Source organism: Kribbella sp. NPDC043289 (assembly GCF_056436705.1).
The window spans coordinates 54,534-166,135 of record NZ_JBWKCB010000007.1 but is presented as its reverse complement, the minus strand read 5'-3'; the positions used below and the strand labels follow the sequence as shown (position 1 = coordinate 166,135).

Below are 111,602 nucleotides of genomic sequence, written 5' to 3'. Positions count from 1 at the left end.
GTAGAGCGCGAGCTGACCAAGAAGGGCGGCAAGGTCGCCATCACCGGTTTCGGTGCCTTCGAGGCCATCGAGCGTGGGGCGCGCATCGTGCGCAACCCGCGGACCGGTGAGACCAAGCGTGCCAAGAAGACCGTGGTTCCGAAGTTCCGCGCGGGTGCGGAGCTGAAGGCCGTTGTCTCCGGTGCCAAGAAGCTGCCGAAGCTGGTCGTCCCGAAGCCGGCCGCGACCGCCACCAAGGCGGCTGCCCCGGCGAAGAAGGCCGCGCCGGCCAAGGCCGCTGCCACCAAGACCGCCGCCGCGAAGAAGACGGTCGCCAAGAAGGCCCCGGCCAAGACGGTCGCCAAGAAGGCGCCGGCGAAGACCGTTGCCAAGAAGGCTCCGGCCAAGACCGTTGCCAAGAAGGCCCCGGCCAAGAAGGTTGTTGCGAAGAAGGCGCCGGCCAAGAAGGCCCCCGCCAAGAAGACCGCGGCGAAGCGTACCGCTCGCTGATCTTCACGCACTGCGGCACCAGCAGTCACCAGTAGTACAGCGAAGGCCGGTCACCCCACTCCAGGGGATGACCGGCCTTCGCCGTTGTCTGCCGCGACCGGTGACCGGGGTGCCGACGGCAACCGTCTACAACTGGGTGCCGAACTCGACCTTCGTGACGGTGGTCGCGGCGCCGGACCCGGCGGTCTCGATGCGCACTCGTTGGCCTACCCGCAGATGCCGCACCGGGGTGTCGGCGACCGCGTGCACGGTGAACGGGAGCACGATCCCGGTATCGGTCAGCACCGCGCCGGAGAACGTTTCGCTGTCGTAGGCGCTCACGGTTGCCTGCATGTCAGCAGGCTAGACCCTCGGTCCCGGTCGCGGCACCGAGAACCAGCGACATCACGTCCGCGGTCGCCGGTCCCACGCCGAGTTGGACGGCGTGCGCCAGATCCGCCGCGGTGTCGACATCACGACGTACCGACTCGATGCCGGTCAGCTCGATCGGGAGCGCGCCGGACGCCTGGTGGGCCAGGGCGGAACCCACGCCGAAGCGGGGATCCAGGGCCACACCGGGAGCCGCCGCGAGCAGCGTCGTACCGGTGCCGGGGAGATCGACGACGAAGGATCGCGGGGATGTGCAGGCCGCGAGTACCGCGGTCAGCTCGGCCGGGCGGAGTGCGGGAAGGTCCGCGGACAGGGCCGCGACACCGTGGCCCGGGAATTCGGCCGCGGCCACAGTCGCGCCATGCAGCAAGGCTTCGTTGAGTCCGGCGGCCGGGAGGTCCGGGACCACCCGGGCGCCCGCGGCGGTGACGTCCGCGGCGACCAGCGGGTCGTCGGTGACGACCAGGACGGCATGCACCAGGGGAGAGGCGAGCGCGGCCGCAGTAGTGTCGACGGCGAAGGCGCGGGCGAGTTCGGGACGGTGCTGAGGGTAGGCCGGGGCGAGCCGGCTCTTCGCAATCGCCGTACGCTTCACCGGGATCGCCAGGGTCCAGGGAGCGACCTGTAGGTCTGCCATCAGGCAGGATTCTCCCATGACGGATGGTCGGGACGAGCACCAGGAGGCAGTAGTGGACAGCCGGCGCAGTGACCCACGGCCGCCGCGCGGCTTCTGGTTCGGGCTGATCGTCGCGATCGTCAAGCCGTTCATGATCGTGTTCACCAAGTGCCGGTTCACCGGCCGGGAGAACATGCCCCGCTCCGGTGGTGTGGTGTTCGTGCCGAACCACATCTCGCACTTCGACCCGGTGGTGCTCGGGTATTACCTCTGGGAGTGCCGGCGGATCCCGCGGTACCTGGGGAAGGCCTCGCTGTTCAAGATCCCGGTGCTCGGCACGATCATCACCAGTGCCGGGCAGATCCCGGTGCACCGCGGCTCCACCCAGGCCGCGGACGCGTTCCGGGACGCGGTGGCGGCGGTCGAACGCGGTGAGTGTGTAGGCGTTTACCCGGAGGGCACGATCACCCGAGACCCCGGGATGTGGCCGATGACGGGGAAGACCGGCGCCGCCCGGATCGCGTTGATGACCGGCTGCCCGGTGATCCCGATCGCGAACTGGGGCGCCCAGGAGATCATCCAGTCCTACACCGGCAAGATCCGATTCCGGCTGCTGCCGCGTAAGACCCTGCAGGTGCGGGCCGGGGCACCGGTCGACCTGAGCGCGTTCGAGGGCAAGCCGCTGACCAACGAGCTGTTGCACGAGGCAACCGAGGTGATCATGGCCCGGGTCGCCGAGACCCTGGGTGAACTGCGCGGCGAGACCCCGCCCAAGGAGCTCTACGACCTCCGCAAGGCCCGCAAGGCCGAGCGTGCCGACGATGCCGATCGTGAGGAGCAGGCATGAGCAAGGTCGCCGTCTTCGGCGCCGGTTCCTGGGGTACGGCGTTCGCGGTGGTGCTCGCGAACGCGGGGAACCAGGTGTCCGTCTGGGGCCGGCGGGAATCGCTGTGTGCCTCGATCAACACCGAGCACGAGAACGCCGAGTACCTTCCGGGACTGCGGTTGCCGGACGCGATCACCGCGACCCACGATCCGGCCGCAGCCGCCGACGGCGCCGAAGCCATTGTGCTCGCGGTCCCATCGCAGTCGTTGCGCGAGAACCTGACCGACTGGGCCGGCGTACTGCCGAACGCCGTACCCCTGGTCAGCCTGATGAAAGGCGTCGAGCTCGGGACGACGAAGCGGATGAGTGAGGTGATCGCCGAGCTCACCGGCGCCGGCCCGGAGCGGATCGCGGTCGTCTCGGGTCCGAACCTGGCCCGGGAGATCGCGGAGGGACAACCGGCCGCGTCGGTCGTCGCGTGCGCGGACGAGGGCACCGCGGCGCGGTTGCAGAAGTTGTGCCACTCGCCGACGTTCCGCCCGTACACGAACAACGACGTGGTCGGCTGTGAGCTCGGCGGTGCCTGCAAGAACGTGATCGCGCTCGCCGTCGGGATGGCCGTCGGCCTCGGCTTCGGCGACAACGCCCGCGCCTCGGTCATCACCCGCGGCCTGGCCGAGATCGCCCGCCTGGGGACGGCGCTGGGCGCGGACGAGCACACGTTCGCGGGCCTGGCCGGTCTCGGGGACCTGGTCGCGACCTGCTCGTCACCGCTGTCGCGGAACCGGACCTTCGGCGAGAAGCTCGGTCAGGGCCTGACGGTCGCCGAGATCGCCGGCGGCACCCGGCAGGTCGCCGAGGGCGTGAAGTCGTGTGCGTCGGTCAGCGAGCTGGCGCACCACCACGACGTGGAGATGCCGATCGCCGAGCACGTCACCAAGGTGGTCGCAGGCGAGATGACACCGAGGGACATGCTGTTCAGCCTGGTCTCCCGCTCCGCGAAGTCGGAGCGGTGGGGATGATCCCGGCGAAGTTCGCCGAGTCCACCATCGCCCGCGAAGGCGATCGCGGCCGCGCGTGGCTGGACGAGCTGCCGTCGATCGCGGACACGGTGTTGAGCAGCTGGAACGTCGAGCCGACCGGCGACACGATGCACGGCGAGGTCGGCGTCGTCATCCCGGTCGAGGGCGACCGGGTGGTGAAGATCTCGTTCCCGCACCCGGGCAACGACTACGAGGCCGACGCCTTCGAGGCCTGGGGCGGGCGCGGCGCCGTACGACTCCACCAACGCGACGACGAGCGCTACGCCCTGCTGCTCGAGCGGGCGCACCCGGAACAGTTGATCGGCCTCCCTGACAACGACGCGATCCCGGCGGTAGCGGGGGAGCTGAGCAAGCGCCTGAGCATTGCCGCACCGGATCACTTGCCTCGGCTCTGCGCCCGCGCCGACGAGTGGTACGACGAGGTACGGTCGGGCGCGGCCGACTTTCCGGAGGCACTGCCGGCGCGGGTGGTGGATGCTGCGCTCAACGTGGTCGACGAGCTCGGTCGTGAGCAGCCGGAGCTCGTCGTGCACGGTGACTTCCATGCTCGCAACATCCTCCGCGCCGACCGCGAGCCCTGGCTGGCCGTCGACCCGAAGGGGTACGTCGGCGACCCGGCGTACGACGGCGCGACGCTGCTCCTGCCGCGCGTCCTCCCGTATCTCGATTCCCACCTGGACTCAGGCGACCTGGCGAAGCCGCTGCAACGCGAACTGGAGATCTTCGCCGAAGCGGCCGAGCTGCACCCCGTCCGCGTCCGTCGCTGGGCCCAGTTCCGCTGCGTCCAGGGCGCGTACCACGGTCGTCGCAACGGCTTCGGCCGAGCCCGCGGCGGCGCGTTCCTGGACCGCCTGGTCGCGGCAGCCGAGCAGATCGCCACCGCGTGGGCGTGACTCCAGCTCTGCACAGCGGTGGAGCTGCTGTCAGGTCGCCAGTGCCTGTTGCTGGACCAGGATGGCGGCGCCGCGGAGGGCGGCGTCCTGGCCGGCGCGGCTGGTTACGACCTGCAGGCCGGTGGTGGCCAAGGGCAACGATCGTGCGTAGACGGTCTCCCGGATGCCGGCCAGCAGACTGTCGCCGGCCTGGGACAGCGAACCGCCGAGCACGATCAGCGACGGGTTCAGCAGACTGACCGCGGCGGCCAGTACGGTGCCGATCTCGCGCCCGGCCTGTCGAACGGCCGCGGTGGCCTCGGTGTTGCCGGACCGCACCAGGTCGACGATGTCCTGGCTGGTCGAAGCTCCTTCGAGCCCGGCGGCCAGTGCTGTCGCCGAGGCGATCGCCTCCAGGCAGCCGGTGTTGCCGCAGCGGCAGAGTTCGGTGTGGCCGAGTATCTGGATGTGGCCGATGTCGCCGGCCGCGCCCTGGGCGCCGCGGTGCAGGCGGCCGCCGCTGATCATGCCCGCACCGATGCCGGTGGCAACTTTCACGAACAACAGGTCGTCGACGTCCGGGTACGCCGTCGCGTGCTCGCCGAGCGCCATGATGTTCACGTCGTTGTCGACCAGCACCGGGCCCGGGAGCTCGCGGCCGAGCCGGCCGACGACGTCGTACGAGTCCCAGCCGGGCATGATCGGCGGATGGTTCGGCCGTCCGGTGCTGTGCTCGACCGGACCGGGCAGCCCGACGCCGGTGCCGGCCAGGTCGGCGGGGGAGCGGCCGGCCTCCCGGAGCAGCGCGAGTCCGGCGCGCGCGACGGCGGCGAGCACGATCTCCGGTCCCTCGGCGATCTTCAGGGGTGTCGTCGAGCGGTGCAGGATCTCGCCGGTCAGGTCGGTGAGGGCGACCGAAAGGTGCGTCGCGCCGATGTCCGCGGCCAGTACGAGCCTCGCGGTCGGGTTGAACCGGAAGCGCGCGGGCGGCCGGCCCCCGGTCGACGCCGCTTCCCCGGACGGTACGACGAGCCCGGCGGCGAGCAACTCCTCGATCCGGCCGGTCACCGTGGACCGCGCCAGACCGCTGAGCTCGATCAGCTCGGCCCGAGTCCGCGGTTGCCCGTCGAGCAGCAGCCGCAGTACCTGGTCCGCCGTACCCAGATCGCTCATTGGACTCGCTGCGGGAAGGTCTCGCTGTCCCAGACCGCGCGGCGCCGCCGCCCTCGCCGGGCGCATTGCAAGAACTGTCGGTCGTGATTGCTTGGATCAGGTTCGTGTCCAGGTTCCGCATGTACCCGACTCCGGCACAGCAGGCTGCGTTGGTGGAGCAATGCCGCCATGCCCGGTACGTCTGGAACCTGGCGCTCGAGCAGTGGTCGATGTGGGCTCGAGGTCAACGCGCCGCACCCGGCTACCGCGAGCAGGCGCGACAACTGACCGAGGCCCGTTCTGCGTTCGATTGGCTGCGGGCAGGCTCGCAGACCGTGCAGCAACAGGCACTTCGTGATTTCGCGCTGGCCGTCAAGGGCTTCTACGCCGGCACACATCGGCGCCCGACCTGGCGCAAGGCGGGCCGCCACGAGGGTTTCCGTATCGTCGGTGGCCAGGCATCCCGTGTCGTGAAGCTGAACCGGAAGTGGGCCGCCGCACTCGTTCCCAAGGTCGGCTGGGTTCACTTCCGGCTGTCCCGAGCTGTCCCTGCAGCGAAATCTTATCGCGTGACACGCGACCGGGTGGGTCGCTGGCACATCGCCTTTGCAGCTGTTCCGGAGCCGATCCCGGCGCCAGGTACAGGCGAGGTAGTCGGCATAGACCGGGGTATCGCCATTTCGGCGGCGCTGTCCACAGGTGAACTCCTGTCGTGCCCCGGGCTGTCGCGGTGCGAGAAGCGCCGATTGCGGTTTCTGCAACGTCGTCTCGCCCGGAGCCGCCGAGGATCCAACCGGCGGCAGCGGACCAGGACAGCGATCGCCAAGTTGCATGCTCGAGTCGCGGATCGACGCAGGGACTGGGTCGAAAAGACCAGTACCGACATCGCACGACGGTTCGACGCCATCCGCGTCGAGGACCTGCGCATCGGTCAGATGGTCCACCGACCGGCGCCGAGGATGGATCCAGTGCGACCGGGTGCCTATTTGCCGAACCGTCGGCGCAGCAAGGCCGGCCTGAACCGAGGCATCCTGGCCAACGGTTGGGGTGCCTTGGTGAGTCGTCTTGAGTACAAGGCCGGCGGAAGGGTCGAGAGAGTCAATCCCGCTTACACGTCGCAGACCTGCAGTATCTGCCAGCACCGCGCATCGGAGAACCGCAAGAGTCAAGCGGTGTTCGAGTGCGTGGCCTGCGGACATCGGGCACACGCGGACGTCAACGCGGCAGTCAACATCGCGGCCGGACGGGCCGTCAGCGCACGCCAAGAGGTGCCCGCGAGGGTCTCGACGAAGCGTGAACCGCAACTTGCTACCTCCGGGTAGTGGTTCGAATCCCGACCTGCAAGGTGGGGAGGACGTCAACACCGGACTTTCGTCGTGCTGGTCGTGGACTTTTGCTTGACAGGGTTCAAAAGGGTCCCATAGCGTCCTTCGACGTGTCCACCAACGCGCGAAAGCTGAAGGTCGGGATCGTCGGCGGCGGCTTCATGGGCCAGGTCCACGGCCGGGCGGCGCTGGTTTCCGGCGCCACCGTCGTCGGGGCCGTCGGATCGTCACCGTCGCGAGCCGGGGCCGCGGCCGAAGCGACCGGCGCCGAGCGCGGGTTCGCGACGCTCGACGAACTGCTGGCCGCCGACATCGACCTGATCCACGTCTGTACGCCGAACAACACGCACCGCGAGGTCACGCTGCAGGCCCTCGAGGCCGGTAAGCACGTGGTCTGCGAGAAGCCGCTCGCCACCTCGGTGCAGGACGCCACCGGGCTGTCGGCCGCGGCGCAGGAGGCGGGGCTGGTCGGCGCCGTACCGTTCGTGTACCGCTACCACCCGATGGTCCGCGAGCTGCGGACCCGGATCGCTGCGGGCGACGCCGGAGTCATCACCAGCCTGCACGGTTCGTACCTGCAGGACTGGCTGGCCGGCGCCGACGATCAGAACTGGCGCGTCGACGACACCACGGGCGGCCCGTCGCGGACCTTCGCCGACATCGGCTCGCACTGGTGCGACCTGACCGAGTTCGTCACCGGCGACCGGATCGCCGCGATCAGTGCGCAGCTCCGGACGGTGCGGGCGCAGCGCGGCGGCGTCGAGGTTCGCACGGAGGACCTTGCGACGGCGCAGTTCCGGACCGAGGCGGGCGTGGTCGGCACGATCGTGGTCAGTCAGGTCGCCGCCGGCCGGAAGAACCGGCTGTACCTCGAGGTGTCCGGCACCGAGTCGAGCTTCGGCTTCGACCAGGAGGACCCGGACCGGCTCTGGGTCGGTCGCCGGGACGCGTCGCAGTTGCTGACCCGCGATCCCGAAACGCTCAGCCCGCCGGCCGCGCGGGTCAACCGGCTGCCCGCCGGGCACGCGCAGGGGTACCAGGACGCGTTCGACTCGTTCGTCGCCGACAGCTATGCCGCCGTACTGGGAGACCTCCCGGACGGCCTGCCCGATTTCGCCGCCGGAGCCCGGTCGGCACGCGTGGTCGACGCCGTACTGCGGTCGGCTGCAAACGACAGCGCTTGGATCACCGTCGACAACTCGTAGGAGCTCAGATGCCTCGTCCGATCACACTCTTCACCGGCCAGTGGGCCGACCTGCCGTTCGAGGAGGTCTGCCAGTTCGCGTCCGAGGCCGGGTACGACGGCGTCGAGATCGCCTGCTCGGGTGACCACTTCGACGTCCAGCAGGCCGTCGACGACGACTCCTACGTCCAGGGCCGCAAGGACATCCTGGCGAAGTACAACCTGCAGGTCTTCGCGATCTCCAACCACCTGGTGGGGCAGGCGGTCTGCGACGACCCGATCGACTTCCGGCACCAGGCGATCGTGCCGTCCCGGATCTGGGGCGACGGCGACGCCGAGGGTGTCCGGCAGCGGGCCGCCGAGGACCTCAAGAACACCGCCCGCGCCGCTGCGAAGCTCGGCGTACAGACCGTCGTCGGCTTCACCGGCTCGTCGATCTGGCAGTACGTCGCGATGTTCCCGCCGGTGCCCGCGGAGCGGATCGAGGCCGGCTACCAGGACTTCGCCGACCGCTGGAACCCGATCCTCGACGTGTTCGACGCCGAGGGTGTCCGGTTCGCGCACGAGGTGCACCCGTCGGAGATCGCGTACGACTACTGGACCACCACGTTCGCCCTCGAGGCGATCGGTCACCGCCCCGCGTTCGGCCTGAACTGGGACCCGTCGCACATGGTGTGGCAGGACATCGACCCGGTCGCCTTCCTGTGGGACTTCAAGGACCGGATCTACCACGTGGACTGCAAGGACACCCGGATGCGGGTCGGCGGCGGCCGCAACGGCCGGCTCGGGTCGCACCTGCCGTGGGCCGACCCGCGGCGCGGCTGGGACTTCTACTCCACCGGGCACGGCGACGTGCAGTGGGAGGACTGCTTCCGGGTGCTGAACTCGATCGGCTACGACGGCCCGATCTCGGTCGAGTGGGAGGACGCCGGTATGGAGCGCAAGGTCGGCGCGGCGGAGGCGGTCAACGTCATCCGCAACCTGGCCTTCGACAAGCCGGCCGCGGCCTTCGACTCCGCCTTCTCCACCGACAAGTAGCTGGGAAACTTTTCGCCACTGCGTGGCACTTTGTTTCCCAGCAGGCGGCTGCTAGGCCGGCCGGGTGTCTCGGCCGGCCACGAAGCCGAGCACGACCTGGACGGCGGCGAGCGTGGCGAACACGCTCAACGTCGTCCGCCATCCGCCGGTGACCTGCGTCAGGTAGCCGGCAACCACCGGCCCGGCCGCGGCCAGCGTGTACCCGACCGCCTGCGCCATCCCGGACAGTTGCGTGGTCTCGTGGTGACCGCGGCCCCGGATGCTGATCAGCGAGAGCGCGGCGACCAGCCCGGCCCCCTGGCCGAGGCCGCCGACGATCGCCCAGACCAGAGCGAGCCGCGGCACCAGCATCAGACCGAGTAGCGCGAGCAGGATCGGCGTACTCGCGATCATCAGACCGGCCCGCTGGTTCGTCCGGTGCTTCAGCAGGAACGGGATGCTCAGACCGCCGATCAGCCCGAACACCTGGAACAGGAACAGGTGTACGCCGGTGGAGCGCTCCGAGACACCGCCCGTGGAGATCTCGATCGTGGGCAGCCAGTTCACGAACAGGTAGAAGCTGGTGGACTGCAGACCCATGAAGCCGGTGACCAGCCACGCCATCGGCTGCCGCCAGACGCTCACCGGGGGAGCGCCTTCCTCGCGGGCACCTGACGGCATCGGCTCCGGCGAGAGCGTCCGCGGCAGCCAGATCACGGCGACGAGTACGGCGAGACCGCCCCACACCGCCAGCGACAGCCGCCAGTCGACCGCGTCCGCGATCGGTACGGCGAGAACCGATGCGATCGCCGCGCCGCCGGTGATGAACGCCGTGTAGATGCCCGTCGCACGCGACACGTTGCCCGCGTAGTCACGCTTGAGGATGACCGGCACCAGTACGTTGCCGACCGCGATCGCGGCCCCGACGACCGCCGTACCGATCCAGAGGCCGGCGGTGCCGGTGTACGGGCGTAGCGCGCTGCTGGCCGCCAGCACGAGCAGCGAGACGAACACCGCCCGCTCCATGCCGAACCGGCGGGACGCGAGGTGGACCAGCGGGGAGGCAACCGCGAAGGCGAGCAGCGGGAGCGTGCCGAGCAGGCCCTGCGCGGCCTCGCCGAGACTCAGGGCGTCACCGATCCGAGGCAGCACCGGACCGACGGCGGTCAGCGCCGGCCGCAGGCTCAGCGCCACCACGAAGGCGGTCGCCGTGATCAGCGACGACCGCTCCCGAGTCATTCGTTCGGTCATGACCGCCACGACACACCCTCTCTCACACGCTTCTCTGCAGATGTCCTACATTTACACTGTACGCTAGGTCAGGGGAGAGAGGCCGGTGGCGGATGTCACTCGACGGACCGGTGCGGCAGGTGCCGCTGGTGCTGCAGGTGTCGGAGCGGTTCCGTGCGTTGATCGAGTCCGGGGAATGGGCGCGCGGCTCCCGGATCCCGGGCGAGAACCAGCTCGCGACGCAGCTGGGCGTGAGTCGCGGCACCGTGCGGGAGGCGTTGCGCTCGCTGAGCCTGACGGGCCTTCTGGAGCCGCGGGTCGGCGACGGCACCTATGTACGGGCGACGAACGAGATCAGCGGCGTACTGGTCAGGGATGACCTCTCGGCGTCGTTGACGCACGTTCTCGACGCCCGCGCCGGGATCGAGGCGGCGGCCGCCCGTCTGGCCGCGCAGCATCCGGATCCGGAGAGTGTGGCCGCGCTGGCCGAGGTCCTCGAGCGCCGCGCGGCAGCGCTCGAGTCCGGGGACATGGATGCGTTCGTGGCGGTCGACACCGACTTCCACCGCGGCGTCGTCGTGGCCAGCGGGAACCCACTGCTGCTCCGGCTGTACGACGCGATCGCCGAGGTTCTCACCGAGTCGATCCACCAGACCGCGTCGATCCCCGAGGACCACCGGATCCTCGACGCCCACGTGGTGGTGCTCGAGGCGATCCGCGCCGGTGATCCCGAGGCCGCGAGTCAGGCGTCGTACGCGCTGATCGAGACGATCAAGCAGACGCCTTCGGCCAGCAGTATCTGAAGCACGTCGGGGTGCCGTTGAGACGGCGTGGCTCGCCGCCCGGTGGCGGGACGTGCTTGCTGTCCTCCCGGATCCCGCCGCGGGCTTCGTAGAACGCCTGGGCGGCGGTGTTCTGTTCGAGCACCCACAGGTAGTACCCGTCCGGTGCCGCGTCGGCCGTCAGCGCGAGCAGTTTGGTGCCGATGCCCTGGCGCTTGAGGGGCGCCCGTACGTGCAGGTTGTCGACGAGCGCGCCCCATTGCTCGTCGGCGTCGAACACGACGTGGGCGATTCCGACGAGCTGCCCGTCGTACTCCGCCAGCGTCGTCAGCGTCCCCTCGCGTGCGGCGAGTCGCTCGGCCCACATCGCCCCGAGGTACTCCGGGCACTCGTCATCGAGGAACGCGTCCGCATAAGCACCGCGGTAGTGCCGTCGCCAGCTGTCCCCGTGCAGCTCGGCGACCGCGGGCGCATCGTCCGCCCCGGCTACTCGAAAGGTCACAGTCATCGCGCTACCGCTCCCGGCTGTCGGCTCGTGGCGAGGACTCGGGCGAACACCGCGATGCCAACGGCGAGGGCGGTGACGACGAGGAACGAGACGGTCAGGCTGCTGGCTTGGGCGATGCCGCCGATGATGGACGGCGCCACCAGGCCGGAGGCGTACGTGATCGTGGCGACGCCGGCGATCGCCTGACTGGCGTTCTTCCCGGTGCGGCCGGCGGCAGCGAACGCGAGCGGTACGACGACGGCGATGCCGATGCCGATCAGCCCGAAACCGATCATCGCGACGAGCGGTGTCGGTGCAACCACCACAAGCAGACCGCCGAGCGTCGCGATCGCCCCACTCCACCGCACCGTCCGTACGGCGCCGAACCGGTCGACGATCGCGTCGCCGGAGAGCCGGGCGATCGTCATCGTCAGCGCGAACCCGGTGGTCGCACCCGCCGCGACCGCCGCTGAGCTGTCGAGGATGTCGCGCAGGTACACGGCCGACCAGTCCAGGCTGGCGCCCTCGGCGAACACCGCGCAGAACCCGACGGCGCCGATCAGCAGCGCCGACTTCGGCGGCAACGTGAACCGCGCCGGCGGCTCCTCGTCCTCCTGGGGATGGATGTTCAGCACGAACTGACACACCGCCACACCGATCAGCGTCAGCACCGCCGCCGCGATCGCGTGATGGATCTGCGCACTCAGGTTGGCGTGCGCGGCGACGGTCCCCACGGCGGATCCGATCAGCGCACCCGCGCTCCAGAGCCCGTGCAGCCCGGACATGATCGACTTCTTCAGCCGGTGCTCCACCTCGACCCCGAGCGCGTTCATCGCGACATCGGCCATACCGGCCGTGCCGCCGTAGATCAGCAGCGCGCCGCACAACGTGAGCAGGCCGGGCGCGAGCGACGGCAGCACCAGCGCGAGGGTCCAGAGCGCGAGCAGCCCGCGAAGCGCGTTGCGGGTCCCCAGTCGGTGGCTGACGCGGGCGGCGAGCGGCATCATCAGGGCCGCGCCGAGCGCCGGGAAGGCGAGCGCGAGGCCGAGCTGGCCGGCGGACACTCCCGCGTGCTCCTGGATCCAGGGCACCCGGGTCGCGAACGACCCGGTGACCGATCCGTGCACGCAGAAGACCGCGGCGACGGCGTACCGCGAGCGCTTGACGAGTGTGGTGTCTTCAGTCACAAGTAAACAAGCTATCTGTTTGAACGATCAGGCGGATGGTAGTTTTTTGCGCGTGCGAAGTGCGGAACGGCATCAAGTGATCGTAGAACGACTACGAGTCGTGGACCGAGTGTCGGTCCAAGAACTGGTCGAGGCCACCGAGGCTTCGGACATGACGGTTCGCCGCGATCTCGACTTCCTTGCCGCCCAGGGTGTCCTGAAACGGGTGCACGGTGGTGCGGTGTCCGCGATGCCGTCCGGACTCGAGCCGCCGTACTCGCTGCGGGCGCAGGCGGCGACCGCGGCCAAGCAGGCGATCGCTCGCGCCGCCGTCGAGCATCTTCGCGACGGCGAGACAATCGTGCTCGACAGCGGTACGACGGCGCTCGAGACCGCGAAGCTGCTGCACGACCGCACGATGACCGTGATGCCGCTCTCGCTGCATGTCGCGCAGGAACTGGCCGACGCGCCGCGGATCCGGCTGCTGATGCCGGGCGGTGAGGCGCGCAAGGGCGAGCTCTCGCTGGTCGGCCCGCTCACCGTCGCCTCGTTGCGGGCGCTGCGTTTCGATGCGGCCGTACTCAGTCCTTGTGCTTTCAGTCTGGACGCGGGGCTGACCGCGTTCGACCTGGGCGACGCGGAGGTCAAGCAGGAGGCGATGAACGTCGCCACCCGGACCATCGTGGTCGCCGACGGCGCCAAGTGGGACCGCGCCGCCCTGGCCTTCGTCTGCCCTGCGGACCGGCCCGACCTGATCATCACCGACGACTCTTCCCCCGAGGACCAACGAACCATGCTCACCCAACGCGGCGTACTCGTCGAGGTCGCCTCTTGACCGCCACCGATGTACTTCAAGCCGCCCCACCCCGCGCCGCTCGCGTTGCCACCTGGTTGTACTTCGGACTGAACGGGTTCGCGGTCGGTATGTGGGTCGTCCACATTCCCAGCATCGAGCAGACGACCGGCATCACGCACAGCACACTCGGACTGCTGCTGCTCGTGCTCGGCGGCGCAGCGTTCATCGGCATGCAGGTCGCCGGGCCGCTGGTCGACAAGATCGGACAACGCCGGCTCGTACCGGCCGCCGGCATCCTGCTCGGTCTCGCGCTCGCCGGCCCCGGCCTGGCCACCAACTGGTGGACGCTCGGGCTCGCCCTGATTTTCGTTGGCTTCGGCAACGGTTCGATCGACGTCGGGATGAACGCGCAGGCCGTCGTGGTCGAGCGCGGCTACCCCCGTCCGATCATGGCCGCGTTCCACGCCATGTGGTCGATCGGCGGCGCGATCGCGGCCGTCATCGGTGCGGCCACGCTGCGGGCCGGCGTACCGACCGAGGTCACGCTCGGCCTGTCCGGTCTGGTCTGCATCGTGCTGTCGCTGATCGCCAGCCGGTTCTTGCTGGAGGCAACGGTCGAGGAGCACGACGAGCCGGCGACCGAGCGGGCCAAGCCGCCCGCGAAGCTGGTCTGGGCGCTCGGCGGGCTCGCGTTCGGGCTGATGCTGTCCGAGGGTGTCGCCAACGACTGGGCCGCCCTGCACTTCCGCGACATCCTCGGCACCTCGGTCAGTACGGCGGCCTTCGCGTACGGCTCGTTCGCGGTCGCGATGACCGTCGGCCGGTTCCTCACCGACCGGGTCGCGGCCGTCGTCGGTCCGGCGGCGATCGTGCGCTGGGGTGCCGCGATGGCAGCGGTCGGCCTGACGCTGGTGATCGTCGTACCGTGGGTGCCCGTCGCGCTCGTCGGGTGGGCGATCTTCGGGCTTGGTCTCGCCGGCGGCGTACCGCAGCTGTTCACCGCGGCCGGCAACCTCGACCCGCGCTCGTCCGGCGCCCTGATGGCCCGCGTCGTCGGCCTCGGGTACGTCGGTCTGCTCGCGGGGCCCGCGGTGATCGGTGGACTGGCGCACTGGATGCCGCTGAACATCGCGTTCATCCTGCCCGTCGTCCTGTGCGTGCTGACGTTCCTCGGCGGGCCGGTGCTCAAGAAGTCGCGCTGAGCGCCTTCTCCAGATCGGCCCACAGGTCGTCGGGGTACTCGATCCCGACGGACAGCCGGATCAGGTCCTCCGGGATCGTCGGCACCTCGATCGGCCAGCGGCGGCGGCGCTCGAGCATCGACTCGACGCCGCCGAGGCTGGTCGCGTGCACCCACAGCTCGGTGCACTCACAGACCCGCTGGGCGCCGGCCGCGTCGCCGCCGAGCTCGAACGCGAGGATCGCGCCGAAGCCGGACATCTGCGCGGCGGCGCGGTCGTGGCCCGGATCGTCCGGTAGTCCGGGGTAGCGGACCCGGCTGACCCGGGGATGCGCGAGCAGGCGCTCCGCGAGGAACAGCGCGTTCGACTGGGCTCGCTCGAGGCGGAGCGCGAGGGTGCGCAGACCGCGGAGCGCGAGCCAGGCCTCCATCGGACCGGGGATCGCGCCGAGGCTGCGGCGACGGAGCTCGATCGCGGACCACAACTCGTCGTCCGCGGTCACGACCGCACCCAGGACGACGTCCGAGTGGCCGGCGATGAACTTGGTGGCCGAGTGCATCACGACGTCGGCGCCGAGGCGGAGCGGCTGCTGGAGCAGGGGAGTCGCGAACGTGTTGTCGACCACCACGGTCGCCCCGGCGGACCGCCCGGCCGCGGCCAGGGCCGGGATGTCGGCGACCTCCATCGCGGGGTTGGTCGGCGACTCGATCCAGAGCATGTCGGCGCCCTCGACCGCGCGGACGACGGCTTCGGTGTCCGCGACGTTCACCCGGTCGACCTTCAGCCGGCCCGTCGCGGCCTGCTGATCGAACAGCGCCAGTACGCCGGAATACGCGTGCTGCGGCGCGACCACCCGGCCGCCGACCGGGATCAGGTCCGCGATCGCCGCCACCGCCGCCATGCCGGACGCGAACGTCAGGCCGCGACCGCCTTCGAGCTGGCCGAGGGTGTCCTCGAGCGCGGTCCACGCGTCGTTCCCGAACCGTCCGTACCCACGGTCCCCGCCGGCGACGTACGTCGAGCTGAAGACCGGGGAGTTGCCGACCGGTGCGTTCGGTACCCGCTCGGGCCGACCGGCGTGGACGACGACGGTGGAGGGATCGAGGTCAGGAGTCATGGCTGGAATTGTCGCTGACCCCGTTCGGGGCGATCGGCAGGGGGATGCCGCCGGTGCTGAGCAGGTCCATGGCCTGCCGGGCGAGGGGCCGCGCCGCGGTGTTGCCGGGCGTCTCGACCCAGACGCGGACGACCGTCTCGATGATGTTCATCGCGATCCCGGCGGACAGTGCGGCGACGAACTCGGACCGGCCGTCGGCGGGTAGCCGCAGCGTCAGTTCGTCGGCGAGGTCGTTGCGGAACCGCCAGATCAGCTCGTTCAGGTGGGCGCTGACGGATCCGGTCTGCTCGGCCAGCTCGAACACCGCGCGGACTCGGCCGGGGTTGCTCTCCAACTGGTCGAGAACCCGCTCGATGACCGCGCGCAGACCGTCCGGCAGCTCCAGTTCGGGCTGCTCGCGGAACCAGGTGACGGCGTCGGCCAGGCAGTCGTCGACGAACTCGAGGACCAGCGTCTCCTTGGTCGGGAAGTACCGGTAGAGCGTGCTCGGCCCGACCTCGGCCGCGGCCGCGATCTGCTCGACCGTGGTCCGGCCGAAGCCGTTGTCGTTGAACAGCTCGAACGCCTTGTCCGCGATCAGCCGGCGGGTCCGCTCCCGCTTCACTTCGCGCAGTCCCATGGGCAGGCAGGCTACCGCCTCTCCGACTCGCCGGTAGCTCCTTCTGATCGGCAGTTTCAGCCATATGGTAGTCACTACCGTTTTCTACCGAGAGGCGCGCGATGACCGAGAGCTTTCCCGTCGGCCGGCCGTCCGGGTGTCCCTTCGACCCGGCGCGGGAGTACGCCGCGTTCCGCCGTACCGACGCCCCGACGAAGGTCTCCACCCCGGCCGGCGTCGACGCGTACGTGGTCAGCCGGTACGACGACGTACGGACGGTGCTGCGGGACAGTCGGTTGAGCTCGCGATCGGCGCCGTCGGAGCACGTCGTACCGGATGCCGATCTGGAGCGGGAGGTCGAGTCGGGCTCGATCCTGCAAGTCGACGGTGCGGCCCATAAACGGCTGCGGCGGATGCTGGCGGGGGAGTTCGCGGTGAAACGGATGGAGGCGCTGCGGCCGCGGGTCACCGCGATCATCGAGGAGCGGCTGGACGCGATGCTCGCCGGCGGCGGGCCGGTCGACCTGGTGCAGGAGTTCGCGCTGCCGATCCCGTCGCTGGTGATCTGCGAACTGCTCGGCGTCCCGTACGCGGACCGCGCCGAGTTCCAGGCGCGGAGCGCGGTACTGGTCCAGGTGGACGGCGATCCGGACGAGCAGATGCGGGTCAGCGACGCGTTCAACCAGTACATGGTCGAGCTGGTCCTGGCGAAGCTGGCGCGGCGCGAGGACGACCTGTTGTCGCGACTCATCACCCGCGGCGAGGAACTCGGTACGCCGTTGAGCCTGCCGGAACTGGTATCGATCGGGGTCACGCTGCTCGTCGCTGGACACGAGACGACGGCGAACATGATCGCGCTCAGCACGCTCGCATTGTTGCGGAACCCGTCGCAGCTGGAGGCGTTGCGGGCGGATCCCGCGCTGGCGCCGGCGGCGGTGGAGGAGTTGTTGCGGTACTTGTCGGTGGTGCACTTCGGCCTGTTCCGGCTCGCGACGGACGACGTACCGGTGGGTGGGTCCACGATCGGTGCGGGGGAGTACCTGATCGTGGCGCTGTCCTCGGCGAACCGGGACGAGAAGGTGTTCCCGGATCCGGATCGGCTCGATGTCGCGCGGCAGGGATCGGCGCATGTCGCGTTCGGGTTCGGGCCGCATCAGTGTCTCGGGCAGCAGTTGGCGCGGCTCGAGCTGCAGGAGGTGTTCACCCGGCTGTACGCGCGCATCCCGACGCTGCGACTCGCCGTACCGTTCGAGGAGATCGACTACAGAAACAACACGCTCGTGTACGGAGTGACAGCGTTGCCAGTCACCTGGGACGAGCAGATCTGAAGAGCTCTTAACCGAACCCAGGTCGGAACCTGATCGCCGGGCCGCTACAGTCGAGCCGGTGAGTGAGTACTCGGAACAACAGCGCAAGCCCCGCGTCGCCGTCGTCTTCGGTGGCCGGTCGAGCGAGCACGCCATCTCCTGTGTCACCGCGGCGAACGTGCTGCAGGTCATCGACCGGGAGAAGTACGACGTGGTGCCGGTCGGGATCAGTACGAGCGGTCATTGGGTCCTGGAGAGCGGCGATCCGGAGCGGCTGTCGATCACCGACGGCAAGCTCCCCGAGGTCGACGTGACGGCGCTGCCGGTGCTGTTCGGCGCGAACCGGGAGCTCGTGGTCAGTGAGCCGGAGCAGGTCCCGAGCACGCTCGGCCAGGTCGACGTGGTCTTCCCGCTGCTGCACGGCCCGTGGGGCGAGGACGGCACCATCCAGGGCCTGCTGGAGATGTCCGACATCCGGTACGTCGGCAGCGGTGTCCTCGCGAGCGCTGTCGGTATGGACAAGCACTACATGAAGGTCGTCTTCGCCGGCGCCGGGCTGGACGTCACGCCGTACGTCGTGATCCGCGACCGGGACTGGCGGCAGGACCCGGACGCGTGTCGCGCGGCGGTCGACAAGCTCGGCTACCCGGTGTTCGTGAAGCCGTGCCGCGGCGGGTCCAGCCTCGGGATCAGCAAGGTGAATAGCCTGGACGAGCTCGACGACGCGATCGTCGAGGCCCGGGCGCACGACCCGAAGGTGATCGTCGAGGCGTCCGCGAAGAACCCGCGGGAGATCGAGGTCGGCGTCCTCGGCGGTCTGGACGGCGGCAAGCCGCAGGTCAGCGTCTGCGGCGAGATCGCGATCTCGGGCGGCGGGCACGACTTCTACGACTTCGAGACGAAGTACCTGCCGGAGGGCGAGGAGTACACCGCGCTGTCGGTGCCGGCCGAGCTGCCGGAGGAGATCGCCGCCGAGGTCCGCGCGAAGGCGCTCACGGCGTTCGACGCGATCGACGCCGAAGGGCTGGCGCGGGTCGACTTCTTCCTGGACGAGGACAACCGGGTCGTGATCAACGAGATCAACACGATGCCCGGGTTCACGCCGACGAGCATGTTCCCGCGGCTGTGGGCGGCCTCCGGCAAGGACTACCCGGCGCTCGTCGAGCACCTGCTGCAGCTCGCGATGACGCGTCCGACCGGTCTGCGCTGAAAGCAGCTGAAAGCAACCGTATGACCGTGGTCGCGACGCAGTACGGGCCGGTCCGCGGGAGCGGCGACGACGTACTCACCTTCAAGGGCATCCCGTACGCCGCGCCGCCCGTCGGCCCGAACCGCTTCCAGCCGCCGCAACCTGTTTCGCCTTGGACTGCGCCGCGTGACGCGACGCAGTACGGGGCGACGGCGCCGCAGAGCGAGGCGGTCAGCGAACTCGTCGCGCGGACGATCATCCCGGGCGACGACTACCTGAACCTGAACGTCTGGACGCCGGCGCTCACCGGGCGCGCGCCCGTCATGGTCTTCATCCACGGCGGATCGTTCGTCAGCGGCGCCGGTTCGCTGTCCCTGTACGACGGCACGCAGTTCGCCCGCGACGGCGTCGTACTCGTGACGATCAACTACCGGCTCGGCGCGGACGGGTTCCTGTGGTTCGGCGACGGTGCTCCGAATCTCGGGCTGCTCGACCAGATCGCGGCGCTCACCTGGGTCCGCGACAACATCGCCGGCTTCGGCGGCGACCCGGACAACGTGACCGTGTTCGGCGAATCGGCCGGTGCGATGAGCGTCTGCACGCTGCTCGCGATGCCCGCCGCCGAAGGCCTGTTCCATCGCGCGATCGCGGAATCAGGCGCCGGTCACAACACGATCGGGGCTGAGACCGCTCGGTTGGTCGGGACTCGGCTGGCCGCGGCGTTGGGTACTGCGCCGACGCGTGAGGCGCTCGCCGACGTACCCGTCGAGCGGCTGATCGCGGTGCAGGATCAGCTCGGCCAGCAGGTGATGGCGAAGGCACGTCGCAAGGAGTGGGGCGATGTCTCTCGCACGTTGCTGCCGTTCGGTCCCGTGGTCGACGGTGTCCACCTGCCCGCGGCGCCGCTCGATCGCCTGCGGGCGGGGGCTGCCGCGGACGTCTCCGTGTTGATCGGGACGAACAGCGAGGAAGCGCGGCTCTTCCTCGTCCCAACCGGGGTCGGCGCCAAGTTCAACACACCGCTTTTGTATGCGGCGGCCGCTATGCGCTTCGGCCTATCCATTAACGGCGTACGCCGATATCGCGCCAACCGCCCCGGCGCGACGCCGGGGGACGTCCTGGCCGCGGTGATGACGGACTCGTACTACCGCATCCCGGCGATCCGGCTCGCGGAGTCGCATCCAGGGACCTTCATGTACGAGTTCGGCTGGCGTTCCCCCGCCTGCGGCGGAACCCTCGGCGCCTGCCACGCCCTCGAGCTGGCCTTCGTCTTCGACAACCTCGACGACCCGGCAGCCGCCGCGATGCTCGGCTCCGCCCCACCACAACACCTGGCCGACCTCGTACACCGCACCTGGGTCGATTTCGCCAAAACCGGCAACCCCGGCTGGGCCCCCTACACACCCACCCACCGCCTAAGCCGCCACTTCGCCACCGCCTCCGGCACCACCACCAACGACCGCCCCGAAGAACGCACCCCCTGGCCCACCCACCCCTAACCCCACCCACCACCACGGACCAGGCACCACGAGCCCTACCGCGGCACCAATCCCTCCCCACCAGCACCCCCGCCATGCCCGCCGCGCCGCCCGCCCCGCCCCGCCCCGCGCTGCCCCGCCCCGCGCAGCACCGCGCTCGCCTCCCGGAACCCCGCGCCCCAAGCTCCGCGTCCCGCAGCTCCGCTCCCGCACCGGAGCCGCCCCGCCCCGCACCGCCCCGCGCAGCACCGCGCCGCGCTGCACCGCACACGCGCAGCACCGCGCTCGCCTCCCGGAACCCCGCGCCCCAAGCTCCGCGTCCCGCAGCCCACGTCCCAGACCGTGCTCCGGCGCCCGCGCTCTGCTCCTCGCGAGTTGCTGGAGCTGACAGAGCGCTCGTCCCACACGAGGGGATAACCCGTGCTGTCAGGGGTTCGCCCCTCGCACACCAGCAGATAACCCTCGCAGGAGTGGTTATCCCCTCGTGTGAAGGCCCAAGTGCGCCTCCGCATTCTTTGCAGCCCCGGCGCTCGCTGAACCACCACCGCCCGATCACCTTGGGGAGGATTGCCGACCCATGTCGGGTACCAAATCCTCCCCAACCCGCAGCCCGCAGCCCGCGCCCGCGCCCGCGTCCCGCACCTCGCGCCCGCGTCCCGCACCCCACTCCTCGCGAGTTGCTCTGGAGCTGACGGAGCGCTCGCCCCATGCGAGGGGATAACCCGTAGCGTTAGGGGTTCACCCCTCGCACACCAGTAGATAACCCCTCGCAGGAGTGGTTATCCCCTCGTGTGAGCCCAAGCGTGCCTCCGCAGTCTTTGCAGCCCCGGCGCTCACTGGACCACCCAACGCTGATCCACCCGATCACCTTGGGGAGGATCGCCCACCCATTCCGGGCACCAAATCCTCCCCAACCGCAGCTCCGCGCCCGCGTCCTGCGCCCCGCTCGTCGCCCCCGCGCCCACTAGACCGCCCATCGCTGACACACGCGATCGCCTTTGGGGAGGATTGCCTGCCGATTTCGGTGCAAAGTTCTCCCCAAACCTCAGCAGCGCCCTCCGCGCGGCCCGATCCTCGCGCTCCTGGGTGTGCCGCTCCTCGCGCCGTGTCCCGCGCTGCTTAACCGTCGCTGCGTGCTCATCACGTGCGCAGGTGTGCAGAATCCGGCTTACGGTCCGGCCTATGAGTGGGGCCGGCGGGCTACAGGTTGTTGGCTCGGGAGTGGAGGTAGCGCTGCTGGGGGACGCTGGTGGTTTGGGTGGCTGCTTGTTCGTACGCGGCTCGGGCTCCTGCTCGGTCGCCGGACATCTCGAGTAGATGCGCTCGCACCGCTGCCAAACGGTGGTCCTTCACGAGGCGGTCGTCGTTTTCGATGGAGTGCAGTAGCTTGAGGCCCTCGTCTGGGCCGTGTGCCATTGCGACGGCTACCGCGTGGTTCAGTTCGACCATTGGGTTGTCGGTTAGCTGCAGTAGGACCTCGTACAGCGCGACGATTTGTGGCCAGTCGGTTTCCTCGGCGGAGGGGGACTCGTCGTGTACTGCGGCGATCGCGGCCTGCAGTTGGTACGGCCCGACCGGCCCGCGGGGGAGCGTCGCGGTGATCAGGTCGACGCCCTCTTGGATCAACTCCCGGATCCACAGCGATCGATCCTGCTCCGCCATCGGTACCAGTTCCCCGAGCGGACCCGTGCGCGCTGGGCGTCGCGCGTCGGTCAGCAGCATGAGCGCCAGCAACCCAGCCACCTCGGCGTCGTCGGGCAGCAACCGGTGAATCATCCGCGCCAGCCGGATCCCCTCGGCAGCCAACTCGACACGTTGCAGGCTCGGGCCCGTCGTACTGGCGTATCCCTCGTTGAAGATCAGGTACACGACCTTGAGGACCGCGCCCAGCCGCTCCTCCCGATCGGCCGGCAGCGTGAAGTGCGCGCCGCTGTCCTTGACGCTTGCCTTCGCCCGGGTGATCCGCCGCGTCATGGTTGCCTCCGGCACCAGGAACGCCCGTGCGATCTCCGTTGTCGTCAGACCGCCGACCGCCCGCAGCGTCAACGCGATCTGGGACGCCGGCGACAGCGAAGGGTGGCAGCACAGGAACAGCAGCACCAGCGTGTCGTCCGCATCTCCGACCGACTCACCGAGCGGCGCCCAGTGCGCGACCCGGTCCTCCCGCTGCTGACGGGACTGTTCACGCCGGAGCAGATCCGTCAGACGTCGGGAAGCCACCGTGATCAGCCACCCCCGCGGACTATCCGGTACGCCGTCCTTCGGCCACTGCTGCGCGGCGGCGAGCAGCGCCTCCTGCACCGCGTCCTCGGCCGTGTCGAAGTGCCCGTACCGCCGGACCAGCGCCCCGAGGACCTGCGGCACCAACGGCCGCAGGAGCTCCTCGAGGTCACCAGTCATGAACCCGCACCGTCCATCCGCGCCCTCGCGCTGCACAACGCGAGGCCGCTCGCCCTGCCGCGCCGGAGCGCCCCATGGGTCGGCGTGCTGTGCAACGCGAGGTCTGTCGCCGTGCCGCACCGGGGCGCGTCGTAGGTCTGCGCCCTCGAGCTCAGCGGGACCAGGCACGTTGACCCGCCGCACCGGAACGCGCTGTTCGTCTGCGCGCTCGCGGCCGGCGAGACGAGGCAGGTCGACCCGCCGTACTGGAACTGTGGCGCGAGCACCTTGCTTACTCCACTAGCTCGTCGCGGCCTTCGACGATCGGTCGGACGTCGGCGTACGCCGTTGCTCGGACGAAGTCCGGCGCCGGGGTGTCCGCGAGCCGACCCGCGATCTCGGTGGCTCGGTCGAAGGATTCGCATTCGACGATCCAGTAGCCCGCGAGGACCTCCTGGGTCTCCGCGTACGGCCCGTCGGTGACGACCGACTGCCCGTCCTTCGACCCGAACCGGCGCGTCAGCACGGGTGCCGCCAGCGCGCGGGTCTCGACCAGCTCACCCGACTCGGCCAGCTCGTTGTTGAACTTCTCCATGAAGGCCCCCATCGCCGCGAAGTCCTCCGGCTTCCAGGCCGGCTTCCCGGTGTCCTTCCCCGCCATTCCGTCGTAGTCCTGCTGCGACGCGTACGTCAGGATCATGTACTTCATCAGCTTCTCCCGTCATCCAGGCACCCACCACCGGACACCTCCACCCGAGACGTCGCCGCTCCTCCTTCCGACCGGACACGACCACGCGACGAATTTCGATCTCGTCAGGGAGTATGCCGTTGTCAGGTGCAGGGCGTGACGAGTTTGTTGTGGTTGTGGATAGCGTCCGAGACGTCGGTGAGGGCGTTGGCTTCGGGGGTGTACTTGTCGGGGACGGCGACCTCGAGGTAGAGCTCGCGGCCGATGGTGGTGAAGATGTAGCCGTTCTGGACCTGCTTGGCGAACCAGCCGATGCCGTTGACCTCGAAGCACTGGGACTGGGCTTCGGCCATGCCGGCCGGTGGGGTGACGCCGCAGGTGACCTCGATGGGCGGGTCGCCGTACGCGGTGGTGAGCGGGCTCTCGGGGGTGGTCTTCCGCTGTTTCTGGTCGAGGACCTTGGTGGGCAGCGCCTGGACGAGTTGGGCGCAGGCGGCGGCGACCTCAGGTGCCGGGGAGGGGACCGGTACGGGCGTGGCGCCGGGGCTGCACCCGGCGAGCAGGAGAACGCCGAGCGCGGCGAGCAGGATCTTGGGCATACCGAAGCGGGGTGGGGCCCTGTGGACGACGATCAGATGTGGACGACCGGACAGGTCAGCGTGCGGGTGATGCCGGGAACGTTCTGGACCCGGGCAACCACCAGTTTGCCCAGCTCGTCGACGTTGCGGGCTTCCGCGCGGACGATCACGTCGTACGGACCGGTGACGTCCTCGGCCAGGGTGACGCCCTGGACCTCGGCGATCTGTGCCGCGACGTCGGCCGCGCGGCCGACCTCGGTCTGGATCAGGATGTAGGCCTGGACCACCACGTCGTTCTCCACTCAGTCGTCCTCAGCGGGGCTCCGGCCACAGTACTGCGAGGTGGCCGGGCGTACTCGTTGCTCCGTCACGGTACCGCCTAGACTCCGGCTAGCGATATGGGAGGTCAGTTGACGTGACAGAGACGTTGGGGAGCACCGGTGAGTTCGGCCTGATCGCGGCCGTCACCAAGGGGCTGTCCACAGGTGCGGACGTCCTGGTCGGTCCTGGTGACGATGCGGCCGTGATGGCGGTGCCGGACGGCCGGATGGTGATCACAACCGACCTGCTGGTGGAGGGCAGGCATTTCCGCCAGGACTGGTCGTCGGCGTACGACGTGGGTCGCAAGGCCGCCGCGCAGAACCTGGCGGACGTCGTGGCGATGGGTGCCCGTCCGACCGCGCTGGTGGTCGGTTTCGGCGGCCCCGCCGAGCTGCCGACCGCCTGGGCGCTGGAGCTGAACCAGGGCCTCGTGGACGAGTGTGAACTGGTCGAGGCCAGCATCATCGGCGGCGACACGGTCCAGTCCGACAAGATCGTGGTCTCGGTGACCGCGTTCGGCTCGCTGGACGGCCGGTCGCCGGTGCTGCGCTCGGGCGCGCGTCCCGGGGACGAGGTCGCGTACGTCGGCCGGCTCGGCTGGGCCGAGGCGGGCTGGGCGGTGCTCGCCCGCGGGTTCCGCTCGCCACGGGCCGTTGTCGAGGCGCACCGCCGCCCACAGCCGCCGTACGCCGAAGGGCCGCGGGCCGCGCTCGCCGGCGCCTCCTCGTTGTGCGACGTGAGTGACGGACTGCTGTCGGACCTCGGGCACATCGCGGCGGCGAGCCAGGTGAAGATCGATGTGCACACGAAGGCGCTCACCGTGCCCGAGCCGCTGCAGGCGGTGGCCGCGGCTACCGGTGTGGACGCGCTGAAGTTCGTGCTGACCGGCGGTGAGGACCACGCGCTGGTCGGCACCTTCGAGCCCGCCGACGTGCCCGACGGCTGGACCGTCATCGGCTCGGTTGCTGAGGGCAACGAAGAACTCCCGGCCGGGACCGTCACCGTAGACGGGTCGCCGTATGCTGCGGAGACAGGTCACGCCCACTTCAGGAGTTGAGATGGCACCGCCGAGAGTTCTGACGATCGCGGGTTCCGACTCCGGTGGCGGCGCGGGGATCCAGGCCGATCTGAAGGCGATGCTCGCCAACGGCGTGCACGGAATGAGCGTGCTGACCGCGATCACCGCGCAGAACAGCCTCGGCGTCCAGGGCGCCTGGGAGCTGCCGGAGGAGCAGGTGCGCGCGCAGTTCCACAGCGTGGTCGACGACATCGGTGTGGACGCGGTGAAGACCGGCATGCTGGCGTCCGAGTCCATGGTCCGGGTCGTTGCCTCGCTGCTGCGAACCCTGCCGCCGGGAGTGCCGGTCGTGGTCGATCCGGTGTCGGTGTCGAAGCACGGCGACGCGCTACTCGCGGCCGACGCGATGGACGCCGTACGGTCCGAGATCGTCCCGCTGGCCACTGTCCTCACTCCGAACCTCACCGAGCTCGGTCCGGTCTCCGGCGTACAGCTGGAGACGGTCGAGGACCGGGAGCTCGCCGCGAAGGAGTTGCTGGACGCAGGCGCCTCGTGGGTGCTGGTGAAGGGCGGTCACGACGTCGGTACGGCGTCGACCGACGTACTGCACGGTCCAGGGGTACGCCGTTCGTACAGCGCGGTCCGGGCCGACAACAGGCACACGCACGGCACCGGCTGCACGCTGGCGAGCACCATAGCGGCGTACCTTGCTCGTGGGTACGACGTACCGAGTGCTGTCGGTGCGGCGAAGGAGTATGTGACCGGAGCGATCGCCGCCGGGTTCGCACTCGGCGACGGCATCGGACCGGTCGATCACGCATGGAGATTTCGAGGGAGCACCAGTTGAGCAAGCAGCAGCCCCCGGTCGACGGGTACTGCGAGCAGTGCGGTTTCAACTACGACACGGGTGACCTGCAGGGCACTGTGACGTTGCTGATCCGGCAGTCCGCCGACTGCAGCATGGCGTTGACGAAGGCCGCTGCCGGTCCGGACTCGAACGTGGTGCGGCTGCGGCCGGAGCCGGAGGTGTGGTCGGCGATCGAGTACGCCTGCCACGTGCGCGACGTACTCGAGGTGCAGCGGTTCCGGATCGCGCAGTGCCTGGCCGAGGACCGGCCGGTGTACGCGCCGATGGACCGAACGGGTCGGGTGAAGCAGGAGAAGTACGAGAACCAGGACCCGATGGAGGTCGCCGCCGCGCTGGTCCGGTTCGCGAAGGAGTTCGGGGCGGCAGCGCGGGTACTGCGGCCGCAGGAGCTCGGCAAGCTCGGGCTGTACAACTACCCGGTCCGCGCGCCGCGCACGCTGGGCTGGATCATCCGGCACACCGCCCACGAGATCCAGCACCACCGGCACGACATCATCGAGATCCTGGCGAAGGTCGAGCCGCCGATCGTCCCCAAACCCAAGGTCGAAGAAACCGAAGCCGACGACGCCGCGACCTCAGACGACGCGGTGACCTCAGACGACGCAGCGACCTCAGACGATGCGGCGTCCGAAGAGGTAGAAGAGGTAGCCGAAAGAGTCGACTAGCGCTGGGCGACCCAGGCGGCGACGGCCGGCTCACTCGTGAGCTGGTCCAACGCCAGCGCGGCCGCACCGCGGAGCGGACCGTCCAGCTGGTGCGTGGCGGGCAGCACCGGCGGGGGAGACCCACGGTGGAACGTCATCAGACCACCCCGGTACGCCTCGTCGAAGGTGCGCTCGGCAGCTGCACGCAGTGGGATCGCCAGACCGCCGATGGTGACCACATCGGGGTCGTGAGCGTTCACGAGCCCGGCGATGCCAGTGCCGAGCGCAGCGACCACAGTGGCAACTGCATCGCGTGCAGCCCGGTCACTGCGCCGGAGTACCTCTTCTGTGTAGGCAACCGGGTCGTCCGGCATCGACTGCTTGAGGTGGCGCGCCAGTGCTCGTCCGTCGATCTCCAGGTCCCAGCAGCCACGCGCACCACACGGACAGGTCCGCGAGCGGTCACCGAAGGGAATGTGACCGTACTCGCCACCTGCTCCCGACACGCCCTGCGCCGGTACTCCGTCGATCAGTAGCGTCCCGCCGAGACCCACCTCGATGATGAGGTGCACTGCCGTACCAGCTCCTGCCGCAGCACCCGTGCGGGCCTCTGCCACACCACTGAGCGTCGCGTCATTCCCGGCGAGCAGCGGGACCGCGGTGCCGGCGGTGACCTGCGCCAGGTCGAGCTCGGCCCACTCCAGCGTCGGTGCCTGCATCAGATGGTTGTCGCGAACAGTCCCTGGTACGGCGAGACTCACCATCTGCAGCCGAGCGCCGTACTGCTCCTGCGCCTGTTCCACTGCACGCCGCAGGTTGTTCAGCACGACCTGTGCGCGCCGACTCCGGTGCCGCTTGTACTGCGGCTCCTGCAGCGTCCCGTCGAGAGTCACGACCGCACTCCGCCAACTGCTCTGCCGCAGGTCGAGTGCGAGCACCACAGGTCCCTCAGGATGCGCCCGCAGCACCGTGGTCGGCCGGCCACGCCCCCGACTCGGCGCCGGCTCCTCGGTCAGCAGATGTACGTCGCGTAGCCGGGCGGTCACCTCAGTCGCGGAACCCGTACTGAGGCGCAGCGCCCGCGCGACAGCGGCCCGGGTGATCCCGGGCCGGCGGCTGACCTGGGTCAGCACGTCCGAAGCCGTCTGCCACTGTCCACGGCGCACTGGAGTCATCGCTGCCTTTCGCCTTATGCTCGGAGGACGAGTTTAATGGGAGGACTGATGGAGATCCGGGACATCCGCGCGGTGCTGTTCGACATGGACGGCACACTGGTGGATTCGGACGCGGTCGTGGACCGCTGCTGGAGCCGCTGGGCGGTCGAGTACGGGCTCGACCCGGCCGCCGTGCTCGCGGTCGCGCACGGGAACCCGGCGGCCGCGACGATCGCGCAGTTCCTGCCGGAGGCGTCGGCGGACGAGCGCACGGCCGCCTGGGCGCGGGTGTACGAACTCGAGGTCAACGACGTCGACGGTGTGGTCGAGAAGCCGGGCGCGGTCGACCTGATCGCGACGCTCGAGCGGATCGGGATGCCGTGGGCGGTCTACACCAGTGCGCCGGCGCAGTTGGCGAAGGTGCGACTGACCGCGGCCGGGATCGCGCCGGAGATCCTTGTGACCGTGGACGACGTACGCCGCGGGAAGCCGGACCCGGAGGGTTATCTGCGGGCCGCGGAGCTGGTCGGCGTACCGGCGGCGGCGTGCCTGGTGGTCGAGGACACCGTGGTCGGGCGGTCGGCCGGAGACGCGGCGGGCGCGATGACGGCCGGGCTGAAGGGTATTTCGGCGGATCTCGAGCTGGCGGACCTCCGGCAGCTCGATGCGCTGTTCAAAGGTCTGGAGTGACCACGCGCGCGGCGGCGCCGACGGCGGCCGGGGCGCGCGGCGACGAGGTACGGATCGGGATCGCGCTGTCGGCGATGGGGTTCGTGCTGGCCGGGCTCGGGGCGTGTGTGGCGATCCTGGCGCGGGATCTGAACGAGCCGACGAGCCGATTGGCCCTGCTGTCGTCGGGGTTCGCTGTCGGGTTACTGGTCGTGGCGGTGGTCGGCCCGCGGTTGCTGAGGTCGTGGGCGATGCCATCGGTGCTGGCGGCCGGGTCGGTGGTCTGCGCGATCGGTGCAGTGCTGATCGCGGTCGCACCGGCGTACTCCGTCGTGATCGCCGGTGGGCTGTTCGTCGGGCTCGGTGGGGCCTTGCTGGTGCTCGTCGCGCCGCTGATGCTGAACGGTCCGACAGCGGCCGCCCGATTGAGCCGGGTGAACGCGGTCGCCAGCGGCACCGGCATCCTCGCCCCACTCGCCATCGGCGCCCTGGACGGCCTCGGCCCCAGCGGCCGCCTCGCGATGATCGCCGCCGCGCCACCGCTGCTCCTCCTCGCGATCCTCACCAGACGCCTCGAGCCGACCCGCCGAACAACGCGAGCCACCACACGGGATGAGGCTCCGGTGGCAGTGTTGATTGATTCGGCGCCGGCGGTCGGGTTGGGGCGGAAGTGGCGCCGGGTCGGCCGACGGGTCGCGCTGGACGTCGGCGTGGGCTGGCTGCGAGTGGTGCTCGCGGTGTCGGTCGAGTTCTGTTTCGTGGTGTGGGCGGTGGCACGCTTGGTGGCGACCGGATTGCCGACAGCAACCGCGGCATTGCTCGGCAGCGCGTTCCCGATCGGTATGGCGATCGGTCGCGCGATCGGCCCGATCCACTGGCGCAACTGGTCCCCGGTGCTGCCCTCCGGCGCGCTCGCGGCGTGCGGCACCCTCCTCGTCAGCCTGTTCGACAGCCCGGCCGCAGTCGCGCTCGGCCTGGTGGTCGCCGGCCTCGGCGTCGCCCCTCTGTACCCGGTCACGCTGGCCGCCCTGGTCGCCACTCCCGGTCTCAGCTCGGCCCGCCTCGCCGCGATCGGCGCCCTCGCCTCCGGTACGGCGATCCTGTTCGCGCCCGCGATCCTCGCCGTCCTGGCTCGCGTCGTCGACCTGCGAACGGCGTACCTCGTGACGCTCCCGCTGATCGGCCTGCTGTTCTTCCTCAGCCGTCGATCTGGCCGATCCTCGTTCGTGTAGGGGGTGAATCGACCCCGAACAGACGAACGAGGTGGCGTGATGTCCGAGTTGAAGCTCCTGCTCGACGGCCTGGGATTCCCCGAGTCGGGCCGCTGGCACGACGGACGGCTGTGGTTCTGCAACTGGATCGAGCAGCAGGTCGTCGCGGTCGACGCCGACGGTACTACGGAGTACCTCGAGGTGCCGGTGGAGCGCCTGATGGGGTGGTCGATCGAGTGGTTGCCGGACGGCCGGATGCTGACCACCGGAGACAAGCTGCGCCGCTACGAGCCCGACGGCTCGATCACGGTGCTCGCCGAGCTGGCCGCGAACGAGATCGTGGTGGATGCCCGAGGCAACATCTATATCGACGGCGCGGACTTCGACTTCGCCGGCGGGGAGGCGCCGAAACCGGGCTGGATCAAGCTGGTCACGCCGGACGGGCGGATCCGTGAGGTCGCCGGCGATATCGAGTTCCCGAACGGAATGCTGCTCACTCCGGACGGGAAGGCGCTGGTGATCTCGGAGTCGTTCGCCGGCCGGCTGACCGCGTTCGACGTGGACCCCGACGGTGGGTTGTCGAACCGCCGGGTGTTCGCCGAGAACCTCGGTCCGGACGGGATCTGTCTCGACGCCGACGGCGCGATCTGGGTGCAGACCGGGTCCGAGGGGGTCGTCCGGGTCACCGAGGGCGGCGAGATCCTGGACCGGATCGAGCTCGCGGAGAACCGGGCGCCGTTCGCGCTGGCGCTGGTCGACTTCGACGGTCCGACGTTGTGCGTCCTGACCGCCGAGTGGCGGATGAACGAACCGATCACCGACAACATCGGGCGGCTGATCAACGGTCCCCGGACCGGACAGGTGCACACGATCCAGGTCGCCGTACCGCCGGTTCGTCGGTAGGCTCGCCGGCATGGAGTGCTTCGCCGCCGGACGCATCCGGCGCTGACCCCGGCTCGTCGCCGCGCCCTCGTTCGAGGCAGCCGTGGCGGGCCGGTCGCGCCTGCCCGGATGCACCCAGTGAGAGGCACTTTCCATGCAGATTCGCCTGCAGATTCGTTCGTACGTCGACGCTGACCTGGCCCAGCTCATCGACCTCACCATCGACACCTTCGGGCCGTTCTTCGAGGAGTCGTTCCGCCCGCTGGTCGGCGAGACGATCTTCCACCACCAGCACGGCGACTGGCGCGGCGACTACCGGCGCCAGCTCCCCGCGCTGCATGCGCCGGAACAGCACAAGTACGTCGCCGTCGCAGAGCAGAACGGCGTACCCGTCGGGTATGTCGCGTGGCATGTCGACGAGGCGCGGAGCCGCGGGACCGTCGAGTTGCTGGCGGTCGCGCGGGACGAGCGGCGGTCGAACCTCGCTACGGCGCTGTGCGAGCACGCGTTCGCAGCGATGCGTGCCGAGGGAGCGGAGTACGTCGAGATCGGCACCGGCGGCGACGACTTTCACGCGCCGGCCCGGGCGTTCTACGAGAGCCTCGGCTGCGTCCAGCTCCCGGTCGCGGTCTACTTCCGGGAGCTGTGACTACGGCTTGGCGTATTTGCCGACCATGCGGACGAGGGTGTCCGGCGGGACGACCTTGACGTGCGGAGCGAGTCCGTTGACGACCGACAGGACGTCGTCGACGGACTTGCTCCAGGCGTGCCAGACGACGATCGAATAGCCCGCGGTCGAGCGTGGGTTGCGAGTGGCGGCGTTCAGCTCGGCAGTGACCGAGGCCTCGTCGGCGCCGGGGAGTCCGTCCCACAGCATGGTGCGGGCGCCGATCACCGGCTTGCCCTCGGCCCAGGTGACCTTGCCCTTGAGGCCGTCGTACCTCGAGTACTCGAGGTAGATCAGCCCGTCGATCTCCCGATGCTTGAGGTACGACGACCACACGCCGGTCTTCTCGAACGCGTCGAAGTCGATGATCTGGGCCACCGAGAGATCGGCCCGGCCCATCGCGCGAGCGAGCGTGGCGGTGTGCTTGTCGAGCGCGCCCGCGGGATAGCGGCTCGGGTACAGGTACCCGCCGCCCGACGGACCGACGACCCAGCGATCCTTCCGGGAGTTGTCGTAGAACCAGCGCATCACCGATGGCGCGAGATCGATCAGGGACGGCGAGATCCCCCAGCCGAGGTCGACCTCGCCGCGACGCGGGCTGCCGAACCACCGTGGATCGGTCGGGAAGTCACCGAGCGCCCACTGGATGTTGTCGCCGTCCGTGATCAGGAAGCTCACGTAGTGGGCGTCCGGATCCGGAGTGGGCAGGGCCGCGGAAACGTGCTGAGACAGCCGCTCCTCGCGAATGCCGGACAGCACCGACAGATTGCGGGCATGGTCGGCGGGCAGGGCCTTGACGCCGGCCGCCGAATTCACGCCGATGAACGCGTCCTCGCCGTGCGACGCGTCGCCCCAGCCGATCACCGTGCCGTCGTCGTCCAGTGCCTTGACCACCTCCGCCCGGAAGTCCGTGTTGCCGTCGAAGAACGCGAGTGCGCCCGCCATCGTGACGTAGTCCCGCAGCCGCTCGGGGATGTCCGCACGCTGCTCGACCGCGACGTCGTGCCGCAGTTTCGGCCAGTACGTGTCGAACACCCAGCGGTCGTCCTTGTCCCGCACGTCCAGGACCTTGCGCAACCCGTTGCGGATCGCGAGTGCCTCCAAGCTCTCCTCGATGGCGACAGCACCCGTCACACCCGCGAGCGTGGTCGCGACGTTGACCGACGGGGTGCCCGTACGAAAGAGAACATATCCGCGAACGCCCGACCGGCTGACGGTTTTCCACAGGTCGCCGGCGCGGGCCACGACGCCGTACCGGGAGGTCAGGTCGTCGAGCCAGTGCTGGTAGCCGAGCGTCGGCAGGTTCAGGTAGAGGGATTCACCGCTGCGGCGCGCCATCAGGCCCTGCAGCGTGGTCGCGAGGGTGCGCTCGGCGGTGCTGAGCGAGTCCTCGGCGAAGACGTTCAGCAAGCGCGGCCGTTGGCCCTTCGGGTACGGCGAGGGCGGGGCCGCCAGCGCGAGCGAGGGCGAGGCGGCGGTAGCCAGGCCGAGACCGGCGGTCAGGCCTAGGGCACGGCGGCGGGTGAGCGTACGACGTCGGCGATCGGACATGAGGTGCCTCCAGGGACGGCTGGTGGACTGTCCTACGTTGTCAGCTGCCCGGTGACGATGTCACAGCCGTCCCGCCATCACAAGACCTCAGTCCGGAATCGGCAGGTCGTACCGCCGAAGCAGCTTCTCCAACGCCGGTACGCCGGCCCCCAGGTCGTACACCTCCGCACGCAGCCCGACACTCAACGCACCGCTCACGTTGTCTTCGTTGTCGTCGATGAACAACACCTCAGAAGCCGGTACGTCGATCGCGCCCAGGATCGCCCGGAAGTACGCCGGATCCGGCTTGGCGAGCCCGAGATCGCACGAGTAGAACGTCTGGTCGAACCAGGCGCCGTACCCGCGCTCGTCCTGCATCAGCGTTCGCCGGTAGGCCTGCTGGTTCGTGGCGAGGTGACAGCCGATGCCGGCCGCCCGCAGCGACTGGATCAGCGCGACCACCTCGGGCTCCGCGACGAACCAGCTCCACGGCTCCAGGGCCTCCTCGATCGTCGCGGTCGAGTTCCAGCGGCGCAGTACGTCGGCCACCGCCTCCCGGAAGTCGCCTTTGCCGACCAGCGCGGGCTTCTCGGCGGCCATCAGATCGCCGATGAACGCGTCCGAGTCGGCGGGGACGAGTGACGCCAGCCGGGTCCACCAGTCGGAGCTGGGACGCTGCACGACCCCGTCGGCGTCGAACAGGACTGCGGAGACGACGGTCGGTGAGCTCATGAGACCAATCTTGTCATTGGAGCCTTGACCGGTTCAGTCGGTATGCGCTTACCTAATGGCTACGTAAACATATCTGGACACCTTCCGGCGAAAACCAACAGAAAGCGCCAGGTGAGGCTATGAGCTTGAGCAGAAGGCAGTTCCTCGCGGTCGGCTCCGCCGCAGCCGCCGCGGGTCTCACCGGCTGCGGATCCCGCAGCTCGCTGGGTGGAAAGAACGAGCTCAGCATGTGGACCTGGGTCGGGTCCGTCAACGACGGCCTGATCGGCCAGGCGGAGAAAGCGATCCCCGGGCACGACGCGATGAAGTTGTCGATGACGCGGATCGGGTCCAACTACAAGACCAAGGTGCTGACCGCGCTGGCCGGCAAGTCCCTGGTCCCGGACATCATCGCGATCAACGACGACGTCGCGACCTACTTCCCGAACGCGGACCAGTTCCACGACCTGAACGAACTCGGCGCCAAGGACCTCGCCAAGGACTTCCTGCCCTGGAAGTGGAAGCTCGGGATCACGCCGGACGACAAGATGATGGCCTACCCGATGGACACCGGGCCGACCGCGCTGTTCTACCGCACCGACATCTTCGGCAAGGCCGGGATCGACGTCGACCCCGCCGCGGTCGCCGAACTGGCGCCGGACTGGGACACCTACATCGCGCTCGGCAAGAAGGTGAAGCAGGCGGTGCCCGGATCGGCGATCACCGACAACATCACCAGCATCTTCAGCTACCGGATGGCCCAGCAGCCGAAGCGGTACATGACCGAGGACGGTCAGTACATCGGCGATCAGGACCACGTCCGGGAGGCCTTCGACCTGGCCGTTCGCGTGGTCAAGGAAGGGCTGTCGGCGAACGCCCAGAGCGGTTCGACCGACGCCGACGCGGTGGTGACGAACGGCCGGCTGGTCGCGTTCAACGCCGCGGTCTGGTGGGCCCAGCTCGGTCCGAAGAACGCGGCACCGAAGACCAAGGGTCTGTGGCGGGTGACGGCAGCTCCTGGTGGGGCCGGCAACCGTGGCGGGTCCTTCCTGGCGATCACGAAGTACTGCAAGAACCCCGAGGCCGCGTTCGCGTTCATCAGCTGGCTGGAGTCCTCGAAGAATCAGGCAGAGGCGTTCCTCGACCCGGTGCTGTTCCCGTCGACGCCGGCCAGTTACACCGACTCCCGGCTGAGCGCGCCCGACCCGTTCTTCGGCGGGCAGAAGATCGTCGACGTGTTCGCGGAGTCCGCCAAGAAGTACCCGGGCGCCTACTTCTCGGCGTACGACTCGGTCGTCGGTACGCCGTTGAGCAACGAGCTGATCAACGTCGAGACGGCCGGTAAGTCACCCGACCAGGCCTGGAGCGACGCGCAGGTCCAGATCAAACGCGAGCTGTCCCGAGCGGGGGCGATCTGAGATGGCAGTCACGAGCAAGGCCGCACCGGCGGCGGTCAGCGCCGCCGCCACGTCCGCCGACAAGCCGCCGAACAAGTACCGGCAGGCGTTCCCGCAGTACACCGCCGTCGCGCCGTTCTTCATCCTGTTCGCGATCTTCGGCGCGTTCCCGGTGCTGTTCTCGATCTGGATCTCGTTCCACTCCTGGGACGGCATCGGCCAGATGAAATGGGTCGGGCTGGAGCAGTACAACTACCTGCTGTCGGACCCGGTGTTCTGGAAGGCCATCGGCAACACGATGGTCATCTGGGTGCTGTCCACCGTGCCGATGCTGCTGCTGGCGCTGGTGATCGCCAACGCGCTGCACAACGCGACTCGGTTCCGCAGCTTCTACCGGATCGCCTACTTCATCCCGAACGTCACCTCGGTGGTCGCCGTCACGCTGGTGTTCGGCTCGATCTTCAGCAACAACTTCGGGCTGCTGAACGCCTTCCTGGAATCCATCGGCGTCGGCAAGATCGAGTGGCTGACGCAGCCGTGGGGGATCAAGATCGCGATCGCCACCATCGTCACCTGGCGCTGGGTCGGCTACAACGCGATCATCTATCTCGCGGGCCTGCAGGCCATCTCGGCCGACGTCTACGAGGCCGCCAAGGTGGACGGCGCGAGTCCCCGGCAGACCTTCTGGCGGATCACCGTCCCGATGCTGCGGCCGGTCATCCTGTTCACCGCCGTCACCTCGACGATCGGCGGTCTGCAGATCTTCACCGAGTCGCGGGTGCTGTTCGGTGACACCGACAACATCGGCGGTCCGGGCGACGCCGGCCTGACGATCGTCTCGTACCTGTACCAGAGCGCGTTCATCAAGAACCAGTTCGGGTACGGAGCCGCCATCGGCTGGGCGCTGTTCATCCTGATCGTGCTGTTCAGCATCATCAACTGGCGGCTGATCGGCGGGAACGACGACGAGCGGCTGACCCGACGCGCCGCTCGGCGGGTGGAACGCCGGATCGCAGCCCAGAATGCCAAGAAGGAGGCCGCAGATGTCCATTGAGCGCATGCGCACCGTCGTCGGGCACATCGTGTTGATGCTCGGCGTCGCGGTCTCGATCTTCCCGTTCTACTGGATGCTCGTGATGGCCTCGAACACCACGACGGACATCTTCGCCTACCCACCGAAACTCGTGATCGGCTCGCACCTGTTCGAGAACATGGGCAAGGTGCTGGACGCGGTGCCGTTCTTCTCCTCGATGCTGCTCACCCTGATCGCCTCACTCGGCGTCACGGTGCTGGTGCTGTTCTTCGACTCGCTGGCCGCGTTCGCGTTCGCGAAGTACCAGTTCCCGGGCCGGAACTTCCTGTTCGCGCTGCTGCTCGCGACCTTCATGATCCCGACCCAGCTGTCGCTGGTGCCGCAGTTCGTGACGCTCGCCGAGTTCGGCTGGATCGGCTCGCTGAAGGCACTCATCATCCCGGGCGCGGCGAACGCGTTCGGCATCTTCTGGATGCGCCAGTACGCCAGCGGCGCGATCCCCGACGAACTGATCTCGGCCGCCAAGGTCGACGGCGCCGGGTTCTTCCGGCAGTACCTGACCGTCGGCCTGCCGGTGCTCCGGCCCGGCCTGGCCTTCCTCGGCATCTTCACCTTCATCAACGTCTGGAACGACTACCTCTGGCCGTTGATCGTGATGACGGACCCGAACCGCCTCACCCTGCAGGTCGCCCTCGACCAGCTGAACGGCATCTACGGCACCGACTACTCGATGGTGATGGCCGGTGCGTTGATGAGTGTCATCCCCCTGATCGGCGTCTTCCTGATCGGCGCGCGTTCGTTCATCGCGGACCTGGCCGCAGGCGCCATGAAGTTCTGAAATTCTGACCCAACCGACAAAACACACACGGGACTCCCTTTGACTGACCACAAGCTCCGCTGGGGCATCATCGGCACCGGCAACATCGCATCCCGCTTTGCCAGCCAGGTGCCGACGTCGCCCACCAACGAGGTCGTCGCCGTCGGCAGCCGGTCCCTCGAGTCGGCGAACGCCTTCGCCGACAAGTGGGACATCGCCAACCGGCACGGCTCGTACGAGGAACTGCTGGCCGACGAGACCGTCGACGCGGTGTACATCGCCACCCCGCACCCGATGCACGTCGAGTGGGCGATCAAGACCGCCGAGGCCGGCAAGCACGTGCTGTGCGAGAAGCCGCTCGCGATCAACCGGGCCTGGGCCGAGGCGATGATCGAGGCCGCGGTCCGCAACGACGTCTTCCTGATGGAGGCGTACATGTACCGGTGCCTGCCGCAGACCAAGCTGATCACCCAGCTGGTCCGCGACGGCGAGCTCGGCACCGTCCACCAGATCCAGGCCACCTTCGCGTTCGCCGCCGGGTACCGGCCGGAGAGCCGGATCTTCGCCGACGACCTGGCCGGCGGCGGGATCCTCGACGTCGGTGGCTACCCGGTCTCGGTCGCCCGGCTGATCGCCGGTGCGGCGACCGGGCAGCCGTTCCAGGACCCGGCCGCGGTGACCGCGGTCGGCACCGTCGGCGAGACCGGCGTCGACGAGTGGACGGTGGCGACGCTGTTCTTCGACGGCGGCGTCACGGCCCAGGCGAGCACCGGCGTACGGCTCGGTGACAAGAACCAGGTCCGGATCTACGGCAGCAAGGGCTACCTGCAGGTCGACGACCCGTGGTTCGGCGGCGACGGCAAGCCGACCCACGTGACGCTGTACAAGGTGGGGGAGGAGCCGCGGGAGATCTCCGCGGAGCCGGCCCTGATCTACACCGCCGAGGCCGAGGCCGTGCAGGCCGCGATCGCCTCCGGGGCCAAGCAGGCGCCGGAGATGACCTGGGCGGACACGCTCGGCAACCTCACCGTGCAGGACCAGTGGCGGGCCGCGATCGGGCAGCAGTACGCGAGCGAGCGGGACGACGCGACCGTCCCGACCGCGACCGGCCGCCCGCTGACCCGGCGCGACGACGCCCCGATGACCTACGGCAAGGTGCCGGGTCTGGACAAGCAGGTGTCCCGGCTCGTGATGGGCGTCGACAACCAGCAGACGCTGCCGCACGCCGCGGTCGTCTTCGACGACTTCGTCGAGCGCGGCGGTACGACGTTCGACACGGCGTACATCTATGGCGGTGGGCGCGGCGAGAAGCTGCTCGGGCAGTGGATGACGTCGCGCGGCAACCGGGACGACGTGATCGTGATCGGGAAGGGCGCGCACACGCCGTACTGCGACCCGGAGTCGATTACGCGGCAGCTGAACGAGAGCCTCGAGCGGCTGCAGACCGACCACGTCGACCTGTACCTGATGCACCGCGACAACGAGGAGATCCCGGTCGGTGAGTTCGTCGACGTCCTCGACGAGCACTTCAAGGCCGGCCGGATCAAGGCGTACGGCGGATCGAACTGGTCCACCGCCCGCTTCGACGAGGCCAACGCGTACGCCGAGGCGAACAGCAAGCAGCCGTTCACGCTGCTGAGCAACCACCTCAGCCTCGCCCGCGCGTACGACGTACCGTGGGCCGGGTGCCGGCATGTCTCCGACGACGAGTCGCAGGCGTGGCTGCGGGAGCGGCAGGTCGCGCTGTTCCCGTGGTCGAGCCAGGCACGCGGGTTCTTCACCGGGCGGGCCAAGCCGGAAGACACGTCGGACCAGGAACTGGTGCGCTGCTTCTACTCCGACGACAACTTCCGTAGGCTCGACCGGGCCCGGGAGCTGGCGGCCGCCAAGGGAGTCGAGCCGACCGCGATCGCGCTCGCGTGGTTGCTGCACCAGCCGTACCCGGTGTTCCCGCTGATCGGGCCGCGGCACGTGAGCGAGACGCGGACCTCGACACCTGGTCTGTCGGTGACGCTGACGGACGAGGAAGTGGCCTATCTCACTGCCTAGCGGACGCTGGGCAGCCGAATTGGTCGTGTGCTGACACGCATGTAACATGATCTGTCGGAGTCACGACCCTGAACACGGAGAATCATGTCTAAGAAGTGCGATGTCTGCGGCAAGCAGCCGACGTTCGGCAACAGCGTTGCCCGCCTGGGTAAGGGCGCGATGATCCGGCGGGTCAAGGCTCGTACGCCCCGCCGTTTCAACCCCAACATCCAGCCGGTCCGGGCGCTCATCAAGGGCACCCCGACCCGCATGAAGGTCTGCACGTCCTGCATCAAGGCCGGAAAGGTCCAGCGCGTCGTCGGCTGACCTTCAGCTTTACTCCGTGTAGGGCCTTCAGTAGGCGCCCGGGTTCTCCCGGGCGCCTACTCGCGTTCCCGGCCGATCTCGCGGTGCCGGGCGGGAGCTAGCGGCGCTCGGCGATCGTGGTGATCTCGTTGCGGTTGTGGTGGAGCTGGCGGGCGTGGAGTACGGCGTACTGGTCGCGGAGCACATCGAGACCGCGGCGAGCGCCGTCCAAGGGGTTCTTGCCGCCGCCCTTGAGGGTGACGATCGCGAGGCCGCCGGGGCGGAGGTGGGCGGCCGCGTCGAGCATCATGCGGGCGCTAGTCACCTGGTCCATGCGCATGTCGTTGACCACCACGTCGAACCTGACGCGGTTCGCCGCGAAGAACCGGCCGGCGGTGGTCGCCTCGTGGTGGATCCGGCGGTCGGAGCGGAGCCGTGGGTCCAGCGAGCCCGGGTCGACCGACCACACCTCCTGGCCGTGCTGCCGCAGGATGCGGGTCCAGCCGCCCGGTGAGGCGCCGAGGTCGACGGCCTTACCGCCGGCGGGCAGTTCGAGTCCGAAGGTCGCGATCGCTTCCTCCAGCTTGAACTCCGACCGCGACACCCGCTCCTCGCCGCGGGCCAGCCGCATGCGCCCACCCGGCCAGTCCGACAAGCTGTCCGCGCGCCGGTTGAGCCCGAGCAGGATCGCCTTGCGGCCCACGTAGCAGGAGACGACCAGCTCCTGACCGGAGCGCGTCACGGTCACGCCGCGGCCGGTCAACGCCTCTTCGAGCCGGTGGTAGTACGACCCGCCGGTGCCCGCATCGTCGGTCCAGGCCTGTACGGCGAGCGCCTTCGGGTACTCCGGCAGCTCGCCCAGCACCAGGTCCGCGAGCTCGTACTCCGGCGGTAGCTCCGCGAAGCTCGCGATCTCCTCCGTGAGATGCCGGACGAACATGATCCGCCCCACGTCACACGCCGCGGCGAACTCCTGGACCGAAGGACCGTCCACCCGCCCCAGATCCGCGCCGACCCGCTGGACCCGCACGTCCCGGCCGAACTCGCCCCGGATCTCGCGCACAGCCAACTCGTAACTGTCGGCCGCGGCCGAGAACAACACACTCCTGCCGCCGCTCACCCGGGAACCGTACCGAACAACACCACGTAGTCGGGTACGCAGACGCTCCCGCCCGCCTGGCGAGCCGCGTGGACCGGCCGGTGAGGGGACCACCACCCGTCCTTCGGTACGCGTTAGCCTTCCGGGCGTGGAGGAATTGACGGTCGACGTGTTGCGGGCCTGGGCCCGGACGGCGCTGGCGGAGCTGGCGCGGGCGCGGGCCGAGATCGACGAGCTGAACGTGTACCCGGTCCCGGACGGCGATACCGGCACGAACCTCTACCTGACCTGGGAGGCGGCCTGTGACGCGCTGCCGAAGGGTGAGCTGACCTTCACCGAGGCGATCCAGGCGTTCGGCCGCGGCGCGCTGCTCGGCGCCCGCGGGAACTCCGGCGTGATCACCTCCCAGCTGATCCGCGCCTGCGGCCTCCGCCTCAACGAGAACCTCCCGCGTGCCCGCGCCGCGGGCGAGAACCCGCCACGCGACTCGGCCGACGGTGTGTTGGCGGATGCGCGGATGAGTGAGGCCGCGGCGTTCGCCGACGCGCTCACGTACGCCGCCGACGCCGCGTACGGCGCGGTCGCCCAGCCCGTCGAGGGCACCATGCTGACCGTCGCCCGGGCCGCCGCCACGGGTGCGATGACCGCCGCGAACGACGGCAAGACCCTCGCCGACGTCTGCCTCGCCGCGGTCGCCTCCGCCCGCCAGGCCCTCACCGAGACGACAGAGCAGCTGGACGTACTCCGGCGCGCGGGCGTCGTGGATGCCGGGGGAGCCGGCCTGGTGGTGATTCTCGGTGCGATGGAGTCGGTGCTCACCGGTCGGCACGTGCGCGTGGTGGTACCGGCTCGGGTGCAGCCCCAAGGCGAGAGCAGCGTCAGCCCCGAGGGACCCGGGTACGAAGTGATGTATCTGCTCGACGCGGGGGACGACAAGATCGCCGACTTCCGGCAGGCGCTGGCCGCGCTCGGTGACTCGGTCGTCGTGGTCGGCGGCGACGGGCTGTGGAACGTGCACGTTCACACCGACGATGTCGGCGCCGCGATCGAGCACGGCATCGACATCGGCCGCCCGCACCGGATCCGGGTCACTCATTTCGCCGATCAGGCCCACCACCACGAGCCGGCCCCGGGACGCGCCGTGATCGCGGTCGTCGCCGGTGACGGGCTGGCCGATCTGTTCCGCGAGTCCGGCGCCCGGATCATCCGCGGTGGCCCCGGCCGGCGGTGCTCGACCGGTGAGCTGCTGCAGGAGATCGAGACCTCGCAGGCGCCGGAGATCGTGATCCTGCCGAACGACTCGGACTCGATCGGGGTCGCCGAGGCCGCCGCGACCGCCGCGCGCCAGGACGGGATCCGGGTCGCCGTGATCCCGACCCGCGCGCAGGTCCAGGGCCTGGCCGCGATCGCGGTGCACGACCCGGAGCGCAGCTTCGACGACGACGTCGTTCATCTGTCGGCGGCCGCGGGGCAGACCCGGCACGGTGCGGTCACGATCGCGGTCAAGGACGCCTGGACGATGGCCGGACGGTGCCGGATCGGCGATGCGCTCGGTGTCGTCGACGGCGATTTCGCGCTGATCACCGAGGACCTCGAGTCGGCCGCGCTGAAGGTGGTCGACCGGCTGCTCGGTGGTGGAGGCGAGCTGCTCACCGTCGTCACCGGCCGGGACGCCGACCCCGGTCTGGCCGACGCGGTGGAGCGCCACGTGCGCCGGCAACGCAAAGATGTCGACGTCGTGGTGTACGACGGAGGGCAGGACAGGTACCCGCTGCTGATCGGGGTGGAATGAAGAACGACATGGACCGTAAGCTCCGCGACTTCCTCGGCGCGAAGACGGCCAAGACCTTCGCGGACGTGCTCGCCATCGAGACCGTCGGCGAGCTGCTGCGGCACTACCCGCGGCGGTACCTGAAGAAGGGCGAGCTGACCCCGTTCGACGAGCTCGAGGTCGGTGACCAGGCGACCGTCAACGGGCGGGTCAAGAAGGTCTCCGTGCGGTCGCTGGACACCAAGGCCGAGATCCCGCTGACCGACGTCCAGAAGTGGTCGCGGCGGCGGACGCTGACCAAGGTGGTGGTCACCGACGGCCGCCGGGACCTGGAGCTCGCGTTCTTCAACCAGCCCTGGCTGGCGACGAAGCTGACGCCCGGCACCGCGGCCCTGTTCTGGGGCGAGGTGACGATGTTCCGCGACATCATGCAGCTGAAGGGGCCCGGCACCGAGATCCTCGACGAGGAGGATCTGAGCGAGGCCGAGATCGAACGCCGGGCACGGCCGTTCCGCCCGCTCTACCCGGCCACCGCGAAGTTGCCGACCGCAACGATCGAGCGGTCGGTCAAGATCGTCCTGGACAGCCTCGACGACCGCCTCGACGACCCGATCCCGGACCTGATCCTGCGCAACGAGAAGCTGCTCGCGCTCCCGGACGCGCTCCGCAAGGTGCACCTGCCGGACACCGAGAAGGACATCCACGACGCGCAGCAGCGGTTCCGGTTCGAGGAGGCGCTGGTGATGCAGACGATCCTCGCCCAGCGTCGCGCGGTGACCGACGCGCTGAACGCCGTACCGCGGCCGCGGGTGCAGGGCGGTCTGCTGGACGAGTTCGACGAGCGGCTGCCGTTCGAGCTCACCGAGGGGCAGGCCGAGGTGGGGGAGGAGATCTTCGCTGATCTCGCGCGTCCGCATCCGATGCACCGGTTGCTGCAGGGCGAGGTCGGCTCCGGCAAGACCGTGGTCGCGCTGCGGGCGATGCTGTCCGTGGTCGACAACGGTGGCCAGGCCGCGCTGCTCGCGCCGACCGAGGTGCTCGCCGTGCAGCACCACAAGACGCTCACCAAGATGCTCGGTGACCTGGCCGAGCAGGGCATGCTCGGCGGCGCGGAACATGCCACCAAGATCGGTCTGCTGACCGGCTCGCTGAACGCGGCAGGCCGCCGTACGGCGATGCTCGACGCCGCGAGTGGCGCCGCGGGGATCGTCGTCGGGACGCACGCGCTGCTCGAGGACAAGGTGCAGTTCGCGGATCTCGGGCTGGTGGTGGTCGACGAGCAGCACCGGTTCGGTGTCGAGCAGCGGGCCGCGTTGAGCGCGAAGTCCGGCGAGAACACCCCGCACGTGCTGGTGATGACCGCGACGCCGATCCCGCGGACCGTGGCGATGACGGTGTTCGGCGACCTCGCGGTCTCGACGCTCACCCAACTGCCGGCCGGCCGGTCGCCGATCCAGTCGTCGGTGGTCCCGGCGAAGGAGAAGCCGGACTGGCTGCAACGAGCCTGGACCCGGGTCCGCGAGGAGGTCGGCAAGGGCCACCAGGTGTACGTCGTGTGCCCGCGGATCGGTGACGACGTCAAGAACGCCACCGACGAGGAAGGCGAGCTCCTCGACACCGACGAAGGCGGGAAGAAACAGGCCCGGCCGCCGATCTCGGTGATCCAGGTCGCCGAGGCGCTCGGCGAGATCCTGCACGACCTGCGGGTGGAGATCCTGCACGGGCGGCTGCCGGCCGAGGAGAAGGACGCGGTGATGTCCCGGTTCGCGGCCGGGGAGGTCGACGTCCTGATCGCGACCACGGTGATCGAGGTCGGGGTCGACGTACCGAACGCCTCGACGATGGTGATCATGGACGCCGACCGGTTCGGGATCTCGCAGCTGCACCAGTTGCGTGGCCGGGTCGGGCGGGGCAAGGTGCCGGGACTGTGCCTGCTCGTCACGGATCTGTGGGCGGGATCGAAGTCGTACGGGCGGTTGGAGGCGGTCGCCTCGACCACGGACGGGTTCGAACTGTCCCGGATCGACCTGGAGACGCGGCGTGAGGGCGATGTCCTCGGCGTGGCGCAGTCCGGGCGGCGTACGAGCCTGAAGTTGCTGAGCGTGCTGCGCGACGAGGACATCATCTTCGCGGCGCGCCACGTGGCGAACTCGATCGTCTCGGTGGACGCGGACCTGGCGGAGTACCCGGCGCTGCGAGCGACTGTCCGAAACGCCCTGGAATCCGAGACCACCGAGTATCTGGAGAAGACGTGACGCGGATTGTCGGGGGAGCGGCGGGAGGCCGGCGGATCGACGTACCGGCGGGGAGTGGGACGCGGCCGACGGCTGATCGGGTGCGGGAGGCGTTGTTCTCCTCGCTGGAGTCCGAGTTCGGGAGCTTCCACGGGCTGGCGGTGCTCGATCTGTACGCCGGCTCGGGAGCGATCGGGTTGGAGGCGCTGTCGCGAGGCGCCGCGCAGGCCGTGCTCGTCGAGTCGGACCGGAAGGCCGCGGAGGTGATCGCGGCGAACATCAAGGTAGTCGGGCTGCCGGGGGCCAAGTTGCTGACGCGACCGGTTGAGAAGGTTACAGCGAGTGACACTCCGGCGGTGTTCGACCTGGTGTTCGCGGACCCGCCGTACAAGCTGGAGACGGTCGAGTTGCAGGAGATCCTGGTGGATCTGGCGGCGAGCGGTTGGCTGGCCGACGACGCCGTGGTGGTCGTCGAGCGCGGCAAGCGGGAGCCGTGGGAGTGGCCGGAAGGGTTCGCCGCGCTGCGAGATCGCAAGTACGGCGAGGCGCGCCTTTGGTACGGTCACCGCCATGGCTAAGGCGGTCTTTCCAGGCACCTTCGATCCACCCACTGTCGGGCATCTCGACATCGTCACCAGGGCGGCCGCCGCCTTCGACGAGCTGATCGTCGCGACCGGGGTGAACCAGTCGAAGAACCGGCTGTTCGGGCCGGAGGAGCGCCTCGAGATGCTCACCGAGCTGGTCGCGCCGTTCCCGAACGTCCGGGTCGGCAGCTTCGAGGGCCTGGTCGTCGACTACTGCCGCGCCGAGGGCGCCGGGGTGATCGTGAAGGGGCTGCGCTCCGCGGCCGACTACGACTACGAGCTGCAGATGGCGCAGCTGAACCGGCGGATGACCGGCGTCGACACGGTGTTCCTGCCGACCGCGCCGGAGCACGCGTTCATCTCCTCGAGCTGGGTGAAGGAGATCGCCCGGCTCGGCGGCGACGTCAGTACGTTCGTGACGCCGCCCGTTCACTCGCGGTTACTGGACAAGCTCTAGTGTCCCCCCGAATTGGGTGCTACGCCGCAGAGTTGGTAATGTTGTTCATCGGTCTCGACGAGACCGAGTTCTTGCCTGCCCACGCCTGAAAGGTTTGCTCTGAGCGTCTTGGACCCGCGGTCCCCACTCGTGATCGACACCCACGAGCTGACCCGCCGCGCAGGGTCCCAACGCGAAGTCACCTTCTCAGGCCCGGCGCCGGTGGATCTCGGAATCGACGTGATCGGCGTCCCCGAAGGCGATCCGATCCAGTTCGATCTACGGCTGGAATCGGTGGTCGAAGGGGTGCTCGTCACCGGAACGGCCCGCGGCCGTCTGGTCGGGGAGTGCGCGCGGTGCCTGGTCGATATCGAGGACGAGTTCCTCGCTGACGTCCAGGAGCTGTACGTCTATCCGGAGAGCGACGCCGAGCCGGACGAGGCCAGCCGGATGGAGGGCGATCTGATCGACCTCGAGCCGGTGCTGAGGGACCAGGTGGTGCTCGCGCTACCGTTCCAGCCGTTGTGTACGGACGACTGTCCGGGTCTGTGCCCCGAGTGCGGGGTGCGCCTGGCGGACGAGCCCGGCCATCAACACCAGGATCGGACCGACCCCCGCTGGGCAGCCCTCGACGGATTGCTCCAGAACGACCAGCAGGACAACTGAACAACCGAACCGAGTCAGCCAGCCGGCCGGGTCCACCAGCCCCCGGCCGAAGCAAGGAGTCATAACCGTGGCCGTTCCGAAGCGGAAGATGTCGCGCAGCAACACCCGCAGCCGCCGGGCCCAGTGGAAGACCACTGCCCCGTCGCTGGTCACCTGCGTGAACCCCGCCTGCCGCGCGAAGCACCTGCAGCACACCGTTTGCCCGAACTGCGGCCAGTACGGCGCCAAGGGCGAGCGTCGCCAGGTCGTCGAGAGCTAAACGGCCACCAACCCAGTGAACTCTGCCAACGAAACGGGGCTCTACGCCGAGCTGAATGAGCGGCTCGGCGTATCGCTGGCTGACGAATTGCTGGAGCACGCCTTCACCCACCGTTCGTACGCGTACGAGAACGGTGGGCTGCCGACGAACGAGCGGCTGGAGTTCCTCGGGGACTCCGTGCTCGGCGTCATCGTCACGGAGTCGCTGTTCCGGAACCACCCGGACCTGTCCGAAGGCCGACTGGCCAAGCTACGGGCCGCGGTGGTCAACATGCGTGCGCTCGCGGGTGTCGCCCGCGAGCTCAAGCTCGGCAAGTACCTGCGGCTCGGCCGCGGCGAAGAGGCCACCGGCGGCCGCGACAAGTCGTCGATCCTCGCCGACTGCGTCGAGGCGCTGATCGGTGCCGTCTACCTGGACCGCGGCTTCGAGGTCGCCGGCGGGGTCGTCCACCGGCTGTTCGACGACCTGATGGAGTCGTCGGCGCGGCTCGGGGCCGGCCTGGACTGGAAGACCTCGCTGCAGGAACTGGTCGCCCAGCTCGGCGTCGGCGTCCCGGAGTACGTGATCGCGGAGTCCGGGCCGGACCACGCGAAGACGTTCGAGGCGCGGGTCCGGATCGGCGCCGACACGTACGGTCACGGCATCGGCCGGAGCAAGAAGGAAGCCGAGCAGCAGGCCGCGGAGACCGCCTGGAAGGCCCTGCGCGCCGCGCATCCCGACAGCGTGGACCCCTCGCAAGCCTGAAGTGCCCGAGCTACCTGAAGTAGAGGTCGTCCGGCGGGGTCTGGCCGAGTTCACCACCGGCCGGACCATCGAGACCGTCGAGGTCCTGCACCCCCGCCCGGTACGGCGTCATGCCGCCGGGCCGGAGGATTTCGTGTCTCGGCTCAAGGGCCAGGTGTTCGCCGAGCCGGCGCGGCGCGGGAAGTACCTGTGGCTGCCTCTAACCTCCGGTGACGCGGTGCTCACACACCTCGGCATGAGCGGACAGTTCCGGGTTCAGCCGGTCGGCGCCCCGGACGAGCCGCACCTGCGGGTCCGGTTCCGGTTCGCCGACGACCGCGGAGAGGTCCGCTTTGTGGACCAGCGGATGTTCGGTGGTCTGTCGTACTCGGAGGGTGGCGCGGAGCTGCCCGCCGAGATCGCCCACATCGCCCGGGACCCGTTCGATCCTCTGTTCGACCCGGTGGCGGCCGCCGCGAAGATCCGGCGCCGCCGGACCGGCCTGAAGCGGGCGCTGCTCGACCAGACCGCGGTCAGCGGGATCGGTAACATCTATGCCGACGAGGCGTTGTGGCGGGCCAAGCTGCACTACGCCCGGGCGACGGAAACGCTGAAACCCCAACAAATCAAGGCGATTCTCGACGCGGCGCACGAGGTGATGGCCGAGGCGCTGACCGTTGGTGGCACCAGCTTCGACGCGCTGTACGTCAATGTGAACGGTGAGTCCGGATACTTCGAGCGCGGTCTGAACGTCTACGGCCAGGAAGGTTCGCCGTGTCCGCGGGACGGGCGCCCGATCCGTCGCGAGCCGTTCATGAACCGTTCGTCGTACCGGTGCCCGAAATGTCAGCCCGTTCCACGGCATGTCCGCTGGTGAGCGAGGTATTGTTAACTAATGTGGCCCAGGTTGACCCGTCGGCCACGCCGGTGTCACCCTGAAAGACGGCACACACTTTTCGGCGCTCCCTCGTGACCTGGAAGCGGAGCGCGACCGGCCAGAACCCTTCCGGAGGACAGCACAATGGCCAAGGCTCTTCTAGGGCATCTTGGAGGCACTGACCCGCGCATGCTCGAGCAGGTTCGTCTGCTCAACCGGCGTGTCGCAGATCTGGAGGCGCACGTGATGCGGCTTCAGGCAGAGAACGATCATCTGGTGGCCCAGATCCATGAGGGTCGGCTGCTCACCGTCGACGAGGCTCTGCGCGCCCCCGCTTCGGTCTGACGCACGAACGAGTCACATCTCGACCGTCCGGCACTACGCTGCAGAACGGCGGTGGCCCCCGTCCGGGCCTCCGCCGCCCTTGTATCAGAGCCCACTTTCCGAGCCCTGTTGTGCTCCCAGATCTTTCGCCGGCCACTTCTGAACGGCTCGGCCTCCGCTGGATCCCGCGATTCTCTTTGTAGACTGCGAAGCGGAACACCTTCCCCCGGGTAGCGGCAGCGTCACGAACAGCTATGACGGTTCCTTCGGTATCGTCTGTCCTTTCACGGGTTGGAGAGCTTCGCCTTGTACCTGAAGAGCATGACGCTCCGGGGCTTCAAGTCGTTCGCGTCCGCGACGACGATGAACTTCGAACCAGGCATCACCTGCATCGTCGGCCCGAACGGCTCCGGGAAGTCCAACGTCGTCGACGCGCTGGCCTGGGTGATGGGTGAGCAGGGCGCCAAGTCGCTGCGCGGCGGCAAGATGGAGGACGTCATCTTCGCCGGTACCTCCGGCCGCGCCCCGCTGGGCCGCGCCGAGGTGGTGCTCACCATCGACAACACCGACGGCGCGCTGCCGATCGAGTACGCCGAGGTGACGATCAGCCGGACGATGTTCCGCAACGGCGGGTCCGACTACCAGATCAACGGCCAGAGCTGCCGGCTGCTCGACGTCCAGGAACTGCTCAGCGACTCCGGTATCGGCCGCGAGATGCACGTCATCGTCGGCCAGGGCCAGCTGGACTCGATCCTGCGCGCCACGCCGGAAGGCCGCCGCGGGTTCGTCGAGGAGGCCGCCGGGGTCCTGAAGCACCGCAAGCGCAAGGAGAAGGCGCTCCGGAAGCTCGAGGCCACCGAGGGCAACCTGAACCGGCTCGGGGACCTGATCACCGAGATCCGCCGCCAGCTGAAGCCGCTCGGGCGCCAGGCGGAGGTGGCGCGCCGGGCGGTGACGATCCAGGCGGAGGTCCGGGACGGCCGGGCCCGGTTGCTTGCCGACGACATCGTCCAGGCGCAGTCCGCGCTCGAGGCCGAGCTGCGGGACGAGGCCGCGCTCACGCAGCGCCGGACCGAGACCGAGGCGAAGCTGCGCGAGGCTCGCGAGCTGGAGGCCGAGCTGGAGGACGCGCTCCGCGAGGACGCCCCGGCGCTGCAGGCCGCGCAGGACACCTGGTACCAGTTGTCCGGCTTCGGCGAGAAGATCAAAGGTACGGCGCGGATCGCGGCGGACCGGATTCGCTCGCTGAACGACGAGGCCGAGGAGCCGCGCCCGGGCCGTGACCCCGAGGAACTCGAGCTGGAGGCCGCCCGGGTCCGCGAGACCGAGGCTCAGATCGAGGCCGAGGTCGAGGCGCACTCCGAGCTGCTCGCCGAGTCGGTCGAGCGCCGCCAGCAGCTGGAATCGCAGGAGGCCGAGGAGGAGCGCCGGATCTCCGCGTTGATCCGGGCCGCGGCCGACCGCCGCGAAGGCCTGGCCCGGCTGACCGGCCAGGTGAACGCGCTGCAGAGCCGCGCGGCCGCCGCCGAATCCGAGATCGGCCGCCTCGCTAGCAACCGGAGCGAGGCCGAGCAGCGGGCCGCCAAGGCCCAGCACGATTTCACCGCTCTGGAGACCCAGGTTGCCGGGCTGGACGCCGGCGAGAAGGGGCTCGACGACCAGTACGAGGCCGCGCAGGCGGTGCTCGACGAGATGGACGAGCGGCTGAAGAAGCTGCGCGCCGAGGAACGGGACGCGGAGCGTGAGCGCACCGGTCTGGCCGCCCGCAAGGAAGCACTTGAGCTCGGCCTGAACCGCAAGGACGGCGCCGGCGCCCTGCTGGCCGCCTCCGAGCAGATCAACGGCCTGATGGGTTCCGTCGCGGCGCTGCTGAGCGTCCGCTCCGGCTACGAGACCGCGATCGCCGCGGCGCTCGGCGAGGCCGCCGACGCGGTCGCCGTCACCCACACCGACGCCGCGTTGCACGCCGTCGATCACCTCAAGCAGCACGACCTGGGTCGTGCCGGGATGCTGCTCGGCGACGCGCCGGCCGAGGACTATGCCGCCTGGCCGGCCTTGCCCTACGGAGCGTCGTACGCCGTCGACGTCGTGGACTGCCCCGAGACGCTGCGTCCCGCTCTGCGGCGGCTGTTGCGCAAGGTCGCGGTCGTCGACGACGTGGACGCGGCGCGGTCGCTGGTGCGGAACCTGCCCGACGTCACGTGTACGACGCGCGCGGGCGACGTACTCGGGGCGCATTTCGCGTACGGCGGGTCGGATGCGGCACCGAGCCTGATCGAGGTGCAGTCCGCGGTCGACGAGGCGGCGGAGAAGCTCACCGAGGCGACGGCGCGCAGCGAGCGGCTGCGCTTCGAGCTGCAGGGGCTCGAGGACGAGCGGACCCGGCAGAAGGAGTCCGTCGAGATCACGCTGGCCCGGCTGCACGAGTCCGACGCGGCGATGGCTGCCGTCGCCGAGCAGCTGGCGCACTTCGGGTCGCTGGCGAAGGCGTCGCGTGGTGAGGCCGAGCGGATGGCCGGGGCGATCGCGGCGGCCGAGGAGGAGCGGGACAAGAACCTGTCCGGCCTGGCCGAGCTCGAAGAACGGCTGATGGACGCCGAGGCGTTCGACGAGGACGGCGACGAGCCGGACACCTCGCAACGCGACCGGCTGGCCGAGGAGGCCAAGGCAGGTCGGGCGGCCGAGATGGAGGCGCGGCTGGCGCTGCGGACCACCGAGGAGCGGGCCCGGGCGCTGTCCGGTCGTGCCGACTCGCTGGAGCGCGCGGCCCGGCAGGAGCGCGAGGCGCGGGCGCGGTCGATCGCGCGGGCGGCCCGGCGGGCGCGGCAGGCGGAAGCGGCGAACGCCGTACATCTGGCTGCTGGTCACGTGCTGGCGCGGCTGGAGTCCTCGCTGAAGCTGGCGGCGACCGAGCGGGCGGAGATCCAGGCGCAGCGGGCCGACCGGGAGCAGGCGCTGTCGCAGGCCCGGTCCGCGACCCGGAACCTGAGCTCCGAGCTGGAGCAGCTCACCAACACCGTGCACCGGGACGCGCTGGCGCGGGCCGAGCAGAAGATGCGGCTCGAGCAGCTGTACGAGAAGGCGCTCGGCGAGCTCGGGATCGAGGTCGACGCGCTGGTCACGGAGTACGGACCGGACCAGCTGGTGCCGCCGCTGCCGACAACGCCATCAGGTGACGACACGCTGGAGCTCGAGGGTGAGCCGTTCAACCGGACGAAGGTCGAGAAGCGGCTCAAGCAGGCCGAGCGGGCGCTGAACCAGCTGGGCAAGATCAACCCGCTGGCGCTCGAGGAGTTCGAGGCGATGGAGGAGCGGCACCGCTTCCTCTCGGAGCAGCTCGACGACCTGAAGAAGTCCCGCCGCGACCTGATGGACATCGTCAAGGAGGTCGACGAGCGGGTCGAGCAGGTCTTCACCGAGGCGTACCGGGACGTGGAGGTCGCGTTCGAGCACGTCTTCAGCCGGCTGTTCCCGGGTGGTGAGGGCCGGCTGGTGCTGACCGACCCGGACGACATGCTGGCCACCGGTATCGACGTCGAGGCCCGCCCGCCCGGCAAGAAGGTCAAGCGGCTGTCGCTGCTGTCCGGTGGTGAGCGCTCGCTGGTCGCGGTCGCGTTCCTGGTCGCGCTGTTCAAGGCCCGGCCGTCGCCGTTCTACATCCTCGACGAGGTCGAGGCGGCACTCGACGACACCAACCTCGGCCGGCTGCTGGAGATCTACGAGGAACTGCGCGAGAACAGCCAGCTCCTGGTGATCACCCACCAGAAGCGCACGATGGAGGTCGCCGACGCCCTGTACGGCGTCACGATGCGCGGCGACGGCGTCTCCGCCGTCATCTCCCAACGCATCCGCGAACCCGAACCGGTCTAGCCGTAGCACCGTGTGTCTCCTCGCGCTACGCTGGTGTCATGAAGGTCATCACGCAGCGCGAGTTCCGTAACAACTCTGCCGCGGTGATGGATGCCGTCGAAGCGGGCGAGACGTATCACATCACCCGGAACGGCACCGAGGTCGCCGAGCTGCGCCCGCTGGTCCGTCGGCCGCGGCCGACTGCTGCGGAGCTCGTCGCTCGGCATCGTCGGCTGCCTCGGGTCGATGCGGCCCAGCTGCGGGCCGATTCGGACGAGTTCTTCGGCACCGAGGACAGAGTGGGCGCCGACGATCCGTGGGATCGGGAGTGAGCACGGAACGGTCGGTCGGGGTCCTTGACACCTGTACCTACATCGACCTTCCGGTCCTCGAGGTCGAGGGGCTCCCGGACTATCCCGAACTGACGGCGGTCACGCTGGCCGAGCTGCATCAGGGCGTCGCGATGGCCAAGGACCCGTTCACCCGCGCGGCGCGGGCGGAGGTGCTCGGGGCTGCCGTGGCTCAGTTCGAGCCGCTGCCGTTCGACGGCGATGCTGCCGCCAGGTACGGCAGTCTGGTGGGGCTCGTGCTCTCGGCGGGCCGCGAACGGAAGCCGCGTCGGATGGATCTGATGATCGCGGCCATCGCCTCCAGCCGGGATTTGCCGTTGTACACCAGGAATCCGGCCGACTTCAAAGGTCTCGACGGTCTGCTGACGGTTCGAGCTGTGTGAGCCGCGGGCTCAGGTAGTTCTGGCTCAGGCGGTGATGGTCATCGAGGCCAGGGTGTCGGCCTGGACGTCGAAGGTGAAGTGGGACGGGCCGTTGTAGCCGTCGCCACCGACCTGGGTCAGGATCGTCAGGGGGTTGCCGGAGGTGCTGACCTCGGTGCCGGTGAAGGTGGCGTGTTTGCCGATCAGCTCGTTGTCGCTCCAGGAGCGGATCCGGTCGTGGCCGCGGAACTGCCGGCCCCAGTCGTCCACGTAGCCGTCCGCGGCGAACGCCGCCACGAAGGCGTCGTTGTCCTGGGCGTCGATCGCGTCGAGCGCGCGCTGTACTGCGGCGGGGATTTCTTGGCTCATGCCGGCGACGATAGCGCCCCGGTCTGAACCGATCCGTCGATCCGTACGTATGGCGGGGTGTAGGTCGGTGATCCCCGGGAGGTAGTGATGAAGCGTGTGGCGAGTGTGTTCGCCGTGGCGGTGCTCGGGGCGGCCGGCCTGACCGCCTGTGGTGGCGGCAACGGCTACTCGAGCTCGGGCTCGGGCAATTCTGCACCGGCCAGTCCGTCGGCCAGTGAACCGGCGGCAGGGACCGCGAAACTGGGCGTCGCCACCGTCGGTTCCTACGGCAAGGTCGTTGTCGACGGCAACGGACGGACCGTGTACGTGTTCGACAAGGACACCCACGGTACGTCGAACTGCTCGGGCGACTGCCTCGCGCAGTGGCCCCCGGTGCCGGCCGGCAACGGTACGGCGCAGCTCACCGGGATCGAGCCGTCGCTGATCACCACGATCACCCGCTCGGACGGCTCCAAGCAGCTGGCCATCAACGGCATGCCGCTGTACCGGTTCGCCAAGGACAGCAACGCCGGCGAGGCCAACGGCCAGGCGGTCCTCGGCCTCTGGTGGGTCGTCGCACCGAACGGCACGAAGATCACCACGCAGTCGAGTAGCTCGGGCAATGGCAACGGCTACTGATTCGAGCAGTGCTGTTCGGGTGTCGTCGTCCGCTGCTCCCGGTATCGTGCGGACGGTGGGTGACAACCCGGCGCCGCACGATGCCGAAACGCTGATCCGGACGCTGTACGCCGAACACGGCCGCAGTCTGCTGGCGTACGCGACCCGCCTGACGGGCGACCGGGCGGCCGCCGAGGACGTCGTACAAGAAACGCTTGTTCGGGCGTGGAAGCACGCGGACGACCTGACCACAGGCAAAGGCTCAGTGCGGGGCTGGCTGCTCACTGTGGCGCGCAATATCGTCACGGACCGCGCCCGGGCCCGTGCAGTGCGTCCGGCCGAGGTGGCGGACGTGGCGGACACTCCACCGGTCGCGGGAGACCACTCCGAGTCCGTGGTGAACACCATGGTGGTGATGGACGCACTGGACAAGGTGTCGCCCGAGCACCGTGAAGTACTCGTGCAGCTGTACTACCGCGGGCGGTCCGTCGCCGAGGCTGCCAAGGAACTGGGCGTGCCGCCCGGTACCGTGAAATCGCGTTCGTACTACGCCCTCCGAGCCTTGCGCGCGGTGTTGGCCGGACAAGAGGCGGAGGTGTCCCCATGAGTGAGCACGACCGTACACAGCTGGGCGCCTACGCACTGGGCGCACTGGAGCCTTCAGAGGTCGCCGCGGTCGACGAGCACCTGGCTACCTGCGCGGAGTGCCGGGCTGAGCTGACTGAGCTGACCGAGATGAAGGACTTCCTCGCAGAGGTCCCGCCGGAGGCGTTCCTGGACGGGCCGCCGGATGGCGGTGATCTGCTCCTGCATCGCACGCTGCGGGAGGCGCGTGGTCTCGACACTGATCCGCCGGTGCACACTCCGACCAGGCGGCGCTCCCGCTGGTTGCTGGTGGCCGCCGCGCTCGTTGTCGTCGGGGGCGCGCTGGGCGGTGGCGTCGTACTAGGTCGGCAGACCGCACCGCAGGCCGCGGAGCCGACAGCCGGGTACAAGGAAGTCACCACGGTGGACACGGCGACGGGTACGACGATGGCGACCACCGTCGAGCCGCGGACCGGCTGGAGCTGGGTCCAGGTGCAGGTGAAGGGCCTGAAGGCCGGAGACCAATGTCAGTTGATCGTCACCGACAAGGCCGGTAAGACCTGGGTTGCGGGCAGTTGGCTGGTGTCGGCGAAGGCAGCGAAGGACGGGAGCACTTTCGGCGGCGGTGTGCTGGTTCCGCTCGACCAGGTGCATGCGGTGGAGATCAGAACGGTGCAGGGACGGCACGTGGTGACAGCCACCATCTGAGTCGGGTTGCGGGACACGAGAGGATAGAGCTGTGGCTACTACCTCCGAGGACCTGCGGGAGCGACGGAAGAACGCGGCCGACGGCTGTGAGCGCTGGCTGTCCAACCGGCGAGTGCCGGTGCCGGACCGGTTGCGGATGCTCGCAGAGGCGGCCACAGACGACCAGAGCGACATGTACGGCAACGGTGGTGAGGTCGCTGCGCTGGAGCAGGAGGTAGCCGAGCTGCTGGGCAAGCCGGCCGCGGTGTTCGTGCCGACCGGCATCATGGCGCAGCAAAGCGTGCTGCGCGTGTACGCCGACCGCGCGGGAACCAGCCGCGTCGCAGTGCACGGTCTGTCCCACCTGCTGGTGCACGAGCTGAATGCGCTCGAAGAAGTGCACCACCTGCGCATCGAGCGGATGACCTCCGAGCCGCGGCAGCCGCGACCTGACGAGCTGGCAGCCATTCCAGGGAAGCTCGCCGCGGTGACGCTCGAGTTGCCGCTGCGCGACGCCGGCTTTGTGCTGCCGACGTGGGACGAACTGGTCGTGTTCTCCGAGTCCTGCGCCGAACGCGGCGTACCGCTGCACCTCGACGGAGCACGGTTGTGGGAGAGCGCGCCGTACCTCGAGCACAGCCTGGCGGAGATCGCCGCGCTGGCGTCGACGGTGTACGTCTCGTTCTACAAGGTGCTCGGCGGCGTCAGCGGTGCGGCACTGGCCGGCCCCGAGGACGTCATCGCCGAGGTACGCCGGTGGCAACGCCGACTCGGTGGCAACCTCTTCGCCCTGTTCCCGTACGCCGTCTCCGCGCGGGACGGACTGCGGTCGGTGCTGCCGTTGATGGACGACCTGCGCCAGCGGGCCGTGGAGGTCGCGATAGCCTTGCAGGGCGAGGGTTTTCGCGTCTTCCCGGAGCCGCCGCACACCAACTCGTTCCGGCTCTACGCACCGCGCTCGGCGGAGTCGATCGAGCACGCGGCCGTCGCGCGGATGGAGCGGACCCGCGAGGCGTTGTGCGGTCCGTGGCAGCCGGCCGACGTACCGGGGTGGTCGTGGGTCGAGGTGGTGGCGACGCCGGCCACGCTGGATTGGCAGGTCGACGAAATCGCGAAGGCATTCGGGGAACTTCTGACGCGCTGAGGACGTCAGGGACTGTGTTGTTGGGTTGGGGAGTCGGGGAGAGAAGTGCTGACATTCGTCGTCACGATGGTGGTTCTGCTGGTTCTGTCGGGTCTCGTGCTGCTCGCCGTGGCACGCGGTGAGGGGAAACATTTCGGGTAGCCTCGCGGGATGAGGCGACTCATCTTCCAGGAGTACGTGACACTCGACGGCTACGCCGCCGGTCCGGACGGGGGACTGGAGTTCTTCGACTCGATCGGCATGCAGCCGGACGACGACAACCTCGAGCTGCTCGACAGCATCGACACGATGTTGCTGGGCGCCGAGACGTATCGCTTGTTCGCGGGGTTCTGGCCGACCGAGGCGTCGGCGGGTGAGCCGATCGCCGCGAAGCTTAACGCGCTGCGCCTGGTCGTCGTGTCGACGACGCTGCAGAGCGCACCGTGGGGCAACTACGAGCCGGGCATCGTGATCCCGGACCTCGACGCGGTGCGGGCGCTCAAGGCGGAGCAGACCGGCAAGGACATCATCCTGTGGGGCAGCATCACGTTGTTCCAGTCGTTGCTGCGGGCCGGTCTGGTCGACGAGGTCCAGTTGCGGATCTGTCCGGTGCTGCTGGGGAACGGGAAGGCCGCGTTCCCGACCGGTGGGTCACCGGTGAACCTGGATCTGATCGAGGCGCGCCCGTGGGGGACCGCCGGCGTCATGGTGCGGTACCAACCGACCAGCTGACCGCACCAGTCGACCAGCTGACCGTGGTCGTTTAGCTGACTGCGTTCACGATCGCCTGCACGATCGGGGCTGCGATCGTCACGGTGGGCAGGATCAGCAGCGTCGCGGCACCGGCGTACGTCAGTGTCGAGAGCAGGCGCTCGTTGGTCGCCGGACCGGCCAGGCGCTCGACACGCAGTACCGTGGCGGACTTTGCTGCGGCCAGGGCTGCTTCCGGAGCTGGTGCGCCGGCCAGAGCGACCAGTGCGTGGGCCAAGGGGCGCGGGCCGCTGCGACGGCGGGCGTCGTCGTCGGCGAGCAGCTCGACGAGTGTGCGAGCCTGCTCCAGCGCCACGTCGCTGCGGACCCACCGTGGGAACGCGTGGTGCAGTGCGGTGAACTCCTCCAGCACCAGGTCGTGCCGCGCGCGCAGATGCGCCTGTTCGTGGGCGAGCACGGCCTTCAGCTCGCTGTCGTCGAGTCGATCCAGCGCACCGACCGACACAACGACCCGCGCGCCACGCAACGCGGGCAGACAGTAGGCCAGTGGCGTCTCCTCCGCCAGCACCCGCAGTCCGGGGATCAGCCCGTCCGGAGTGGCCAGGACGTCGACCAGATCGCGGTGCCGTTTGCGCCGTGCCCTCGTACCGACAGCTACTCGACCAACGGCCCACAGCAGACGTACAACGACGAGTGCGGTCATCGCGAGGATGAGGGCAGCCAGCAGATCACGTGGCGACGACGGGTCGAAGCGGGGCTCACCGGGCCGGCCGGCAATCGAGTACGACAACGAGATCCCAGCACCCAGTGCAGCCAGTACGGCGGCCAGTGCGATCGCCTGCCACAGGATGACTGCCGCACGCGGGACCCGGTAGGGCCAGTGGGAACGAGCCAGCACGGCCGGCACGGGGCCGGTCAGCACCAGCGCCAGGACGGCCAGCAGGACCGGGGTGATCACCCCGGGTTGTCCAAGCGGGACAGAGCATCGCGCAGCAGCGCTGCCTCTTCGTCGGACACCTGCCCGACGAACCGGACCAGCGCCTCCCGCCGGTCGCCGGCCCGATCGAGCGCGTCGCGCATCAGGTCGGCGGCGAGTTCCTCGCGGGGCGCGGCGGCGCGGTAGCGCCAGGCCTTGCCGTCGCGCTCGCGCTCGGTCAGCTTCTTCTTCGCCAGCCGGTCCAGAACGGTCATCACGGTGGTGTAGGCGAGCTCGCGGGTGCCGCTCAGCTGCTCGTGCACCTCGCGCACGGTCAGCGCTGCCGGGGCCGCCCAGAGCTGCTCCATCACCAGTCGCTCCAGGTCCCCGAGCGGACGCGGTCCCTTCTCCTCACTCGCCACGTGACCAGTATAACTACACGTCGTAGTAGATCCGCGCTAGCATCTACTACAATACGTCGTAGATGGGTTGGAGACCTGCCGATGGACACCCTTGACCTGGCGCGCTGGCAGTTCGCGATCACCACCGTGTACCACTTCTTCTTCGTCCCGGTGACGATCTCGCTGGTTGCGATCACCGCCGGCCTGCAGACCGCCTGGTACCGGACCGGGAAGGAGAAGTACCTCCGGCTGACCAAGTTCTACGGGAAGCTGTTCCTGATCAACATCGCGATGGGCGTGGTCACCGGACTCGTCCAGGAGTTCCAGTTCGGGATGAACTGGAGCGACTACTCGCGTTTCGTCGGCGACGTGTTCGGCGCCCCGCTGGCGCTCGAGGGGCTGCTCGCGTTCTTCCTCGAGTCGACCTTCATCGGCCTCTGGATCTTCGGCTGGGACCGGCTGCCGAAGCTTGTGCACCTGGGCTGCATCTGGATGGTGGTGCTCGGCACGCAACTGTCGGCGTACTTCATCCTCGCGGCGAACTCGTGGATGCAGAACCCGGTCGGTTTCCGCTACAACGCCGAGCGCGGCCGCGCCGAGCTGACCGACCTGTGGGCGGTGCTGACCAACAAGGTCGTGCTGGTCACCTATCCACACACGATCTTCGCGGCGTTCATGGTCGGTGGCGCGTTCGTGGCCGGCGTCGCGCTCTGGCACCTGCTCCGGCGGCCGAAGGTCGACAAGGACGTGTTCCGCTCGGCGCTGAAGATCGGCGCCTCGGTGGTCCTGGTCGCGAGCGTCGGCGTCGCGATCAGCGGTGACCTGCAGGGCAAGGTGATGACCGAGGTGCAGCCGATGAAGATGGCCGCGGCCGAGGCGCTGTACGAGACCGAGAAGCCGGCGTCGTTCTCGGCCTTCACCATCGGCACGCTGGACGGCTCGAAGGAGATCTTCTCGATCAAGGTGCCTTACCTGCTGTCGTTCCTGGCCACCGGGCATTTCGGCGGCGAGGTCAAGGGCATCAACTCGCTGCAGGACGCCTACGAGCAGCTCTACGGCCCAGGGTCGTACAAACCGAACATCCCGCTGACCTACTGGACCTTCCGGCTGATGATCGGGGTCGGGATGGCATCCGCGGCGATCGCGCTGTGGCTGCTGTGGACGACCCGCCGCGGCCGGGCGCCGGCGCGCTGGCTGATCTGGCTGGCCGCGCCGCTCCCGCTGCTGCCGCTCGCGGCGAACACCTTCGGCTGGATCTTCACCGAGACCGGACGCCAACCCTGGCTGGTCTTCGGACTGTTGCCAACGGCATCGGGTGTCTCACCCGGTACGACGAGCGGCGAGGTGATCACGTCACTGGTCGGCTTCACCGCGCTGTACGGCGTCCTCGCGGTGGTCGAGACGAAGCTGCTGCTGCGGACCATCCGGGCCGGTCTGGCCGGGACGGACGAGCCACCCGAGACCGCTCCGGACCAGCCGGACAAACCGCTGTCGTACGCGTACTGAGGGGCTCGAGATGGAACTGACGAGTGTGTGGTTCGTCGCGATCGCGGCGCTCTGGACCGGGTACTTCGTGCTCGAGGGCTTCGACTTCGGAGTCGGGATGCTGTTCCGCGTGCTCGGCCGCAACGAGCCCGAACGCCGGGCCGCGATCAGCACGATCGGCCCGGTCTGGGACGGCAACGAGGTGTGGCTGATCATGGCGGGCGCCGCCACGTTCGCGGCGTTCCCGGAGTGGTACGCGACGTTGTTCAGCGGGTTCTACCTGCCGTTGTTCGCAATCCTGGTCGGCCTGATCGTGCGCGGCGTCGCGCTGGAGTACCGCGGCAAGCGTGACGACGCGCCGTGGCGCAACCGGATGGACTGGATGATCGTCGTCGGCTCGGTGCTGCCGGCGCTGCTCTGGGGTATTGCGTTCGGCAACATCGTGCGCGGCGTACCGCTGGACGCCGATCATGAGTACGTCGGCGGCTTCGGCACGCTGCTGAACCCGTTCGCGTTGCTCGGTGGGCTGACGTTCGTCGCGGTGTTCATCACCCACGGCGCGATCTTCCTCGCGCTGCGCACCACGGACGACCTGCGAGTGCGCGCGAATCGGCTAGCGACCCGCAGCGGTGTCGTCGCCGCGGTACTCACGATCGCGTTCCTGGCCTGGGCGCAGGCGATCCGTGGTGACACGGTCTCGCTGGTGTTGACGATCCTCGCGGTCGTGGCGTTCGCCGGCGGACTGGTCGCGAACCTGCTGCGCCGCGAGGGCTGGGCCTTCGTCGGTACGACGCTGGCGATCGGACTGGCCGTGGTGTCGTTGTTCGTCGCACTGTTCCCGGACGTGATGCCGTCGACGCTGGAGCCAGGGTCGACCCTCACCGTGGCAGGGGCCGCGTCCTCGGCGTACACCTTGAAGGTGATGACGATCATCACGGCGATCTTCTTCCCGCTGGTCCTGCTGTATCAGGGGTGGACGTACTGGGTGTTCCGCAAGCGCGTCATGGTCGCGGCCGCATGAAACCGCTCGACCCGCGGCTAGTCAAGCGAGCCAAGGGTGCACGTGTCTTCCTGGCGGCATCGGTACTCATCGGTGTCGCCAGCGGAGCCCTGATCGTCGCGCAGGCCGTCCTCCTGGCTCACGGCATCACCGGAGTGGTACTGCGATCCGCCAGCGTGACCGCAGTGGCCTGGGGACTGGCTGCGGTGATCGCAGGACGCGCACTGCTCGTGTGGGCGCAGGAGGTGGTCGCTCAGCGTGCTGCAGCCGCTGTGAAGTCCACGCTGCGGCGACAGGTGCTGGAGCACTCCTTGAAGCTCGGACCGGTCTGGCTGAGCGGTGAACGGAGCAGTGCGCTCACAACCCTGCTAACTAAGGGTCTTGACGATCTGGACCCGTATTTCGCTCGTTACCTGCCCCAGCTTGTCCTCGCCTCCACTGTGCCCGCTGGAGTGATCGGATGGATGGCCACTGGTGACCTGATCGCAGCCGGGACAGTACTGATCACCCTCCCGTTGATTCCGATCTTCATGGCGTTGATCGGCTGGGCGACACAGGCCCGCAGCCGCCGGCGTCAGCACGCGCTGGCGGTGCTGGCTCACCACTTCGCGGATGTGGTCGGTGGACTGACCACGCTGAAGCTGTTCGGTCGCGCCAAGGCTCAGCAGTCCGCCGTACGCCGGGTGACCGATGAGCACCGGTCCGCGTCGATGCGGAGTCTGCGGCTGGCGTTCCTGTCGTCGTTCGCGTTGGAGCTGCTGGCCAGCATCTCGGTGGCGTTGGTTGCCGTGGGCGTTGGTCTGCGATTGGTCGACGGCAAGCTAGGACTCGAGACGGCGTTGATGGTGCTGATCCTGGCGCCTGAGGCGTACCTGCCGTTGCGACAGGTCGGACAGCAGTTCCACGCGAGCGCAGACGGTGTGGCGGCGAGCGAGGAGGTCTTCCGCGTGCTCGAGACGCCGCTACCGGAGCGTGGCGAGCGGACCGACGTACCGGACCTGCGGGTGACTCCGCTCCAGTTGTACGACGTGTCGGTGAGCTATCCCGGGCGTGGGAAGCCGGCGTTGGACGGGTTCGATCTGGAATTGCGGCCGGGCGAGGTGGTGGCGCTGACCGGCCCCAGTGGAGCTGGGAAGTCCACGGCGTTGGCTGTGCTGCTTGGGTTTGTGCAGCCGGAGCGCGGTGTGGTCGTGGCCGGTGGGAGCGCCGCTGACGAGTTCGATCCCGCGGTGTGGCGACGGCAGTTCGCTTGGGTGCCGCAGCGTCCCGGACTGCGTTCGGGGACGGTCGCCGACAACGTGCGGCTGGGTCGGCCGGACGCGTCGGACGACGAGATCCGCATGGCACTTCTCACTGCAGGCGCCGGCGAACTGGAGCTGGACAAGGCGGTGGGGGAGCAGGGGCAGCTGCTGTCCGGCGGTCAGCAGCGGCGGGTCGCGCTCGCCCGGGCGCTCATCACCGACGCCCCGGTCCTCCTCCTCGACGAGCCAACGGCCGGCCTGGACGCGGACACCGAGGCCGCAGTGGTCACCGGTCTGCGCGCCAGCGGCCGCACGGTCCTCATGGTCGCCCACCGTCCCGCGCTGATCGAAGCCGCCGACCGCACCGTCACGGTAGGAACCCGAGAGCTGGTGAACGCATGAAGGGATGGCAACTGGCCCGCCCGGAGCCCGGTGTGCGGTGGCGACTGCTACTCGCTCTCGTGCTTGGTGTTGCCGCCGCCGGTTCGGCGGTCGCACTGCTCGCGACGTCGGCCTGGCTGATCACCGCTGCGTCAGCCCAGCCGCCCGTACTGCTCCTGATGGTGCCGATCGTGGCCGTCCGCGCTTTCGGTGTCGGCCGCGGCGTCTTCCGGTACGTCGAACGCCTGGTCGGCCACGACGCGGCGTACCGGGTTCTGGGGGAGACGAGGGCTCGCATCACCGGACGCCTCGAGAAGATCGCGCCTGGTGGGCTCACCTCGCGGCGGAAGGGTGATCTGCTCGCCCGGCTCGTACTGGACGTCGATGCGGTCCTCGACCTCTGGCTGCGGGTCCTGCTGCCAGTGGCGGTCGCAGCGGTGACGGCTGCCGCTACGGTCGCGCTGCTCGCACTCTTGCTGCCGGCAGCGGGTGCAGCCGTTGCGCTGGCGGTGCTGGTCGCGTGCACCGTCGTACCGTGGCTGACTGCTCGGACCGCCGAGCGGGCCGAGCGAAACATCGCTGGAGCTCGGGGCGACGTCGCAGCCACCACCACCGAGACTCTGCTGACCGCGGCCGACGTAGTGGCGTACAACGCGATCGACTCGGTGCTCGACGACTTCAGCCGCCACGACGCCCGTCTGGCCGCCGCCGAACGCCGCTCCGCCTGGAGCACCGGCCTCGGTAGCGCTCTTCTCGTCCTCTGCATCGGCGGTGCCAGCGTGGCCGCATTGGTCCTCGGTAGTACGGCGAACATCACCGGCGCAGTCTTCGCCGTACTGGTCCTCACGCCGCTCGCTCTGGCCGACGTCCTCGGCGGCGTCCCCGCAGCAGCCCAACTCGCCATCCGGGTACGGGCGTCCCTCGCGAGAGTCCAGGAACTCGTCGACACGCCAGAACCCGTCACCGAGCCAGCGCACCCGCTGCCGCTCCCGACCGGGCGCGACCTCCGGGTGAACCTGCTGCGCGTCGGGTACGACGACACCGACGTACTGAACGGTCTCAGCCTGGACATGCCCGCTGGGAGTCGTGTGGTGATCACAGGCCCGAGTGGCTCGGGCAAGAGCACGCTGGCCGCCGTACTGCTGCGGTTCCTCGAGCCGCGCGGGGGAGAGGTGCTGCTGGACGGTGTGGACCTGGCCAGGCTCGAAGGCGATCAGGTGCGGTCCGTCGTCGGTCTGCTGACGCAGGAGAGCCACGTGTTCGACACGAGCATCCGGGAGAACCTGCTGCTCGCGAAACCCGGTGTCAGCGACCTGCAGCTCTGGAAGGCGCTCTACCGGGCCCGACTCGGGATGTTCGTCGAGAAGCTGCCGGACGGCCTCGACACGATGCTCGGTGAGCACGGCGCGAGGCTGTCCGGTGGTGAGCGTCAGCGGCTGGCGTTCGCTCGGCTGCTGCTCGCGGACCGCGACGTACTCGTGCTGGACGAGCCGACCGAGCACCTGGACGAGGAGACCGGCCGGGCACTGCTCGCCGACCTGTTCGCCGCGGCAGGAGACCGCACCGTCGTGCTGCTCACCCACCGGCCCGAGTTGGTGCCTCCTCACGGATCGCGACAACTGGTTTGCCTGACGTGACAAATGCGGGCGGCGGGCCGGGCGTCTGTCAAGATGGGGAACCGTGTTGACCCCACTGCTCATCTCGCTGCTCACCGACCAGGCCCTGATCACGATCGTCGTGGTGATCGCGGTCGTCCTGGTCGTCGGTACCACCGGTCTGGTCGTCGCCCGCCGTCGCCGGGGCGAGCTGCCGCCGGCCGCTCCGAAGCCCTCCGTCGAGGGTCCGGTCGAGGGCAAGGAGGCGGCCGAGCCGAAGGTCGGTGAGGACGCCGAGGAACCGCGTGACACCCCGACGCGGACGCTCGAGGACACCGAACTGCCGGAGACGCCGGAGTCGTCGGCCCCGACGATCGAGAAGCCGGAGTCCGCGCAGGGCCGGCTGGTCCGGCTCCGGGCCCGGCTGGCCCGCTCGCAGGGGTCGCTGGGCAAGGGCCTGCTCGCGCTGCTGTCCCGCGACAAGCTCGACGAGGAGGCGTGGGAGGACATCGAGACCACGCTGATCACCGCCGACGTCGGCGTCGCGCCGACGCAGGAGCTGGTCGAGAAGCTGCGCACCCGGATGCGTGTCGAGGGTGTCGGCGCCGCCCAGGCCCGCGAGATCCTCCGCGAGGAGCTGATCGACCTGGTGAACCCGTCGCTGGACCGGTCGCTCAAGGCGAGCCGGACGGACGGCCAGCCCGCGGTGATGCTGATGGTCGGCGTGAACGGCACCGGCAAGACCACGACCGTCGGCCGGCTGGCCCGCGTGCTGATCGCCGAGGACAAGCGCGTCGTCCTCGGTGCCGCCGACACGTTCCGCGCGGCCGCCGCGGACCAGTTGCAGACCTGGGGCGAGCGCGTCGGTGCCCGCACCGTGCGCGGTCCCGAGGGTGGCGACCCGGCCAGCATCGCGTTCGACGCGGTCAAGGAAGGCATCGCGGAGGAGGCCGACGTCGTACTCGTCGACACCGCCGGCCGCCTGCACACCAAGACCGGTCTGATGGACGAGCTCGGCAAGGTGAAGCGGGTGATCGAGAAGACCGCCGAGGTGGACGAGGTGCTGCTGGTCATCGACGCCACCACCGGGCAGAACGGTCTCACCCAGGCGCGGGTGTTCGCCGAGGTCATCAACGTCACCGGCTTGGTCCTGACCAAGCTGGACGGTACGGCGAAGGGCGGCATCGTGATCGCCGTGCAGCGCGAACTCGGCGTACCGGTGAAGCTGGTGGGTCTCGGTGAGGGTCCGGACGACCTGGCCCCGTTCGACCCCGAGCAGTTCGTCGATGCCCTGCTGGACTGATGTAGAGAACCCGGCACCGGCTCCGTCTCACGTGTAAAGGCCCTGAGGAGGAGATGACATGACCAAGTTCATGCTGCTGATGAACATGGACGGCGGGAACTGCGACACCCCGATGCTGGAGTGGGACGAGGCCGACATGAAGGCCCACATGCAGCACCTGACCGACCAGCTGGACGAGTTGCGGAAGCGGGGCGAGCTGGTCGAGGTGAGCGCGCTGACCTGGCCCAAGCACGCCAAGGTGGTGCGGGCCACCGCTCTGAACGCCCCGGTCTGGACCGACGGCCCGTACGCCGAGTCCAAGGAGGTCCTGGCCGGCTACACGATCGTGGACGTGGAGTCGGAGGAACGGGCGCTGGAGATCGCGGCTGGGCAGTCCGCCGCGCCCGGGCCCGGCGGCGTACCGCTGGAGCAGCCGATCGAGGTACGCCGGATCATGGAGGGCGACGGGGATCTCCACGACTTCTGACCCCTCTCACGAGCTGGAGGACCTGCTGCGGGAGCTGACGCCGCAGGTCCTCGGAGCAGTCGTGCGATGGTCCGGTGACTTCGCCGCTGCGGAGGACGCCGTACAGGAGGCACTGCTCGCGGCCGCGACCACGTGGCCGCGGGACGGCCTGCCGGACAAGCCGAAGGCCTGGCTGATCCAGACCGCGTCCCGACGGCTGATCGACGAGGTGCGTCAGGAGCAGGCCCGCCGGCGCCGCGAGGAACGCGCCGCGCTGCGCGACGTACCGGCGGAGCAGGTCGAGCAGTACGACGACACGCTCCGGCTCCTGTTCCTCTGCTGTCATCCCGCTCTCACTCCGGCGTCCGCGATCGCACTCACGCTGCGGGCGGTCGGTGGACTGACGACGGCCGAGATCGCCACGGCGTACCTGGTACCCGAGGCGACGATGGCGCAGCGGATCAGTCGGGCGAAGCAGAAGCTCAAAGGCGCAGGCTTCGCGCTGGACGCGGACCCGGAGCGGCTGCGCAACGTTCTGCACGTGCTCTATCTGATGTTCAACGAGGGCTACACGAGCACCAGCGGTCCGGAGCTGCACCGGAGTGACCTGTCGACTGAGGCGATCCGGCTGACGCGCGCAGTACGGACGCAGTTGCCTGAGGACGGACAGGTCACTGGCCTGCTCGCGCTGATGTTGCTGACGGATGCACGTCGTGCAGCGCGCACAGGTAAGGACGGCGAGCTCATTCCGCTGGCAGAGCAGGACCGGCTGCTGTGGGACCACCAGTTCATCACCGAAGGCGTGGCGCTCGCGGTGGAGGCGTTCAACGCGCCGCCGCTCGGGGAGTACCAGATCCAGGCGGCGATCGCCGCGCTGCACGACGAGGTGGACCGTGCCGAGGACACCGACTGGCCGCAGATCCTCGCGCTCTACGGACTTCTCGAGGACCTGTCCGGCAACCCGATGGTGAAGCTCAACCGGGCGATCGCGGCCGCCATGGTCGACGGCCCCGACGCCGGCCTGAAGCTCCTCGAACCGCTGGACACCGAGTTGTCCGGCCACTACCGCCTCGACGCCACCCGCGGCCATCTGTACGAGATGCGCGGCGACCGGTCGGCCGCCGCCGAGCATTTCCGGGCGGCGGCCCGCGGTACGACGAGCCTCCCCGAACGCGACTACCTGGTGACGAAAGCCGCGTCGCTGAGTTAGGCGTACTGCGCGAATCCCGCGGCGATGTCCTCATCTGTTGCCAGGAGCAACCGAAGCAGGATCCGGGCCTTGTACGGGTCGAGGAAGCCGCCGTCGATCAGACCGCGCTGCAGTAGATCCGCCTCCGAGCCGGGGGAGTGGTAGGTGTTGCGGACCACCGAGCCCGCGCCGGTCCGCGACGTGAGGACGACCGGCATCCGCGCCGCGAGATCGCCGAGCACGGGCGCGAGGGCGGCCGGTACGTGACCGACGCCGTACCCGGCGACGACCAGGCCCTGATGAGTGTCCGCCAGCCCCTGCAGCAATACGCCGTCGTCGTCCATCGTGATCGTGTAGAGCGCGACGCGAAGCGCGTCCAGCGTCGCGGGCTCCGCACTGCCCTGTACGCCGTCCAGTCGCAGCGGGCGCGTGAGGACGCGGACCTGGTCCTCGACGACGTGACCGATCGGGCCCGTGTTCGGTGACACGAACGTCGCCGTACTCGTGCTGTGGGTCTTGCGGACCCAGCGCGCCGCGTGGATCTCTTCCTTGAAGACGACCAGCGCGCCGAGGTCGCGGGCGGCGGGGGAGCCGGCCACGCGCAGGGCGGCGAGCAGGTTGGCCGGGCCATCCGGTCCGGCCAGTGTCGGGTTCCGCATCGCGCCGGTGAAGACCAGGGGCTGCGCGTGCGGCCAGACCAGGTCGGCCAGGAAGGCGCTCTCTTCCAGGGTGTCGGTGCCTTGGGTAACCACCACCCCGGTGGCGCCGGCGGCGACGGCCTTCGAGGCGGCGTCGACGACCTCGAGCAGCTTGGCGGCGGTCAGGTTGGCGCTCGGGATCTTCTCGATGTCCTGGATCTCGACCGTGTGGCCGAGCTCGGCCAGGCCAGGCATCGCGGCGGTGAGGTCGTCACCGCTCAGCCGATGCGTTCCCGCCATCGAGATGGTCCCGCCCAGAGTGAACAACGCAATGCTCACCAGGTCTCTCCTGTCATGTGGCCTGTCATGTGGTTCGCGCTCGGACGTGCATCCGCTCCCCCTGCGGGCCGTAAAGACATAGCACCTCGGTCGGTCCAGGGCCCGGGTTGGAGAACCAGTGCGGCACGCGGCAGTCGAACTCGGCCACCTCGCCCTCTTTCAGCACGAAGTCCTGGTCGCCGAGTTTCAGCCGGATCCGGCCGGACAGCACGTAGAACCAGTCGTAGCCCTCGTGGGTCTTCTGTACGACGTCGGTGCCCGGATATCCCTCCGGGAGGATCTGCTTGAACGCCTGCAGTCCACCCGGCCGCCGGCTGAGCGGGATGTGCACCGTGCCGTGCCGCTTGATCGGCTTGGCGTAAATGCGCGGGTCACCGGTCGGCGGCGCGTCCACCAGCTCGTCCAGCTGCACCTGGTGGGCGCGGGCCAGCGGCAGCAGCAGCTCCAGTGTCGGCTTCCGGCCGCCGGACTCCAGCCGGGACAGCGTGCTGACCGAGATCCCGGTCGCCTCCGACAACTGCGCCAGCGTCGTACCGCGCTCGATGCGGAGCGCCCGCAGCCGCGGCCCGACCGACTCGAGGACATCGTCGAACGTCTCGGTGTTTGCCATACCAGCAACAATACTTGTCGAAAATGAAAACCACGACGCATCCTCGGCGTATACCTAGAAACGAGGAGTCCCGAGATGACGACGTACGACGTGATCGTGATCGGTGGCGGTGCCGCCGGGCTGAGCGGAGCGCTCGCCCTGGTCCGGTTCCGCCGTTCGGTGCTGGTGATCGACGACGGCACCCCACGCAACGCGCCCGCCGACGGCGTGCACAACTTCCTCACCCGCGACGGCACGCCGCCGGGCGAGATCTACGCCATCGGTCGCCAGGAGGTGATCGGGTACGGCGGTGAGTTCGCCGACGGCACCGTCACCACGGCCCGGAAGGACGCTGACGGGTTCACGGTCGAGCTGGCCGACGGTACGACGTACCGCGGTCGGCGGCTGCTGGTGACGACCGGGCTGACCGACGTACTGCCCGACGTACCCGGGCTGGCCGAGCGGTGGGGGAAGGACGTCGTGCATTGCCCGTACTGCCACGGCTGGGAGGTGCAGGACCAGGCTATTGGCGTGCTGGCGACTGGTCCGATGGCGATCCACCAGGTGCAGCTGTTCCGGCAACTGAGCGACGACGTGACGCTGTTCCTGCACACCGCGCCGGAGCCCACCGAGGAGCAGTGGGAGGAGCTGGCTGCTCGCGGCATCTCCGTGGTGCAGGGCAAGGTCGAGCAGATCGAGGTGACCGGCGACAAGATCACCGGTGTGCGGCTGGAGAGCGGCACGGTCGTACCGCGGCAGGCTGTGGCGATTCAGAGCACCATGCGAGCCCGTGCGGGCTTCGTGACCGATCTGGGTCTGGAGACGACGCTGGTCGAGTCGAACGGTGTCGAGGTCGGTACTGCGGTGAAAGTCGACGGCATGGGCGCTACAGAGGTCCCTGGTGTGTTCGCGGCAGGCAACGTGACCAATCCGACCGCTCAGGTCATGCCATCCGCGGCAGCCGGCCTGATGGCCGCCGGCGGCCTCAACTTCGACCTGATCACCGAAGAGACGCGTCAGGCAGTAGCAGCCCGCAGTAGTTGAGGAGTTGAATAGAGGCGGGAGGGTGGATGCACGAAACGGTCGACCCGGATTTCGCCTCGTTCGTCGACGCACGACAGGGCAGGTGGCTCCGTACGACGTACCTCGTGTACGGCGATGTGCAGCGAGCAGAAGAGGTACTGCTGCACGCCTTCAAGCAGCTGTCGGTTCGGTGGACCAGGGTGGACGACCCGGACGCGTTCGTCCAGCCGTTGCTCTACCAGCCGGCGCTGCGGCCCTGGAACCGGTCGAAGCCGTTCGTGGACACCGACGACAAGGTGCAGCTGGCGCTGGCCGGCATGACGCCCGCGCAACGCACCGTGTTCGTGCTGCTGCACCTGGAGGAGCTGACCGAGTTCGAGGTGGCCGATCTGCTCGGCATGTCCCACACCGCCGTCCACGCGCACGGAATGGCGGCTTTCGGCCGCTTCCGGACCGCGCTCGGCGCGGGGGACTGGCGGGACGCCCAATGAGGCGGGAGGACGTGCAGCCGTTGCTGCTGACAGCAGTTGACCGATTACCGGAGACCGATCTCGCCGACGCGGCGTGGGCGGCCGGTGTGCGGCTGCGGCGTCGTCGGCGCCGGGCCGTGGCGCTCTGTGTGGTGCTGGCGATCGTGGCGCTGATCGTCGCGTCGATCGTCATCGAGGTCAGCTGAGGACCTCGTCCCTCCGGCGGGGTCCAGGCCGGCGGGGACAGTGCCGGGCTAGATCGCTCCGGTGTGTCCGTCGAGTATTGCCCGAAGTGTGACGTCGACCAGGCGATCGGCGTCCTCGGGCGGTGGCATCGGGCGCCCGGTGAGCGCCCGGACGACGAAGACTCCCGCCATCCACTCCACCATCAGAACCGGGTCCGCGGTGTCGCGGATCGGTTCACCCCGGGATCTGGCCCGGTCCAGTGCTTCCTGCGTCAGTGCGATCCTCCGGTCCAGGACTTTCCGGTAGATCTGTGCTGACCGCTGGTCGCGGTTCGCCTCGGTGACTGCGAGGCGAATCAGTGCCTGCCCCCTCTCGGTGTTGGCGAAGAACAATGCCGTTCGGTAGACCTCGCACAGGTCACCGGCCAACGAGCCGGTGTCCGCGTCCGGGATTTCCAGGTCGAACAGGTCGGTCAGCGCGTCGTTCGCGAGTAACTCCTTGCTGGCCCACCTCCGGTAGATCGTCGCCTTGCCTACCCCCGCTGCCTCGGCGACGTCATCCACCGTCATTCCGTCGAATCCGCGCTCCAGCAGCAGCTGTACGGCGTACCGGCGGATTCGCGGTTCCGCCTCCGGGTCCCGTGGTCTGCCTCGGCGCGGTCTCACTGCATAGTTCGGCTCCATTTCTCGTTCCCCAGGTCGGACGGGCGCAGTGGCGCAGCTGCGGTCCCGTGTGGTCCAGGCCAGAGTGTCACATTCGGACCCTCCGTGAGGCATGTCACCCGGATGTCACTTGGGAGCGTGCTTTGTCACATGCCTGAAACAAACGGACCGATCGGCTGAAACGGCGCGCCGACACCGTGTGCGGAGTGGCCGAGCGGCGGGCTCCCCGGCGTTGTGGAGACCTCCCCGACTGAGGACGCCGGTCACCCCCAGTTCGATGGAAGGGATGACGTTGATGGAGATCAACGCCGGCGATACCGCCTGGGTTCTGGCCAGTGCCGCCCTGGTGATGCTGATGACCCCGGGCCTGGCTTTCTTCTACGGCGGCATGGTGCGCGTCAAGAGCGTACTGAACATGATGATGATGAGTTTCATCACCATCGCCGTCGTCACCATCCTCTGGGTGGTGGTCGGCTACTCGCTGACATTCGCCGGTGACTCCGGGCATGTGATCGGGAACTTCTCCGAGGTCGGCCTGAAGGGCCTGCTCGCGCCGGAGGCGGTGAGCGGGTCGACGCCCACGCTGGCCTTCGTCGCCTTCCAGATGATGTTCGCGATCATCACCCCGGCGCTGATCTCCGGTGCGATCGCCGACCGGGCCACGTTCCGCGGCTGGATCGTGTTCGTGGTCGGCTGGACCTGCCTGGTGTACTTCCCGGTCGCGCACTCGGTGTGGTTCCTGGACGACGGCAACGGTGGCTGGATCGGCGACAAGCTCAAGGCCGTCGACTTCGCCGGTGGTACGGCGGTGCACGTGAACGCCGGTGCCGCGGCGCTGGCGCTGGCGATCGTGCTCGGCAAGCGGATCGGCTGGAAGAAGGACCCGATGCGGCCGCACAGCCTGCCGCTGGTGCTGCTCGGCGCCGGTCTGCTGTGGTTCGGCTGGTTCGGCTTCAACGCCGGTTCGGCGCTGACCGCCGGTACCACCGCCGCTGTCACCTTCGTGAACACCCAGGTCGCCACTGCCGCCGCTGTGATCGGCTGGCTGATCATCGAGCGGCTGCGGCACGGCAAGGCCACCACGCTGGGTATGGCGTCCGGTGCGGTCGCCGGTCTGGTCGCGATCACCCCGTCCTGTGGTGCGGTCACCCCGATCGGTGCGATCATCCTCGGCCTGCTCGCCGGTGCGATCTGCGCCTTCGCGGTCTCGCTGAAGTACAAGCTCGGCTTCGACGACTCGCTCGACGTGGTCGGTGTGCACCTGGTCGGCGGTCTGTTCGGCTCGCTGGCGATCGGTCTGCTCGGCTCGGCGGCGGCGCCGTCCGCGGTCAACGGCCTCTTCTACGGCGGCGGTGTCTCGCAGCTCGGTAAGCAGGCGCTGGCCAACGTGGTCGTCGGTGTCTACTCCTTCACCGTCGCGTTCATTCTCGGCAAGGTGATCGACAAGACCATCGGCTTCCGGCTCAAGGAGGACGACGAGGTCACCGGTGTCGACCAGGTCGAGCACGCGGAGACGGCCTACGACTACCTCAGCGCCGCGGGTCTGCGCGGTGCGCTGCGACCGGCCGCTGCTGCGGCGCCGGCGCAGGACAAGGACAATGGGTCCACCGAGACGTCCGAGAAGGAAGGTGCGAACGCATGAAGCTGATCACCGCGGTGGTCAAGCCGCACAAGCTGGAGGACGTCCGGGCCGCCCTGGAGACGTTCGGTGTCACCGGCATGACGGTCACCGAGGCGAGCGGCTACGGCCGGCAGAAGGGCCACACCGAGGTCTACCGCGGCGCGGAGTACGAGGTGGACCTGGTCCCGAAGGTCCGGCTCGAGGTGGTCGTCGAGGACGGCGACAGCGCCGACGTGACGGACGTGATCGTGAAGGCCGCGCAGACCGGCAAGATCGGCGACGGCAAGGTCTGGGTCACCCCGGTGGAGACGATCGTCCGGGTCCGGACCGGCGAGCTGGACGGGGACGCGCTCTAGTGCCCCGTGTGTGGTGTGGCATGACGCTACCGGCGTCCAGGCACGCACCTCGCGGCACTTGCCCAGCGCCCACGATGCTCCGCATCGAGGCCACTGACCAAGCACCCCGATGCACGCACCTGGACACCGCTATCGCTCACACCACACCACACACGGGACACTGAGATGATCGATCGGGCAGAGCAGCGGCGCGGTCGTGCCGAAGAGGCCGACACGCTGCTGCAACTGCTGCTCGCGAAGGCATGCGACGCCCTCGGTGTACCTACCGAGGGCGTCGCCCTCGTCGCTGTGGGCGGCTACGGGCGGGAGGAGCTGTCGCCGTACAGCGACCTCGACGTGATGCTTGTGCACGCCGAGGGATACCCAAAGATCGACGAGCTGGCTGCCCAGATCTGGTACCCGCTGTGGGACTCGCGGACCAAGCTGGACCACAGCGTTCGCACGCTGGTCGAGGCGCAGCAGGCCGCGGCCGCCGACGACCGAGTGGCCCTCGGGCTGCTGGACGCGCGGCACGTCGCGGGGGACTCGCACCTGACGCTGCAACTGCGATCCGTGCTGATGGCGGACTGGCGGCGTACTGCGCGCTCCCGGCTGCCCGGACTGGCCCAGGCGTGTCGTGACCGCGCGTCCACGGTCGGAGAGCTCGCACATCTCGCCGAGCCCGACCTGAAGGAGGCGTACGGCGGGTTGCGCGACGCCGTCGTACTGCGCGCATTGGTCGCCTCGTGGCTGGTCGACGTACCGCATCCGGTCGTGGAGCGTGCGCGGCGGGACCTGCTCGAGGTTCGTGACGCGCTGCATGAGGTGGCCGGTCGGGCGACGGACCGGTTGGTGGCTGACCTGGCGGGCGACGTGGCCGCTGCAGTCGGTTTGTCGGGGCGCGACGAGTTGCTGCGGCACGTGTACGCGACGGGCCGGACACTGGCCCACGTGTGCGATGTGTCGTGGCGGCGGGTCGAGAGCCTGATGACCAAGCCGCCGCGGTCGCGACGTCGTCTACGGACCGGTGGGCCGTTGCTGCTCGCGTTGGACGAGGGAGTGGGCCAGCACGAGGGTGAGGTCGTGCTGATGCCGGACGCGCGCCCGGAGCGGGACGCCGTACTCGGTCTGCGTGCTGCTGCGGTCGCTGCGGATCGTGAGCTCGTACTGTCGCCGGCTGTCTGTGGACGGCTGGCTATGAGAGCCGCAGACCTGCCAGCGCCGTGGCCGGGGGAGGCGCGGCGGCTGCTGTGCGCTCTGCTTGGTGCGGGCAGCGGACTGCTCGAAGTGTGGGAGGGGCTGGACCAGGCCGGCTACATCTCGCGGATCCTGCCCGAGTGGGACGCGGTGCGCTTCCGGCCGCCGCAGTCGGCGATCCACCGGTTCACTGTCGACCGGCATCTCCTGGAGACCTGCGTCGAGGCGTCGTCGATGGTGCGCGACGTACGGCGCCCTGACCTGTTGCTGGTGGCCGCGCTGCTGCACGACCTCGGGAAGGCCGTCGAGGGTGATCACAGCGTGACCGGTGCGGCTATTGCGGCGAAGGTGTCGCGGCGGCTCGGATTCAGCGAGCCGGACGCGGACGTCATCACGCTGCTGGTCCGGCAGCACCTGATGCTTGCCCAGGTCGCGACGCGACGCGACCTGGAGGACCCGATGACCGTGGACATGGTCGCGGGCATCGTCCGGACCACCGAGACGCTGGACCTGCTGGAGGCGTTGACGTACGCCGATGCGCGGGCGGCCGGCCCGGCTGCGTCGTCGCCGTGGCGGATGCGGCTGGTGGGTGAGCTGTGCCGACGGGTGCGAGGTGAGCTCGCAGGCGGTGGCGAGGGCATGTGGAACGATGCTCCGCCGATTCCACTGCCCGTGCTGCACCAGGTGGTCGGCGTAGGGCGGCTCGGAGTCACCGTGTCCGACCATCACGGCGATCTGCGCGTGAACGTCGCCGTACCGGATCAGGTGGGGACCCTGTCGACTGTGGCCGCAGTACTCGCTGTGGAGCGGCTGGCTGTGCGGTCTGCTGTCATCACGTCCGTTGAAGGGCTTGGCATCTCGCAGTGGACCGTTGCTGGATCACCTCCTGATCCGGTGCGCCTGCGGGACCGGCTGGCCGTTGCGCTGCGGGACTCGACGGACGTCGTACGGCGGTTGACCGCACGGGACTCCTCCGCGGCACGGGCACGTGTCGCCAGCCGGGTCGATCTGCTGCCGGATGCGTCGGAGACAGCGACTGTGCTGCAACTGCGAGCCCATGACCGTCCAGGCCTGCTGTACGACGTGACTGCGGCGATCGCGGCGACCGGTGCGGACATCCGGTCGGCACACGTCAGCACACTCGGTGCGGAGTGTGTGGACGTCTTCTACCTGACCGACCGTCATGGTGCGCCCCTCGAACCGGAAGACGCGCGAACGACCGCCAAGTCGATCCTGGATCGCCTGACCTTTTAGGCCGTGTCTGGCAATTCCCCGCCTACTGCGCGGCACTCGGCACGGCACCTCGCTGCACGTGAGCAAAGGCCACGATGCTCCGCATCGAGACCTTCGCTCCCGCGCACCGAGCTACCGCACCGAGCACCTGCTCGCTACGGCGCGGAATTGCCAGACACGGCCTAGTCTCACCTACGTGGATGTCGTAACGGCTCTCCAGCGACAAGCGACCGCCTGCGAGGACCTCGGGTCCCCGATGTACGCCGAACTGCTTCGGCTGCTCGTGGATGACTACGAGGTCGGTGGCGTGACTGTCGAAGTGCTGGCTGGTTATGAGGACCGGTCGTTCGGCGAGGCGATCGGTCTGCGGCTGCTGGGCGCAGTACACGGTCTGGTGCTGTCCGGCACGGTGCCTGAGCTGGCGGCGTTCTACCCGAGCGTCGGCGGCGCCTGGGACCCGGTGCTCGGCTGGGAGGCGTTCGAGCAGGTACTGCGGTCGCGGCTGGGGGAGGTGCGGTCGCTACTGACCCAACCGCCGCAAACGAACGAGGTGGGCCGCTCAGGTGCGCTGTACGGTGGCTTGCTGCGGCTGGTTGAGACTCTGCCGCTACCGGTGCGGCTGTTCGAAATCGGTGCGTCGGCTGGGTTGAACCTGCGAGCAGACCGGTACCGGTACGTCGCGGACGGGACGTCGTACGGTCCGGTGGACAGTCCGGTGGTGTTCGACCCAGCTTGGACCGGTTCGGTGCCGTCGGTTGAGCTGCGCATCGCGGAGCGGGTGGGGTGCGACATCGCGCCGGTCAATCCGTTGACGGACGACGGTGCGCTCACGCTGGCGTCGTACGTGTGGCCGGACATGGTTGACCGGTTGGAGCGGTTGCGGGGCGCGTTGGTCGTCGCGCGGGACGTGCCGGCCGACGTACGGCGGGAGGACGCGGTCTCGTTCCTGCGTGCGCTGGAGCTGTCGGAGGGGCACGTCACGGTGGTGTGGCACTCGATCATGTGGCAGTACCTGCGCCGCCCCGACCGGTCCGCGATCGAACAGCGGCTGGAGGAGCTCGGCGCGCAGGCCACCGCGGCGGCGCCGCTGGCACACCTCAGCCTCGAGCCGCACCGCGTGATCACGCATGAGCGCGCGCAGGACGGCTGGGAGTACCGCATCGACCTGCAGACCTGGCCCGACGGCGAGAAACACTCCCTCGGCACCGCCGCTCCCCACGGCCAAGAACTGGTGTGGACAACCAGCTGAGGGTGGTCAGCTGAGGGCGGCGACCAAGGTGTCGGTGAGTTCGGCGGCGTAGGTGCCGTCCGGGTCGAGGTCGGGGTCGAAGATGCCGATGTCGAAGCCGACGCACTTCGGTGACGCCAGCAGCGGCCGCAGCAGCGCGCGCAGCTGTTCGTGGTCGATCCCACCCGGATCCGGGCTGTCGACCGCCGGCATGATCGCGGCATCCAGGATGTCCACGTCCAGATGCACCCAGAACCCGTCGAGTTCGTCCCGCTCGAGATGCTCCAGCGTCCCGCGCGCCGCGCCCACCGGATCCTCCGCGACCCGTGCCGCCGGGTACACCGGGATCCCGGCCTTCTCCACGTCCGCGACGTACTCGTCATCCGCCCGGATCCCGAGCAGCACCGCATCGGTGTCCTGCGTGTACGGCCCGCGCCCTTCGAGATCGGTCAGATCCGCCTGCCCGCGCCCGGTCACCAACGCCAACGCCTCACCACCCGCGGCTCCGACGTACGGCGCGTTGTCGACCGTCCGGAAATCCGAGTGCCCGTCGAGATACACCACGCCGTACCGCCCGCGCCGCTTCAACGCCAACGTCGGCGCCAGCAGATTGCTGCACTCACCCCCGAGCAGCACGACGAACTTTCCCTGCCCCAGGAACCCTTCCAGCCGATCCGCCAACCGGACCGTGTACGACGCCATCGCCGCAGCGTTGAACACACCGTCCCCGGGCTTCCAGTCACCCCGGTCGTACCGCGGCGGCGTCACGGACCCACCGTCCTCCGCCCCGATCCGCCCCACGAACCCCTGGTCCCGCACCGCCCCCGCCAACTTGTAACACCCCGGCACCGCTCCCACCACCGGCGGCCGCAACCCCAAGTTGGAAACCCCATCCACCACAACCCGCCGCACGCCAACCCCTAACCATTAAACCCACCACGAATGGTTAGATCTTTGCCACCGCACGACCTCTTGTCAACGCCCTCCGAAGGGATGCTCGTCGCCCAGCAGCTCCTCCGAAGACTCCAGCCCTCGCGTCAACGCCCGAATCGCGGTCCTGTCGCCACCGGCGCGATCCGCGATCGCCCAGATCTCCCGCCGAACCCGCGCAAACGCCATCCCCAAGCCCACTCCTGCCGGGCTTTGTGGAAACTATTGGCCGCCTGGCGGCCACAATGTTCCACAAACCCGGGCGGCCCTACCCGCGGCCGGAACCGGGGCCAGGCTGCGGCACGTGGTGCGTCGGGACGTTTCGCGATGGCGCGGACGTACGAGCGGCCGCGCGCGAACCGTCACCCAGCGACGGGGTTCGCGCTGTAGCGCCGGCCGCCGGCGCCGAACCACTCAGGAACCTCGCCGCATCCACGTTCTGCCCGGCCCTCTGTGGTGCTGCCGCGTCCAGCGTCGGCCCGCCACCGCCCACCGCACCGTCATGCAGCACACCGTCGGCTGCTTCCCTCGGCCGCTCGCCACCGCCCGCCTCACCCTCACGCGCGTCTCCAGGAATCTCGCGCGTCTCGTTCTCACGCGGTGCGCCGTCAGCTTCGGCGTCGCGACCCGGGTGCGGGCCCCGGCGGCGGATCTCGTCCACCTTCGCGTTGAGTGCCTGTCCGATCTCGCCGGCCACCTCCCGCCCGGCATCAGGCGACCGCCCCGCGAGCGAGTCCCACTGCGGATGCAGCATCGTGCTCACCAGCTCACGCCGTACGGCCTGCCGATCGGCGCCCTCGGGTGGCGCGATCTCCTGCAGCCGATTCTGTACGACGGCCTCTGCCAACTGATCGAAGTGCATCATCGCCGGCCCCTGATGAAGCCGCCCCACCAACTGCTGCCTGTCCACGGACGGGCCCGAGACCTGCTGAATCAGGTCGTTGGTCGCCGCGTACGCACCGGTCTGAAGCGTGTTGTCGAACGCCACGGGCGGGTACCCGGACATCCTGTTGAAGGCATGGAAGTCCGTCGCGGCCCGGACCTCCGCGACACCCTCGTTCAGCCCCTGCGACTGCGTCGTCTCGACGGCATTGGGCTCGCCCGGCGCACGCACCGTCATACCCGCGTGCGTGGCCCGGTCGAGAACCTCTTCCAGGGCGCGCGCCTGCCATTCGGGCTCGGCCGTCGTCTCCTTTGTCAGGCCTTGGCGAAGGATCGGCTCGTGGACACCGATCGCGCCGGTCTGGTGGTCGAAGCCGCCGTGGCCGCTCGTTGCGTACAGCTCGCGGTTCCATCGGTCGACGCTGGTCGGTCGGAGCTCTCGCGCCAGGTCGTACAGCCGAGCGAACTCGCGGTACGCCGGTGAGTTCTCAGGAACCCGCTCGCCGGACTCAGCCATCGGAGGCGGGGAACGGCGTGTCGGTCAGTGGGAACGGTGGGTCCCGGAGCCAGTTCTCCAAGGACTCGAGATCCTTGGTCAGGGCGCGGATCGGATATTGCTCTTTCTCGTCCGCGCGGTCGGCGATCTCCCAGATTCGGCGGCGCGCGTCCTCGAGGATCGCGATCTGTTCTTCGCTGGTGCCCTTCGGCGGGTACACGCTGCTATGGATCCGCTCGGCCTCGCGATACAGCTCGCTGCGCTTCGGTGGGGCGGGCGGGGGGACGGCGAGGTCGTCGACGAGTTGGGTGGTCCAGGTGCGGTCGTGTTCCGAGGCGTCGGCCGGGATCAGACCGCGCAGTTTCTGCTGCTCGGCCGCCAGGTCCGCCGGTTCGGCGCTGCGGTGCACCCGGTCGTACGCCCGGTTGAACGCCACGTTGAAGGCGGGGATGTCGAGGGGCATCGGGAGGGTCTCCTTGGCAGCCTGGTCGAGAGGGTCAGTCCAAGCTAGCGGGATCCCGGCCCGCGCCGCGGCGGTTATCCACAGGCGCCCGCCGCGGAACCCACCGCGGAACCCGCCGCAAAGCCCGCCGCAAAGCCCGCCGCCGAGACCGGCACAGTGCCCGCCGCAGAACCCGTCGAAGGACTGGTTGGGGGGCCGGTAGACTCGGGGAGTTCATCGCTTCGAGGAAACGGACTGTTTCTCGTGTTCGACACGCTTTCCGATCGGCTCTCCACTGCGTTCAAGAACCTGCGGGGCAAGGGCAAGCTGACCGACGCCGACATCGACGCGACCACCCGGGAGATCCGGATCGCGTTGCTGGAGGCCGATGTCGCGCTGCCCGTGGTGCGGGAGTTCATCGCGGCGATCAAGGAGCGGGCCGCCGGCGCCGACGTGCGCGGTGGGCTGAACCCGGCGCAGCAGGTCATCAAGATCGTCAACGAGGAGCTGGTCAACATCCTCGGTGGCGAGACCCGCGAGTTGCGGATGGCGAAGCGGCCGCCGACGGTGATCATGCTCGCCGGTCTGCAGGGTGCCGGTAAGACCACCCTGGCCGGCAAGCTCGCCAAGTGGCTGAAGGAGACCAAGCACCAGACCCCGATGCTGGTCGCCGCCGACCTCCAGCGGCCGAACGCGGTGACCCAGCTGCAGGTGGTCGGTGAGCGCGCCGGCGTACCGGTGTTCGCGCCCGAGCCCGGCAACGGTGTCGGCGACCCGGTCGAGGTCGCCCGCGAGGCGATGAACGAGGCGCGGACCAAGCAGCACAGCGTGGTCATCGTCGACACCGCCGGGCGGCTGGGTGTCGACGAGGAGCTGATGAAGCAGGCCGCGGACATCCGCGACGCCGTCAGCCCCGACGAGATCCTGTTCGTCGTCGACGCGATGATCGGTCAGGACGCGGTCACCACGGCGCAGGCCTTCCTGGACGGCGTCGGCTTCGACGGCGTCGTGCTGTCCAAGCTCGACGGTGACGCCCGCGGTGGTGCCGCGCTGTCGATCGCGCAGGTCACCGGCCGCCAGGTGATGTTCGCCAGCAACGGCGAGAAGCTCGAGGACTTCGACGTCTTCCACCCCGACCGGATGGCTTCCCGCATCCTCGGTATGGGCGACGTGATGAGCCTGATCGAGCAGGCCGAGCGCACCTTCGACGCGGAGGAGGCCGCCAAGACCGCGGCCAAGCTGCAGAAGAAGGGCGGCAAGGACTTCACCCTGGACGACTTCCTCGCCCAGATGCAGTCGGTCCGGAAGATGGGCCCGCTGACCAAGATCTTCGGCATGCTGCCCGGCGCGAACCAGTTCAAGGACCAGCTGGAGAACTTCGACGAGCGCGAGATCGACCGGATCGAGGCGGTCATCCACTCGATGACCCCGGCCGAGCGGAACGACCCGAACATCATCAACGGCTCCCGCCGGGCCCGGATCGCGAAGGGTTCGGGGACCGAGGTCTCGACCGTCAGCGGCCTGGTCGAGCGGTTCTTCGAGGCCCGCAAGATGATGGCCGCGATGGCGTCCGGCAAGGGCATCCCGGGGATGCCCGGAATGCCGGGAATGCCCGGGATGGGCGGCGGCGGCCGGAAGGCCAAGCAGCAGCAGAAGAAGGGCAAGAAGCGCGGCTCCGGCAACCCCGCCAAGCGGGCTAACCAGGGCAACCAGCAGCCCGCGGAGCCGCAGCCGGGCCAGCTGCCGGCCGCGTTCGGCGGCGCCCAGGGCGACGGCGACTTCGAGCTGCCGGACGACCTGAAGAAGATGCTCGGCGGCAACTGAGCCGTTCCCGAAAGGGCACGAAAGAACGGTCCCACAACCGGACGGATGACGATTCGTCGACCGTTCGGCCTGGCGTACCCCGTGGTTCGTGTGCTTACGGTGGTGAGGTGTGGGGCAGTGAACACCGGGGGACGAGTGCCTGAACAGGACTGTTCGGTACTCGGTCACGGCACACCGGCGCCGGTTGTGGCTGATCTTCCGGCGGTTAAGATCGTCCCTACGCCCGAGTGACACACCATCTGCGGAATGCGTCGAGGACGGTTCGGATGAGGCAGCAGTTCAAGAACCTGGACACGTGGCGGGGGAAGTTGACCGCTACCTGGGTCTGCTTGGCACCGCCCACCGCGATGGTCGCCGTGTTCGTGGTCGGTGGCGTCACCTCGAACACGTTCGTCGTCGACGCGCACGCGCTCGCCGCACCACGCCAGGACGCGGTCTTCGACGACCTGGCCAACAACGTGCCGCCCCAGCCGGGTGTCGACGGCAGCCTGCCGACGCAGGAGAAGTCCACGGTCCAGGTCCCGATCACCGGGACGACGGACGGCACCGTGCAGCCGATCCCCGGCCCGCTCGGGGACACCTCGGGGATCCCGGGGACCGTGCTGGCGGCGTACCAGAAGGCTGCTCGGGATCTCGCGCTCTCGATGCCGGCCTGTCACCTGACCTGGCCGCTGCTCGCCGGGATCGGGAAGGTCGAGTCCGACCACGCCAGCGGCGGCAAGGTGGACGCGAACGGGAACACCCGCGGCAAGATCCTCGGCCCGGTCCTCGACGGCAGCCCCGGGATGGCGGCGATCGCCGACACCGACCAGGGCGTGTACGACGGCAGCACGACCTGGGACCGTGCCGTCGGGCCGATGCAGTTCGTGCCCGGTACCTGGAAGACGTTCGGCGCCGACGGGAACGGTGACGGCGTCAAGGACCCGCACAACGTGTTCGACGCGGCGCGGGCCGCAGGGGACTATCTCTGCTCCGGCGGCGCGAACCTGTCCGACCCGCAGGGGCTCGTGCAGGCGGTGCTGCGCTACAACCACTCGATGGACTACGTCTCGACGGTCCTGCGGTGGATGCAGACGTACAGCAAGGAAACCGTGAGCATCCCGGACAAGCCCGGCCAGATCGACATCCCGGACGACAGCGGTAATGCCGACAACGGCCGGGACGAGACGCGGACCACGACCACCACGCCGGCGACGACCGCGCCGACCACGGTCCCGACCACAGCACCCACGTCGGTGCCTACAACGGTTCCCACGACGCCGCCGCCGCGAACGACCGCCACGACGACCCCGCGGCCGACGAGCGGAACCACCTCCGGATCGACGAAGCCGGGGACGCCGACGAGTTCTGCCTCCGCGACCCCGTCCAAGCCGACGGTGCCGCGTCCGACGGGGGGGACCGGGACGTCGAAGCCGCCCACCACGACACCTCCGAGCACGCCGCCGACGACACCGCCCACGACGCCGACGGATCCGACGACGACCGACCCGACGTGCACGCCGACCCCGACGCCTAAGCCGGGCGAGACCCCGACGCCGACGCCGACTCCGAAGCCGGGCGAGACGCCGAGCCCGACGCCGAGCCCGTGCGACTCGACCGCCCCGGAGGCGAACCCGGCCGACCCTGCGGCCACCAGCCCCGCCGCCTCACAGCCGGCCGGCTGAGCGCCCGGCAAACCGCGAGCAGCCCGCGCAATCCCGGGCGGTCCTGGAGGGCAGCCCTCAGCCCCGTGCGCTCCTCAACGGCCCCGAGCGGTCCGCAGCGTCTTCGAGTGGTACGGATTCGCGTTCGGCTGTGGACGGTCAGTAGGGTGAGGTAGCGACGATCGTTACCCCGGTGCCGGTTGTCCGAGGTGTTTCTGGTGCCCGTAACTTTGCGTCGTCTTGATGTAACTTTCCGGCGCATGGATCGTTGAAGGGGCTATGCGCCTAACCCGTAGTGGTAACCGTCGGGTCAAAATCATCATCGCTTCATTGTGTACAGCCCCGCTCCTGGTCGGGGCCGTCGTCACCGTCGCCGCAGGCGGAACCGGTGCCTCCGGTCAGCTCGCGGCAGGCAGCCCGGTCGCCCCTTCGCCTGGGGCCGGGCTGAACAGTGGTGAGTTCGACGAGTTGACGATGATCGTGCCGCAGCGTCCCGGAGTGGACGGCCGGCTCGGATCCGACAAACCCGCCCGCGCCGACGTCCCCGTGCAGGGGGCCACCGACGGGCGATCGGTCGTCCGTCCAGGGCGGCCGGGAGCTGTGAACGGCATTCCCCGCGGGGTGTTCCCCGCCTACCGCCGCGCCACCGCGAACCTCGCGGTCGTGCGGCCGAATTGTGGGCTGACCTGGCCGCTGCTGGCCGGGATCGGCAAGGTCGAGTCCGACCACGCCAGCGACGGCCGGGTCGACGTCGCCGGCACCACCCGCGGCCGGATCCTCGGCCCGCAGCTGAACGGCCGGCACGGCAACGGCCGGATCACCGACTCCGACAAGGGCAAGTTCGACACCGACCCGACCTGGGACCGGGCGGTCGGCCCGATGCAGATCATCCCGCAGGTCTGGACGGAGTTCGGGTCCGACGGCAACGGCGACGGCTACCGCAACCCGAACAACGTGTACGACGCGGTCACGACGGTCGCCGTCGTGCTCTGCTCCCGGGGTGACGACCTGAAGCGCCCGCGCGACCTGGTCTCGGCGCTGCTCCGCTACCAGCACTCGAAGGACTTCGTCGCCACCGTCCTGAAGTGGATGCGGGTCTACAGCAAGAACGCGGTGCTGGTGCCGAACGCGAAGGGCAGCATCACGACCGCGTCCACGACCGGCAACGCCGACCGCCGGGTGGACCCGCGCCAGGTCCCGGACATCCCGGACGACACGAAGACGCCGACCTCGACGCCGAGCCCGACCACCCCACTCCCGACGACGGTGGATCCGTCCACGCCGTCGGAGACGCAGTGGCACAAGCCGACGCTGCCGACGCCGACGGACACGCCCACGGACTCGCCGACGCACCACCCGACGTCGACCCCGACGAAGACACCCACCAAGACCCCGACCAAGACGCCGACGAAGACTCCGACCAAGACGCCTTCGACGCCGACCCCCACGCCGACCCCGACCGACACGCCCACGGACACCCCGACGAGCACGCCCTCGGGTTCGCCGTGCGCCGGCAACGAGACGACGACCCCGACCTGCACGCCAGGCGGCGGCTCGCACGGATGACCTCGCACGAGTGACACTGCGCCGGATACGGTCGGCAGCATGACCGAATCCGGCGTACTCAAGCTCGTCGGCACGGTGTTGCCGGCCGGTGAGCAACAGGAGATCCACCTCAGCGGTGGGCTGGTCGTCGACCGGCCCACCGCTGCTGATGTGACGACCGTGCACACCGGCGGCTGGATCGTTCCGGGCCTGGTCGATGCGCATTGCCACATCGGCCTCGACCAGCACGGTGCGGTCGACCGCGAGACGCAGGAGCAGCAGGCGATCGTCGACCGGGAGGCCGGTGCGCTGCTGGTCCGCGACGCCGGGTCGGCCGCGGACACCCGCTGGATCGACGACCGTGAGGACCTGCCGAAGATCATCCGGGCCGGTCGGCACATCGCCCGATCGAAGCGCTACATCCGCAACTACGGCTGGGAGATCGAGCCGGAAGAGCTCGTCGGGTACGTCGAACAGGAGGCCCGCCGTGGTGACGGATGGGTCAAGCTCGTCGGCGACTGGATCGACCGCGACGCCGGCGACCTCACACCGTGCTGGCCGGCCGAGGCGCTGAACGCCGCGATCGCCCGAGCCCACGGGCTCGGCGCCCGCGTGACGGCCCACGTCTTCGGCGAGCACGCCCTCCCGGATCTCCTCGCCGCGGGTATCGACTGCATCGAGCATGGCACCGGCCTCGAGCCCGATCTCCTGCAGCACATGGCCGAGCGCGGCGTCGCCGTCGTACCGACGCTGATCCAGTTGGAGAACTTCCCGCAGTACGCCGACCAGGCCGCGGCCAAGTTCCCGCAGTACTCGGCGCACATGCGCGACCTGTACGACCGCCGCCTGGACCGCTTGCGGGACGCCTTCGAGGCCGGTGTACCCGTGTATGCCGGGACCGACGCGGGTGGGGTGCTCGGGCACGGACTGGTCGCGCAGGAGATCCAGGCGCTGACCGAGATCGGGATGTCGGGGGAGCAGGCGCTGGCCGCGGGGTCGTGGGCGGCGCGCGCGTGGCTCGGGGCGCCGAGCGAGCTGCGGCCCGGCGATCCGGCCGACCTGGTCGTGTACGACGAGGACCCGCGCGCCAACCCGGCGGTCCTCACCCACCCGCGACTGATCGCGCTGCGTGGTCGCGTGCTGTTCCATCGGTGACCGGAAGGATTTCACCCAAACCCTGGCCGGAACGGAAGATCTTCCCTTAGCGTGGCTCCCGGGACCGCCGACGCCCCTCGGCGGACCGAAGAGGGAAGGAAATTCCGCCCATGGGGAAGACTGCCCATATTTCCACGATCCTGCTGGCTGCCGGAGCACTCGCCCTGACAGCCCTCCCGAGCAACGCCGCCGAACCACGAGAACCCGCCGGTCAACCGGACCTCTCGTCCGCGTTCACCTCGGCCGCCGCGAAGTACGACGTACCGCGGGAGGTCCTCGTCAGCGTCGGGTTCGCCGAGACCCACCTCGACGGCCACAACGGCGCGCCGAGTCAGGCGAACGGGTACGGCGTCATGCATCTGGCCAGCAACAACGTCAACACAACGATGTCGGAGGCAAGCAAACTGACCGGCCTGCCGGTCGCGAAGCTGTCCAAGGACGACACGTCGAACGTCCTCGGCGCCGCCGCAGTCCTCGACTCGTACGCCGATCAGGCGGGTCTGAAGGATCGCTCCGACCTCGGCAAGTGGTACTCCGTGATCGCGAAGTACTCGCACTCCGCCGACGCCGCGACCGCCCGGCTCTACACCGACGAGGTGTACAAGGTGATCGGCCTCGGTGTCCGCACCGCCGGTGTCTCGACCGACCCGCAGCAGGTCACGCCGGACCGCGGCGCCTACGCGAAGGTCGCGCCGCTCGGCACCCGCAGCAAGACCCAGGCCGTCGACTACCCGGACGCGATCTGGAACCCGGCCAGCACCAGCAACTACCGCGCCGGCCGGACCGCGGCGATCACCACGATCGTCATCCACGTCACGCAGGGCTCCTACGCCGGCACGATCAGCTGGTTCAAGAACGCGTCGGCCCAGGTGAGCGCGCACTACGTCATCCGCTCCAGCGACGGTGAGGTCACGCAGATGGTGGCCGAGAAGGACACCGCCTGGCACGTCCGCACCGAGAACCCGTACACGATCGGCATCGAGCACGAGGGGTACGTCGACCAGCCCTCGTGGTTCACCGACGCGATGTACCGCTCGTCGGCCGCCCTCACCCGCAACATCGCTGATCGCCGGGGCATCCCGAAGGACCGGGCGCACATCAAGGGCCACAGCGAGATGCCGAACAACGACCACACCGACCCGGGCCCGAACTGGGACTGGAACTACTACATGCAGCTGGTGAACGGCGGGGACCCGAACCCGCCGGAGTACAACTTCACCACCTGGGGCAACGGCGTCAACGTCCGCTCGGCGCCGAAGACGTCCGCGTCGGTCGTGACCACGCTGGCCGGTCCGACCCGGGTGTTCGTCGAGTGCCAGGTCCAGGGCGAGACGGTGACCGCCGGTGGCTACACCAACAACTGGTGGGCCAAGCTCCGGGACCAGAAGGGCTACATGACCAACATCTACATCGACGACCCGAACGCGAAGCTGCCCGGCGTTCCTGACTGCTAGAGAACGAAAGGTAGAGCCTGCTGTACCGACCGCGGCGTAGCGGGTGCCGCAGGATAGTGGGCATGTTGACGAAGATCCTGTCCCGGGGTGGCCCGGCCGTGGGGTACCTGGTGATCCGGTACCTGAAGTCGATCACGTTGCTGGCCGCGATTCCGATCAGCCTGCTGTTGGGCTGGGTCATCCCGGGTGCCACCGCCGGTCTGGTGCGGCTGGCAAACAGCGAGCGCAGCAAAGCGGCGAGGTACCTCGGCAGGCCGGCGGCCGAACTGCTGCCGCCGGCACTGCCGCGGCTGCTCGGGGACGTGGTCACGCTGACCCGGGACAAGTCGTTCAAGCGCAGCCTGCGGTGTCTGCTGATGCCGGTGGTGATGATCCCGGAGCTGGTCGTCGCGGTCATCGCAGTGGTCGGTGCACCGGCGGCTATCGTCGGCATGTTGCTGTGGTGGCTTGCCCCTGGCAACTTCAGCCTGATGGGTCTTGACGTCGACAGCTGGCTGGAGGCGCTCACCCTCGGCCCGCTGCAGGTTGGCGCCAGTCTGTGGTTCCTGGGCCGGGTGGCGCCCGCACTGGCTCGTGGTCACGCCAAAGCGGTGCTCCACCTGCTTGAGCCGAGTCAGGACCAGCTGGAGACTGTCCGGCTGGAGCAGCGCGTTGAGGAGCTCACCAAGAGCCGTGCTGGTGCTGTCGACTCGCATGGCGCGGAGCTGCGCCGCATCGAGCGGGACCTGCACGACGGGACACAGGCCCAGCTGGTGTCGCTGGCGATGCGGATCGGTATCGCCAAGCAGACGATGGCACAGGACCCCGAGAAGGCCGCCAAACTGCTCGACGACGCCCGGGACGGCGCAGAGCAGGCCATGACCGAGCTGCGTGGCGTACTGCGCACCATGTACCCGCCGATCCTCGCGGACCGCGGTCTGGTCGGAGCGGTGTCCGCACTGGCCGCCCGGTGCCCACTGCCCGTGCAGCTGCGGATCGGTGAGCCGGGCAACGTCCCGGCCGCAGTAGAGGCCGCCGCGTACTTCGTGGTCGCAGAGTCCCTCACCAACGTCACCAAACACAGTGCGGCCGGTCATGTCGACGTACAGCTCGAGCGGAGGGGTTCCGAGCTCTACCTCGCGATCACGGACGACGGAATCGGCGGAGCGCGCGTCAGTGAGCAGTCCGACCTGCTGGGCCGGGGGAGCGGACTGCATGGCATGCTCCATCGTGTGCAGGCGATCGACGGTCAGATGGAGTTGCATAGCCCGATCGGTGGGCCGACCACCGTCGAGGTGATCCTTCCGTGCGGGTGATCATCCTCGAGGACAATCCGATCCTCGCCGAAGGTCTGAGCCTGCTGCTGAACAACTCCGGCTTCGAGGTCGCCGCGGTCGCCACCGACGCGGACGAGTTCTCGAAGGCGATCGCCGAGCACGAGGTGCAGATCGCGGTGGTCGACGTACGGCTGCCGCCCACCTTCACCGACGAGGGCCTGCGCGCCGCGATCGAGGCGCGGCGGGTCCGCCCGGGTCTGCCGGTGCTCGTGTTCTCGCAGTACGTCGAGGAGGTGTACGCCGCCGAACTGCTCGCTGCCGGAAGCGAAGGCGTCGGCTACCTCCTGAAGGACCGGGTCTCCCGCGTCGACGAGTTCCTGGAAGCGGTACGCCGAGTTGCCGCCGGCGGGACCGTACTGGACCCAGAGGTCGTCAGCCAGCTGATGGTCAAGCGCAGTAGCCCGCTCGACCGCCTGACTCCCCGCGAACGCGAAGTACTCGTTTTGATGGCCGAAGGCCTCGGTAACACGGCGATCGGGGAGAAGCTGTTCATCTCCGACGGCGCTGTCCACAAGCACGTCGGCAACGTCTTCCTGAAGCTCGACCTCCCGCCCACAGACTCCGGCCACCGCCGCGTCCTGGCGGTTCTCGCCTACCTGGGGTTGTGACCCGCTGCTCTTGAACCCGGCGGTCGGCTATCTTCACGGCGCCACCTGATCAGGTCGGCACTACGACGTTCAGAGCGGATGGAATTCGTGAAGATGCGGGATGCGGGCATCGGGGTTGGTCGTCGCCACGGGGTTGTTGTCGCGCTGGTCCTAGCGAGTGTGGCCGTCGTCTCTGCCTGCGGTGGATCGAAGCAGGACGCTGCGAGCCCGTCGCCGGTGGTTGTCAGCACACCGGCGCCGTCGCCGCAGCCGTTGACTGCCGCGCGAGCTGCTGCGGCGCTTGCTACCGGTGGCCTGGGTGCCCAGGACGTTCCGGGGATGCGGCCGTTGGGTGCGCCAATCACTCGCCTGGATTCGCCGACCGTTGCCGGCCTGTGCGGGACGGGCGCCGCCGGGCTGCCCAGTGAGAAGCTGCGGATGGCGCGGCGCCAGCTGGTGTGGAGCGCAGGTCCGTCGGAGATCGTGTCCGAGGAGCGGATCGTCTACCAGCAAGGCGGCGTACAGGCTGCGTTGAAGGATCTGCGGACCTCGAGCACGACCTGCCCGGACCGCATCGGTGTGCGGCCGGTGCCGTCGAGCGCGAAGCTCCCGGCCGGCTCGATGGCGATCTCGTCCAAGGGCGGCGGGGCGTCGATGGACTCCTACGCCGTGCCCGTCGGGAACCGGCTGCTGGTCATGCTGTGGTCGAACTGGACCATGTCGTCCGAACCGGACGCCATCCGGACCGCCCTGGCCAAGGCGCGCGCCGTGGTCGTCCAACGCGAACAGCCGACCCTGCAGGCGCTCGCCCGCTGACAGCGGCGGTCATCGCCCCTTGACGGACTGTTTCCGGTACGCCACTCTCAATCACGAGAGCGCTCTCATGCACCGAACCGCCCCTAGGTGAGGAGAGTTCAGATGAAGGTCCTACTGGCCGCCGTACTGGCGGCGGGTGTCCTGACCGTGCCCACACAGGCGTTGGCAGCGGCCGAGCCGCTGGCCGTCGCGGGCCAATCCACCGCGATGCAACGCGACTTCGGACTGGCCCAACAGCAGATGCAGAACCGGCTACGGGCCGAGACGTCGGCCGCCAAGCTGCTGCCCGCGGCCCAGAAGGCGGCCGGCGCCACGTTCGGCGGAGCCTGGTACGACGCGAGCACGCAGAAGCTCGTAGTCGGCCTGGTCGGGCAGACCCGCGCGGCCGCTGTCCGAGCGACGGGCGCGCAGGTGACCGGCGTACCTGCGACGTCGAAGGCGCTGGATCAGCGGAAGGCGGCGGTCGACAAGCTGGCCGGCAAGTCCGTACCGGCGGCGGTCAGCGGCTGGGCAGCGGACCCCAAGACGGGCACCGTGGTCGTCAACGTCCAAGCAGGCAAGCGATCCCAGGCCGTCGACACGTTCATCGCGAAGCTCGGCAAGGTCACGGTTCGTGAGGTGGCTGCGCACGCACCGCGGACCTTCGCGGCCGGCACGGTCGGCGGTGACCCGTACTACGTCAGCAACATCCGCTGCTCGATCGGCTTCTCGGTGTACGGCGGTTACGTCACCGCCGGCCACTGTGGACGCAGCGGCGTTGTCCGAGGGTGGGACGGTTCGGACCAGGGCTCGTTCCAGGGCTGGTCGTTCCCCGGCAACGACTACGCCTGGGTCGCCACCGGCTATGGCTGGTGGACCGTGCCGGTCGTGCTCGGCTGGGGACAGGTGAGTGACCAGTTGGTCCGCGGGTCGTCAGAGGCACCGATCGGTGCATCGGTGTGCCGCAGCGGCTCGACATCCCACTGGCACTGCGGCACGATCCTGGCCAAGAACGAGACGGTGAACTACGGCAACGGCCAGCTGTTCTACGGAGCGACCAAGACGAATGTCTGCGCCGAGGGCGGCGACTCCGGTGGCTCGTTCATCACCGGTGACCAGGCGCAGGGCGTCACGTCCGGCGGTTGGGGCAACTGCAGCAGCGGCGGCGAGACCTGGTTCCAGCCGGTCAACGAGATCCTGCAGACGTACCACCTGACTCTGCACACCGCGTAAAAGCACCTGGGGATCCCCTTCCTCGGAAGGGGATCCCCAGGCAGAAGCGTCAGGCGGACTCGTCCGCCACTGGCTCCAGCGCAGGCTTGGCATCGTCCTTCTTGGTGGCCAGCGAGTCGATCAGTTGCTTGGCCAGGGCGAAGCCGGAGCCGCCCATGGTGATCGTCTTCACCAAGGTGTCCTCGATGCCCTGGGCACCGTTCAGGACGACCATGTTGCCGACCTTCTCGAACGAGCTCGCCGCCGCGCTGACGATCTCCGGGTAGGCCTCGGCGAGCTGCTGCGCGACGACCGCCTCGGTGTTCGCGGCGAGCGCCTCGGCGCGCGCCTTGATACCGGCGGCCTCGGCCATCGCCTTCGCCTCGACCGCGGAGGCCTCGGCCTTACCGGTCAGCTCGGTCGCCTTCGCCTGCGCCTCACCCCGCAGCTGTACCTCGCGGGCGTTCGCCTCGGCGGCTGCGATCTGCGCGTCCCGGGCGGCCGTGGCCAGCGTGCGCTGCCGGTACGCCTCGGCGTCGGCCGGCTTGAGGACCGTCGACTCCAGCTGCTTCTCGGCCAGCGACGCGTTCAGCTTCGCCGTCTCGGTCTCGGCGACCACGACCTCCTGGCGGGCCAGCGCCTCGGCCAGCGGGCCGGACTGCGACGCCTTCGACTTCGCCTGGTCGACCTCGGCCTGGTACCCGGCCTGCGCGATCGAGCTCTGCCGGACCGCCGCCGCCTTCTGTGCCGACGCGGCCTGCTCGCGCTCGGTCGCCTCGCGGTCCCGCTCGGCCTGCGCGATCCGGGCCGCGGCCTCGACCGCGGCGGCCTGCGGACGCCCGAGGTTCTTGATGTAGCCGGACTCGTCGTCGATCTCCTGGATCTGCAGCGAGTCCACGACCAGGCCGAGCTTCTCCATGTCGCCGGCCAGCGAGCCACGGATGTTCGTGGTCAGCGTCTCCCGGTCGTGCAGCATCTCCTCGACCGTGGTGGAACCGACGATCGCCCGCAGGTGACCCGCGAACAGCTCGTGGATGGTGCCCATCACCTGCTCGTCGCTCTGCTCCAGGAACCGCCGGGCCGCGTTCGCGATCGAGCCGTAGTCGTCGCCGACCTTGTACGCCGTGACGCCCTTGATGTGCAGCGGGATGCCCTGGCTGGACACACACGTCACGGTCAACGGAGTGGCGCGGATGTCGAGCGGTAACCGGCGTACCGTCTGGAATCCCGGCAGTACGGCGGTCCCGCGGCCGACGACGATCTTGAAGCCGAGGGTCTCGTTGACCTGTTCGGAGCTCGAGTGCGCGCCGAGGCCGGAGATGATCAGTGCCTCGTTCGGCTCCGCCACCCGCCAGACCATCCGGAACAGGATGAGCAGCACGACCACCGCGACCGCGGCGATGATCAGGTACGTCCAGAGCATTTCCCCTCCAAGGGAACGGATTTAGATGGCGCGAGCGACGTACACGGTGCGGGGTGGGTCGTAGTCGACCACGACTACCTGCGTCCCCACCTCGATCACCTCGTCGGTCGCCGGGTAAGCGTAGAAGGCCTCGGTTGCACCCCGGATCGGCAGCATCACCTCGCCGACGATCCCGGGTGCGATCCGGCCGATCACCCGCCCCCGTTTGCCTACCATGTGCCCCTCCGACGTACAGCTGCTGCTCTGGGTTCCGGCAGCTTACATCGGTCCGTCAGCCGCGGACGGCGCCTTCGGTCGCGCCCTTGATGAACTGGCGGGCGAAGAGCGCGAAGACGACCACCAGCGGGATCATCGCCAGCAGCGCGCCGGTCATCACCATGCTGTAGTCGACGCCGTGCGAACGGTTCAGCGTGGACAGTGCGACCTGCAGCGTGACGTGGTTCGGGTTGGTGAGCACGATCAGCGGCCACATGTAGTCGTTCCACGAGCCCACGAAGGTGAAGATGCCGAGGAACGCCAGCGCCGGACGGGCCGACGGCAGCGCCACGTGCCAGTAGGTACCGAAGAAGCCGCAGCCGTCCAGCGTCGCGGCCTCGACCAGCTCGTCGTGGATCGAGTTCTTGAAGTACTGCCGCATCCAGAAGATCCCGAACGCGTTCGCGGCGCCGGGGATGATCAGCGCCTTCAGCGAACCGACCCAGCCGAGGATCGCCATCGTCTGGAACTGCGGTACGGCGGCCAACTGCGCCGGCAGCAGCATCGTCGCGAGCAGGATCACGAACAACGCGTTCCGCCCCGGGAACCGGAACTTCGCGAAGGTGAACGCGGCCAGCGAATCGAAGAACAGCACCAGCAGCGTGGTCGAGATCGCGACCGTCGCGGTGTTCGCCATCGACTGGAAGAACGCCACGTTGTCGAGCACGTGCCGGACGTTCTCGAGGAAGTGTCCGCCGAAGGTGAACTTGGGCGGGAACCGGTAGATGTCCGCGGTCGTGTTCGACGCCATCAGGATCGTCCACACGAACGGGAACAAGAAGATCAGCAGGGCCAGGATCAGCGCGCCGTGCAGGGCGATCCCGCGCAATCGGTACCGGGTCATCGGTCCTCACTCCCGCCGCGGAAGATCCGCCAGTTGATGGCCGTGAACAACAGCACCAGTACGAAGATGCTGAGCGCGATCGCGGCGGCGTACCCGTAGTCGTTGTCCAGGAACGCGGCCCGGTAGAAGAACAACACCACGGTCATGCCGCTCTGCCCGGTGCCGCCGCTGTTGCCGACCATCACCTGCGGCTCGGTGAACGTCTGCAGCCCACCGATCGTCGACATGATGACGGTGAACAGTACGACGGGACGCAGCTGCGGCAACGTGATCGAGAAGAACGTCCGCACCGCACCGGCCCCGTCGACCTTGGCGGCCTCGTACTGCTCCTTCGGGATCGCCTGCAGACCGGCCAGATAGATCAGCGTGTTGTACCCGACCCACTGCCACACGATCATCGTCGAGATCGCGATCTTGATGCCCCACGGCTGCCCGAGCCAGTCCTGTTCCGGGATGCCGAGCGACCGCAGCGCGGCGTTCACCAGGCCGAAGTTGGTGCTGAAGATCGAGCTGAAGAAGATCGCCATCGCGACCAGCGAGGTGACGTTCGGGACGAAGTACGCGATCCGGTAGACGTTGGTGAACCGGACCGCGGACTGCAGCATCACCGCGAGCACCAACGCGAGCACCAGCGTCGGGACCGTCGACATCAGGAACAGTACGACGGTGTTCTCCAGCGCCTGCCAGAACGTCGGGTCCTTGACCAGGAACGCGAAGTTGTCGAGGCCGGTGAACGTCCGCGCGTTCAGACCGTCCCAGCGCTGGAACGCCAGCACGATCGTGGACAGCATCGGGTACAGCCCGAACACCGCGAACAGTACGTAGAACGGCGACAGCGCCAGGTAGAACCGCCAGTACGACCAGATCCGCCGGGTCGGTGCTTGGGCCACCCGTTCGGCAGCCGCCATCGTCGCCGCTACTGTCACTGCACGCCCTGACGTTTGGCGATGGCCTTGGACTTGGAGACGGCTGAGGCCCACGCGGCGTCGGAGGTCTTGGCGCCGGACTGCACGGTCTTGAGCTCGTCGTGGAACGGTGCGGCGACCGAGTCGTCGTACGGGCTCTGGTACGCGACCGGGATGGTCTTCGCGGCCGGGCCGAAGACGTCGATCGGCACCTGGCCACCGAAGAACTTGTCCGCCGCCTTGAGCTGCGGCTTGTCGTACGCCGCCGGCGTGGACGGGAAGATCTGTGCGTCGGCGAACGCCTTGGCCTCGTTGTCGGGGCTCAGCATGTACTTGATCACGTCGAACGCCTTCTGCGGGTCGGCCGCGTTCTTGGTGATCGCGAGGAACGAGCCGCCGAAGTTCGCCGCACCACCCGGCGTCGGCGCCAGCCGCCACTTGCCCGCGCTGGTCTTGACCGCGGACTTGATGTCCAGCGCGACCCACGCCGCACCGATGTGCGCGGGCACCGTGCCCTGGTCGAGGCCGGCGTTCCAGTCCGGCTTGCCGCTCGGCGTCTTGCCGTCGATCTTCAGCGTCATCGCCTTGACCGAGGTGTCCCAGGCCTTGCGGATGTGGTCCTGGTCGCCGACGAACTTGTTGTCCTTGTTGATGTACCGCTCGGTGCCCTGTCCGACCACCATGTCGTAGAGGTCGGTGGCGTCCCAGACGAGCAGCGCCTTCGGGTTCTTGCCCTTCAGCTCGACACCGGCCGCGAAGAAGTCGTCCCAGGTCTTCAGCTGGTCGGCCACCTTCGCCGGGTCGCTCGGCAGACCGGCCGCCGCGAAGATGTCCTCGCGATAGTACAGCGCGGTCGGGCCGACGTCGATCGGCAGGCCGATCACCTTGCCGTCCAGTGTGGTGGCCTGCTTGACCTTCCAGTCCAGGTAGTCGCCGAGGACCGAGTCCGCGCCGATCGTCTTCAGGTCGACGAAGCGCTCGGCCTGGGGGAGCAGCGAGGCGATGTCCTCGCCCTTCAGCCCGGTGATGTCCGGGATCGACGTACCGCCGTTGAACGTGGTGACGAGCTTCTGCTTGAAGTCGCCGCCGATCTCGGAGTACTTGATCTTCGGGTCCGGGAAGTGCGCGATCGTGTCGTCGAGCACCGACTTGCCGAGGCCGCCCGGCCAGCACCACATGGTCAGTTCGGTGGCGACGTTCTTCTTCGCGGGTGCCCCGGCGTTGTTCATCCCGGACGAGCAGCCGACGAGCGAACCTCCGGCCACGGCCGCGAAGCCCCCGAGCAGCGTCCGACGTGAGAGCTCCATGGTTCTTACCTTCCTGAGTGTGCGCTGATCAGCGCCTGGAGGTGGTGGTCTTCGGGGTGCGCGGCCTGCCAGGCCGCGAGGTCGTCCCAGCGCGGCGCGGCGTCCGCGCCGCCGAGCCGGGTGACGGACAGCGCCGCGGCCAGGGCGGCGAACCGCACCCGCTGCTCCAGCGGCAGCTCCCAGAGCGTGGCGGCGATGAAGCCGGCGGCGAACACATCACCGGCCCCGGTGGTGTCCGCCGCCGGGACCGGATACGCAGGTACGGCGACGCGCTCGCCGGTCCTCGCGTCGAGGGCTTCCGCGCCGTCGGCGCCGTTCGACACGACGACCAGCGGGACCTTCGTCGCCAGTGCTTCGAGTGCCGCGCCGGGTGACGTGGTCCGGGTGTAGGCCAGCGCCTCGTCGGCGTTCGGCAGGAACACGTCGCAGTGCGCGAGCTGATCGAGCACCGCCGGGTCCCATTCCTCGGTCGGGTCCCACCCGACGTCGGCGAACACCACGCTGCCGGCCGCCTTCGCCTTCGCCAGCCACTCGTTCGGCCAGGGGCCGATGTGGGCGGCGACGGCCCGGGCGACCGGCGGCGTGGTGATCAGCTCGTCGGCCGACAGCAGGGGAGGGGTGCCCCGCGTGACCAGTGCCCGGTCGTTGTCATAGGCAAGGGCCACTGTGAGCGGGGTCTGCCAGCCGGCGAGTCTGCGGGAGAGTGACAGATCGACGCCCTCGTGGTCGGCGAGCCGGCGCCAGACCCGGTCGCCGAGGTCGTCCGCGCCGAACACCGCGGCCATCCCGGTGCGCAGCCCGAGCCGGGCCAGCGCGACCGCGAAGTTCGCGATCCCGCCCGGGCTCTCGTGCGACTCGGTGGCCCAGACCTCGGTGCCCGGCCGGGGCGGCGTGGGCAGGCCTAGCACGAGGTCCTGGAAGACCAGACCGGACACGACGACATCGAAGACATCCGAGACCGCACCATCCGAGACGTCCAGTTCGTGCATCGTCAGCACACTCCTGCAGGGTCGATCAAACTCGTGCATGAATCTTGAAACTCTTGCACGGGATCCGCAATACCTGATCACAACTTTGACTGAAAATGACGGAGTTTGCGTGATACGGTCTGCGTGTGTTGCCGAAGCAGCGTCAGGATCAGATCGTTCGCGCGCTCCGGGCCGATGGGGCCGGGGGCGTCAAGGTGCTGGCCGAGAAGCTCGGCGTCAGCGAGGCGACCATCCGCCGCGACCTCGAGCAGTTGCACGCCGAGGGCCGCCTGACCCGGGTGTACGGCGGTGCGCTGGCCGTCGACGGTGGCGACGAGCCGTTCGCCGACGTGAACGCCGTCCATGCCGAGGAGAAGGACCGGATCGCGCGCCGCGCCGCCGAGTTGGTGGCCGACGGCGAGTCCGTCCTGCTCGACATCGGTACGACGGCACTTCGCGTCGCGCAGCACTTGCACGGGCGCTCGTTGACGGTGGTGACCAGCAACCTCGCCGTACTGGAGGAGTTGCAGAACGACGAGCAGGTCGAGCTGATCGTGCTCGGTGGGTTCGTGCGGCGCAGCTACCGGTCCCTGGTCGGGTACCTGACGGAGGAGAGCCTGCGGCAGATCCACGTCGACTGGCTGTTCCTGGGGACCAGTGGTGTCCGGCCCGACGGCCGGGTGATGGACAGCACGATGATCGAGGTGCCGGTCAAACGAGCCATGATCAAGGCCGCCGATCAGGTGGTGCTGCTCGCCGACCGGACGAAGTTCCCGGGGCACGGGGTTGCCCGGGTGTGTGAGCCGGGGGAACTCTCCATGGTGGTGACCGAGCCCGGCGCCGACGAGGCGACCAGGGCCCAACTGACCGAGGCAGGAGTGCAGGTGGTGCTCGCGTGAGACTGACGATCCTGGGCGGGGGCGGCTTCCGCGTGCCGCTCGTGTACCACGCCTTGCTGGGCGACCGCGGCGCCGGACGGATCACATCCGTCGTCCTGTACGACGCCGATCGCACCCGACTGTCGGCGATCGCTGCCGTGCTGCATCAACAAGCAGCCGGTATCGCCGACGCTCCCGTCGTGACTGAGACGACGGATCTCGACGAGGCGCTGCGCGGTGCGGACTTCATCTTCTCCGCGATTCGGGTTGGTGGACTCGAGGGTCGGACCGTCGACGAGCGGGTCGCGCTGGACCTCGGCGTACTCGGGCAGGAGACGGTCGGCGCCGGTGGGATCGCTTATGGACTGCGGACGCTTCCGGTCGCCGTACAGATCGCCCAGCGCATCGCGGCGGTCGCACCGGACGCGTGGACCATCAACTTCACCAACCCGGCCGGCATGGTGACCGAGGCGATGATTCCGTACCTGGGCGACCGGGTGATCGGTATCTGCGACTCCCCGTCCGGACTGGGGCGTCGGGCCGCGCTGGCGCTCGGAGTGGATCCGTCGACCGCGTTCTACGACTACGCCGGGCTGAATCACCTCGGCTGGCTGCGTGGGTTGCGGTCCGGTGGAGTGGATCGGCTGCCGGACCTCCTGCAGTCGGCTGATGCGCTGTCCTCGTTCGAAGAGGGCCGGCTGTTCGGTGCGGAGTGGCTGCGTTCGCTCGGGTCGATTCCGAACGAGTACTTGCACTATTACTACTTCGCGCGCGAGACGCTGGCCGCCGTACAGGGTGTGCAGCAGACGCGCGGCACGTTCTTGCTGGCGCAGCAGTCTGCTTTCTACGCCGAGACCGGGGAGCATCCCGGGCAGGCGTTGGAGTTGTGGCAGAAGACGCGGGCCGAGCGTGAGTCGACGTACATGGTGGAGAGCCGTGAGGTCGCGGACGCGGGGGAGCGGGACGAGCGCGACATGGCGGCCGGTGGGTACGAGCAGGTCGCGCTGTCGTTGATGCGGGCGATCGCGCACAACGAACGGGCCTCGCTGATCCTCAACGTCCGCAATCGCGGCGTACTGCGTCAGCTCGACGACGACGCGGTGGTGGAGATCCCGAGCACGGTGGACGCCAACGGTGCGCTACCGGTGGCGGTGTCGCAGCTGACCGACCATCAGGCCGGCCTGGTCTGTTCGGTGAAGGCCGTCGAACGAACGACCATCCAGGCCGCCGCGTCGGGCTCGCGGGACGAGGCGTTACGTGCGTTCGCGTGGCATCCGCTGATCGACTCGGTCACGGTGGCACACAAGCTGCTCGACACGTACGCCGCCGAACTCCCCGGACTCGCGCAGTTCATCAAGCACTGACCCGTTCGTTCCAGGGCTGTTCGGTAGCTTTATCGCTCAGCCCTTCGGTGCGAGGTTCCGTACGCCGGCCACCGCGCGGACGTCCAGCTCTTCGTCGAACGGCGCCTCGATCGCGTCGGCGACCGGGTGCTGCTGGCCGACGAACTCCACGCGCAGCGCCAGAGCGCCCCGGGCGAAGTAGCGGCGGCAGTACACCGCGTGACCACGAGCGAGCGTGCGGAGGGCGTCGGCCGGATCCTGCTCGTCGCCCACCAGGACTCCAGCAGAGCTGGAATTGGTTGGCGGCCGGGGAATCTGGCAGAATGTCAGGCTGAGTCCGTCCAGGTTTGTGCAGCCCTCTAACTCCACGGCCCGGTCGGCCCATCCGAGTGTTCACCCCGTTGTCCCCACGACGACCCGTGGCGCTCACCCAGACATGTATTTCCGAGGGAGACCCCACAAACGTGGCAGTCAAGATCCGTTTGAAGCGCATCGGCAAGAAGCGCACCCCGCACTACCGCATCGTCGTGATGGACGCCCGCACCAAGCGGGACGGCCGGGCGATCGAGGAGATCGGGATCTACAACCCGAAGACCGAGCCCTCGTTCATCCGCGTCGATTCGGAGCGGGCGCAGTACTGGCTGGGCGTCGGCGCGCAGCCGAGCGAGGCCGTCGAGGCGATCTTCAAGGCCTCCGGCGACTGGCAGCAGTTCAAGGGCCTGCCGGCCCCCGCGCCGCTGCGGGTCAAGGAGCCGAAGCGGGACAAGCAGGAGATCTTCAACGAGGCGCTGGCCGAGGCCCACGGCTCGCTGAAGACCGAGGCCGTCACCGCCAAGAAGACGGCGAAGAAGGCTGACAAGAAGGACGACGCCGCCGAGGCCCCCAAGGCTGACGAGGCGAAGGCCGAGGAGCCCAAGGCCGACGACGCCAAGGCGGAGCCGAAGGCCGAAGAGGCCAAGGCCGAGACCACCGAGGCCTGACGATGATGGAGACCGAGGCGCTCGAGCACCTGGTCCGAGGCATCGTGGACAACCCCGACGACGTCAGCGTCCGGGCCCGGAACCTGCGGCGTGGCCGCACCCTCGAGGTGCACGTCCACCCCGACGACATCGGCAAGGTGATCGGCCGCAACGGCCGTACCGCGACCGCGATCCGCACCGTCGTCGGCGCCCTCAGCTCCGAGTCCTCGCTGCGCATCGACTTCGTCGACGAGTTCAACCGGCGCCCGCGCCGCTGACTCGAGTAGTCCTGTGAAGGGCCGCACCCGGTCTGGGGTGCGGCCCTTCATCTCGTACAAAGGAGTAGTGCAGGTGTTGGTGACTGTCGGGCGGATCGGCCGCGCACACGGGATCAAGGGCGAGGTCGGTATCGACGTGCGCACCGACGAGCCGGACCGGCGGTTCGCGGACGGTGCGACCGTGGTGACGGAGGCCAAGGTGGCGCGCACTCTGACCGTGGAGTCGAGCCGCTGGCACAGCGGGAAGCTGCTGGTGAAGTTCGCCGAGGCGCCGGACCGGACCGCGGCCGAGCAGCTGCGCAATCTGTTCGTGCAGGCCGAGGTCTCGGACGACGAGCGCCCGGAGGACCCGGACGAGTACTACGACCGCGACCTGATCGGTCTCGCGGTCCGCACCACCGACGGTGCCGAGGTCGGAGCGGTGACCGACGTCGTGCACCTGCCGTCGCAGGACCTCCTGGAGATCCGCCGTACGGCGGGCAACATCGTGCTGGTGCCGCTCGTCGAGGAACTGGTCCCGGAGCTGAACCTGGACAAGCAGTACGTCGTCGTCGCCGACCGCCCCGGTCTGCTGGACCCGGAGGGCGCCGAGGTGGTCCAGACCGAGCCGGACGCCGACTGACATGCGTCTGGACGTCGTCACGATCTTCCCGGAGTACCTGGCCGCCCTGGACGTCTCGCTGGTCGGCAAGGCGGCCAAGAGCGGCCTGCTGGACATTCACCTGCACGACCTGCGCGAGTGGACCTACGACCGGCACCGGTCCGTCGACGACACCCCGTACGGCGGCGGCGCGGGCATGGTCATGAAGCCGGAGCCCTGGGGCCAGGCCCTCGATGCGATCGCGCCCCTCGACGGTCCTGCGCAACCCCGGTTGATCGTCCCGACACCGGCGGGGCGTCCGTTCACCCAGGACCTCGCTTATGAGCTCGCGGCCGAGCCGTGGCTCGCATTCGCCTGCGGTCGCTACGAAGGCATCGACGCGCGCGTCGCGGCGTACGCGGGGGAGCGGATGCGCGTCGACGAGGTGTCGATCGGCGATTACGTGCTGAACGGCGGGGAGGTCGCTGTCCTCGTGATGGTCGAGGCAGTCGCGCGCCTGCTGCCTGGCGTGATCGGCAACCCGGAGTCCCTCGCGGAGGAGTCGCACTCTGGCGACGGCCTGCTGGAGTACCCGGTCTACACCAAGCCGACGAGCTGGCGCGGACACGACGTACCCGAGGTGCTGCTGTCCGGGAACCACGGCCTGATCGCCGACTGGCGCCACGAGGAGTCGGTACGCCGTACTTCGGAACGCCGGCCGGATCTCCTGGCGGCCTGGGGCGACGCGCTCGCCGAGAAGGACGACGCCGACGCCGTACGGGTGCTCCCCGCAACAATCGCCGACGCCGGCGAGATCCACGTGCTGCAGTTGGCCGCGTTCCTGTCCGAGGCCCGGCTGTACGACGACTACACGATCCCGCCGCTCACCGCGGACGTCGCCGATACGGCGGCCCGCGTCGAGCGCGCGATCGTCCTGAAGGCAGTTGCGGGTGCTCGGATCGTCGGCGCCGTCCAGTTGACCGTCGACGGTTCGGTGGGCCACATCGAGCGCCTGGTGGTCGCACCGGACTGGCAGGGTCGCGGTCTCGGCGCCCGCCTCCTCCGGGCCGCCGAGCGACTCGCGCCCGCCGAGGTGACGTCGTACACGCTCAACACCGGTGCGCTGAGCGACCGGAACCTCGCGCTGTACCAGAAGGCGGGGTACCGCGAGACCCGGCGGGAGCCGCAGACGCCGAAGGTCGACCTGGTCCACCTCGCCAAGCGGCGCCGCCGGAAATAAGGCCGGTGATGGGCATCGGGTTCTCACCCTCTGCTGCCGGGGCGGCCTGATTTCGTCACGGTGTGGGGCGTGTGGCAAGATTGTCTGCTGCTGCCCTTCGGTGCTCCTGCCACAGGGGGTGACCACCGACCGGCAGCCTTTTGATGACTTCATCACCACCGAGAATCGTGGGTGACCTGTGGCACGCGCGAGAAAGAGACACCTGATGACCAACGTCCTGAACGAGCTGGACAACTCCAGCAAGCGCGATGACATCCCCGCCTTCCGCGCCGGCGACACCGTCAACGTGCACGTCAAGGTCGTCGAGGGCAACCGCTCCCGCGTCCAGGTGTTCAAGGGTGTGGTGATCCGGCGCCAGGGTGGCGGCCTGCAGGAGACCTTCACGGTCCGCAAGGTCAGCTTCGGCGTCGGCGTCGAGCGCACCTTCCCGGTGCACACCCCGATCGTCGAGAAGATCGAGGTCGTGACCCGCGGCGACGTGCGCCGCGCGAAGCTGTACTACCTGCGCGAGCTGCGCGGCAAGGCAGCCAAGATCAAGGAGAAGCGCGAAGTTCCGGCGTCCTGACGTCCTAACGACGACGGTCACCTATGGCGCCGAGCACTGCGACTCGCGCTCGCCCTCGCCCGGTCTCGAGGGCACGTCGCAGCAAGGGGCGGCACCGCAGGCTGAAGCAGCGGAATCCGCTGCTCAGCCTGCTCGTCGAGATGAGCACCGTCACGGTGCTCGCGCTCGTCATCACGGTGGTCCTGCGGTTGTTCGTCGCGGAGGCGTTCTACGTCCCGTCCGAGTCGATGTACGACACGCTGACGAAGGACGACCGGATCCTCGCCGAGAAGATCAGCTACCTGCACCGGGACGTCGACCGCGGTGACATCATCGTGTTCAAGGACCCGGCCAACTGGCTGAACGAGGCCGAGGCCCAGCCGGGCACGGTGCGCCGGATCGGTGAGTTCGTCGGCATCCTGCCGCGCAGCGGTGAGGGACACCTGGTCAAGCGGGTGATCGGGATCGGCGGCGACCGGGTGATCTGCTGCAACAAACAGGGGCAGATCACCGTCAACGGCATCCCGCTGGACGAGCGGGAGTACCTTTTGAAGGATGCCAAGCCGTCCGAGGTGCCGTTCAACGTGCTGGTGCCGGCCGGTCACCTGTGGGTGATGGGGGACAACCGCGCGCAATCCGCCGACTCCCGTGCCCACATGGGCGGTCCCGGCGGTGGATTCGTGCCGGTCGAGAACGTGGTTGGCCGGGCCTGTTGCGTAATCTGGCCGTCTGACCGGATGACGATGCTGCGTCCTCCGGATACCTTCAAGAAGCCGGGGCTGAAGAAGTGACCGATACACCGACCAAGACGGACGCCAAATCCGCCCACCGCTCGGGCTTCGGAGCGGCGGCCCGCGAGTTCGTGCTGATCGTGGTCGGCGCGCTGATCGTCTCATCGATCCTGCGGGCGTTCGTCGGGCAGATGTTCATCATCCCGAGCGAGTCGATGGAGAACACCCTGCTGGTCGGTGACCGGGTCGTGGTGGAGAAGCTCACCGATGTCAAGCGCGGTGACGTGGTCGTGTTCGAGGACCCGGGCGGCTGGCTCGGCCCGGAGGAGAGCGGCCAGAAGCGTGGCTCGATCGGCCGGTTCTTCGAGATCGTCGGCCTGCTGCCCGATTCCAGCCACGGCCACCTGATCAAGCGCCTGATCGGGATGCCGGGTGACAAGGTCGCCTGCTGTGACTCCAAGGGCCGGCTGCTGGTGAACGGTCAGCCGCTCGACGAGACCAGCTACCTCTACCCGGGTGACGCGCCGTCCCAGATGGACTTCCAGGTCACCGTTCCGGCCGGCAAGATCTTCGTGATGGGCGACCACCGGTCCGCCTCCGGGGACTCTCGCGTGCACCTCCAGGACGTCGACGCGAACGGTGGCAACCAGGGCGACGCGGCGTTCGTGCCGCTCGACAAGGTCACCGGGCGGGCGATCATGATCGTCTGGCCGGCGGGTCGCTGGGGCAAACTCGGCGTACCGGACACGTTCAAGTCGGTGCCGGCCGCCGGTCCGCCGCCGGACAAGCCCTCGATCTCCCTCACGCCACCACCTAAGTGAGCATCCGTCGCCTCTGTTATCTAGGGTGGACGGTGTGATGCGGAGGGCTGGATGAGCGCGCTACCGCGCGGAAGCACGGTACGGCGGGACGCCGGGCTGTACGGGTACGAGCGCGCCCTGCGCCGCGTCGGCCTGGACCCGATCGCGGGCGTCGACGAGGCGGGCCGTGGGCCGTGCGCCGGTCCGCTGGTGGCGGCCGCGGTGATCCTGCCGGACGGCAAGCGCGGTCAGATCCCGGGCCTGGCCGACTCCAAGCTGCTCACCGCGAAGGCGCGGGACCGCTGCTACGACGAGGTCCGCAAGCGTGCGCTGGCCTGGTCGGTGGTGGCCATCGAGGCGCCCGAGTGCGACCGGCTCGGCATGCACGTGGCGAACGTCGAGGCGCTCCGCCGCGCGCTGTTCCGGCTCGACGTCCGGCCGTCGTACGTGCTCACCGACGGGTTCGGCGTCGACGGGCTCGGCGTACCGGGTCTGGCGATCTGGAAGGGCGACCGCGTGGCGGCTTGCATCGCCGCGGCGTCCGTGATTGCCAAGGTGACGCGGGACCGGGTGATGGAGCACTGGGACAAGGAATACCCGCAGTACGGGTTCGGCATCCACAAGGGTTACTGCACCCCCGAACACCAGGCGGCGCTGGACGAGTACGGCCCGTGCCCACAACATCGACGGCGGTTCGAGAATGTCCGCCGCACTATGCGACCCGTTATGGGACAGAATGTGACCAGTCCCACCGGAGTGGAGAGCCGATGAGTGCAGACGACCTGGAAAAGTACGAGACCGATATGGAGCTCCAGCTCTATCGGGAGTACAAGGACGTCGTCGGGATCTTCAAGTACGTCGTCGAGACCGAGCGGCGCTTCTACCTGTGCAACGCGGTCGACCTGAAGGTCCGCACCGAGGGCGGCGACGTGTACTTCGAGGTGACCATGGCCGACGCATGGGTCTGGGACGTCTACCGTTCCGCCCGGTTCGTCAAGAACGCCAAGGTCGTCACGTTCCGTGATGTCAACATCGAAGAGCTCGCGAAATCCGACCTGGAAGTCCCGAAGGACTCCGACTTCGGTCGCTGAAGTTGTCCACAGGCGGAAAGTGAGGTCCGTTTCCGAGGCCTGATCCCGGCATGTTCTCTGCCGGAGGTGGTCATCGATGCGGACCAGGAACACCGTCGGACGGTACGGCGAGGATCTCGCCGCGAGGTATCTCAGCACGCACGGTTTCGCCGTGCTCGAGCGCAACTGGCGCTGCGAGCTCGGCGAGATCGACATCGTGGCGCGCGAGGGCGACACGCTGGTCGTCTGTGAGGTCAAGACCCGCCGCGGGCTGAACTACGGCAGCCCGCTGGAGGCAGTCACCTACCGGAAGCTCGCCACGCTCCGGAAGCTGGCGGGCCGCTGGCTACAGACCCATCAGCTCAGACCGGCCGAGATCCGGATCGACGTCATCGCGATCCTGTTCGACCACGACACGCCACCGAGCGTGGACCACGTGCGAGGTGCGGCCTGATGCCGCTCGCACAGACCTGGTCCGTCGCCCTGGTCGGGCTGGAAGGCCACCTCGTCGAGGTCGAGGCCGACATCGCCCAGGGCCTGCCGAAGACGACCCTCATCGGACTCCCCGACGCGTCCCTGTCCGAAGCCCGCGACCGCGTCCGCGCCGCCGTGGTGAACAGCGGCGAGCGATTCCCCGACCGCAAGGTCACCATCGGCCTGTCACCGGCGACCCTGCCGAAGACCGGCTCGCACTACGACGTCGCCATCGCGCTGTCGCTGCTCACGGCTGCCGGCGTCGTCGAGCCGGAGGCGCTCCGCCGGACGGCGATCATCGGCGAGCTCGGCCTCGACGGCCGGATTCGCGAGGTCCGCGGCGCGCTCGCGATGACCCTGGCCGCGTCCCGCGCCGGCTTCGACCGCATCGTCGTACCCGACCTGAACGTCGGCGAAGCCCGCCTCGTCCCCGGCATCCAGGTGTACGGCGCTCGCTCGCTCCGTCAGGTGCTGGCTCTGCTTCGCGGCGTCGAGATCCCTGACGAAGCGCCGTCGCGCGCCGAGCCACGCCTGGTCTCGGAATCGCTGACCCGGGTCCCGGCGGTGGATCTCGACGACGTCATCGGCCAGTTCGAAGGCCGGCGGGCGATCGAGGCCGCGGCGGCCGGTGGTCATCACCTGTTCCTGCACGGCCCGCCGGGCTCGGGCAAAACCATGCTCGCGGAACGGCTGGCCGGGCTCATGCCCGAACTAAGCATGGACGACTCCCTCGAGGTCTCGGCCGTCCACTCACTCGCCGGGCTGCTCACCAACGACGCCGAGCTCGTCGTCCGCCCACCGTTCATCGCGCCACACCACACGGCATCGCTGGCGAGCCTCGTCGGTGGCGGTTCGGGCGTGCCGCGGCCCGGCGCCATCAGCTGCGCGCATCGCGGCATCCTGTTCATCGACGAGGCGCCCGAGATGCATCCGCTGACGCTCGACACGCTGCGCCAGCCGCTCGAGTCGGGCTTCGTCGAGGTCCACCGCGCAGCCGCGGTCGCGAAGTTCCCGGCCCGTTTCATGCTCGTCCTCGCGGCGAATCCGTGCCCCTGCGGCCTCGCCGGCACCGAGCAGGGCATCTGCAGCTGCACACCGCAGGTCCTCGCGCGATACCGCCAACGGATCAGCGGCCCGATCAAGGACCGCCTCGACATCCAACGCCAGATCCTCCCGGCCGCGCGCCGGATCAGCACCGGCGAAGCAGCGGAGTCGACCGCCGTCGTCGCCGCCCGCGTCCACACCGCCCGCGACCGCCAGACCCACCGCTACCGCGACACCGCCTGGACCCTCAACAGCGAAGTCCCCGGCCCGGTCCTGCGCCGCGAACACCCCTTGGACGACGCCAGCCAACAACTCCTGGAAGACCACTACGCCGCCGGCCGCCTCACCGCCCGAGGCTTCGACCGAGTCATCCGCGTCGCCTGGACCCTCACCGACCTGGCCGACCTCCCGACCCCCACCATTCACCAAACCCACGAAGCTTTCCAACTCCGCTCAGGCACGCCGCTGACCCCACTCTCCGACCAACGCCCCCTCAAAGGACCCACCCAATGACCCGCCATCCCACCCCCTCCACCCCGACCCTCCTCGGCCTGATGCCCTCCCTGTCGCCGACCCCGTTCACCAGCCCGCCCTCGCCCCCGTCATCGTCCTCGGATGCGGATGCGGGTGCCGTGGACGTGGGCGCCTCGGGTGGAGGCGCCGCGGGAGCGGCGGTAGCTGCGGGCGCTGCGCGTGTGGGGGCGGTGCGGGCGGGCGCATTGCGTGCTTCGGGGGTTGGTTCAGGGGGAGGGGATGTTGGGACATTAGTGGTTGCTGATGGCAATGGCGATGCGGAGCGGTTGGCTCGGGTGGGGCTGTCGCGGGTTGTCGAGCCCGGTGATCTCGCCGCGCTAAAAGCCTTCGACGGGATGGCACCGCTGGAGATCTGGGACCGCCTGCAGCAGAACGATCCCGACCTCGACCGCTGGTCCACGCGACTTGCCGGCGCCGACCCACACCGAGACCTCGAACGCGCCGCCGCGGTCGGCGCCCGCTTCGTCATCCCCGGCGACGACGAATGGCCCGACCAGGTGGAGATCCTCGAAGACGCAGGCCAGCTCTCGCGCCGCGCCGGCGTCCCGTTCGGCCTGTGGGTCCGCGGCAAACCCAATCTCCGAGCCGTCCTCACCCGAGCCATCGCCATGGTTGGCGCCCGCGCCTGCTCGTCGTACGGCGAACACGTAGCCGCCGAGCTCGCCTCCGGCCTCGCCGACAACGGAGTAACAGTCGTCTCGGGAGGTGCCTTCGGCATCGATGCAGCCGCCCACCGCGGCACCCTCGCCGCCGCCGGCCTGACGATCGCGGTCCTCGCCTGCGGTGTCGACGTCAGCTACCCGAAACGCAACTCGGCCCTCCTCAGCCGGATCGCCGAAGACGGTCTCGTCGTCAGCGAACTCCCACCCGGCTGCTCACCCACGAAGCTACGTTTCCTCACCCGCAACCGACTCATCGCCGCAGCCACCCAAGGCACGGTCGTCATCGAGGCCGCCATACGCAGCGGCGCCCTCAACACCGCCGGCTGGGCCGAACAATGCGGCCGCGCAGTCCTCGCCGTCCCCGGCCCCATCACATCCCGCATGTCCGCAGGCAGTCACCTACTGGTCCGCGAACGCAACGCGGTACTAGCCACCAACGTCGCCGACATCATCGAAGCAACCGCCCCGTTCGGCACCAGCCTCACCCCACACCCCCGCGCCCCAGAAACCCTCACCGACACCCTCCCCACAGACCTCCAACGCACCTTGGACGCCGTCCCCGTCCACACCCCAGCCCCCGCAACCCGCATAGCCATCACCGCCGGCCTAGACCTCCCCACAACCCAACAAGCCCTGGAGTCCCTAACAGCCCTCGCCCTAACCACCCAAACCCCCACCGGCTGGCACCTAACACCCCCACCCACGCCTTGACCGCAGCGGTGGCTGGCATCCGCCAACGGCCCAGTGCGCTCAGCGGCTGCACCCAACAACCCCTCGCCTTCGCCCCGCGGCGGCTGGACGTCCGCGAATGCCTCAAACCCCCACCGGCTGGGACCTAACGACCCCACCCACGCCTTGACCGCAGCGGTGGCTGGCATCCGCCAACGGCCCAGCGCGCTCAGCGGCTGGCACCTCACGACCCGACTCTCGCCTTAGCCGCAGCCGTGGCTAGCATCCGCCAGCGGTCTAGGGCCCTCAGCGGGCGGCACATAACAAGCCCACCCTGGCCTTCGCCGGCGGCAGCTGGATGTCGGTGGATGCCTCAGGCCCCCAACCCTCGTCTTGACCCGCCGCGGGTGGCTGGCCCTCCGCCAACGGCCCAGAGCCCTGAGCGGCCGGCGCCTGACAAACCCAACCTCGCCTTCACCCGCAGCGGTCGCTGGATGTCCGCCGACGGTCAGGTCCTCAGCGGACGGCGCTCTCGACCGATCCGGCGGGCTGTGGAGCTTGAGGGCCGACGGTCGGGGCGGGCGTGGGGTGCTTGCGCGCTTTGCGGTGGGTTTGGACAGGTTATTGCTTGTTCATGGTCCCCAGATCCTGTTCAGTCCCCCGGTTCGTGGCGGGAGGGGGACAGGAATGGGGGCGGTTAGTTGCGCATGTGTTTGCCGCGGGGGGTTTTGGCGGGTTGTTCGTCGGGTGGGGTGCGGATGGCGCGGAGTTCGGGGGTGTGGCGGTCGGGTTCGGGGCGGATGGCTTGGAAGCCGCCGGTGCCGGGGTCGGTGTCGCCCAGGTCGAAGTCCCAGCTGTCCTCGTTGGCGAGCCGGCTGTGCCAGCGGCCGTACAGGGCGTAGATCGCGACACCGATAAGCATCCACACGCCGAACTTGGTCCAGGTGCTCGTCTTCATGTTCAGCATCAGCCACACGGTGGCGGCCAGCGACAGCAACGGGATCAGCGGCACCATCGGTACTCGGAAGCCACGCTCCAGGTTGGGCTCGGAGCGTCGCAACGTCAGTACGCCGATCGCGCAGAACGCGAAGCAGAACAGCGCACCGATGACCAACAGTTCCTCGAGTTCCAGCACCTTCGGGTACAGCGTGAGCCCCAGTGCGGCGATGCCGGCCGCGGTGGCCGCGCGAGCGGGGGAGGAGTACACCCGGCTGACCCGGCCGAGGCTCTTCGGCAGCAGACCGTCGCGGCCCATGTTGAACAGCACTCGGCTCTGCGCGATGAGGACCACCATGATCACGGTCATCAACGCGAGCAATGCCCCGAGATTGACCACCTTCGCGGCCCATCCGACGCCGACAGCCGCCATCGCTTCCGAAACCGGGGCAGCCCCACCGAGCTTGCCGTACGGGCGCATGCCGACCAGCACGACCGCCATCGCGATGTAGAGGATCGTCACCGCGCCGACGCCGAGCAACATGCCTTGCGGGACGGTCTTGCGCGGGCTGCGCGCGTCTTCCGACGCGGTCGCGATCAGGTCGAAGCCGATGTAGGCGAACACGATCGTGCTCGCCGCGGTGAAGATGCCCATCGTCCCGAACGAGCCGAACGACGAGTCGAGAATCCAGCCCAGCAAGGTCGGACTCGCCGTCGCGGGTGCGGCCCGGGACGGCGGCACGAACGGGTGGTAGTTCGCCATGTTGATGTGTGTCGCACCGACGATCACGACGAGCAGGATGACCGCGACCTTGGCGATCACCACGATCGTCAGCACGCGCGCCGACAGCTTGGTGCCGGTGACGATCAGCACGGTCAGGACCACCAGCAACAACGGGGCCACGAGATTGACCTTCGCCTCCGGCCCGAAGAACTGCGCCACCCCGCTGGGCAGCGTGACCCCGAATCCGTCCAGCGTGGCGACGAAGTACGCCGACCAGACCCGCGCGACGATGGCGGCCGCGGTGACGAGTTCGAGGACGAGTGCCCAGCCGACCAGCCACGCCCACGCCTCGCCGAACGTCACGTAGCTGAAGGTGTACGCGCTACCGGAGACCGGGATCGTGGAGGACAGTTCCGCGTAGCAGGCCGCGGCCAGCAGACAGACGATCGCGGCGATCACGAACGACAGGATCACTGCCGGTCCGGCGACATTGGCCGCCTGGACGCCGCTGATGCTGAAGATGCCGGAGCCGATCATCACGCCCAGGCCGAGAACGACCAGGTCGCGACGACCGAACAAACGCGGCAGACGGTGCCGCGCGTCCTCGACTCGAGTGAACGCCGACTCGACCGGCAGGCGCCGGCCTACGGTCTGTCCGTTCGCTGAGGGGGCCATGGTCAGGGGTGCCTCCGTTGCTACTAGGGCAATCGGGCCGAACAGTAGTCGACCGTTGGGCTATCGACCAGACCTCCTTTTCCCGGTTCCCGCGCGGTGGCTTGCGATGCCAGGTCGCCTCACGCATCGTCGAGACATGACACCGGACGATGTCAGCGGAAACCCTTCCAGGCCGGAAGGTTTCACTGTGTTACTGGCTGACTACGAACGGCATCTGACGGCGGAAAGAGACCTCAGCACTCACTCCGTGAGAGCCTACATCGGAGACGTCGCGGATTTACTCGATCATTTGATTCGGCTTGGTCACGATGATCTCGAGGGTCTGGACATCCGCGGTCTGCGGTCCTGGCTGGCCAAACAGCAAAGTCTCGGGAAATCCCGCAGCACGATGGCTCGCCGGGCCACCGCCGCAAGGGTCTTCACCGCGTGGGCGCACCGGACCGGCCGGATCAGTACGGATCCCGGAGCGTTGCTCGCGAGCCCGCGACCGCACAAGAGCCTTCCGGGCGTGCTCGGGCAGGCCGACACCCGGTCTGTCCTCGACGCGGCCGCTGTCGCGGCGGATGACGGTAGTCCCGTCGGACTGCGGGATCTCGCAATCATGGAACTGCTGTACGCGACCGGAATCCGGGTCGGCGAGCTGTGCGCTCTCGACGTCGACGACATCGACCGTGAACGCCGCGTCGTCCGAGTCTTCGGCAAGGGCCGAAAGGAGCGGTCGGTCCCGTACGGCGTGCCTGCCGGCCGAGCGTTGGAGCGCTGGATTGCTGAGGCGCGCCCGCGGTTGGTTCGCGAAGGAAGCGGTCCGGCGGCGTTCCTGGGTGCACGAGGTGGTCGGATAGACCAGCGAGCGGTACGGCGGATGGTGCACCAACGGATGGCCGTCGTCGACGCACCGGATCTCGCACCGCACGGCCTGCGCCACACTGCGGCGACCCATTTGCTCGAAGGTGGCGCCGACCTCCGCAGTGTTCAGGAGCTGCTGGGTCACGCGTCGTTGGCGACCACACAGATCTACACCCACGTCTCCAGCGAACGTCTCCGGCAAGCGTTCCAGCAGGCGCACCCCCGAGCCTGACCCCGTCGGCCTGTGGAGCGGCTTGCGAGTGGGTCTGCCTGCGGGGCATGCGGCGCGTGAGCGGCTGGATGCGGCAGACTTCGGAGCATGCGGGTTTCGGCGAAGTCTGACTATGCGTTGCGAGCGCTGATCGAGATCACCCAGCGATGGGCGGCGAGCGATCCGTCGGTGGTATCGGCCGAGGAGCTCAGCC

114 protein-coding genes (2 of these 114 cut by a window edge) are annotated in these 111,602 nt (G+C 69.0%); 81 read left to right on the top strand and 33 right to left on the bottom strand.

All coding sequences use genetic code 11. The features are described 5' to 3' along the window. Window positions 1-489 carry the 3' portion of an HU family DNA-binding protein gene (locus AC0662_RS33910; protein ID WP_452201499.1) on the top strand. The gene continues 93 nt to the left of window position 1, outside the view, so 489 of the gene's 582 nt are visible here — the last part of the coding sequence; its start codon lies beyond the left edge, outside the window; the stop codon is at window positions 487-489. A 126-nt stretch (window positions 490-615) separates the two neighbouring features. On the opposite strand, the gene AC0662_RS33905 is transcribed toward AC0662_RS33910, so the two are convergent. Next, a complete protein-coding gene (locus AC0662_RS33905; protein ID WP_452201498.1) occupies window positions 616-822 on the bottom strand; it encodes a hypothetical protein in 207 nt (68 codons plus the stop codon). Window position 823: 1 nt separating this feature from the next. Further along, a complete protein-coding gene (cofC, locus tag AC0662_RS33900; RefSeq protein ID WP_478305777.1) occupies window positions 824-1,495 on the bottom strand; it encodes a 2-phospho-L-lactate guanylyltransferase in 672 nt (223 codons plus the stop codon). A 16-nt stretch (window positions 1,496-1,511) separates the two neighbouring features. Between cofC and AC0662_RS33895 the strand changes: the two genes are divergently transcribed. From AC0662_RS33895 to AC0662_RS33885, 3 genes are read left to right on the top strand one after another with little or no spacing between them, the layout of a single operon-like run. After that, window positions 1,512-2,321 (top strand): lysophospholipid acyltransferase family protein, encoded by an 810-nt coding sequence (locus tag AC0662_RS33895; protein ID WP_452201494.1) that lies wholly within the window; start codon window positions 1,512-1,514, stop codon window positions 2,319-2,321. Beyond that, complete coding sequence (locus tag AC0662_RS33890; RefSeq protein ID WP_478305774.1) at window positions 2,318-3,322, top strand: NAD(P)H-dependent glycerol-3-phosphate dehydrogenase; 1,005 nt, start codon at window positions 2,318-2,320, stop codon at window positions 3,320-3,322. Before AC0662_RS33895 ends, AC0662_RS33890 begins: the two co-directional genes overlap by 4 nt. Continuing rightward, the gene (locus AC0662_RS33885) at window positions 3,319-4,236 is read left to right on the top strand and encodes an aminoglycoside phosphotransferase family protein (RefSeq protein WP_478305772.1); all 918 of its coding nucleotides are present in this window, start codon (window positions 3,319-3,321) and stop codon (window positions 4,234-4,236) included. Before AC0662_RS33890 ends, AC0662_RS33885 begins: the two co-directional genes overlap by 4 nt. Window positions 4,237-4,266: 30 nt before the next feature. Here the strand turns inward: AC0662_RS33885 and AC0662_RS33880 are convergent, their stop codons facing one another. Next, complete coding sequence (locus tag AC0662_RS33880; RefSeq protein ID WP_478305770.1) at window positions 4,267-5,388, bottom strand: ROK family transcriptional regulator; 1,122 nt, start codon at window positions 5,386-5,388, stop codon at window positions 4,267-4,269. A 119-nt stretch (window positions 5,389-5,507) separates the two neighbouring features. On the opposite strand from AC0662_RS33880, the gene AC0662_RS33875 reads away from it, so the two are divergent. The 3 genes from AC0662_RS33875 (at window position 5,508) to AC0662_RS33865 (ending at window position 8,913) form a co-directional block, all read left to right on the top strand. Next, on the top strand, window positions 5,508-6,689 hold the full coding sequence (locus tag AC0662_RS33875; protein WP_478305769.1) for an RNA-guided endonuclease InsQ/TnpB family protein: 1,182 nt from the start codon (window positions 5,508-5,510) through the stop codon (window positions 6,687-6,689). Window positions 6,690-6,802: 113 nt separating this feature from the next. Beyond that, window positions 6,803-7,897, top strand: coding sequence for a Gfo/Idh/MocA family protein (locus tag AC0662_RS33870; protein WP_478305767.1), 1,095 nt, complete (start codon window positions 6,803-6,805; stop codon window positions 7,895-7,897). 8 nt (window positions 7,898-7,905) lie between these two features. Further along, a complete protein-coding gene (locus AC0662_RS33865) occupies window positions 7,906-8,913 on the top strand; it encodes a sugar phosphate isomerase/epimerase family protein (protein ID WP_452201480.1) in 1,008 nt (335 codons plus the stop codon). A 51-nt stretch (window positions 8,914-8,964) separates the two neighbouring features. Here AC0662_RS33865 and AC0662_RS33860 read toward each other — a convergent pair whose 3' ends face one another. After that, on the bottom strand, window positions 8,965-10,143 hold the full coding sequence (locus AC0662_RS33860; protein ID WP_452201478.1) for a CynX/NimT family MFS transporter: 1,179 nt from the start codon (window positions 10,141-10,143) through the stop codon (window positions 8,965-8,967). 92 nt (window positions 10,144-10,235) lie between these two features. Between AC0662_RS33860 and AC0662_RS33855 the strand changes: the two genes are divergently transcribed. Next, window positions 10,236-10,925, top strand: a complete 690-nt coding sequence (locus AC0662_RS33855) for a FadR/GntR family transcriptional regulator (protein ID WP_478305765.1) — start codon at window positions 10,236-10,238, stop codon at window positions 10,923-10,925. Here the strand turns inward: AC0662_RS33855 and AC0662_RS33850 are convergent. Together AC0662_RS33850 and AC0662_RS33845 are read right to left on the bottom strand one after the other, a co-directional pair. Continuing rightward, window positions 10,894-11,412: an N-acetyltransferase family protein gene (locus AC0662_RS33850; protein ID WP_478305763.1), complete on the bottom strand. Its 519-nt coding sequence runs from the start codon at window positions 11,410-11,412 to the stop codon at window positions 10,894-10,896. The two genes, AC0662_RS33855 and AC0662_RS33850, sit on opposite strands and share 32 nt — an antisense overlap. Next, complete coding sequence (locus tag AC0662_RS33845) at window positions 11,409-12,578, bottom strand: MFS transporter (RefSeq protein WP_478305761.1); 1,170 nt, start codon at window positions 12,576-12,578, stop codon at window positions 11,409-11,411. The genes AC0662_RS33850 and AC0662_RS33845 overlap by 4 nt, the downstream gene beginning before the upstream one ends. A 52-nt stretch (window positions 12,579-12,630) precedes the next feature. Here AC0662_RS33845 and AC0662_RS33840 point away from each other — a divergent pair, with 52 nt between their 5' ends. Together AC0662_RS33840 and AC0662_RS33835 are read left to right on the top strand one after the other, a co-directional pair. Then, window positions 12,631-13,392, top strand: coding sequence for a DeoR/GlpR family DNA-binding transcription regulator (locus tag AC0662_RS33840; protein ID WP_452201471.1), 762 nt, complete (start codon window positions 12,631-12,633; stop codon window positions 13,390-13,392). Next, window positions 13,389-14,555 carry an MFS transporter gene (locus AC0662_RS33835; RefSeq protein ID WP_478305759.1) on the top strand — a complete coding sequence of 389 codons (1,167 nt, stop codon included), beginning with the start codon at window positions 13,389-13,391 and terminating at the stop codon, window positions 14,553-14,555. Before AC0662_RS33840 ends, AC0662_RS33835 begins: the two co-directional genes overlap by 4 nt. Here the strand turns inward: AC0662_RS33835 and AC0662_RS33830 are convergent. Together AC0662_RS33830 and AC0662_RS33825 are read right to left on the bottom strand one after the other, a co-directional pair. After that, window positions 14,539-15,651 (bottom strand): trans-sulfuration enzyme family protein, encoded by a 1,113-nt coding sequence (locus tag AC0662_RS33830; RefSeq protein ID WP_452201468.1) that lies wholly within the window; start codon window positions 15,649-15,651, stop codon window positions 14,539-14,541. The genes AC0662_RS33835 and AC0662_RS33830 overlap by 17 nt on opposite strands. After that, entirely contained in the window at window positions 15,641-16,270 is a 630-nt protein-coding gene (locus AC0662_RS33825; RefSeq protein ID WP_452201466.1) for a TetR/AcrR family transcriptional regulator, read from the bottom strand. The genes AC0662_RS33830 and AC0662_RS33825 overlap by 11 nt, the downstream gene beginning before the upstream one ends. A 101-nt stretch (window positions 16,271-16,371) precedes the next feature. Here AC0662_RS33825 and AC0662_RS33820 point away from each other — a divergent pair, with 101 nt between their 5' ends. From AC0662_RS33820 to AC0662_RS33810, 3 genes are read left to right on the top strand one after another with little or no spacing between them, the layout of a single operon-like run. Next, the gene (locus AC0662_RS33820) at window positions 16,372-17,577 is read left to right on the top strand and encodes a cytochrome P450 (protein WP_478305757.1); all 1,206 of its coding nucleotides are present in this window, start codon (window positions 16,372-16,374) and stop codon (window positions 17,575-17,577) included. Window positions 17,578-17,635: 58 nt separating this feature from the next. Beyond that, window positions 17,636-18,766: a D-alanine--D-alanine ligase family protein gene (locus AC0662_RS33815; protein ID WP_452201463.1), complete on the top strand. Its 1,131-nt coding sequence runs from the start codon at window positions 17,636-17,638 to the stop codon at window positions 18,764-18,766. A gap of 20 nt (window positions 18,767-18,786) precedes the next feature. Continuing rightward, a complete protein-coding gene (locus tag AC0662_RS33810; RefSeq protein WP_478305755.1) occupies window positions 18,787-20,244 on the top strand; it encodes a carboxylesterase/lipase family protein in 1,458 nt (485 codons plus the stop codon). 1,179 nt (window positions 20,245-21,423) lie between these two features. On the opposite strand, the gene AC0662_RS33805 is transcribed toward AC0662_RS33810, so the two are convergent. From AC0662_RS33805 to AC0662_RS33790, 4 genes are all read right to left on the bottom strand, one after another. Further along, complete coding sequence (locus AC0662_RS33805; RefSeq protein WP_478305753.1) at window positions 21,424-22,623, bottom strand: RNA polymerase sigma factor; 1,200 nt, start codon at window positions 22,621-22,623, stop codon at window positions 21,424-21,426. 271 nt (window positions 22,624-22,894) lie between these two features. Further along, window positions 22,895-23,311 carry a YciI family protein gene (locus AC0662_RS33800; protein ID WP_452201457.1) on the bottom strand — a complete coding sequence of 139 codons (417 nt, stop codon included), beginning with the start codon at window positions 23,309-23,311 and terminating at the stop codon, window positions 22,895-22,897. 122 nt (window positions 23,312-23,433) lie between these two features. After that, entirely contained in the window at window positions 23,434-23,889 is a 456-nt protein-coding gene (locus tag AC0662_RS33795) for a DUF3515 domain-containing protein (protein WP_478305751.1), read from the bottom strand. 32 nt (window positions 23,890-23,921) lie between these two features. Beyond that, a complete protein-coding gene (locus AC0662_RS33790; RefSeq protein WP_170990044.1) occupies window positions 23,922-24,158 on the bottom strand; it encodes an Lrp/AsnC family transcriptional regulator in 237 nt (78 codons plus the stop codon). A gap of 125 nt (window positions 24,159-24,283) precedes the next feature. On the opposite strand from AC0662_RS33790, the gene AC0662_RS33785 reads away from it, so the two are divergent. From AC0662_RS33785 to AC0662_RS33775, 3 genes are read left to right on the top strand one after another with little or no spacing between them, the layout of a single operon-like run. Beyond that, window positions 24,284-25,246 carry a thiamine-phosphate kinase gene (locus tag AC0662_RS33785; protein WP_452201453.1) on the top strand — a complete coding sequence of 321 codons (963 nt, stop codon included), beginning with the start codon at window positions 24,284-24,286 and terminating at the stop codon, window positions 25,244-25,246. A gap of 1 nt (window position 25,247) precedes the next feature. Then, on the top strand, window positions 25,248-26,054 hold the full coding sequence (gene thiD / locus AC0662_RS33780; protein WP_478305748.1) for a bifunctional hydroxymethylpyrimidine kinase/phosphomethylpyrimidine kinase: 807 nt from the start codon (window positions 25,248-25,250) through the stop codon (window positions 26,052-26,054). Next, window positions 26,051-26,740, top strand: a complete 690-nt coding sequence (locus AC0662_RS33775; RefSeq protein ID WP_452201451.1) for a DinB family protein — start codon at window positions 26,051-26,053, stop codon at window positions 26,738-26,740. Before thiD ends, AC0662_RS33775 begins: the two co-directional genes overlap by 4 nt. On the opposite strand, the gene AC0662_RS33770 is transcribed toward AC0662_RS33775, so the two are convergent. Then, window positions 26,737-27,894 carry an ROK family protein gene (locus AC0662_RS33770; RefSeq protein WP_478305746.1) on the bottom strand — a complete coding sequence of 386 codons (1,158 nt, stop codon included), beginning with the start codon at window positions 27,892-27,894 and terminating at the stop codon, window positions 26,737-26,739. The two genes, AC0662_RS33775 and AC0662_RS33770, sit on opposite strands and share 4 nt — an antisense overlap. A gap of 48 nt (window positions 27,895-27,942) precedes the next feature. Here AC0662_RS33770 and AC0662_RS33765 point away from each other — a divergent pair, with 48 nt between their 5' ends. From AC0662_RS33765 to AC0662_RS33750, 4 genes are all read left to right on the top strand, one after another. Continuing rightward, entirely contained in the window at window positions 27,943-28,563 is a 621-nt protein-coding gene (locus AC0662_RS33765) for an HAD-IA family hydrolase (protein WP_452201449.1), read from the top strand. Beyond that, window positions 28,560-29,774, top strand: coding sequence for an MFS transporter (locus AC0662_RS33760; RefSeq protein WP_478305744.1), 1,215 nt, complete (start codon window positions 28,560-28,562; stop codon window positions 29,772-29,774). Before AC0662_RS33765 ends, AC0662_RS33760 begins: the two co-directional genes overlap by 4 nt. 39 nt (window positions 29,775-29,813) lie before the next feature. After that, window positions 29,814-30,656, top strand: coding sequence for an SMP-30/gluconolactonase/LRE family protein (locus AC0662_RS33755; protein ID WP_478305743.1), 843 nt, complete (start codon window positions 29,814-29,816; stop codon window positions 30,654-30,656). Window positions 30,657-30,789: 133 nt separating this feature from the next. Continuing rightward, window positions 30,790-31,284 carry a GNAT family N-acetyltransferase gene (locus tag AC0662_RS33750; RefSeq protein WP_478305741.1) on the top strand — a complete coding sequence of 165 codons (495 nt, stop codon included), beginning with the start codon at window positions 30,790-30,792 and terminating at the stop codon, window positions 31,282-31,284. On the opposite strand, the gene AC0662_RS33745 is transcribed toward AC0662_RS33750, so the two are convergent. Both AC0662_RS33745 and AC0662_RS33740 read right to left on the bottom strand, forming a co-directional pair. Continuing rightward, window positions 31,285-32,853 carry a GxGYxYP domain-containing protein gene (locus AC0662_RS33745; RefSeq protein ID WP_478305739.1) on the bottom strand — a complete coding sequence of 523 codons (1,569 nt, stop codon included), beginning with the start codon at window positions 32,851-32,853 and terminating at the stop codon, window positions 31,285-31,287. 87 nt (window positions 32,854-32,940) lie between these two features. Further along, window positions 32,941-33,564, bottom strand: coding sequence for an HAD family hydrolase (locus AC0662_RS33740; protein ID WP_478305737.1), 624 nt, complete (start codon window positions 33,562-33,564; stop codon window positions 32,941-32,943). 119 nt (window positions 33,565-33,683) lie between these two features. On the opposite strand from AC0662_RS33740, the gene AC0662_RS33735 reads away from it, so the two are divergent. The 5 genes from AC0662_RS33735 to rpmB all read left to right on the top strand — a co-directional run bounded on the left by AC0662_RS33735 (window position 33,684) and on the right by rpmB (window position 39,145). Beyond that, window positions 33,684-34,961 (top strand): ABC transporter substrate-binding protein, encoded by a 1,278-nt coding sequence (locus AC0662_RS33735; protein WP_478305735.1) that lies wholly within the window; start codon window positions 33,684-33,686, stop codon window positions 34,959-34,961. 1 nt (window position 34,962) lies between these two features. Next, window positions 34,963-35,994, top strand: coding sequence for a carbohydrate ABC transporter permease (locus tag AC0662_RS33730; RefSeq protein WP_478305733.1), 1,032 nt, complete (start codon window positions 34,963-34,965; stop codon window positions 35,992-35,994). Continuing rightward, window positions 35,984-36,811 (top strand): carbohydrate ABC transporter permease, encoded by an 828-nt coding sequence (locus tag AC0662_RS33725; protein WP_478305731.1) that lies wholly within the window; start codon window positions 35,984-35,986, stop codon window positions 36,809-36,811. Before AC0662_RS33730 ends, AC0662_RS33725 begins: the two co-directional genes overlap by 11 nt. Before the next feature lie 39 nt (window positions 36,812-36,850). After that, window positions 36,851-38,839 (top strand): aldo/keto reductase, encoded by a 1,989-nt coding sequence (locus AC0662_RS33720; protein ID WP_478305729.1) that lies wholly within the window; start codon window positions 36,851-36,853, stop codon window positions 38,837-38,839. Between the two features lie 84 nt (window positions 38,840-38,923). After that, the gene (gene rpmB, locus AC0662_RS33715) at window positions 38,924-39,145 is read left to right on the top strand and encodes a 50S ribosomal protein L28 (protein WP_132153237.1); all 222 of its coding nucleotides are present in this window, start codon (window positions 38,924-38,926) and stop codon (window positions 39,143-39,145) included. Between the two features lie 97 nt (window positions 39,146-39,242). Here the strand turns inward: rpmB and AC0662_RS33710 are convergent, their stop codons facing one another. Next, the gene (locus AC0662_RS33710) at window positions 39,243-40,244 is read right to left on the bottom strand and encodes an SAM-dependent methyltransferase (protein WP_452204514.1); all 1,002 of its coding nucleotides are present in this window, start codon (window positions 40,242-40,244) and stop codon (window positions 39,243-39,245) included. Between the two features lie 127 nt (window positions 40,245-40,371). On the opposite strand from AC0662_RS33710, the gene AC0662_RS33705 reads away from it, so the two are divergent. From AC0662_RS33705 to AC0662_RS33650, 12 genes are all read left to right on the top strand, one after another. After that, entirely contained in the window at window positions 40,372-42,015 is a 1,644-nt protein-coding gene (locus AC0662_RS33705) for a DAK2 domain-containing protein (RefSeq protein ID WP_478305726.1), read from the top strand. Between the two features lie 8 nt (window positions 42,016-42,023). Continuing rightward, complete coding sequence (gene recG / locus AC0662_RS33700) at window positions 42,024-44,249, top strand: ATP-dependent DNA helicase RecG (RefSeq protein WP_478305724.1); 2,226 nt, start codon at window positions 42,024-42,026, stop codon at window positions 44,247-44,249. Continuing rightward, window positions 44,246-44,806: a 16S rRNA (guanine(966)-N(2))-methyltransferase RsmD gene (rsmD, locus tag AC0662_RS33695; RefSeq protein WP_478305722.1), complete on the top strand. Its 561-nt coding sequence runs from the start codon at window positions 44,246-44,248 to the stop codon at window positions 44,804-44,806. The genes recG and rsmD overlap by 4 nt, the downstream gene beginning before the upstream one ends. Further along, window positions 44,799-45,269: a pantetheine-phosphate adenylyltransferase gene (gene coaD / locus AC0662_RS33690; RefSeq protein ID WP_452204510.1), complete on the top strand. Its 471-nt coding sequence runs from the start codon at window positions 44,799-44,801 to the stop codon at window positions 45,267-45,269. Before rsmD ends, coaD begins: the two co-directional genes overlap by 8 nt. A gap of 129 nt (window positions 45,270-45,398) precedes the next feature. After that, window positions 45,399-45,914, top strand: a complete 516-nt coding sequence (locus AC0662_RS33685) for a YceD family protein (RefSeq protein WP_452204509.1) — start codon at window positions 45,399-45,401, stop codon at window positions 45,912-45,914. A gap of 67 nt (window positions 45,915-45,981) precedes the next feature. Then, window positions 45,982-46,173 (top strand): 50S ribosomal protein L32, encoded by a 192-nt coding sequence (gene rpmF / locus AC0662_RS33680; protein WP_130387616.1) that lies wholly within the window; start codon window positions 45,982-45,984, stop codon window positions 46,171-46,173. A 15-nt stretch (window positions 46,174-46,188) separates the two neighbouring features. Further along, on the top strand, window positions 46,189-46,917 hold the full coding sequence (gene rnc, locus AC0662_RS33675; protein WP_452204508.1) for a ribonuclease III: 729 nt from the start codon (window positions 46,189-46,191) through the stop codon (window positions 46,915-46,917). A 1-nt stretch (window position 46,918) separates the two neighbouring features. Next, the gene (gene mutM, locus AC0662_RS33670) at window positions 46,919-47,773 is read left to right on the top strand and encodes a bifunctional DNA-formamidopyrimidine glycosylase/DNA-(apurinic or apyrimidinic site) lyase (protein ID WP_478305718.1); all 855 of its coding nucleotides are present in this window, start codon (window positions 46,919-46,921) and stop codon (window positions 47,771-47,773) included. 144 nt (window positions 47,774-47,917) lie between these two features. After that, window positions 47,918-48,118 carry a hypothetical protein gene (locus AC0662_RS33665; protein ID WP_130449173.1) on the top strand — a complete coding sequence of 67 codons (201 nt, stop codon included), beginning with the start codon at window positions 47,918-47,920 and terminating at the stop codon, window positions 48,116-48,118. Between the two features lie 300 nt (window positions 48,119-48,418). Continuing rightward, window positions 48,419-51,967 carry a chromosome segregation protein SMC gene (gene smc, locus AC0662_RS33660; protein ID WP_452204506.1) on the top strand — a complete coding sequence of 1,183 codons (3,549 nt, stop codon included), beginning with the start codon at window positions 48,419-48,421 and terminating at the stop codon, window positions 51,965-51,967. A gap of 38 nt (window positions 51,968-52,005) precedes the next feature. Next, window positions 52,006-52,278 carry a type II toxin-antitoxin system Phd/YefM family antitoxin gene (locus tag AC0662_RS33655; RefSeq protein ID WP_452204505.1) on the top strand — a complete coding sequence of 91 codons (273 nt, stop codon included), beginning with the start codon at window positions 52,006-52,008 and terminating at the stop codon, window positions 52,276-52,278. Next, window positions 52,275-52,679, top strand: a complete 405-nt coding sequence (locus tag AC0662_RS33650; protein WP_478305715.1) for a VapC toxin family PIN domain ribonuclease — start codon at window positions 52,275-52,277, stop codon at window positions 52,677-52,679. The genes AC0662_RS33655 and AC0662_RS33650 overlap by 4 nt, the downstream gene beginning before the upstream one ends. Before the next feature lie 24 nt (window positions 52,680-52,703). Here AC0662_RS33650 and AC0662_RS33645 read toward each other — a convergent pair whose 3' ends face one another. Next, on the bottom strand, window positions 52,704-53,027 hold the full coding sequence (locus tag AC0662_RS33645) for a nuclear transport factor 2 family protein (RefSeq protein ID WP_452204503.1): 324 nt from the start codon (window positions 53,025-53,027) through the stop codon (window positions 52,704-52,706). A gap of 87 nt (window positions 53,028-53,114) precedes the next feature. Between AC0662_RS33645 and AC0662_RS33640 the strand changes: the two genes are divergently transcribed. From AC0662_RS33640 to AC0662_RS33620, 5 genes are all read left to right on the top strand, one after another. Continuing rightward, entirely contained in the window at window positions 53,115-53,645 is a 531-nt protein-coding gene (locus tag AC0662_RS33640) for a COG4315 family predicted lipoprotein (protein ID WP_452204502.1), read from the top strand. 55 nt (window positions 53,646-53,700) lie between these two features. Continuing rightward, entirely contained in the window at window positions 53,701-54,231 is a 531-nt protein-coding gene (locus AC0662_RS33635; protein WP_452204501.1) for a sigma-70 family RNA polymerase sigma factor, read from the top strand. After that, the gene (locus AC0662_RS33630) at window positions 54,228-54,917 is read left to right on the top strand and encodes an anti-sigma factor family protein (protein ID WP_478305712.1); all 690 of its coding nucleotides are present in this window, start codon (window positions 54,228-54,230) and stop codon (window positions 54,915-54,917) included. Before AC0662_RS33635 ends, AC0662_RS33630 begins: the two co-directional genes overlap by 4 nt. Before the next feature lie 31 nt (window positions 54,918-54,948). After that, window positions 54,949-56,040 carry a threonine aldolase family protein gene (locus AC0662_RS33625; protein ID WP_452204499.1) on the top strand — a complete coding sequence of 364 codons (1,092 nt, stop codon included), beginning with the start codon at window positions 54,949-54,951 and terminating at the stop codon, window positions 56,038-56,040. A 150-nt stretch (window positions 56,041-56,190) separates the two neighbouring features. Beyond that, window positions 56,191-56,751, top strand: coding sequence for a dihydrofolate reductase family protein (locus AC0662_RS33620; RefSeq protein WP_452204498.1), 561 nt, complete (start codon window positions 56,191-56,193; stop codon window positions 56,749-56,751). A 31-nt stretch (window positions 56,752-56,782) separates the two neighbouring features. On the opposite strand, the gene AC0662_RS33615 is transcribed toward AC0662_RS33620, so the two are convergent. Together AC0662_RS33615 and AC0662_RS33610 are read right to left on the bottom strand one after the other, a co-directional pair. Continuing rightward, window positions 56,783-57,688 (bottom strand): M56 family metallopeptidase, encoded by a 906-nt coding sequence (locus tag AC0662_RS33615; protein WP_478305709.1) that lies wholly within the window; start codon window positions 57,686-57,688, stop codon window positions 56,783-56,785. Then, entirely contained in the window at window positions 57,685-58,068 is a 384-nt protein-coding gene (locus AC0662_RS33610) for a BlaI/MecI/CopY family transcriptional regulator (RefSeq protein WP_452204496.1), read from the bottom strand. Before AC0662_RS33610 ends, AC0662_RS33615 begins: the two co-directional genes overlap by 4 nt. Before the next feature lie 81 nt (window positions 58,069-58,149). Here AC0662_RS33610 and AC0662_RS33605 point away from each other — a divergent pair, with 81 nt between their 5' ends. Genes AC0662_RS33605 through AC0662_RS33575 form a run of 7 tightly spaced genes read left to right on the top strand, consistent with a single transcriptional unit; the run spans window position 58,150 to window position 66,707 of the window. Further along, window positions 58,150-59,553 (top strand): cytochrome ubiquinol oxidase subunit I, encoded by a 1,404-nt coding sequence (locus AC0662_RS33605; protein WP_452204495.1) that lies wholly within the window; start codon window positions 58,150-58,152, stop codon window positions 59,551-59,553. A gap of 10 nt (window positions 59,554-59,563) precedes the next feature. Further along, window positions 59,564-60,553, top strand: a complete 990-nt coding sequence (gene cydB / locus AC0662_RS33600) for a cytochrome d ubiquinol oxidase subunit II (RefSeq protein WP_478305706.1) — start codon at window positions 59,564-59,566, stop codon at window positions 60,551-60,553. After that, window positions 60,550-62,175, top strand: a complete 1,626-nt coding sequence (cydD, locus tag AC0662_RS33595; protein WP_478305704.1) for a thiol reductant ABC exporter subunit CydD — start codon at window positions 60,550-60,552, stop codon at window positions 62,173-62,175. The genes cydB and cydD overlap by 4 nt, the downstream gene beginning before the upstream one ends. Beyond that, window positions 62,172-63,791 carry a thiol reductant ABC exporter subunit CydC gene (gene cydC / locus AC0662_RS33590; RefSeq protein ID WP_478305702.1) on the top strand — a complete coding sequence of 540 codons (1,620 nt, stop codon included), beginning with the start codon at window positions 62,172-62,174 and terminating at the stop codon, window positions 63,789-63,791. The genes cydD and cydC overlap by 4 nt, the downstream gene beginning before the upstream one ends. Window positions 63,792-63,834: 43 nt before the next feature. Continuing rightward, window positions 63,835-65,052, top strand: coding sequence for a signal recognition particle-docking protein FtsY (ftsY, locus tag AC0662_RS33585; protein WP_478305700.1), 1,218 nt, complete (start codon window positions 63,835-63,837; stop codon window positions 65,050-65,052). Window positions 65,053-65,110: 58 nt separating this feature from the next. Further along, on the top strand, window positions 65,111-65,518 hold the full coding sequence (locus AC0662_RS33580; protein ID WP_478305698.1) for a YciI family protein: 408 nt from the start codon (window positions 65,111-65,113) through the stop codon (window positions 65,516-65,518). Beyond that, window positions 65,502-66,707 (top strand): RNA polymerase sigma factor, encoded by a 1,206-nt coding sequence (locus tag AC0662_RS33575; RefSeq protein WP_478306075.1) that lies wholly within the window; start codon window positions 65,502-65,504, stop codon window positions 66,705-66,707. Before AC0662_RS33580 ends, AC0662_RS33575 begins: the two co-directional genes overlap by 17 nt. Here AC0662_RS33575 and AC0662_RS33570 read toward each other — a convergent pair. Beyond that, a complete protein-coding gene (locus tag AC0662_RS33570) occupies window positions 66,704-67,663 on the bottom strand; it encodes an asparaginase (RefSeq protein ID WP_452204489.1) in 960 nt (319 codons plus the stop codon). The two genes, AC0662_RS33575 and AC0662_RS33570, sit on opposite strands and share 4 nt — an antisense overlap. 25 nt (window positions 67,664-67,688) lie before the next feature. Further along, on the bottom strand, window positions 67,689-68,273 hold the full coding sequence (locus AC0662_RS33565; RefSeq protein ID WP_452204488.1) for a helix-turn-helix domain-containing protein: 585 nt from the start codon (window positions 68,271-68,273) through the stop codon (window positions 67,689-67,691). A gap of 75 nt (window positions 68,274-68,348) precedes the next feature. On the opposite strand from AC0662_RS33565, the gene AC0662_RS33560 reads away from it, so the two are divergent. Genes AC0662_RS33560 through AC0662_RS33550 form a run of 3 tightly spaced genes read left to right on the top strand, consistent with a single transcriptional unit; the run spans window position 68,349 to window position 69,951 of the window. Next, window positions 68,349-69,296, top strand: coding sequence for an NAD(P)/FAD-dependent oxidoreductase (locus AC0662_RS33560; RefSeq protein ID WP_452204487.1), 948 nt, complete (start codon window positions 68,349-68,351; stop codon window positions 69,294-69,296). A 26-nt stretch (window positions 69,297-69,322) separates the two neighbouring features. Then, window positions 69,323-69,766 carry an RNA polymerase sigma factor gene (locus AC0662_RS33555; RefSeq protein WP_452204486.1) on the top strand — a complete coding sequence of 148 codons (444 nt, stop codon included), beginning with the start codon at window positions 69,323-69,325 and terminating at the stop codon, window positions 69,764-69,766. Beyond that, entirely contained in the window at window positions 69,763-69,951 is a 189-nt protein-coding gene (locus AC0662_RS33550) for a hypothetical protein (protein WP_452204485.1), read from the top strand. Before AC0662_RS33555 ends, AC0662_RS33550 begins: the two co-directional genes overlap by 4 nt. 48 nt (window positions 69,952-69,999) lie before the next feature. Here AC0662_RS33550 and AC0662_RS33545 read toward each other — a convergent pair whose 3' ends face one another. Beyond that, complete coding sequence (locus tag AC0662_RS33545; protein ID WP_452204484.1) at window positions 70,000-70,596, bottom strand: TetR/AcrR family transcriptional regulator; 597 nt, start codon at window positions 70,594-70,596, stop codon at window positions 70,000-70,002. A gap of 283 nt (window positions 70,597-70,879) precedes the next feature. Here AC0662_RS33545 and AC0662_RS33540 point away from each other — a divergent pair, with 283 nt between their 5' ends. The 4 genes from AC0662_RS33540 to AC0662_RS33525 all read left to right on the top strand — a co-directional run bounded on the left by AC0662_RS33540 (window position 70,880) and on the right by AC0662_RS33525 (window position 76,228). Beyond that, the gene (locus AC0662_RS33540; RefSeq protein ID WP_452204483.1) at window positions 70,880-72,235 is read left to right on the top strand and encodes an ammonium transporter; all 1,356 of its coding nucleotides are present in this window, start codon (window positions 70,880-70,882) and stop codon (window positions 72,233-72,235) included. Further along, the gene (locus AC0662_RS33535) at window positions 72,232-72,570 is read left to right on the top strand and encodes a P-II family nitrogen regulator (protein WP_355483534.1); all 339 of its coding nucleotides are present in this window, start codon (window positions 72,232-72,234) and stop codon (window positions 72,568-72,570) included. Before AC0662_RS33540 ends, AC0662_RS33535 begins: the two co-directional genes overlap by 4 nt. 165 nt (window positions 72,571-72,735) lie before the next feature. Continuing rightward, the gene (locus AC0662_RS33530; RefSeq protein WP_478305693.1) at window positions 72,736-75,000 is read left to right on the top strand and encodes a [protein-PII] uridylyltransferase; all 2,265 of its coding nucleotides are present in this window, start codon (window positions 72,736-72,738) and stop codon (window positions 74,998-75,000) included. 175 nt (window positions 75,001-75,175) lie between these two features. Then, complete coding sequence (locus AC0662_RS33525; protein ID WP_478305691.1) at window positions 75,176-76,228, top strand: DUF2332 domain-containing protein; 1,053 nt, start codon at window positions 75,176-75,178, stop codon at window positions 76,226-76,228. Window positions 76,229-76,234: 6 nt separating this feature from the next. Here the strand turns inward: AC0662_RS33525 and AC0662_RS33520 are convergent, their stop codons facing one another. The 3 genes from AC0662_RS33520 to AC0662_RS33510 all read right to left on the bottom strand — a co-directional run bounded on the left by AC0662_RS33520 (window position 76,235) and on the right by AC0662_RS33510 (window position 78,978). Beyond that, window positions 76,235-77,038, bottom strand: coding sequence for an arginase family protein (locus AC0662_RS33520; RefSeq protein ID WP_478305689.1), 804 nt, complete (start codon window positions 77,036-77,038; stop codon window positions 76,235-76,237). A gap of 367 nt (window positions 77,039-77,405) precedes the next feature. Beyond that, a complete protein-coding gene (locus AC0662_RS33515) occupies window positions 77,406-78,536 on the bottom strand; it encodes a hypothetical protein (RefSeq protein WP_478305687.1) in 1,131 nt (376 codons plus the stop codon). Beyond that, complete coding sequence (locus AC0662_RS33510) at window positions 78,529-78,978, bottom strand: hypothetical protein (RefSeq protein ID WP_478305685.1); 450 nt, start codon at window positions 78,976-78,978, stop codon at window positions 78,529-78,531. The genes AC0662_RS33515 and AC0662_RS33510 overlap by 8 nt, the downstream gene beginning before the upstream one ends. 243 nt (window positions 78,979-79,221) lie before the next feature. Here AC0662_RS33510 and ffh point away from each other — a divergent pair, with 243 nt between their 5' ends. The 9 genes from ffh (at window position 79,222) to AC0662_RS33465 (ending at window position 90,509) form a co-directional block, all read left to right on the top strand. After that, a complete protein-coding gene (gene ffh / locus AC0662_RS33505) occupies window positions 79,222-80,781 on the top strand; it encodes a signal recognition particle protein (RefSeq protein ID WP_478305683.1) in 1,560 nt (519 codons plus the stop codon). A gap of 266 nt (window positions 80,782-81,047) precedes the next feature. Continuing rightward, complete coding sequence (locus AC0662_RS33500; RefSeq protein ID WP_452204618.1) at window positions 81,048-82,445, top strand: lytic transglycosylase domain-containing protein; 1,398 nt, start codon at window positions 81,048-81,050, stop codon at window positions 82,443-82,445. A 309-nt stretch (window positions 82,446-82,754) separates the two neighbouring features. Beyond that, entirely contained in the window at window positions 82,755-83,990 is a 1,236-nt protein-coding gene (locus AC0662_RS33495) for a lytic transglycosylase domain-containing protein (protein WP_452204617.1), read from the top strand. A 39-nt stretch (window positions 83,991-84,029) separates the two neighbouring features. Further along, complete coding sequence (locus AC0662_RS33490) at window positions 84,030-85,124, top strand: amidohydrolase family protein (RefSeq protein ID WP_452204616.1); 1,095 nt, start codon at window positions 84,030-84,032, stop codon at window positions 85,122-85,124. A gap of 110 nt (window positions 85,125-85,234) precedes the next feature. Beyond that, window positions 85,235-86,578, top strand: a complete 1,344-nt coding sequence (locus AC0662_RS33485; protein WP_478305680.1) for an N-acetylmuramoyl-L-alanine amidase — start codon at window positions 85,235-85,237, stop codon at window positions 86,576-86,578. 62 nt (window positions 86,579-86,640) lie between these two features. After that, complete coding sequence (locus tag AC0662_RS33480; RefSeq protein ID WP_478305678.1) at window positions 86,641-87,873, top strand: sensor histidine kinase; 1,233 nt, start codon at window positions 86,641-86,643, stop codon at window positions 87,871-87,873. Beyond that, on the top strand, window positions 87,864-88,502 hold the full coding sequence (locus tag AC0662_RS33475; RefSeq protein WP_452204613.1) for a response regulator transcription factor: 639 nt from the start codon (window positions 87,864-87,866) through the stop codon (window positions 88,500-88,502). The genes AC0662_RS33480 and AC0662_RS33475 overlap by 10 nt, the downstream gene beginning before the upstream one ends. 78 nt (window positions 88,503-88,580) lie before the next feature. Then, window positions 88,581-89,297 (top strand): hypothetical protein, encoded by a 717-nt coding sequence (locus AC0662_RS33470; RefSeq protein ID WP_452204612.1) that lies wholly within the window; start codon window positions 88,581-88,583, stop codon window positions 89,295-89,297. Between the two features lie 102 nt (window positions 89,298-89,399). After that, on the top strand, window positions 89,400-90,509 hold the full coding sequence (locus tag AC0662_RS33465) for a S1 family peptidase (protein ID WP_478305675.1): 1,110 nt from the start codon (window positions 89,400-89,402) through the stop codon (window positions 90,507-90,509). Window positions 90,510-90,558: 49 nt separating this feature from the next. Here the strand turns inward: AC0662_RS33465 and AC0662_RS33460 are convergent, their stop codons facing one another. Genes AC0662_RS33460 through AC0662_RS33435 form a run of 6 tightly spaced genes read right to left on the bottom strand, consistent with a single transcriptional unit; the run spans window position 90,559 to window position 96,211 of the window. Next, window positions 90,559-91,911 (bottom strand): flotillin family protein, encoded by a 1,353-nt coding sequence (locus AC0662_RS33460; protein ID WP_478305673.1) that lies wholly within the window; start codon window positions 91,909-91,911, stop codon window positions 90,559-90,561. A 21-nt stretch (window positions 91,912-91,932) separates the two neighbouring features. Beyond that, window positions 91,933-92,127, bottom strand: a complete 195-nt coding sequence (locus tag AC0662_RS33455; RefSeq protein ID WP_452204609.1) for a hypothetical protein — start codon at window positions 92,125-92,127, stop codon at window positions 91,933-91,935. A 55-nt stretch (window positions 92,128-92,182) separates the two neighbouring features. Beyond that, window positions 92,183-93,010 (bottom strand): carbohydrate ABC transporter permease, encoded by an 828-nt coding sequence (locus AC0662_RS33450; RefSeq protein ID WP_452204608.1) that lies wholly within the window; start codon window positions 93,008-93,010, stop codon window positions 92,183-92,185. Further along, on the bottom strand, window positions 93,007-93,918 hold the full coding sequence (locus AC0662_RS33445; RefSeq protein ID WP_452204607.1) for a carbohydrate ABC transporter permease: 912 nt from the start codon (window positions 93,916-93,918) through the stop codon (window positions 93,007-93,009). Before AC0662_RS33445 ends, AC0662_RS33450 begins: the two co-directional genes overlap by 4 nt. A 14-nt stretch (window positions 93,919-93,932) precedes the next feature. After that, a complete protein-coding gene (locus AC0662_RS33440) occupies window positions 93,933-95,222 on the bottom strand; it encodes an ABC transporter substrate-binding protein (protein ID WP_478305670.1) in 1,290 nt (429 codons plus the stop codon). A 5-nt stretch (window positions 95,223-95,227) separates the two neighbouring features. Beyond that, window positions 95,228-96,211: a carbohydrate kinase family protein gene (locus tag AC0662_RS33435; RefSeq protein ID WP_478305668.1), complete on the bottom strand. Its 984-nt coding sequence runs from the start codon at window positions 96,209-96,211 to the stop codon at window positions 95,228-95,230. Window positions 96,212-96,336: 125 nt separating this feature from the next. On the opposite strand from AC0662_RS33435, the gene AC0662_RS33430 reads away from it, so the two are divergent. Both AC0662_RS33430 and AC0662_RS33425 read left to right on the top strand, forming a co-directional pair. After that, window positions 96,337-97,089, top strand: a complete 753-nt coding sequence (locus AC0662_RS33430) for a DeoR/GlpR family DNA-binding transcription regulator (protein ID WP_387776855.1) — start codon at window positions 96,337-96,339, stop codon at window positions 97,087-97,089. Then, the gene (locus AC0662_RS33425; RefSeq protein WP_478305666.1) at window positions 97,086-98,432 is read left to right on the top strand and encodes a 6-phospho-beta-glucosidase; all 1,347 of its coding nucleotides are present in this window, start codon (window positions 97,086-97,088) and stop codon (window positions 98,430-98,432) included. The genes AC0662_RS33430 and AC0662_RS33425 overlap by 4 nt, the downstream gene beginning before the upstream one ends. 36 nt (window positions 98,433-98,468) lie before the next feature. On the opposite strand, the gene AC0662_RS33420 is transcribed toward AC0662_RS33425, so the two are convergent. Then, entirely contained in the window at window positions 98,469-98,684 is a 216-nt protein-coding gene (locus AC0662_RS33420; RefSeq protein WP_478305664.1) for a hypothetical protein, read from the bottom strand. A 191-nt stretch (window positions 98,685-98,875) separates the two neighbouring features. On the opposite strand from AC0662_RS33420, the gene rpsP reads away from it, so the two are divergent. From rpsP to dprA, 12 genes are all read left to right on the top strand, one after another. Continuing rightward, window positions 98,876-99,391 carry a 30S ribosomal protein S16 gene (rpsP, locus tag AC0662_RS33415; protein WP_452204603.1) on the top strand — a complete coding sequence of 172 codons (516 nt, stop codon included), beginning with the start codon at window positions 98,876-98,878 and terminating at the stop codon, window positions 99,389-99,391. A 5-nt stretch (window positions 99,392-99,396) separates the two neighbouring features. Further along, window positions 99,397-99,648, top strand: coding sequence for an RNA-binding protein (locus AC0662_RS33410; RefSeq protein ID WP_131292053.1), 252 nt, complete (start codon window positions 99,397-99,399; stop codon window positions 99,646-99,648). 73 nt (window positions 99,649-99,721) lie between these two features. After that, window positions 99,722-100,270 carry a ribosome maturation factor RimM gene (gene rimM / locus AC0662_RS33405; RefSeq protein WP_452204602.1) on the top strand — a complete coding sequence of 183 codons (549 nt, stop codon included), beginning with the start codon at window positions 99,722-99,724 and terminating at the stop codon, window positions 100,268-100,270. 1 nt (window position 100,271) lies between these two features. Then, window positions 100,272-101,468 carry a tRNA (guanosine(37)-N1)-methyltransferase TrmD gene (gene trmD / locus AC0662_RS33400; RefSeq protein WP_478305661.1) on the top strand — a complete coding sequence of 399 codons (1,197 nt, stop codon included), beginning with the start codon at window positions 100,272-100,274 and terminating at the stop codon, window positions 101,466-101,468. A gap of 205 nt (window positions 101,469-101,673) precedes the next feature. Next, on the top strand, window positions 101,674-102,033 hold the full coding sequence (gene rplS / locus AC0662_RS33395; RefSeq protein ID WP_452204600.1) for a 50S ribosomal protein L19: 360 nt from the start codon (window positions 101,674-101,676) through the stop codon (window positions 102,031-102,033). A 140-nt stretch (window positions 102,034-102,173) separates the two neighbouring features. After that, entirely contained in the window at window positions 102,174-102,803 is a 630-nt protein-coding gene (lepB, locus tag AC0662_RS33390) for a signal peptidase I (protein WP_452204599.1), read from the top strand. Next, window positions 102,800-103,564 carry a signal peptidase I gene (lepB, locus tag AC0662_RS33385; protein ID WP_452204598.1) on the top strand — a complete coding sequence of 255 codons (765 nt, stop codon included), beginning with the start codon at window positions 102,800-102,802 and terminating at the stop codon, window positions 103,562-103,564. The genes lepB (AC0662_RS33390) and lepB (AC0662_RS33385) overlap by 4 nt, the downstream gene beginning before the upstream one ends. Before the next feature lie 51 nt (window positions 103,565-103,615). Continuing rightward, window positions 103,616-104,314 carry a ribonuclease HII gene (locus AC0662_RS33380; RefSeq protein ID WP_452204597.1) on the top strand — a complete coding sequence of 233 codons (699 nt, stop codon included), beginning with the start codon at window positions 103,616-103,618 and terminating at the stop codon, window positions 104,312-104,314. Beyond that, window positions 104,311-104,634: a DUF2469 domain-containing protein gene (locus AC0662_RS33375; protein ID WP_012922325.1), complete on the top strand. Its 324-nt coding sequence runs from the start codon at window positions 104,311-104,313 to the stop codon at window positions 104,632-104,634. The genes AC0662_RS33380 and AC0662_RS33375 overlap by 4 nt, the downstream gene beginning before the upstream one ends. Window positions 104,635-104,710: 76 nt before the next feature. Further along, window positions 104,711-105,067, top strand: a complete 357-nt coding sequence (locus AC0662_RS33370) for a YraN family protein (RefSeq protein ID WP_452204596.1) — start codon at window positions 104,711-104,713, stop codon at window positions 105,065-105,067. Continuing rightward, window positions 105,067-106,644, top strand: a complete 1,578-nt coding sequence (locus AC0662_RS33365; RefSeq protein ID WP_478305658.1) for a YifB family Mg chelatase-like AAA ATPase — start codon at window positions 105,067-105,069, stop codon at window positions 106,642-106,644. The genes AC0662_RS33370 and AC0662_RS33365 overlap by 1 nt, the downstream gene beginning before the upstream one ends. Before the next feature lie 296 nt (window positions 106,645-106,940). After that, window positions 106,941-108,038, top strand: coding sequence for a DNA-processing protein DprA (dprA, locus tag AC0662_RS33360; RefSeq protein WP_452204594.1), 1,098 nt, complete (start codon window positions 106,941-106,943; stop codon window positions 108,036-108,038). 655 nt (window positions 108,039-108,693) lie between these two features. Here the strand turns inward: dprA and AC0662_RS33355 are convergent. Next, window positions 108,694-110,331, bottom strand: a complete 1,638-nt coding sequence (locus tag AC0662_RS33355) for an APC family permease (protein WP_478305656.1) — start codon at window positions 110,329-110,331, stop codon at window positions 108,694-108,696. A gap of 136 nt (window positions 110,332-110,467) precedes the next feature. On the opposite strand from AC0662_RS33355, the gene AC0662_RS33350 reads away from it, so the two are divergent. Continuing rightward, window positions 110,468-111,409: a tyrosine recombinase XerC gene (locus tag AC0662_RS33350; RefSeq protein WP_478305654.1), complete on the top strand. Its 942-nt coding sequence runs from the start codon at window positions 110,468-110,470 to the stop codon at window positions 111,407-111,409. 87 nt (window positions 111,410-111,496) lie between these two features. Continuing rightward, window positions 111,497-111,602, top strand: the 5' portion of a protein-coding gene (locus AC0662_RS33345) for an RrF2 family transcriptional regulator (protein WP_452204591.1). Its footprint extends 374 nt past the window's final position; 106 of the gene's 480 nt are visible here — the first part of the coding sequence; its start codon is at window positions 111,497-111,499; its stop codon lies beyond the right edge, outside the window.

Excerpts from the sequence above, each read along its gene's own strand:
- AC0662_RS33485 (WP_478305680.1), top strand. The coding sequence starts at position 85,235 with ATGGGGAAGACTGCCCATATTTCCACGATCCTGCTGGCTGCCGGAGCA.
- coaD (WP_452204510.1), top strand. The coding sequence starts at position 44,799 with ATGGCTAAGGCGGTCTTTCCAGGCACCTTCGATCCACCCACTGTCGGG.
- AC0662_RS33800 (WP_452201457.1), bottom strand. The coding sequence starts at position 23,311 with ATGAAGTACATGATCCTGACGTACGCGTCGCAGCAGGACTACGACGGA.
- AC0662_RS33730 (WP_478305733.1), top strand. The coding sequence starts at position 34,963 with ATGGCAGTCACGAGCAAGGCCGCACCGGCGGCGGTCAGCGCCGCCGCC.
- AC0662_RS33450 (WP_452204608.1), bottom strand. The coding sequence starts at position 93,010 with ATGACCCGGTACCGATTGCGCGGGATCGCCCTGCACGGCGCGCTGATC.
- AC0662_RS33465 (WP_478305675.1), top strand. The coding sequence starts at position 89,400 with ATGAAGGTCCTACTGGCCGCCGTACTGGCGGCGGGTGTCCTGACCGTG.
- cofC (WP_478305777.1), bottom strand. The coding sequence starts at position 1,495 with ATGGCAGACCTACAGGTCGCTCCCTGGACCCTGGCGATCCCGGTGAAG.
- AC0662_RS33855 (WP_478305765.1), top strand. The coding sequence starts at position 10,236 with ATGTCACTCGACGGACCGGTGCGGCAGGTGCCGCTGGTGCTGCAGGTG.
- AC0662_RS33540 (WP_452204483.1), top strand. The coding sequence starts at position 70,880 with ATGACGTTGATGGAGATCAACGCCGGCGATACCGCCTGGGTTCTGGCC.
- cydD (WP_478305704.1), top strand. The coding sequence starts at position 60,550 with ATGAAACCGCTCGACCCGCGGCTAGTCAAGCGAGCCAAGGGTGCACGT.
- AC0662_RS33460 (WP_478305673.1), bottom strand. The coding sequence starts at position 91,911 with ATGCTCTGGACGTACCTGATCATCGCCGCGGTCGCGGTGGTCGTGCTG.
- AC0662_RS33825 (WP_452201466.1), bottom strand. The coding sequence starts at position 16,270 with ATGGGACTGCGCGAAGTGAAGCGGGAGCGGACCCGCCGGCTGATCGCG.
- AC0662_RS33905 (WP_452201498.1), bottom strand. The coding sequence starts at position 822 with ATGCAGGCAACCGTGAGCGCCTACGACAGCGAAACGTTCTCCGGCGCG.
- smc (WP_452204506.1), top strand. The coding sequence starts at position 48,419 with ATGACGCTCCGGGGCTTCAAGTCGTTCGCGTCCGCGACGACGATGAAC.
- AC0662_RS33370 (WP_452204596.1), top strand. The coding sequence starts at position 104,711 with ATGCGGACCAGGAACACCGTCGGACGGTACGGCGAGGATCTCGCCGCG.
- rpmB (WP_132153237.1), top strand. The coding sequence starts at position 38,924 with ATGTCTAAGAAGTGCGATGTCTGCGGCAAGCAGCCGACGTTCGGCAAC.
- AC0662_RS33875 (WP_478305769.1), top strand. The coding sequence starts at position 5,508 with ATGTACCCGACTCCGGCACAGCAGGCTGCGTTGGTGGAGCAATGCCGC.
- cydC (WP_478305702.1), top strand. The coding sequence starts at position 62,172 with ATGAAGGGATGGCAACTGGCCCGCCCGGAGCCCGGTGTGCGGTGGCGA.
- AC0662_RS33755 (WP_478305743.1), top strand. The coding sequence starts at position 29,814 with ATGTCCGAGTTGAAGCTCCTGCTCGACGGCCTGGGATTCCCCGAGTCG.
- AC0662_RS33890 (WP_478305774.1), top strand. The coding sequence starts at position 2,318 with ATGAGCAAGGTCGCCGTCTTCGGCGCCGGTTCCTGGGGTACGGCGTTC.
- AC0662_RS33580 (WP_478305698.1), top strand. The coding sequence starts at position 65,111 with ATGACCAAGTTCATGCTGCTGATGAACATGGACGGCGGGAACTGCGAC.
- AC0662_RS33435 (WP_478305668.1), bottom strand. The coding sequence starts at position 96,211 with ATGCACGAACTGGACGTCTCGGATGGTGCGGTCTCGGATGTCTTCGAT.
- AC0662_RS33515 (WP_478305687.1), bottom strand. The coding sequence starts at position 78,536 with ATGGCTGAGTCCGGCGAGCGGGTTCCTGAGAACTCACCGGCGTACCGC.
- lepB (WP_452204599.1), top strand. The coding sequence starts at position 102,174 with ATGAGCACCGTCACGGTGCTCGCGCTCGTCATCACGGTGGTCCTGCGG.
- AC0662_RS33895 (WP_452201494.1), top strand. The coding sequence starts at position 1,512 with ATGACGGATGGTCGGGACGAGCACCAGGAGGCAGTAGTGGACAGCCGG.
- trmD (WP_478305661.1), top strand. The coding sequence starts at position 100,272 with ATGCGTCTGGACGTCGTCACGATCTTCCCGGAGTACCTGGCCGCCCTG.
- AC0662_RS33510 (WP_478305685.1), bottom strand. The coding sequence starts at position 78,978 with ATGCCCCTCGACATCCCCGCCTTCAACGTGGCGTTCAACCGGGCGTAC.
- AC0662_RS33860 (WP_452201478.1), bottom strand. The coding sequence starts at position 10,143 with ATGACCGAACGAATGACTCGGGAGCGGTCGTCGCTGATCACGGCGACC.
- AC0662_RS33555 (WP_452204486.1), top strand. The coding sequence starts at position 69,323 with ATGCACGAAACGGTCGACCCGGATTTCGCCTCGTTCGTCGACGCACGA.
- AC0662_RS33535 (WP_355483534.1), top strand. The coding sequence starts at position 72,232 with ATGAAGCTGATCACCGCGGTGGTCAAGCCGCACAAGCTGGAGGACGTC.
- AC0662_RS33355 (WP_478305656.1), bottom strand. The coding sequence starts at position 110,331 with ATGGCCCCCTCAGCGAACGGACAGACCGTAGGCCGGCGCCTGCCGGTC.
- AC0662_RS33620 (WP_452204498.1), top strand. The coding sequence starts at position 56,191 with ATGAGGCGACTCATCTTCCAGGAGTACGTGACACTCGACGGCTACGCC.
- AC0662_RS33560 (WP_452204487.1), top strand. The coding sequence starts at position 68,349 with ATGACGACGTACGACGTGATCGTGATCGGTGGCGGTGCCGCCGGGCTG.
- AC0662_RS33745 (WP_478305739.1), bottom strand. The coding sequence starts at position 32,853 with ATGTCCGATCGCCGACGTCGTACGCTCACCCGCCGCCGTGCCCTAGGC.
- AC0662_RS33470 (WP_452204612.1), top strand. The coding sequence starts at position 88,581 with ATGGAATTCGTGAAGATGCGGGATGCGGGCATCGGGGTTGGTCGTCGC.
- AC0662_RS33795 (WP_478305751.1), bottom strand. The coding sequence starts at position 23,889 with ATGCCCAAGATCCTGCTCGCCGCGCTCGGCGTTCTCCTGCTCGCCGGG.
- AC0662_RS33640 (WP_452204502.1), top strand. The coding sequence starts at position 53,115 with ATGAAGCGTGTGGCGAGTGTGTTCGCCGTGGCGGTGCTCGGGGCGGCC.
- AC0662_RS33550 (WP_452204485.1), top strand. The coding sequence starts at position 69,763 with ATGAGGCGGGAGGACGTGCAGCCGTTGCTGCTGACAGCAGTTGACCGA.
- AC0662_RS33665 (WP_130449173.1), top strand. The coding sequence starts at position 47,918 with ATGGCCAAGGCTCTTCTAGGGCATCTTGGAGGCACTGACCCGCGCATG.
- AC0662_RS33830 (WP_452201468.1), bottom strand. The coding sequence starts at position 15,651 with ATGACTCCTGACCTCGATCCCTCCACCGTCGTCGTCCACGCCGGTCGG.
- AC0662_RS33655 (WP_452204505.1), top strand. The coding sequence starts at position 52,006 with ATGAAGGTCATCACGCAGCGCGAGTTCCGTAACAACTCTGCCGCGGTG.
- AC0662_RS33630 (WP_478305712.1), top strand. The coding sequence starts at position 54,228 with ATGAGTGAGCACGACCGTACACAGCTGGGCGCCTACGCACTGGGCGCA.
- AC0662_RS33880 (WP_478305770.1), bottom strand. The coding sequence starts at position 5,388 with ATGAGCGATCTGGGTACGGCGGACCAGGTACTGCGGCTGCTGCTCGAC.
- AC0662_RS33770 (WP_478305746.1), bottom strand. The coding sequence starts at position 27,894 with ATGACTCCAGTGCGCCGTGGACAGTGGCAGACGGCTTCGGACGTGCTG.
- AC0662_RS33850 (WP_478305763.1), bottom strand. The coding sequence starts at position 11,412 with ATGACTGTGACCTTTCGAGTAGCCGGGGCGGACGATGCGCCCGCGGTC.
- AC0662_RS33365 (WP_478305658.1), top strand. The coding sequence starts at position 105,067 with ATGCCGCTCGCACAGACCTGGTCCGTCGCCCTGGTCGGGCTGGAAGGC.
- AC0662_RS33455 (WP_452204609.1), bottom strand. The coding sequence starts at position 92,127 with ATGGTAGGCAAACGGGGGCGGGTGATCGGCCGGATCGCACCCGGGATC.
- AC0662_RS33885 (WP_478305772.1), top strand. The coding sequence starts at position 3,319 with ATGATCCCGGCGAAGTTCGCCGAGTCCACCATCGCCCGCGAAGGCGAT.
- AC0662_RS33440 (WP_478305670.1), bottom strand. The coding sequence starts at position 95,222 with ATGGAGCTCTCACGTCGGACGCTGCTCGGGGGCTTCGCGGCCGTGGCC.
- AC0662_RS33725 (WP_478305731.1), top strand. The coding sequence starts at position 35,984 with ATGTCCATTGAGCGCATGCGCACCGTCGTCGGGCACATCGTGTTGATG.
- AC0662_RS33490 (WP_452204616.1), top strand. The coding sequence starts at position 84,030 with ATGACCGAATCCGGCGTACTCAAGCTCGTCGGCACGGTGTTGCCGGCC.
- AC0662_RS33375 (WP_012922325.1), top strand. The coding sequence starts at position 104,311 with ATGAGTGCAGACGACCTGGAAAAGTACGAGACCGATATGGAGCTCCAG.
- AC0662_RS33735 (WP_478305735.1), top strand. The coding sequence starts at position 33,684 with ATGAGCTTGAGCAGAAGGCAGTTCCTCGCGGTCGGCTCCGCCGCAGCC.
- AC0662_RS33765 (WP_452201449.1), top strand. The coding sequence starts at position 27,943 with ATGGAGATCCGGGACATCCGCGCGGTGCTGTTCGACATGGACGGCACA.
- AC0662_RS33380 (WP_452204597.1), top strand. The coding sequence starts at position 103,616 with ATGAGCGCGCTACCGCGCGGAAGCACGGTACGGCGGGACGCCGGGCTG.
- AC0662_RS33350 (WP_478305654.1), top strand. The coding sequence starts at position 110,468 with ATGACACCGGACGATGTCAGCGGAAACCCTTCCAGGCCGGAAGGTTTC.
- AC0662_RS33645 (WP_452204503.1), bottom strand. The coding sequence starts at position 53,027 with ATGAGCCAAGAAATCCCCGCCGCAGTACAGCGCGCGCTCGACGCGATC.
- cydB (WP_478305706.1), top strand. The coding sequence starts at position 59,564 with ATGGAACTGACGAGTGTGTGGTTCGTCGCGATCGCGGCGCTCTGGACC.
- recG (WP_478305724.1), top strand. The coding sequence starts at position 42,024 with ATGGACCGTAAGCTCCGCGACTTCCTCGGCGCGAAGACGGCCAAGACC.
- AC0662_RS33865 (WP_452201480.1), top strand. The coding sequence starts at position 7,906 with ATGCCTCGTCCGATCACACTCTTCACCGGCCAGTGGGCCGACCTGCCG.
- AC0662_RS33750 (WP_478305741.1), top strand. The coding sequence starts at position 30,790 with ATGCAGATTCGCCTGCAGATTCGTTCGTACGTCGACGCTGACCTGGCC.
- AC0662_RS33445 (WP_452204607.1), bottom strand. The coding sequence starts at position 93,918 with ATGGCGGCTGCCGAACGGGTGGCCCAAGCACCGACCCGGCGGATCTGG.
- AC0662_RS33500 (WP_452204618.1), top strand. The coding sequence starts at position 81,048 with ATGAGGCAGCAGTTCAAGAACCTGGACACGTGGCGGGGGAAGTTGACC.
- rplS (WP_452204600.1), top strand. The coding sequence starts at position 101,674 with ATGACCAACGTCCTGAACGAGCTGGACAACTCCAGCAAGCGCGATGAC.
- AC0662_RS33480 (WP_478305678.1), top strand. The coding sequence starts at position 86,641 with ATGTTGACGAAGATCCTGTCCCGGGGTGGCCCGGCCGTGGGGTACCTG.
- AC0662_RS33805 (WP_478305753.1), bottom strand. The coding sequence starts at position 22,623 with ATGACTGGTGACCTCGAGGAGCTCCTGCGGCCGTTGGTGCCGCAGGTC.
- AC0662_RS33820 (WP_478305757.1), top strand. The coding sequence starts at position 16,372 with ATGACCGAGAGCTTTCCCGTCGGCCGGCCGTCCGGGTGTCCCTTCGAC.
- AC0662_RS33810 (WP_478305755.1), top strand. The coding sequence starts at position 18,787 with ATGACCGTGGTCGCGACGCAGTACGGGCCGGTCCGCGGGAGCGGCGAC.
- thiD (WP_478305748.1), top strand. The coding sequence starts at position 25,248 with ATGGCACCGCCGAGAGTTCTGACGATCGCGGGTTCCGACTCCGGTGGC.
- AC0662_RS33565 (WP_452204488.1), bottom strand. The coding sequence starts at position 68,273 with ATGGCAAACACCGAGACGTTCGACGATGTCCTCGAGTCGGTCGGGCCG.
- AC0662_RS33605 (WP_452204495.1), top strand. The coding sequence starts at position 58,150 with ATGGACACCCTTGACCTGGCGCGCTGGCAGTTCGCGATCACCACCGTG.
- AC0662_RS33530 (WP_478305693.1), top strand. The coding sequence starts at position 72,736 with ATGATCGATCGGGCAGAGCAGCGGCGCGGTCGTGCCGAAGAGGCCGAC.
- AC0662_RS33410 (WP_131292053.1), top strand. The coding sequence starts at position 99,397 with ATGGAGACCGAGGCGCTCGAGCACCTGGTCCGAGGCATCGTGGACAAC.
- AC0662_RS33740 (WP_478305737.1), bottom strand. The coding sequence starts at position 33,564 with ATGAGCTCACCGACCGTCGTCTCCGCAGTCCTGTTCGACGCCGACGGG.